Annotated in this window: 96 protein-coding genes (1 of these 96 running past the window's edge); 61 read left to right on the plus strand and 35 right to left on the minus strand. The window is 49.7% G+C overall.

The window, feature by feature from the left end; translation table 11 throughout:
• Window positions 1–331 (plus strand): type IX secretion system membrane protein PorP/SprF (locus tag ACFOET_RS01780; RefSeq protein ID WP_379018952.1); only part of this gene is annotated, 331 nt, incomplete at its 5' end.
• 199 nt (window positions 332–530) lie between these two features.
• Here the strand turns inward: ACFOET_RS01780 and ACFOET_RS01785 are convergent.
• From ACFOET_RS01785 to ACFOET_RS01820, 8 genes are all read right to left on the minus strand, one after another.
• Window positions 531–1,607 carry a glycoside hydrolase family 18 protein gene (locus ACFOET_RS01785; RefSeq protein WP_379018954.1) on the minus strand — a complete coding sequence of 359 codons (1,077 nt, stop codon included), beginning with the start codon at window positions 1,605–1,607 and terminating at the stop codon, window positions 531–533.
• A gap of 17 nt (window positions 1,608–1,624) precedes the next feature.
• Window positions 1,625–2,962, minus strand: coding sequence for an alpha-L-fucosidase (locus ACFOET_RS01790; protein ID WP_379018956.1), 1,338 nt, complete (start codon window positions 2,960–2,962; stop codon window positions 1,625–1,627).
• Complete coding sequence (locus ACFOET_RS01795) at window positions 2,959–5,493, minus strand: carboxylesterase family protein (protein WP_379018958.1); 2,535 nt, start codon at window positions 5,491–5,493, stop codon at window positions 2,959–2,961. The genes ACFOET_RS01790 and ACFOET_RS01795 overlap by 4 nt, the downstream gene beginning before the upstream one ends.
• Before the next feature lie 20 nt (window positions 5,494–5,513).
• Entirely contained in the window at window positions 5,514–6,965 is a 1,452-nt protein-coding gene (locus ACFOET_RS01800) for an alpha-L-fucosidase (protein WP_379018960.1), read from the minus strand.
• A gap of 91 nt (window positions 6,966–7,056) precedes the next feature.
• On the minus strand, window positions 7,057–7,458 hold the full coding sequence (locus ACFOET_RS01805; protein ID WP_379018962.1) for a hypothetical protein: 402 nt from the start codon (window positions 7,456–7,458) through the stop codon (window positions 7,057–7,059).
• A gap of 160 nt (window positions 7,459–7,618) precedes the next feature.
• Window positions 7,619–9,226 carry a SusD/RagB family nutrient-binding outer membrane lipoprotein gene (locus tag ACFOET_RS01810; protein ID WP_379018964.1) on the minus strand — a complete coding sequence of 536 codons (1,608 nt, stop codon included), beginning with the start codon at window positions 9,224–9,226 and terminating at the stop codon, window positions 7,619–7,621.
• 37 nt (window positions 9,227–9,263) lie between these two features.
• Window positions 9,264–12,650, minus strand: a complete 3,387-nt coding sequence (locus tag ACFOET_RS01815; RefSeq protein ID WP_379018966.1) for a SusC/RagA family TonB-linked outer membrane protein — start codon at window positions 12,648–12,650, stop codon at window positions 9,264–9,266.
• A 40-nt stretch (window positions 12,651–12,690) separates the two neighbouring features.
• Complete coding sequence (locus ACFOET_RS01820; protein WP_379018968.1) at window positions 12,691–13,926, minus strand: ROK family transcriptional regulator; 1,236 nt, start codon at window positions 13,924–13,926, stop codon at window positions 12,691–12,693.
• A 223-nt stretch (window positions 13,927–14,149) separates the two neighbouring features.
• Here ACFOET_RS01820 and ACFOET_RS01825 point away from each other — a divergent pair, with 223 nt between their 5' ends.
• The 4 genes from ACFOET_RS01825 (at window position 14,150) to ACFOET_RS01840 (ending at window position 18,717) form a co-directional block, all read left to right on the plus strand.
• The gene (locus ACFOET_RS01825) at window positions 14,150–15,331 is read left to right on the plus strand and encodes an acyltransferase family protein (protein WP_379018970.1); all 1,182 of its coding nucleotides are present in this window, start codon (window positions 14,150–14,152) and stop codon (window positions 15,329–15,331) included.
• 153 nt (window positions 15,332–15,484) lie between these two features.
• A complete protein-coding gene (gene rpsO, locus ACFOET_RS01830; protein ID WP_379018972.1) occupies window positions 15,485–15,763 on the plus strand; it encodes a 30S ribosomal protein S15 in 279 nt (92 codons plus the stop codon).
• 147 nt (window positions 15,764–15,910) lie between these two features.
• Window positions 15,911–18,049, plus strand: a complete 2,139-nt coding sequence (gene pnp / locus ACFOET_RS01835) for a polyribonucleotide nucleotidyltransferase (RefSeq protein WP_379018974.1) — start codon at window positions 15,911–15,913, stop codon at window positions 18,047–18,049.
• A gap of 110 nt (window positions 18,050–18,159) precedes the next feature.
• A complete protein-coding gene (locus tag ACFOET_RS01840; protein WP_379018976.1) occupies window positions 18,160–18,717 on the plus strand; it encodes a hypothetical protein in 558 nt (185 codons plus the stop codon).
• Here ACFOET_RS01840 and ACFOET_RS01845 read toward each other — a convergent pair.
• Window positions 18,714–20,948, minus strand: coding sequence for a GH92 family glycosyl hydrolase (locus tag ACFOET_RS01845; RefSeq protein ID WP_379019606.1), 2,235 nt, complete (start codon window positions 20,946–20,948; stop codon window positions 18,714–18,716). The genes ACFOET_RS01840 and ACFOET_RS01845 overlap by 4 nt on opposite strands.
• Before the next feature lie 201 nt (window positions 20,949–21,149).
• Between ACFOET_RS01845 and ACFOET_RS01850 the strand changes: the two genes are divergently transcribed.
• Window positions 21,150–22,169: a LacI family DNA-binding transcriptional regulator gene (locus ACFOET_RS01850; RefSeq protein ID WP_379018978.1), complete on the plus strand. Its 1,020-nt coding sequence runs from the start codon at window positions 21,150–21,152 to the stop codon at window positions 22,167–22,169.
• On the opposite strand, the gene ACFOET_RS01855 is transcribed toward ACFOET_RS01850, so the two are convergent.
• On the minus strand, window positions 22,126–22,629 hold the full coding sequence (locus ACFOET_RS01855; protein WP_379018980.1) for a methionine-R-sulfoxide reductase: 504 nt from the start codon (window positions 22,627–22,629) through the stop codon (window positions 22,126–22,128). The genes ACFOET_RS01850 and ACFOET_RS01855 overlap by 44 nt on opposite strands.
• A gap of 368 nt (window positions 22,630–22,997) precedes the next feature.
• Between ACFOET_RS01855 and ACFOET_RS01860 the strand changes: the two genes are divergently transcribed.
• The 16 genes from ACFOET_RS01860 to ACFOET_RS01935 all read left to right on the plus strand — a co-directional run bounded on the left by ACFOET_RS01860 (window position 22,998) and on the right by ACFOET_RS01935 (window position 40,348).
• A complete protein-coding gene (locus ACFOET_RS01860; protein ID WP_379018982.1) occupies window positions 22,998–24,287 on the plus strand; it encodes a c-type cytochrome in 1,290 nt (429 codons plus the stop codon).
• A 51-nt stretch (window positions 24,288–24,338) separates the two neighbouring features.
• Entirely contained in the window at window positions 24,339–27,353 is a 3,015-nt protein-coding gene (locus tag ACFOET_RS01865; RefSeq protein ID WP_379018984.1) for a TAT-variant-translocated molybdopterin oxidoreductase, read from the plus strand.
• 26 nt (window positions 27,354–27,379) lie between these two features.
• A complete protein-coding gene (nrfD, locus tag ACFOET_RS01870; RefSeq protein ID WP_379018986.1) occupies window positions 27,380–28,861 on the plus strand; it encodes an NrfD/PsrC family molybdoenzyme membrane anchor subunit in 1,482 nt (493 codons plus the stop codon).
• A 2-nt stretch (window positions 28,862–28,863) separates the two neighbouring features.
• Window positions 28,864–29,400: a DUF3341 domain-containing protein gene (locus tag ACFOET_RS01875; RefSeq protein WP_379018988.1), complete on the plus strand. Its 537-nt coding sequence runs from the start codon at window positions 28,864–28,866 to the stop codon at window positions 29,398–29,400.
• On the plus strand, window positions 29,393–30,016 hold the full coding sequence (locus ACFOET_RS01880) for a c-type cytochrome (RefSeq protein ID WP_379018990.1): 624 nt from the start codon (window positions 29,393–29,395) through the stop codon (window positions 30,014–30,016). Before ACFOET_RS01875 ends, ACFOET_RS01880 begins: the two co-directional genes overlap by 8 nt.
• Before the next feature lie 18 nt (window positions 30,017–30,034).
• The gene (locus ACFOET_RS01885) at window positions 30,035–31,270 is read left to right on the plus strand and encodes a quinol:cytochrome C oxidoreductase (RefSeq protein ID WP_379018992.1); all 1,236 of its coding nucleotides are present in this window, start codon (window positions 30,035–30,037) and stop codon (window positions 31,268–31,270) included.
• Between the two features lie 120 nt (window positions 31,271–31,390).
• Window positions 31,391–32,737 (plus strand): cytochrome c oxidase subunit II, encoded by a 1,347-nt coding sequence (locus tag ACFOET_RS01890; RefSeq protein WP_379018994.1) that lies wholly within the window; start codon window positions 31,391–31,393, stop codon window positions 32,735–32,737.
• 33 nt (window positions 32,738–32,770) lie between these two features.
• The gene (locus ACFOET_RS01895) at window positions 32,771–34,663 is read left to right on the plus strand and encodes a cytochrome c oxidase subunit I (protein WP_379018996.1); all 1,893 of its coding nucleotides are present in this window, start codon (window positions 32,771–32,773) and stop codon (window positions 34,661–34,663) included.
• A gap of 6 nt (window positions 34,664–34,669) precedes the next feature.
• Window positions 34,670–35,728 carry a COX15/CtaA family protein gene (locus ACFOET_RS01900; protein ID WP_379018998.1) on the plus strand — a complete coding sequence of 353 codons (1,059 nt, stop codon included), beginning with the start codon at window positions 34,670–34,672 and terminating at the stop codon, window positions 35,726–35,728.
• Window positions 35,729–35,833: 105 nt separating this feature from the next.
• A complete protein-coding gene (gene cyoE, locus ACFOET_RS01905) occupies window positions 35,834–36,736 on the plus strand; it encodes a heme o synthase (RefSeq protein WP_379019608.1) in 903 nt (300 codons plus the stop codon).
• A gap of 5 nt (window positions 36,737–36,741) precedes the next feature.
• Window positions 36,742–37,323, plus strand: a complete 582-nt coding sequence (locus ACFOET_RS01910; protein ID WP_379019000.1) for a cytochrome c oxidase subunit 3 — start codon at window positions 36,742–36,744, stop codon at window positions 37,321–37,323.
• 9 nt (window positions 37,324–37,332) lie between these two features.
• Entirely contained in the window at window positions 37,333–38,061 is a 729-nt protein-coding gene (locus ACFOET_RS01915; protein ID WP_379019002.1) for a cytochrome c oxidase subunit 3, read from the plus strand.
• Window positions 38,062–38,088: 27 nt separating this feature from the next.
• Entirely contained in the window at window positions 38,089–38,472 is a 384-nt protein-coding gene (locus ACFOET_RS01920; protein ID WP_379019004.1) for a cytochrome C oxidase subunit IV family protein, read from the plus strand.
• A complete protein-coding gene (locus tag ACFOET_RS01925; RefSeq protein WP_379019006.1) occupies window positions 38,469–39,182 on the plus strand; it encodes an SCO family protein in 714 nt (237 codons plus the stop codon). Before ACFOET_RS01920 ends, ACFOET_RS01925 begins: the two co-directional genes overlap by 4 nt.
• 147 nt (window positions 39,183–39,329) lie before the next feature.
• Complete coding sequence (locus ACFOET_RS01930; protein WP_379019008.1) at window positions 39,330–39,872, plus strand: DUF420 domain-containing protein; 543 nt, start codon at window positions 39,330–39,332, stop codon at window positions 39,870–39,872.
• A gap of 20 nt (window positions 39,873–39,892) precedes the next feature.
• Window positions 39,893–40,348 carry an ABC transporter ATPase gene (locus ACFOET_RS01935; protein ID WP_379019010.1) on the plus strand — a complete coding sequence of 152 codons (456 nt, stop codon included), beginning with the start codon at window positions 39,893–39,895 and terminating at the stop codon, window positions 40,346–40,348.
• A 378-nt stretch (window positions 40,349–40,726) separates the two neighbouring features.
• Here the strand turns inward: ACFOET_RS01935 and mtgA are convergent, their stop codons facing one another.
• Window positions 40,727–41,461 carry a monofunctional biosynthetic peptidoglycan transglycosylase gene (gene mtgA / locus ACFOET_RS01940; RefSeq protein WP_379019012.1) on the minus strand — a complete coding sequence of 245 codons (735 nt, stop codon included), beginning with the start codon at window positions 41,459–41,461 and terminating at the stop codon, window positions 40,727–40,729.
• Window positions 41,462–41,593: 132 nt separating this feature from the next.
• Between mtgA and mutS the strand changes: the two genes are divergently transcribed.
• The 10 genes from mutS to ACFOET_RS01990 all read left to right on the plus strand — a co-directional run bounded on the left by mutS (window position 41,594) and on the right by ACFOET_RS01990 (window position 55,719).
• Window positions 41,594–44,170 (plus strand): DNA mismatch repair protein MutS, encoded by a 2,577-nt coding sequence (mutS, locus tag ACFOET_RS01945; protein ID WP_379019610.1) that lies wholly within the window; start codon window positions 41,594–41,596, stop codon window positions 44,168–44,170.
• A gap of 115 nt (window positions 44,171–44,285) precedes the next feature.
• Window positions 44,286–45,809, plus strand: coding sequence for a glutamate racemase (locus ACFOET_RS01950; RefSeq protein ID WP_379019014.1), 1,524 nt, complete (start codon window positions 44,286–44,288; stop codon window positions 45,807–45,809).
• Window positions 45,810–46,200: 391 nt separating this feature from the next.
• Window positions 46,201–46,659: a hypothetical protein gene (locus ACFOET_RS01955; protein WP_379019016.1), complete on the plus strand. Its 459-nt coding sequence runs from the start codon at window positions 46,201–46,203 to the stop codon at window positions 46,657–46,659.
• Window positions 46,660–46,799: 140 nt separating this feature from the next.
• On the plus strand, window positions 46,800–48,134 hold the full coding sequence (locus tag ACFOET_RS01960; protein WP_379019018.1) for a dihydroorotase: 1,335 nt from the start codon (window positions 46,800–46,802) through the stop codon (window positions 48,132–48,134).
• A gap of 20 nt (window positions 48,135–48,154) precedes the next feature.
• Window positions 48,155–49,204, plus strand: a complete 1,050-nt coding sequence (locus ACFOET_RS01965; RefSeq protein WP_379019020.1) for a S66 peptidase family protein — start codon at window positions 48,155–48,157, stop codon at window positions 49,202–49,204.
• A gap of 64 nt (window positions 49,205–49,268) precedes the next feature.
• Window positions 49,269–50,744 carry a M14 family zinc carboxypeptidase gene (locus ACFOET_RS01970; RefSeq protein WP_379019022.1) on the plus strand — a complete coding sequence of 492 codons (1,476 nt, stop codon included), beginning with the start codon at window positions 49,269–49,271 and terminating at the stop codon, window positions 50,742–50,744.
• Window positions 50,745–50,948: 204 nt separating this feature from the next.
• Window positions 50,949–51,926 (plus strand): DUF6807 domain-containing protein, encoded by a 978-nt coding sequence (locus ACFOET_RS01975; protein WP_379019024.1) that lies wholly within the window; start codon window positions 50,949–50,951, stop codon window positions 51,924–51,926.
• Window positions 51,927–52,007: 81 nt separating this feature from the next.
• On the plus strand, window positions 52,008–52,817 hold the full coding sequence (locus ACFOET_RS01980) for a ThuA domain-containing protein (RefSeq protein ID WP_379019026.1): 810 nt from the start codon (window positions 52,008–52,010) through the stop codon (window positions 52,815–52,817).
• 20 nt (window positions 52,818–52,837) lie between these two features.
• Window positions 52,838–54,259 (plus strand): Gfo/Idh/MocA family protein, encoded by a 1,422-nt coding sequence (locus tag ACFOET_RS01985; protein WP_379019028.1) that lies wholly within the window; start codon window positions 52,838–52,840, stop codon window positions 54,257–54,259.
• Window positions 54,260–54,318: 59 nt separating this feature from the next.
• Complete coding sequence (locus ACFOET_RS01990) at window positions 54,319–55,719, plus strand: putative oxidoreductase C-terminal domain-containing protein (protein ID WP_379019030.1); 1,401 nt, start codon at window positions 54,319–54,321, stop codon at window positions 55,717–55,719.
• A 57-nt stretch (window positions 55,720–55,776) separates the two neighbouring features.
• Here the strand turns inward: ACFOET_RS01990 and ACFOET_RS01995 are convergent, their stop codons facing one another.
• From ACFOET_RS01995 to ACFOET_RS02010, 4 genes are read right to left on the minus strand one after another with little or no spacing between them, the layout of a single operon-like run.
• Complete coding sequence (locus ACFOET_RS01995) at window positions 55,777–57,231, minus strand: RagB/SusD family nutrient uptake outer membrane protein (protein ID WP_379019032.1); 1,455 nt, start codon at window positions 57,229–57,231, stop codon at window positions 55,777–55,779.
• Window positions 57,232–57,249: 18 nt separating this feature from the next.
• Window positions 57,250–60,435 carry a SusC/RagA family TonB-linked outer membrane protein gene (locus ACFOET_RS02000; RefSeq protein ID WP_379019034.1) on the minus strand — a complete coding sequence of 1,062 codons (3,186 nt, stop codon included), beginning with the start codon at window positions 60,433–60,435 and terminating at the stop codon, window positions 57,250–57,252.
• A gap of 45 nt (window positions 60,436–60,480) precedes the next feature.
• Window positions 60,481–61,536 (minus strand): dipeptide epimerase, encoded by a 1,056-nt coding sequence (locus ACFOET_RS02005; protein ID WP_379019036.1) that lies wholly within the window; start codon window positions 61,534–61,536, stop codon window positions 60,481–60,483.
• A 14-nt stretch (window positions 61,537–61,550) separates the two neighbouring features.
• Window positions 61,551–62,684, minus strand: coding sequence for an NlpC/P60 family protein (locus ACFOET_RS02010; protein WP_379019038.1), 1,134 nt, complete (start codon window positions 62,682–62,684; stop codon window positions 61,551–61,553).
• A gap of 294 nt (window positions 62,685–62,978) precedes the next feature.
• Here ACFOET_RS02010 and ACFOET_RS02015 point away from each other — a divergent pair, with 294 nt between their 5' ends.
• The 3 genes from ACFOET_RS02015 to ACFOET_RS02025 all read left to right on the plus strand — a co-directional run bounded on the left by ACFOET_RS02015 (window position 62,979) and on the right by ACFOET_RS02025 (window position 65,483).
• Complete coding sequence (locus tag ACFOET_RS02015) at window positions 62,979–64,004, plus strand: N(4)-(beta-N-acetylglucosaminyl)-L-asparaginase (RefSeq protein WP_379019612.1); 1,026 nt, start codon at window positions 62,979–62,981, stop codon at window positions 64,002–64,004.
• A 38-nt stretch (window positions 64,005–64,042) separates the two neighbouring features.
• Window positions 64,043–64,555 (plus strand): peptide-methionine (S)-S-oxide reductase MsrA, encoded by a 513-nt coding sequence (msrA, locus tag ACFOET_RS02020; protein WP_379019040.1) that lies wholly within the window; start codon window positions 64,043–64,045, stop codon window positions 64,553–64,555.
• 295 nt (window positions 64,556–64,850) lie between these two features.
• Window positions 64,851–65,483: a response regulator gene (locus tag ACFOET_RS02025; protein WP_379019042.1), complete on the plus strand. Its 633-nt coding sequence runs from the start codon at window positions 64,851–64,853 to the stop codon at window positions 65,481–65,483.
• Between the two features lie 212 nt (window positions 65,484–65,695).
• On the opposite strand, the gene ACFOET_RS02030 is transcribed toward ACFOET_RS02025, so the two are convergent.
• A complete protein-coding gene (locus tag ACFOET_RS02030) occupies window positions 65,696–67,270 on the minus strand; it encodes a phytoene desaturase family protein (protein WP_379019044.1) in 1,575 nt (524 codons plus the stop codon).
• Window positions 67,271–67,349: 79 nt separating this feature from the next.
• On the opposite strand from ACFOET_RS02030, the gene ACFOET_RS02035 reads away from it, so the two are divergent.
• On the plus strand, window positions 67,350–67,652 hold the full coding sequence (locus ACFOET_RS02035; RefSeq protein ID WP_379019046.1) for an iron-sulfur cluster assembly protein: 303 nt from the start codon (window positions 67,350–67,352) through the stop codon (window positions 67,650–67,652).
• 2 nt (window positions 67,653–67,654) lie between these two features.
• On the opposite strand, the gene ACFOET_RS02040 is transcribed toward ACFOET_RS02035, so the two are convergent.
• The 3 genes from ACFOET_RS02040 to ACFOET_RS02050 all read right to left on the minus strand — a co-directional run bounded on the left by ACFOET_RS02040 (window position 67,655) and on the right by ACFOET_RS02050 (window position 70,118).
• On the minus strand, window positions 67,655–68,275 hold the full coding sequence (locus tag ACFOET_RS02040) for a hypothetical protein (RefSeq protein WP_379019048.1): 621 nt from the start codon (window positions 68,273–68,275) through the stop codon (window positions 67,655–67,657).
• A gap of 108 nt (window positions 68,276–68,383) precedes the next feature.
• Window positions 68,384–69,601: a cation:proton antiporter gene (locus ACFOET_RS02045; protein ID WP_379019050.1), complete on the minus strand. Its 1,218-nt coding sequence runs from the start codon at window positions 69,599–69,601 to the stop codon at window positions 68,384–68,386.
• Between the two features lie 40 nt (window positions 69,602–69,641).
• A complete protein-coding gene (locus ACFOET_RS02050) occupies window positions 69,642–70,118 on the minus strand; it encodes a cation:proton antiporter regulatory subunit (protein WP_379019052.1) in 477 nt (158 codons plus the stop codon).
• A gap of 82 nt (window positions 70,119–70,200) precedes the next feature.
• On the opposite strand from ACFOET_RS02050, the gene ACFOET_RS02055 reads away from it, so the two are divergent.
• Entirely contained in the window at window positions 70,201–70,794 is a 594-nt protein-coding gene (locus ACFOET_RS02055) for a YceI family protein (RefSeq protein WP_379019054.1), read from the plus strand.
• Between the two features lie 51 nt (window positions 70,795–70,845).
• The gene (locus ACFOET_RS02060) at window positions 70,846–71,130 is read left to right on the plus strand and encodes a CBU_0592 family membrane protein (RefSeq protein ID WP_379019056.1); all 285 of its coding nucleotides are present in this window, start codon (window positions 70,846–70,848) and stop codon (window positions 71,128–71,130) included.
• On the opposite strand, the gene ACFOET_RS02065 is transcribed toward ACFOET_RS02060, so the two are convergent.
• Window positions 71,095–71,709, minus strand: coding sequence for a TetR family transcriptional regulator (locus ACFOET_RS02065; RefSeq protein WP_379019058.1), 615 nt, complete (start codon window positions 71,707–71,709; stop codon window positions 71,095–71,097). The two genes, ACFOET_RS02060 and ACFOET_RS02065, sit on opposite strands and share 36 nt — an antisense overlap.
• Before the next feature lie 206 nt (window positions 71,710–71,915).
• On the opposite strand from ACFOET_RS02065, the gene ACFOET_RS02070 reads away from it, so the two are divergent.
• The 5 genes from ACFOET_RS02070 (at window position 71,916) to ACFOET_RS02090 (ending at window position 79,771) form a co-directional block, all read left to right on the plus strand.
• Window positions 71,916–75,215, plus strand: coding sequence for a SusC/RagA family TonB-linked outer membrane protein (locus ACFOET_RS02070; RefSeq protein WP_379019060.1), 3,300 nt, complete (start codon window positions 71,916–71,918; stop codon window positions 75,213–75,215).
• 33 nt (window positions 75,216–75,248) lie between these two features.
• Window positions 75,249–77,054 (plus strand): RagB/SusD family nutrient uptake outer membrane protein, encoded by a 1,806-nt coding sequence (locus tag ACFOET_RS02075; RefSeq protein WP_379019062.1) that lies wholly within the window; start codon window positions 75,249–75,251, stop codon window positions 77,052–77,054.
• Window positions 77,055–77,097: 43 nt separating this feature from the next.
• Window positions 77,098–77,961: a metallophosphoesterase family protein gene (locus ACFOET_RS02080; protein WP_379019064.1), complete on the plus strand. Its 864-nt coding sequence runs from the start codon at window positions 77,098–77,100 to the stop codon at window positions 77,959–77,961.
• 26 nt (window positions 77,962–77,987) lie between these two features.
• Window positions 77,988–79,235, plus strand: coding sequence for an alkaline phosphatase family protein (locus tag ACFOET_RS02085; RefSeq protein ID WP_379019066.1), 1,248 nt, complete (start codon window positions 77,988–77,990; stop codon window positions 79,233–79,235).
• A gap of 176 nt (window positions 79,236–79,411) precedes the next feature.
• Entirely contained in the window at window positions 79,412–79,771 is a 360-nt protein-coding gene (locus ACFOET_RS02090) for a response regulator (protein ID WP_379019068.1), read from the plus strand.
• Window positions 79,772–79,784: 13 nt separating this feature from the next.
• On the opposite strand, the gene ACFOET_RS02095 is transcribed toward ACFOET_RS02090, so the two are convergent.
• The gene (locus ACFOET_RS02095) at window positions 79,785–80,567 is read right to left on the minus strand and encodes an MBL fold metallo-hydrolase (RefSeq protein ID WP_379019070.1); all 783 of its coding nucleotides are present in this window, start codon (window positions 80,565–80,567) and stop codon (window positions 79,785–79,787) included.
• A 35-nt stretch (window positions 80,568–80,602) separates the two neighbouring features.
• On the opposite strand from ACFOET_RS02095, the gene recJ reads away from it, so the two are divergent.
• The 6 genes from recJ to ACFOET_RS02125 are packed head-to-tail and all read left to right on the plus strand — an operon-like array spanning window position 80,603 to window position 88,341.
• The gene (gene recJ, locus ACFOET_RS02100) at window positions 80,603–82,303 is read left to right on the plus strand and encodes a single-stranded-DNA-specific exonuclease RecJ (RefSeq protein ID WP_379019072.1); all 1,701 of its coding nucleotides are present in this window, start codon (window positions 80,603–80,605) and stop codon (window positions 82,301–82,303) included.
• Between the two features lie 33 nt (window positions 82,304–82,336).
• Window positions 82,337–83,071 (plus strand): LPS export ABC transporter ATP-binding protein, encoded by a 735-nt coding sequence (gene lptB, locus ACFOET_RS02105; RefSeq protein ID WP_379019074.1) that lies wholly within the window; start codon window positions 82,337–82,339, stop codon window positions 83,069–83,071.
• 17 nt (window positions 83,072–83,088) lie between these two features.
• A complete protein-coding gene (locus tag ACFOET_RS02110) occupies window positions 83,089–84,603 on the plus strand; it encodes a GH3 auxin-responsive promoter family protein (protein ID WP_379019076.1) in 1,515 nt (504 codons plus the stop codon).
• A 52-nt stretch (window positions 84,604–84,655) separates the two neighbouring features.
• Window positions 84,656–85,957 (plus strand): ribosome biogenesis GTPase Der, encoded by a 1,302-nt coding sequence (der, locus tag ACFOET_RS02115; RefSeq protein ID WP_379019078.1) that lies wholly within the window; start codon window positions 84,656–84,658, stop codon window positions 85,955–85,957.
• Window positions 85,958–85,975: 18 nt separating this feature from the next.
• A complete protein-coding gene (gene cysS / locus ACFOET_RS02120) occupies window positions 85,976–87,439 on the plus strand; it encodes a cysteine--tRNA ligase (protein WP_379019080.1) in 1,464 nt (487 codons plus the stop codon).
• 38 nt (window positions 87,440–87,477) lie between these two features.
• Window positions 87,478–88,341, plus strand: a complete 864-nt coding sequence (locus tag ACFOET_RS02125) for a YybH family protein (protein WP_379019082.1) — start codon at window positions 87,478–87,480, stop codon at window positions 88,339–88,341.
• Window positions 88,342–88,345: 4 nt separating this feature from the next.
• On the opposite strand, the gene ACFOET_RS02130 is transcribed toward ACFOET_RS02125, so the two are convergent.
• Complete coding sequence (locus ACFOET_RS02130) at window positions 88,346–89,731, minus strand: peptidylprolyl isomerase (RefSeq protein WP_379019084.1); 1,386 nt, start codon at window positions 89,729–89,731, stop codon at window positions 88,346–88,348.
• Window positions 89,732–90,577, minus strand: coding sequence for a peptidylprolyl isomerase (locus ACFOET_RS02135; RefSeq protein ID WP_379019086.1), 846 nt, complete (start codon window positions 90,575–90,577; stop codon window positions 89,732–89,734).
• A 210-nt stretch (window positions 90,578–90,787) separates the two neighbouring features.
• Between ACFOET_RS02135 and ACFOET_RS02140 the strand changes: the two genes are divergently transcribed.
• The 3 genes from ACFOET_RS02140 (at window position 90,788) to ACFOET_RS02150 (ending at window position 94,280) form a co-directional block, all read left to right on the plus strand.
• The gene (locus tag ACFOET_RS02140; RefSeq protein WP_379019088.1) at window positions 90,788–91,960 is read left to right on the plus strand and encodes a Gfo/Idh/MocA family protein; all 1,173 of its coding nucleotides are present in this window, start codon (window positions 90,788–90,790) and stop codon (window positions 91,958–91,960) included.
• Between the two features lie 49 nt (window positions 91,961–92,009).
• Window positions 92,010–93,062, plus strand: coding sequence for a sugar phosphate isomerase/epimerase family protein (locus ACFOET_RS02145; protein ID WP_379019090.1), 1,053 nt, complete (start codon window positions 92,010–92,012; stop codon window positions 93,060–93,062).
• 81 nt (window positions 93,063–93,143) lie between these two features.
• Window positions 93,144–94,280 (plus strand): lactonase family protein, encoded by a 1,137-nt coding sequence (locus ACFOET_RS02150; RefSeq protein WP_379019092.1) that lies wholly within the window; start codon window positions 93,144–93,146, stop codon window positions 94,278–94,280.
• 20 nt (window positions 94,281–94,300) lie between these two features.
• Here ACFOET_RS02150 and mnhG read toward each other — a convergent pair whose 3' ends face one another.
• From mnhG to ACFOET_RS02185, 7 genes are read right to left on the minus strand one after another with little or no spacing between them, the layout of a single operon-like run.
• Window positions 94,301–94,705, minus strand: a complete 405-nt coding sequence (gene mnhG, locus ACFOET_RS02155; RefSeq protein WP_379019094.1) for a monovalent cation/H(+) antiporter subunit G — start codon at window positions 94,703–94,705, stop codon at window positions 94,301–94,303.
• Complete coding sequence (locus ACFOET_RS02160) at window positions 94,702–94,974, minus strand: cation:proton antiporter (protein ID WP_379019096.1); 273 nt, start codon at window positions 94,972–94,974, stop codon at window positions 94,702–94,704. Before ACFOET_RS02160 ends, mnhG begins: the two co-directional genes overlap by 4 nt.
• 21 nt (window positions 94,975–94,995) lie before the next feature.
• On the minus strand, window positions 94,996–95,472 hold the full coding sequence (locus ACFOET_RS02165) for a Na+/H+ antiporter subunit E (protein ID WP_379019098.1): 477 nt from the start codon (window positions 95,470–95,472) through the stop codon (window positions 94,996–94,998).
• A 20-nt stretch (window positions 95,473–95,492) separates the two neighbouring features.
• Entirely contained in the window at window positions 95,493–97,007 is a 1,515-nt protein-coding gene (locus ACFOET_RS02170) for a proton-conducting transporter transmembrane domain-containing protein (RefSeq protein WP_379019100.1), read from the minus strand.
• Window positions 97,004–97,360 (minus strand): Na+/H+ antiporter subunit C, encoded by a 357-nt coding sequence (locus ACFOET_RS02175; protein ID WP_379019102.1) that lies wholly within the window; start codon window positions 97,358–97,360, stop codon window positions 97,004–97,006. Before ACFOET_RS02175 ends, ACFOET_RS02170 begins: the two co-directional genes overlap by 4 nt.
• A 2-nt stretch (window positions 97,361–97,362) precedes the next feature.
• Window positions 97,363–97,776, minus strand: coding sequence for a Na+/H+ antiporter subunit B (locus tag ACFOET_RS02180; RefSeq protein ID WP_379019104.1), 414 nt, complete (start codon window positions 97,774–97,776; stop codon window positions 97,363–97,365).
• A 2-nt stretch (window positions 97,777–97,778) separates the two neighbouring features.
• Window positions 97,779–100,088, minus strand: coding sequence for a putative monovalent cation/H+ antiporter subunit A (locus tag ACFOET_RS02185; RefSeq protein ID WP_379019106.1), 2,310 nt, complete (start codon window positions 100,086–100,088; stop codon window positions 97,779–97,781).
• 142 nt (window positions 100,089–100,230) lie between these two features.
• Between ACFOET_RS02185 and ACFOET_RS02190 the strand changes: the two genes are divergently transcribed.
• Both ACFOET_RS02190 and ACFOET_RS02195 read left to right on the plus strand, forming a co-directional pair.
• Window positions 100,231–101,190: a D-2-hydroxyacid dehydrogenase gene (locus ACFOET_RS02190; protein WP_379019108.1), complete on the plus strand. Its 960-nt coding sequence runs from the start codon at window positions 100,231–100,233 to the stop codon at window positions 101,188–101,190.
• A gap of 2 nt (window positions 101,191–101,192) precedes the next feature.
• A complete protein-coding gene (locus tag ACFOET_RS02195; RefSeq protein WP_379019110.1) occupies window positions 101,193–102,353 on the plus strand; it encodes a glycerate kinase in 1,161 nt (386 codons plus the stop codon).
• Here ACFOET_RS02195 and acs read toward each other — a convergent pair.
• The gene (gene acs, locus ACFOET_RS02200) at window positions 102,322–104,241 is read right to left on the minus strand and encodes an acetate--CoA ligase (protein WP_379019112.1); all 1,920 of its coding nucleotides are present in this window, start codon (window positions 104,239–104,241) and stop codon (window positions 102,322–102,324) included. The genes ACFOET_RS02195 and acs overlap by 32 nt on opposite strands.
• Before the next feature lie 120 nt (window positions 104,242–104,361).
• Here acs and ACFOET_RS02205 point away from each other — a divergent pair, with 120 nt between their 5' ends.
• Window positions 104,362–105,234: a UbiA family prenyltransferase gene (locus ACFOET_RS02205; RefSeq protein WP_379019114.1), complete on the plus strand. Its 873-nt coding sequence runs from the start codon at window positions 104,362–104,364 to the stop codon at window positions 105,232–105,234.
• Between the two features lie 62 nt (window positions 105,235–105,296).
• On the opposite strand, the gene ACFOET_RS02210 is transcribed toward ACFOET_RS02205, so the two are convergent.
• Window positions 105,297–106,238, minus strand: a complete 942-nt coding sequence (locus tag ACFOET_RS02210; protein ID WP_379019116.1) for an NAD(P)-dependent oxidoreductase — start codon at window positions 106,236–106,238, stop codon at window positions 105,297–105,299.
• On the minus strand, window positions 106,235–107,014 hold the full coding sequence (gene rsmA, locus ACFOET_RS02215) for a 16S rRNA (adenine(1518)-N(6)/adenine(1519)-N(6))-dimethyltransferase RsmA (RefSeq protein WP_379019118.1): 780 nt from the start codon (window positions 107,012–107,014) through the stop codon (window positions 106,235–106,237). The genes ACFOET_RS02210 and rsmA overlap by 4 nt, the downstream gene beginning before the upstream one ends.
• Window positions 107,015–107,016: 2 nt before the next feature.
• Between rsmA and ACFOET_RS02220 the strand changes: the two genes are divergently transcribed.
• From ACFOET_RS02220 to miaA, 5 genes are all read left to right on the plus strand, one after another.
• Window positions 107,017–107,310 (plus strand): DUF2905 domain-containing protein, encoded by a 294-nt coding sequence (locus ACFOET_RS02220; RefSeq protein WP_379019120.1) that lies wholly within the window; start codon window positions 107,017–107,019, stop codon window positions 107,308–107,310.
• Between the two features lie 51 nt (window positions 107,311–107,361).
• On the plus strand, window positions 107,362–108,417 hold the full coding sequence (pdxA, locus tag ACFOET_RS02225; protein ID WP_379019122.1) for a 4-hydroxythreonine-4-phosphate dehydrogenase PdxA: 1,056 nt from the start codon (window positions 107,362–107,364) through the stop codon (window positions 108,415–108,417).
• Between the two features lie 27 nt (window positions 108,418–108,444).
• Window positions 108,445–109,845: a CCA tRNA nucleotidyltransferase gene (locus tag ACFOET_RS02230; protein WP_379019124.1), complete on the plus strand. Its 1,401-nt coding sequence runs from the start codon at window positions 108,445–108,447 to the stop codon at window positions 109,843–109,845.
• Window positions 109,846–109,929: 84 nt separating this feature from the next.
• Window positions 109,930–110,517, plus strand: coding sequence for an IS1096 element passenger TnpR family protein (locus ACFOET_RS02235; protein WP_379019126.1), 588 nt, complete (start codon window positions 109,930–109,932; stop codon window positions 110,515–110,517).
• Between the two features lie 8 nt (window positions 110,518–110,525).
• Window positions 110,526–111,443 (plus strand): tRNA (adenosine(37)-N6)-dimethylallyltransferase MiaA, encoded by a 918-nt coding sequence (miaA, locus tag ACFOET_RS02240; protein WP_379019128.1) that lies wholly within the window; start codon window positions 110,526–110,528, stop codon window positions 111,441–111,443.
• A 17-nt stretch (window positions 111,444–111,460) separates the two neighbouring features.
• Here the strand turns inward: miaA and ACFOET_RS02245 are convergent, their stop codons facing one another.
• Window positions 111,461–112,531, minus strand: coding sequence for a branched-chain amino acid aminotransferase (locus tag ACFOET_RS02245; protein WP_379019130.1), 1,071 nt, complete (start codon window positions 112,529–112,531; stop codon window positions 111,461–111,463).
• 436 nt (window positions 112,532–112,967) lie between these two features.
• Entirely contained in the window at window positions 112,968–113,192 is a 225-nt protein-coding gene (locus ACFOET_RS02250) for a hypothetical protein (RefSeq protein WP_379019132.1), read from the minus strand.
• A gap of 202 nt (window positions 113,193–113,394) precedes the next feature.
• Here ACFOET_RS02250 and ACFOET_RS02255 point away from each other — a divergent pair, with 202 nt between their 5' ends.
• Window positions 113,395–115,343, plus strand: the 5' portion of a protein-coding gene (locus ACFOET_RS02255; protein ID WP_379019134.1) for a WG repeat-containing protein. The gene runs 451 nt beyond the window's last position; the window shows 1,949 of its 2,400 coding nt (coding positions 1–1,949); it begins with the start codon at window positions 113,395–113,397; its stop codon lies beyond the right edge, outside the window.

A 115,343-nucleotide genomic window follows, 5' to 3' on the forward strand; every position in this document is an offset into this window, starting at 1 on the left:
GCTGCTGAAGGAGGATTTCCGGGGTCCGACCAGCCTGGATGTGAATGCGATGTTCGTATTCGGGGACCGTTTCTGGATCGGCGGGGGCTGGCGCACGGGTGTTACGGTTTTCCGGAAGGATTACGCGCGTTTCACGGGCAATGCGCTGAACAGGCGCAACTCGGTATCGGCGATCACGCAGCTGTACGTGACGCCGCAGCTGCGGGTGGGTTACTCGTACGATTACATCCTGAGCCAGCTGAGCAGCGTGCAGAACGGCTCGCATGAAGTGACACTGGGCATCACCTTCGGGCGCAGAGACCAGCGGTTGCTGAGCCCGAGGTTTTTTTAACCATGTCAGACGAATGGGAATATGCTCGTGTTGCAGGGGACAACGTCCAATAAACAGAGCGGCGAACGGTTGGCCGCTGCGGCTGTGACGTTATTTGACGGTCAGCAAAAAATGGTGGACCGCCACCATGTTCAAGAGACGCACATCAGGCCAACCGGCGTACGGAGGTCACCGTGTTAAAATATTGATGTATTGATGCCTATTGGTTGTTGTCGATTGCCGTTGCGATCGCATCCAATAGGCCTCCACGTTCCTTATCCAACGTCAGTTCCCAGAACATGATGCCGCCGAGGCCTTTTTCACGAGCATAGCGCGTCTTAGCTGTCACCGAACGGATATCGTCGCCAGTGGCGTATTTTCGCTCCTTGGTGTTATACCAATAGGGGGCTTCGGCCTGTTCGTCGTAGTGATACCGCCAGCCTTTCTCTGCAGTCAGTTCCTGTTTGTATTGCTTGAAGTGATAACCGTTGGTATGCTCACCCGGCTGGTAACGGCCATTATTGCCCGGAGCTACATGTTGCCATACGCGGCAGTAAAACGCTGCACCGATAACCAGTTTTTCCGGCGAAATGCCGAGCTCGGTCAAGTACTGCACCGCCCGGTCGGTCGACTCTTCATCCGGTCGGACACTGTAGAGCGGGGTATGGTGGCCGGTGACGGTGGAGTAGCCATGTACCAGATCATAGCTCATGATATTGACCCGGTCGACCAGCGGCATCACTTTGTGCCATTCGACCGATTCATCCAGGAATTTCTGGAACCCGCCGGCGGCAAAGCTGAGCTCGTTGCTATCGCCCAGCACCTCTCGGAGCGCAGCAACCAGGGCGGTAAAGTTTTCGCGGTCTTCCGGTTTGTATGGATGTCCCGGATGCCCCGGGATGGCGGGATATTCCCAATCCAGGTCAATGCCATCCGTGCCGAAGTAGTCGTTTACTTCTTTGACAGACCGGGCAAAGCGCTGGCGGCCACCTGCCGTGGAAAAGGCATCGGAACACGGTTCGCAGCCACCCCAGCCGCCCAGGGAGAGCATGATCTTCAGTTGCGGGCGTTGCTGCTTCAGTGATACGAGATGCCGGATGGCCGCGGTATCCCGGCCGTCGTCAATACGGAAAAGGCCATCCTTCAGATGTCCGAAACTGAAGATGATGTGGGTCAACTTGTCGACTTCATAGCGGTCAATGGCTTTGTCATCACCGGTGTAATAGGCAATTACTGAAAAGTCCTGTGCCCGGACCGTTTGTACACAAAGCAGAACCAATGCGCATACAAGAGGCATCCATTTAAATTGCTTTTTCATTCTGCGCCCAGCCCTCCGTGGCCTCGGTATAACTTGAGCGGACCGTCGAGCTTGATTTCCAGCACATTCATGTACGCATCCTGTGCTTCCTGGGGGATGTCGATATAGACCAGTCCCGGTACGGGGCTCCAGGAGATCTTGCCCACGATCTTATGCGGAGCTGGAGTTCCGGTAGCCACGTCGGAGACACGGACAATATCATTGGACAGCCCCTTGACAACGACCGGACCCTGCGCTTTTCCCGGTATGAACAGGTACAGCGACGTCGAGTCCTTCGACAAGGTGGAGGGACCGTGGAAATGACCTTGTGGCAACCCGGCAACCGTGCCAAAGATGGCCTTTTCGTGTTTTTCCGTCCAGTCGCCCAGCGCCTCGAGGATGTCTATTTGCTGCGGGGGGATGGTGCCATCGGCTTTTGGGCCAATGTCAAGCAGGAGGTTGCCACCATTTCCGATCACATCGGCAAAAATGGTAATGATCTCGTAAGGTGTTTTCCAAGCGGTATCGCTCGGCCGGTACCCCCAGTTGTTGTTGGTGGTCATGCACAGCTCCCACCAATCGAACCGGGGGCGCGTAACCGGAAAGTTCTGTTCGGGTGTATCGTAGTCGCCATAGCCCTGCAGCCGGCCGTTGATGATCGTTGCCGGGTTTGCGGCAAGCAGCCGTCGGCGGATACCTGCGGCATCCCATGCGTCGGCGCTGTGTTCCCAATCGCCATCGAACCACCACAGGTCAGGGTTGAATTGCTTGGTGAGTTCATCCATTTGCGCCCGGTTGAATGCAAGGAACCGTTGCCAGCGTCCGGGGTTATCTGCTATGGCGTAGCGGCTGCTGTCTTTCAGGAAGCCCGGGTAGTCGGGGTGGCTCCAGTCCAGTAAAGAGAAATAAGCGCCACGTTTGATACCGTGCCGGTCAAGGGCGCGATAAAACGGGGTAAGCAGGTCTTTCCCCGCGGGAGTATGCCTCGCCGTGCTGTAGTGATCTTGCTGGGTATCCCAAAGCGCCACGCCGTCATGATGCTTGGTCGTGATAACCGCATACCGGGCGCCGCTCTTTTTAATCAGCGCCGCCCATGCCTCGGGGTCGTAGTGCGTGGCGGTAAAGCCCTTGAGCTGGTTCATGTAGGCGTCATAAGGCACATCGCCGTTGTGGAAGCTCCAGCTTTCGCTCAACCCGTCTACGGCGTAGATGCCCCAATGGATGAAGATGCCGAGCTTCGCATCAGCGAACCATTGCATTTTTCCGCGTATAGAATCGGGGGGTACCAGCTGTTGTGCCGGGCGGGCCGTTCCGATAAATGTAGCTAAACAGGCTGATATGAAGTATCGTTTCATTGATTAATCTCCCATTGATTGGTATAGTATCCGGCATCGACCACATGATCGGATCCATGCTTCAGCATATCGAACTCAAAGAAGAGGTAGTCCGGGAATCCGCTGGCACCGGCAAAATACTGGTTGGCCGCCGCAGCACGCATGCCCTTGATGCCCGTGCCGGTGATCACGCCAACGGAAAAGTGATCACTTCCCGGCTTCTTCCAACTGAAATATCCGCCAAGATCGTCACCCTGGTGGTACCGGCTTCCTATCCGAACTACCGAGCGATCCACCCTGATCGGGCAGTCGGACAATAAGCTGTGCCATGCGCTGTTTGTGGAGGCGTTGCCAACCAGAATGATGTTGCAGTTGGCATACACCCTGGGGTCAAACTCGGTGTCTGCCACGATGTCAAATGCACCGTTGCCCCGGTAATACCATGATTCAGCATCGTAGCGGGCTTTCTCCAGGGCCCAGCGGTTTTCCTCGTCAGTACCGCGGGTGCCGTACACATAAACCATCCGGTGGTTGAAAGCTTCCTTGAAGCTTCCGTTGCGGTGCGGCCCTTTCTCGGCGTGTGCTGGCGGTTCGGTTATCCGCCAGCTGTTGGCCTCACGCCGCAGGTAAAGCAGATCGGTTTCGGCACGTTGATAGCTGACTTCATTCAGGCTATCCAGGCGTATGTGGACAGGCTGTCCCGGGGCGAACGCGCCGATATCAAGGCGCAGCAGGCCGACGTTTTCGGTTTTTCCGTTTATCGTTCCCGCCTTTACGTCGCGGTCAAGTACGATACGCGAATAGATCAGCGGTTCCTGTTGTTGGTCGATGGATGCCCAATAGTAAGAAGCCGATATGCCGGGATTGGCCGTCGTGAAGTCGATATGGTGCACGGCGGTATCCACTTTGCGCCTGTGCCATTGGAAGTAGTCAAACAGCGGTTTCCAGTCCACGCTTTCATTGCTGTACCAGTGCGATCCGCCAGGATATTCGTAGTAAGCGAAGTTGGGGTGGAAGTCGCCGAGCACCTTCCGCATCTGCCGGGCATATTCAACAGGCACCGTACGGTCGGCATCGCCATGCAGGATGTAAATGCCTAACGGCTTATAATTTGAGGCATAGGCGATCACATCGCTCTGGTTACTGGCACGCAGCAGCATGTCTTCCAGCGCATTCCGGCCCTTTTCGGGTATCAGTCCGTCGGCTGATCCGTAGCCCTTTAGCGTAGGGTATCCAGCGCAGGGCGCGATAGCCGCCCACTTATCCGGATAGGTGGCGCCGAGGAACCACGTACCGTGGCCGCCCATGGAGTGGCCGGTCAGGTAAATGCGCTGCGTATCGGGGCGGAGCGACTGCCGGGCCAGGTTGAGCACTTCAAGTGCATCGAGGCACCCCCAGTCTTCCCAGTTGAAGCCACGCGGCCGACGGTTGGTGGGAGCTACCAGCGTGCCCCAATCCTTTGCGGTATACGCCTGTGCCTGCCCAAGTGCTTCCACGCCTGCACCGTGTACGGAAAAAAACAGTGCATCGCCCGGCTTTTCCCCCGTGCTTGCCGGATTAACGGCATAATACTGTACACTGCCGTCTATGCCGCTGATAAATGTGACGCGATAGGGCGTAGCGGCGGAAACACTCCGCAGCGAGATCGGCTGTTCATGGGCCGCCCTGCCCGGCCCTTTCAGGGCGATGAGGCACGGCACGTCGCCCGTTTGCGTTACGCCCGACCCGTCAATGGGCACAGCCACCTTGCGGCTGCTGTAGGGAAGGATAGCAGGTACGGTGGCCGAAACGGTTTTCCCCTGCACGGTACTGCTTATGGACAGATTGACCAGCGGTTTCGATGTGGTGTTTACCACCACGAGGCCGGCGACCAGCTGGCTGTTGTCTTTGCCTTCAACGATATCGGGCAGGGTGGCATCCGTCGGATCTATGTATACCTCGCTTTGGGGAAAGTGGAGTTCGGCCGCCACGAACAATCCGCGGATGTAAAATTCATTCAGCCCCTTTTTCAGGTTTACGGGAATGGCCATCCAACCCAGCCGGTAGGGATCGCCCGCATGCAGTTCCCCGTTGACCAGCACGGCACTGTTGCCACGGATATTGAGTACGGCGCTTTGCGCTTTTGGCGACCGGTATGTCGTATATATGTAGCTGGGACCCGGACGCCAGCGTTGGAGAGTGCGCGGTGTTTGGCTGCTTTGGCGATCGATCCGCCCCGGCCCAGCCGGATTATTCGGGCTATTCAGATTGCCGCCCGCGCCGGGTCGGGGGCGGAAGAAGCCGGAGGTGTCGGCGGTAACCGGCGACCACACGGCAGTGCCTTCTCCGGCGGTGCTGCCTTCCAATGCCTGTCCCGGTGCAGGCGTGGTTAGCGAACCCCTGTGGTAATGCCACAGTAACTCATCCGTATAGACGGCCTCGCGGCCATAGCTGTACGGAACCTCGATGTAGAGGGCTTCGGTGAAGCGGTGCAGGGATTGCGCCTGCACATCTGGCAGTACCAGGACGGCCAACGCAGCGGCGGCTTGAATAAATATCGATGCAAGTTTCATCGTGCTATGCTTATTGATCATCAATGCGTTAATTTAAACACGGCGGCATACCGTAAGTCTGCCGGTTGGCGTCTGTTTTTCGGTATGGTGATTTCCAATGCACCGTCCGTTTCTTTGAACCGGAGTTTGCCGATGCCCAGCAATTCCACCTGTTTGACGGATTGGCCTTTCGGCATAACCAGCCGAACGGTTGCAGGTAGTTCAACCGTGCCTTCTGCTGACAGCATGAATGCATAAGTTGCGCTGCCATCGTTTTGACGGGTGTAATAAATGTTGTCGCCGTTGCTATACGGCGCTACCGGTTGGGTGGCGTAAATCCCCCCGCCGTTGATCGCCATCCAGCCGCCCACAGCCCGCAGGCGATCATAGGCGTCTGGATCCCAGTCGCCATGCGGGCCGGGGCCGATGTTGAGAAGGTAATTGCCCCCGCGGGAAACGATTTTGATAAGCGTGTGCACAATGTCGCGCGCTGGTTTGTACGTATCGTCCGGTACATAACTCCACGAATTTCCCATCGTCATGCAGCTTTCCCAAGGGATATCCAGCGGTTTGTCGGGCACCTGCTGTTCGGGTGTGACATAGTTTTCAAACTCGCCCGGCACGGTACGGTCTACCACCAATAGGCCGGGCTGGTGCCGGCGTGCCATGGCGGCAATGCGAGGCATATCGATATCCTGTTCCACTTTGATAGTACGCTGCCAGTCGACCGTCGTATCCACTGATGCCAGCGGCCGCACCCATCCCCCGTCCAACCACAGGATATCCACCCTGCCGTAATTCGTCATCAGCTCTTCTATCTGATTATAGGTAAACTGCTTGAATTTATTCCACCGCTCAGGATATTTACCGGGATCGTAATTCACATTGCGGTCCTTCGGCGGGAAATAGGGCCACCAATAATGTTCGGTATGCCAGTCGGGTTTTGAAAAATACGCCCCGATTTTAAAGCCCTTATCGCGGAATGCGTGGAAGATTTCCTTGGTCACGTCGGCACGTGGACTGCTTGAAAAAGGAGTCTTCGCGTCGGTGATCTTGTAGTCGCTCTGCTTGGTATCAAACATCGCGAAGCCATCGTGGTGCTTGGTGGTGAAGACCACGTATTTCATGCCCGCCTGCTGTGCTGCTTGCGCCCATTTTTCGGGGTTGAATACTGTGGGGTTAAACGTTGTTTGCAAGTTTTCGTAAGCCTTCTTGTATTCAAAGTAGTTATCCGAATGGGGGCCGCGTCTCACCGTCCACCCCTCATCTTCAGGGCAGAGGCTCCAGCTCTCTACGATACCCCATTGGCTATAGGTGCCCCAATGCATAAAAAGGCCGAATTTCAGGTCCTGCCATTCTTCGAGGTTCTGCTGCACCAAGGGGTCGGATGGCGGGATATATCCGGCGGATATGTTGTGGTGCTGGGCGTAGGAAACAGCCGTGAAGGAAATAAAAAAAAGAAATAGTGTATTGTGTTTATTCTTAGAAATCATAAGTCTAACAATTGATGTTGATCCATACAAACTCGGTCGCTCTGGCAGTATTAGTAAGTAGCATTGACTTTGATCCTGTAAGTCGTTTAGTTCACTTCGTCTGTACTTCAAGCACGTAAACGCTTGTGTACCATGGTATATTAGCCGTGCAAAATGGATATTCATTTCCGATAGGCTGGCGAATCTTTATCACAAGAGATTGCCCAGCGTTATAAGTGTTATCCAAATTGGTGGCTGATATGGGGCCATAATGGGCGTGCTCCTCTGGATGGCCTTTTGGAAGAAAATGCTTTAGACGTTCGGCATCTTTTTCCCTAAACTGGATCAAAGGCCCGCTGGGGCAGCCGTCCGATGGGCGTAAATAAGTCACCCTGAAAACATCTTCTTCAAACTGCTGGTCTCTTTTCTCGCAGGATGCCAATACAAATAGCAACAGCCAAGCGAACACAAATACCGTTGTTTTTATTTTCTTAATTTTCGGTTTTGTTTTCATAACTCCGTGTTTTTTGGTCCATACATCTAACGCTTGATTTGTTCAAATGTGATATTCAAATTTCTGTGCTACGTTTGCTAAGCAACTTTACCGTCAACAATCTTTTAGCCAGAAATAGAAAGAGCCGCAGGAAAAGGCGGCTCTTTCACACGGTTTTCGATTATTTTACATCCCAAAATACCTTGTTTTGCGGTGTATCATATGCTCTTACAGCGTTGTAATTTTCAGCGTTGTACATCCGTTCGTTTTCCGGGTACAGCAACCTGTTAGGCGGTTCTGGAGCCTGAACGGAATTATTGTCTCGGGAAAAGGTCAAGGCGGGGTATTTAGTTCTGCGGTACTCTGCCCATGCTTGATGCGCCTGCATCACGCCGAAGTTTATCCACCGCTGTATGCCGATTTTTTCCAGTCGTTCTTCTTGGCTGCCTTCGTAACGGATGAGATTGTGACTAAGAAACGCATTGATTGCGGCGGGCGTCGGTGGGGTCTTAGGCGTATAGCTCGTGCCGTCGGCATTGTCATTCAAACTATTGATGTAATAGATGAAATCGATGGATTGCCGTATGCCCCGCTCATATTCTTCAGCCGCATTTCCGACTCCCCAGCGTTCAGCGGCTTCCGCTTTGAAGAAGCTGATTTCGGCCGCTGTAATCAGAATGCCGGGATACTTGTCATTTGTACTGTACGTGGCTGAATCCAAACGGGAGATCATGTTAGCGGAAATCAGATCGGCCTGTTGAGTTGAAGTGAGTGTGGGGTCAAGACCGCGATACTGGCCTTCGCGGTTGCGGGAAAACATAGCATATAGTCTGGGGTCATTTGCGGGGTTCATGTATTCATTAATCATAACACCCGGCGCGATGTTCCTCCCCCCAGATTCCAGTCCTCCACGGATACCGGCTCCGTCATCAACGACGACTGAGCGCAGTTGATCACCGCGAGCGTCGATTTTTACCGAATTCTGGTTATTTGTAATGATAGGGTAAACCGAGGGATTGTTGATTATCTCTGCGGCTATTTCCCGAGCCTTGGCATCGTTTTGGTAAGAAATGCGCATGGCCAGTCTAAGTCGGAGCGAATTAGCATAAATCTTCCAACCCTCGATGTCTCCTTCATTAAGGATATCCGCACCATTGAACATAGACTTATAGAACGGAGTAATTTCTGCGGTATTGAGCCAATCTGCGATCCGCTTCAGATCATTCAAAATAAAACTGTATATTTCTTCTTGCGAGTCAAAAGGCGCATTGCGAATGACGCCACCGCTTTGAACAAGCTGCCCCGCTTCGAAAAAGGGAATATCACCCCACATATCCACTACTTGGGTGGCTTGGTCATAGAAGAAAATATTTGCAGTCTCCTGAAACAATCGGTATCCCTCTTGCTCCTCTGGAGAGGAAGCCTCAATGTGTCGCTGAAGTTCGCGGTAGGAAGCAACATAGGAGGTATAAAATAAGCTCCAGTAATCTTGCGTATAGGCGGGATTCTGCTCATACCTTCCGTTAGCGGATTGGTAGCCGTATGTTTGCGAGTACGTGCCTAACATGGGGACGCGAAATGTAAAGAAGTGGAAATACCTCGGAAAAATATTATGGGCGCTTCTACGGTCATGATTGTAAAGTAGGCCCGTAAATAGTTTAGGAACATCCGCATATACCGAGCGTTCAGGATCATAGTAATTGTCGTCGAAATCCGTTTTAGTGCAGGATGCCAACGAAAGTGCTGAAACAAGTACCAGCGTCGCATATATAATATGTTTATTTTTCATGATTGTTGCATTTGTTAAAATTCATTGACTTATTCTCTTAAAATGCGGCGCGCAACGTGAGTCCGAATGACCGTGGTACAATACCTGCATTACCGATATTCGCCCGCGTCAACCAGTCCGTTCCGATGGTTGCTTCAGGATCCAGATGAGGTATGGTTTTATGCAAAAAGAAAAGGTTTCTACCGTAAGCAGAAATGGCAACACGGCTTGCTTTTAGCCTGTCGGCAATACCAGATGGCAACGTGTACGTCAATGCGATTTCTCGCATACGTATAAAGTCATTGTCGAATATCGCGCGCTCATAGGTTCCCGTTACCCCTTGTCCTGGAAAAGCACCCCAGCCATGGCTCAAACGGTAGTATGCCCCCGCTTCAATAATTCGCGTATTAGGCTCTCCATTGGCTGTTACTCCACCCAGAATGATTCCGTCATTAAAGATTGCCTCACCATTAGGTCCAACACTTGTGCCTGCGGGCACTTGAACGAAGTTGCCATCGGCATTTCGGTAGTAAGGTATACCTCCCGTCTGTTCATCACGGCCAGGTAAGGTCTCAGTAAACATGCCGGCACTTCGACCGTAGTGAATAGCAGGAGAAAATACTTGGCCGCCGAAACGGAAGTCGATCACGGTATTCAGCATTATTCCTTTATAACTAAAGCTGTTTAGAAATCCACCTACAACCTTGGGCTGGATGTTGCCAGCATGGACCATCTGGCTAAAGTTTGGTACGTAATGGCCGTTTTCTCCCACTAATAGCTCTCCATTTTGGTGCTGGGAGAGGGTATAGGTGAATATATCACCTGCGGCATGTCCCACCCTCGAACGCACATAAATCGATCCGCCATCTACATCAAAGTGGTTGATTTCACTCATGCCATCCTGCAAAGCGGTAACCCGGTTTCTGTTGAAGCCAAAATTGATGCGCGAATCCCAAGAAAAGGCGTTATTTCGGATGGGAGTGCCCGATAGGCCGAGTTCCAAACCATAGTTCCGCATGTTGCCGACATTTTGCATGATCCGTTGTGCCCCTGTGCTATAAGCTACGTCAAGCGGTAGAATCATATCGACAATATTGTTATTGTAGTATGTGACGTCGAAACCTATGCGGTTGCCTACCAATTGGGTTTCCCAGCCGATTTCAAATTCATGCTTGATTTCATTGCGCAATTCATTATTTCCGTACTCAGTTTGAGGATTTAGCGTAGGTGTGCCGCTTGCTGAGTTAGCGTTATAGACCACGTTTGTCGCATAGGGAACGGGCGGGTTACCGACGACGCCGTATGAAGCTCTAAGCTTGCTGTAATCGACGAAAGAGGGAAGTGTAAACGCGTTACTCAATTCAAAAGCTGAACTTACTGAAGGGAAATAAAATACGTTATTTCCCGGAGCGAGTGTCGAGGCACGCTCCTGGCGAAGCGATCCCTCTACAAATAGGTAGTTATTGATGTCAAATCCAAGGATTGCAAACAATCCGTCTTTAACCAATGTCTGCCGAGTAGATGTTCCACCCGAAATCTGGTTGGATGCAGATAGACTAAACCAATTAACCGTCGACAATCCGCCCCGCGTGGTTTGATTTGTAAACACATAGCTTTCTTCACGTGCCTGATAGCCAGCCTGTGCAGATAGTCCGATCCGATCAGATAGTTGAGTGTTATAACTAAGCAACAGATCTCCGTAAGTAAATTGTAGACGGTCGGATCCAGTGCTATATCCACCCGATGTGCCAACGTGTAACGGTACTTCGTTAGATTGTTTGTGCTCCCGAGATTGATTGGTGAAGTCCGTGCCCAACCGGCCACGGATTGATAAACTCTCTAAAATATTGTAAGTGACGGTCGCAGCTCCCATCAGCCTATTGTTTCGTTCGATCAGCTGATTTTCTCGTTGGTGCCAAAAATAGTCCATATAGTCTGTTCCTGCCGTCGGTAGTACAAATGCCTCTTCAGGGTCATTTTGACGGTTGGCTGATGTCACATATTTGAAACCGCGGGAAGTCCGGTACCGATCCATAAACCAGCGAATGTCCTGAGCTGGGCTTAAGAATCCGGTGTAGTTGTTGGTCAGTCGGTCAATCATGTGTGGGCGGTTGGTGATTTGTTCGTTGACATAGTTCGCCACTAAGTCGACAGAGATCTTTGGCGTAACAATGTATGAGGAATTCAGATTAAAGGTGTTTTTGCCCTGCGGGCCACTTTCCATCACGCTTTGATAGTCATTTCTCGTATAGGAAAAGCGGTAATTGCCGTTAACCGCGCTGTTAAATATTGCAATATTGTAAATGCCATTGTGACCATTCCTATAGAACTGCTGATAGTTGTCTCGGTGAGCGACGTAGGGGCGAAGTTGGCCATCCCAATACAAAGTTTCCTTTCCGTCAAAACGTGGGCCGAATTGCGCCCATCCGCCAAAATGAGGATGCCGGACAATGTCACCATTGCTCAAATGGCTGGGTGCAGGGACACTGACCGTATTTGAATTAGTCGGGTCGCCCAGCCATATTCGGCCATTCTGCACTACACGCTCGATAAAGCCGGCGTCGTTAGTGCCGAAATTAGCTTGAGCTATACTTCTTTCGTATCCTACACCGAAATCAAATTGGTAATCCGGCAATACGCCGACTTGTTCGATGCCGTAGGTAGCGCTGAACTCAACGCCAAATCCGTCAGAGCCACGCCCACTTTTTGTGGTTACTACAATAACACCTGCCGCAGCATCGGAACCGTACAGGGCGGACGCCGCAGCACCTTTCAGGATATTAATGCTTTCGATGTTTTCAGGATTGATGTCCAAGATTCCATTGCCCCTAATGCGCTGATCCGCCCAGTAACCATCGTTATTCGCTTCGCCATTTCGTGTGATGACGCCATCGACTACTAGGAGGGGTTGACGCTGGAAACTGATGGAGTTCATGTTTCCCCGGATGTCGATCGCTACAGCCGAATTTCCACCGCCAGCGTTTGTGTTAATGCTCACACCGGTGGCCTTGCCGTATAATGCCGAAGCGAAGTTGGTTGGTGCCGCTTGAGTAATTTCAGCGCCGCTTACCGTAGATACCGCGTATCCAAGTTTGCGTTGCTCGCGTTTGATACCCATTGCGGTTACCACTACTTCACCAAGCTCGCTTGCGTCTTCTTTGAGCTGAACATTAACCGTGTTAGAAGCGCCAACCTTAACTTCTTGCATCTGATAACCAATGATGGAAAATCGCAGTGTCTCACCCTGTGACGCCTGGATCGAGTAACGTCCGTCGGTATCAGTCTGCGTACCCCTTGTGGTCCCCTGTACCGAGACACTTACCCCCGGCAGCGGGCCATTTGCATCCGTCACGACCCCGGAGACGGTCTGCTGTGCATGGATTATGGTCGCCGTGCCAAACAAGGCCATGATCACCATGCAACACTTTACGTAAAAAATTCTCATGTTTTGTGTTGTTTTTATTTGGTTAAAAAAAAGACTTTGATCAAGAGATACTTAACTTCCGCGCAGTTGCATTTAGCCCTGCATCAACGTGTTGGCCCAATTGATAATTTTCAATCACCAGGCTTGCTGCGCCTAACAGCTCGGCTTGGTAGCTCAATTCGGACACCACCACTTCGGTGTTTTCAACCAATCGCGGAATACAAAATTCATTGATGGCCCGTTGCACGGGCGGCAGTAGTAGCCTGCCAGCTGCCGACCCCCGTCCACTGATGACCACTCGCCTGGGATTCATGATGTGAATTAGCGTGGCAATGCCTTTGCCCATCATAAAGGCCGCATCCGAAAGTGATGCAACAGCTAACTGGTCGCCGCTACAGGCCGCTTCAATAAGGTGGTCACCCTCTGCTTTGCTATGATCTAAAAATAGCTTTTCGAGCCGTGAGTTGGTGCCATTGGCAATGGCTTGCTTGGCGTTTTCGACGGCTACGAGTAATGATGCATCCACCTCCAAACAACCACGTTTTCCGCAGGAGCAAAGCTTGTTGGAGTGGGAAAGCGGTATGTGGCTGAACTCCCCGGCGTAGCCGTTGTGTCCCCTGAATAAACTGCCATTGACAATCATTCCCAACCCGACGCCCCAGCCCATGTTCACGACCATCACATCCTGCATATCCTTTGCAGCCCCAAAATGCAGTTCAGCAATGGCGATGGCGCTTGAATCGTTTTCAATGTAAGTAGGGATGCCCGTACGCTTGGTTATCCAGTCTCGCAACCCTACATCGCCCGTATCGGTAAGAAAACTGGCGTTCACGCCCTTTTCAATATCTATAAACCCCGGCATGGCAATGCCGATGCCAACAATATGTGTACGCCGAACGGTGGATGACGTGAGGTATTTATCGATAGATACGCTCAGCTGTTGGAGCGCTTCCGGATTGTTCTGCAGCGGAAGGGAAAAGCCTGCCTCGGGATGTACGGCTTCATTTACCAGGTTGTACAGAACAATCCGAGTGATAAACTGATCCATTGCAATAGCCAGAACATACCGTTTCATTTTTTCGTTGAGCCGGTACTTAACGGGCCGCCTACCCCCCGTGGAAGGGGCCAGTCCATCTTCTACCACATAGCCGTCTTTTACAAAGATATTCATGATGCTGGTGATGTTGGGTACGCTTTTATTGGTATACGCACTCAGCTCGGCCAAGGATAATGCACCTTTGTAATAAAGCAACTTGAATATCGCTTTTCTTAGCTGGTCTGTTCGGTGGAGTTTCACAATTTAGTAATGAATCGGTGCCGCTAAATTAATAACTTATGCAAACTTAATAAATTCTTGACATTTGAATAAAATCTTTTTAAAAAAAAATGTTAAGACGTGTTATTTCGTTGGTTTATAAGATGATACGGTTTGTGGTTTCAGCTTCCGACTGGATATTTTCCTTTTTAATTTAATTCGGTTTACTTTTGGTCCCAACCGCCCCGATCACTGATTTGACAAGATGAACAACAGATACCATTCCCTTGATGTATTCCGCGGAGCCACCGTGGCATTGATGATTCTGGTAAACAACCCAGGAAGCTGGTCGCACCTTTTTTCGCCCTTGAAGCACGCCGACTGGCACGGCTGTACCCCGACAGACTTGGTATTCCCTTTCTTCCTATTTGCAGTTGGGAATGCTATGGCGTTTGTAATGCCTCGCTTGCGTGAAGCGGGGGATATGGTTTTCTGGAGAAAGGTGCTGAAACGCACCGCGCTGATATTCGGTATTGGTTTGCTGCTGAATTGGTGGCCATTTCTCCAATGGCGTGAAGGGGAGTTGGTGATGAAGCACTGGGTCAATCCGGCGGATCCCAGCAGTGGTATCCGGATATTGGGCGTGCTGCAACGGATCGCCCTGGCTTATTGCTTTGCTTCGATCTTGGTTTACTACCTAAAAGAGAAGTGGGTGATTGGCGTGTCGGGGTTGATATTATTGGTGTATTGGGTGCTATGTGCCACGTTTGGGGGTTCGGATCCTTACAGCTTGGCGGGTTGGTTCGGTACGGCCATTGATAAGCAGGTGCTAGGCGTAGCCCACCTATACAAGGGAGAAGGTGTTCCCTTTGATCCGGAAGGCTTGGTGAGCACGCTGCCGTCCATTGTACAGGTCGTGCTGGGCTATCTCACCGGCCGGTATATCAGGGCGCAGGGTAGCGTGGAATGGTTGTGGCCGAAATCGCGGCCATCAGCCGAGCCCATTTATAGTATGCTGAGCGGATTGTTTGTGGTGGCTGTACTATTAGTGTTGTTGGGGTTGTTCTGGGGGCTTGCGTTCCCCATTAATAAAAAAATATGGACGAGTTCATATGTCCTTCATACTACGGGACTCGCGCTGTTGACTATCGGAACAATGATTTGGTTCATCGAGATTCGGGATGTGCGGAACGGACTCACGAGGTTTTTTGACGTGTTCGGCAAAAATCCTTTGTTTATTTTTGTCCTCAGCGGCGCACTGCCCCGACTGCTCGGGCTGGTGAGGGTGGGGGATACCACGCCGCTCCGGTGGTTCTATACCGAAGTGTGTGCGAAAATACCCGGGCCGCCGGAAGTGGGGTCAATTTGCTATGCATTGGCTTTCCTAGCGCTGTGTTGGGCGATTTGCTTCCTGCTGGATCGGAAAGGTATTTATATTAAAGTGTGACAAAGCGTAGGAGCCAGGTAGATCAACGCCCCTTACCCTTTGCAGTAGTTTGTTCAATGCTCATAATGTTGCAGTTATTTGGAAAGTAACCGGAATTCACGTACATTTGCGCACAGTTAATTATTTTATCAACGCTTTAATATTATTCAAGTAATGTATTTAAGTAAAGAGTACAAGGCGGACATCTTCGCCGAATTTGCCGGAAGCGCCGAAAACACCGGATCGGCGGAAGGACAGGTGGCTTTGTTCACCAAACGGATTGCTCACTTGACGGAGCATTTGAAAAAGAACAGGAAAGATTTTGCTACCCAGCGCTCATTGCAGAAACTGGTAGGTAAGCGTCGGTCGTTGTTGAAATACCTCTACAACAAGGACATCGAGCGTTATCGGGCGATTATCAAGGGGCTTGGGTTGCGTGATATCATCAAATAACTTTCAGGTAAAATTTTTAAATGAGGCCATCCGCAGATTGACGGATGGCTTTTTATTTTTATTACCTTTGTGCAGAGTTCAAAAGGTCAATTATAGAGAAATGGTGCGCTGCCTAAAGACGAACGGCACACCGCATGGAAACAACAAATGAGTTACAACGAAGTAAAAACAACAATCGATATGGGCGAAGGCCGCCAAATCGAGATTTCAACCGGAAAATTGGCCAAACAAGCCGATGGCTCGGTGGTGGTCAAACAGGGTAAAACCATGCTCCTGGCCACAGTGGTTTCTGCACAGGAAGCCAAGCCTGGAACGGACTTTCTGCCGCTTTCGGTAGATTATCAGGAAAAATATGCCGCGGCTGGCCGCATCCCCGGTGGGTTTTTAAGGCGGGAGGCACGCCTGTCGGATTATGAGATTCTTATTTCGCGGTTGGTAGACCGCGCGTTGAGGCCGCTGTTTCCCGAGGATTACCACGCGGATACCCAGGTAATGATTTCCCTGATATCCGCTGATAAAGACATCATGCCGGATGCATTGGCGGGCTTGGCCGCTTCAGCCGCAATCGCTGTGTCCGACATACCATTCAATGGCCCTATCTCAGAGGTACGTGTTGCCAAGGTCGATGGAAAGCTGGTCATCAATCCCTTGTTGAGTGAGCTGGAACGCGCAACCTTGGAGTTTATCGTCGCCGGTTCGGCCAACGATATTGTGATGGTAGAAGGTGAGGCGAAAGAAATTTCGGAAACTGAAATGGTTGAAGCTATTGAGTTTGCTCACCACGCTATTAAAATGCAAGTGCAGGCTCAGGTGGAGCTGGCTCAATTGGTAGGTAAACCGGCTAAGCGCGAATATTCGCATGAGCCAACTAATCCCGAGTTGCGCGATCGGATTTTCGCCGCTACCTATGATCAGGTTTATGCGGTCGCTAAATCCTCATTGCCTAAGCATACCCGTAGCGAGCAATTCAAGCAGATCGGAGCGGCGTTTGTGGAGGCGAACTTCGGTGAAGAGGAAATGGATGATGATACCGCATTTCTCATTAAAAAATATTTCCACGACGTGCAGTATGAGGCAGTACGCAATTTGATATTGAACGAAGGAATCAGGCTTGACGGCCGTGATGCTCGTACCGTACGTCCGATATGGAGCGAGGTAGATTACCTTCCAGCAGCGCATGGATCGGCTGTGTTCACCCGCGGCGAAACGCAGTCCCTCACCTCGGTCACGCTTGGCGCTAAAGACGATGAGCAGATGATTGACGGAGCATTTATCCATGGGTATAATAAGTTTATCCTCCATTATAATTTTCCGGCCTTTTCAACTGGAGAGGTGCGTCCGAACAGAGGGCCAGGCAGGCGTGAGGTCGGCCACGGGAACTTGGCGATGCGTTCGCTGAAGCAGGTATTGCCTGTCGGTGATGAAAATCCTTATACCATCCGTGTGGTGTCTGATATCCTTGAATCAAATGGATCTTCCTCCATGGCTACTGTCTGCGCGGGTACATTGGCACTTATGGACGCCGGAATAAAGTTGAAGGCCCCAGTGTCCGGTATCGCAATGGGCTTGATTACCGACGAAAAGACGGGCAAGTATGCGATCTTGAGTGACATCCTTGGCGATGAAGACCATCTGGGCGATATGGATTTTAAAGTGACCGGTACAGAAAGAGGAATAGTCGCCTGCCAGATGGACCTGAAGATTCACGGCTTGAAATGGGAGGTGCTTACCCAAGCGTTGGATCAAGCGCGGGAAGCCAGATTGCACATCCTCGAGGAGATGAAAAAGACCCTTGCCGAGCCGCGTGCTGACTACAAGCCGCATGCTCCTCGCATCGTTAGCTTTACCATTGATAAGGAGTATATCGGTGCTGTTATCGGCCCCGGTGGGAAAATTATTCAGGAGATGCAGCGTGAGACAGGAGCAACTATCGCCATCGAAGAGGTGGATAACAAAGGCGTGGTACAGGTGTTTGCGGAAAATAAGGCTTCAATTGATGATGCTGTGCGCCGGATAAAAGCCATTGCCGCTAAGCCCGAAATTGGCGAAATTTATGAAGGAAAGGTGAAATCAATCATGCCGTTCGGTGCGTTTATTGAGATCATCCCCGGTAAAGACGGCTTGCTTCATATTTCAGAAATCGATTGGAAGCGGTTCGAAACAATGGATGGCATCTTCAATGTCGGCGACATGGTGACGGTTAAGTTATTGGATATTGACAAGCAAGGGAAACTGAAGCTTTCACGTAAAGTGTTAATCCCAAAGCCGGAAAAAAGCGAGGCTTGAAGTTTTCAAAATAGAACAGAACACTAAATTAAATGCCCTGAAAACCAGGGCATTTTTTTTTTGTTATTAACTTATCATGTCGTGAAAGACATGATATAAAACATTGGCCTATGAAAACATGTGTAATCGGAGCTCTCTTGGTCTTGATCCGGTTTCTCCTGTTCGCACAGGAAGAACCGGATCCCAACCACCGGCTTTCTGTCGGATTGCTCGGGCATTATCATGCAACAAATTATCGGCTGGGGCTTAGCGGCCATTTGAAGTGGCTGTTGCCCTCAAGCCATGCCGGCGGCAACCGTTTTTTGTTTACGGCGAAGGCAACACATTCGGAACCTAAGAACGGACCGTTCTTCAGTGCTTTTGACAATGGGAAATACGACAATATCAGCACCGTCTATCTGATGGTCGGGCATCGGATTAACCTGTTCGATAAAGGGTGGAGGGCATCCGCAAGTACCCCAGTGGGTAACCATTCGGCGTACCTGGAATTGAACGGGGGGAGCGGTTATAACGGTCTACATCGCCGTTTTGGCTTTGCTTTAAATCCGGTTATGGGTTATTCATTTGACCAGCGGTTTGATATCAATTTTGGGTATCAATCGCTGCTTGTAGGCACGGATTATCCCAATCTGCACTATCTGGAAGTTGGACTGGCGTATCAATTTTAGCCAGATTTGGGCCACGTTTCCGGTTTCTGGCCGAAGCGCTTGCTGGGTTTTGGCCCCATCTTAAACACCAGCTCGCCGCCATTGAGCATACCTTTGTGCCGTATGTACGTGTTTTCATAAGGCGCTCCGTTCAGGGTGGCCGACTGGATATATTTGTTTTGAGGGCTGTTGTTTTCAGCGCGGATGGTGAATTGTTTGCCGTTTGGCATTGAGAATACCGTTTCATCGGCTGATGGGCTCCCAAAGACATATTCACCGCTGGCCGGATTTACGGGGTAAAGCCCTGCGATACTCCACACCGCCCAAGCGCTCATCTGTCCGGCGTCTTCATTGCCCGCGTAGCCGTCTGGTTCATCTTGGTACATCGAATCGACAACCTGGCGTACACGTTCCTGTGTTTTCCAGGGTTCGCCGATATAGGTGTACATATAGGCGATGTGATGGCTCGGTTCATTGCCATGCGCGTACTGGCCGATAAAGCCACTTGCATCTGGAGAGATATTGTCTCCGGTCATTTTCGAGGGCGCTGAGAATAGCTCATCAAGCTTGGCACTTAATCCTTGGTTGCCACCATATAGGCTGGCTAGTCCACGCACATCATGCGGTACAAAAAAGGAATGCTGCCATGCATTTCCTTCAATATATTGGCTTTTGTCGAAGTCATGTTCAGACCAAAAAGGATCGAATGGCGTTACGAACTGCCCATCGCTATTCTTGGCGCGCATGAAGCCTGTCTGGTTGTCGAAAAGGTGAGTAAAGGACTTCGACCGATTCGTGAATGTGGCATAGTCGGCCGTCTTGCCAAGCTTTTTCGCCACCTGAGCAATGCACCAATCGTCAAACGCGTATTCCAGTGTTATCGTGACGCTGCCGCCGGCTTTGTCCTGAGGGAGGTAACCATATTCAATATATTCCGGCACACCACGAATGTCCTGATACGCACTTTTTAGCATGGCCTCATAGGCACGCTCGGCATCAAGGCCCGGCCATTCCTTCAGTATGGCATCCGCGAGTACCGGAATCGCGTGGTAACCTGTCATCGTATTGGTTTCCCAGGTGCTTAGATCCCATACAGGGAGCAGGCCGTTTTCGTCGTAAAATGCCAGCATGCTGTTGAGCATGTCGGTATAGCGCTCGGGTTGCGTAATCGTGAAAAGTGGTTTCAGTGCGCGGAAGGTGTCCCACAGCGAAAACAAGGTGTAACGCTGAGCGCTTTCTGGCATGGAGCGTAAATCCCCGTTAGCGTTCTGGTATTCCCCGTCGTTGTCTGAGTACAGCGTTGGGGCGATCGCCGTATGGTACAGGGCAGTGTAAAATACTCGTTTTAGGCGTTCGTCGCCGGTGTTAATTCTGACCTTTTGCAATTCCGCTTCCCATTGGGCTTCTGCGGCTTTCCTGACGCGTTGGAAATCCCATTCCGGGATTTCAACCAGCGCGGCTAACGCCTTTTCATAGCTGGTCATCGACAGCGCTACTTTCAGTTCGACGATTGCTCGCTCATCTTTATCAAACACCAATTGGGCTGACACGCCGTTGCCGATATCGTAGGTTTCGGCCACATCTGCCATGTCGGAAGCGGATTGGCCGTCGTCCAAGATGATCTTAGCAGCTGGGACAGATGTCCGAGCGGCGAAATATACCCGCTGTACCTTAGCCCACCCGGTAGAGTAACGATAACCTACGAGCGTACTGTCGTTGATGACGCTGATGTGGGTTTCCGTAGGGTTGTCCCAATTGAGATGGAAGCCTAAGTCAAGCCGGATCGTGGGCGTAGTACCTTGTGGGTAGGTATACCGGTGATATCCGCAACGCGCTGTGGTGGTAAGTTCGGCCTGTATTCCGTTGTCCATCGCCACCCGGTAGTAGCCAGGGCTGGCGTGTTCGTTATCGTGGCTAAAGCCCACCTTAATGCCTTTGACGGTGTCGTCAAGTGGTGCCATCAACGGCATCACAGAAATGTCTAACCAGTCACCTATGCCTGTGCCGCTGAGGTGCATATGGCTGAATCCTGCGATCAAACTTTCGCTGTAATGATAACCACTGCACCAATCCCAGCCAGCACGGCCATTGTCTGGGCTAAGCTGAACCATGCCGAAAGGGACGGTTGCACCCGGAAACGTGTGGCCATGGCCACCTGTGCCAATGAACGGGTTCACGTATTTGATAAGCGAGTCTTGGCCCCTTGAAAACAGGCAGCCGAAGAGGAGTAATATCAATGTGCTCAAACGCATTAGCATAACCATAAAAAAAATTAGCGTGATAATCTGCCGTAAAGCTAAATTTTATTCTTTCAATCCCCAAAAAAAATCCATACGTTTGCTCACTGTTGCTAAACATAAAGCTTTAGTTGCTAAAACCGGAAACCAGAAGAGTCATTAACCGTGTGACTGGACGTCCGAACGGTCGCAGTATGAAGTGCTCAATACAATACGATGAAGAAAAAAATATTAATCAGCGATATAGCAAAAGATTTGGGAGTATCGGTTACCACGGTCTCTTTTATCCTCAACGGGAAGGCTAAAGAAAAGCGGATAAGCGATGGGTTGACCAAGCGCGTATTGGATCATGTGCAAAAGGTCGGATACAAGCCGAATGAGCTGGCAAAAAGTTTACGCACTGGTAAGACAAAAATAATCGGTTTGGTAATTGAAGATATTTCCAACCCATTTTTTGCCAATATCGCCCGTCTCATTGAAGCTAAGGCATACAGCCAGGGGTATCGAATCATTTATTGCAGCACGGACAACCAGCCTGATAAAACGATTGAGCTGATTCAGCTTTTCCGCGATCGACATGTTGATGGCTATATCATTACGCCCTCTGAGGGGGTGCGCGACACGATCGAATCGTTGTTAAATAGCCAGCTGCCGTTAGTATTGTTTGATCGGTATATACCTGGCCTTGAGTGCAACTACGTGGTATCCGACAACATGAGGGGTGCTTACGACGCTACTGCCCATCTTGCCCAGCAAGGTTATAAGCGGATTGCACTGGTAACGCTTTACTCTTCGCAGACCCAGATGCGGGACCGCATGAACGGATACATGCGCGCCATCGATACTTATAAACTTCAACCCTATGTCAAGAAGGTCAATTTGGGGGACGAAGAACAAGCAACCGTCAATGATTTTCAGTCTTTTTTAGAAGACCAGCAACCCGATGCGGTCTTCTTTGCCACGAATTACTTGGCTATAACAGGTTTGAAAGCCATCCAGCAGCATCACATGCCCTTTCCTGCGGTTGTCTCCTATGATGACCACACGCTATTCAAACTGTTTGCGCCGACCATCACTGCGGTGTCACAGCCTATTGAAGCTATCGCAGATGAACTGATCAATATTTTGCTCAATCAGCTGGATGGTAGAGTAAAAGCGCCAAAACAGGTGGTGCTGCCGTCTGAACTGATTATTAGGGAGTCTTCGCAGGTACAAATTTCATCGACAGCGAGTTAACACAGTGACGGGTGTTTTTTGCGGTAAACCGCTCTCCGAGAAACACATGGCCTAAGTGGCCACCGCAGCTGGCACAGACGATTTCCGTACGTCTACCATCTGCATCGGGTATCCGTTTTACCGCTCCCTTGATTTCGTCGTCGAAGCTGGGCCACCCACAATGTGATTCGAATTTATCCTCAGAGCGGTAAAGCGGTGCTTCACAGCGCTTGCAGATGTAGAGCCCTTCGCTCTTGTTGTCTAACAGTGCCCCGGTAAACGGCCTTTCTGTACCCTTGTGTAATATGATATACTCTTCTTCGGGCGTCAGTTTGTTGTATTTTGTCGTGTCCATGGCGTTTTCATTAAATTTACTTGTTTGTGCGTCCTGGTCGAGTTGGCGGTAAGGTCCCCGTTTGGCGATGCTATGTTCGCACCCCCAAATGGACATCGTGGCCAATATGGTCAAAATATAATGCATAACTATTAATGGTATACGAATATACATCAGATACATGAAAAAGTTTTATCTGCCTAAGCTTAAATCCGAACAACAAGGCAGTCAAACGCGCTTTCTAAGATATAGAAAATTACAATGAATAATCAAAATTGGCGGAAACAATTTCTTTTGCACTTGATTTTTGAGACCGCATTAAAAATATGCTATATGCGCTCAAATCGCAGATTTTAGGCAATTTAGAACGATTATAAATTATTAAATTCAGTCATCCCATTGTCACCGATACGCCAATAAGTTATACTTTTGTGGCATTGTTAAGAGGGTGTAATTCCATTGATTCAGATAACCCCAATTTTTACATTCATCATAATCTGTATAAAGTGCTTAATATGAGAAATATCTCATTCGTTTTCAAAAGGATTGCCAAGCCGATGTCTGTTGCGCTGGTACTGTTGTTTGCGGTTTCTTTGTTGCAGGCTCAGGATGCAAAAGAAGGCGAGACGATTTTCAGGGCCAATTGTTCGTCCTGTCACAAAGTATTTGGCAACTTCCTGGGGCCGGAATTGGCAGGGGTGAACGAGCGGCGTGACGAAGCTTGGTTGTTGAAGTGGATCCATAATGCACCTGCTATGATCGCCGCCGGCGACCCGATTGCTTTGGAGTTGGATGCACAATACCCCAATGCAATGATGACGGCGTTCCCTCAGCTTTCTGATGACCAGATCAAAAGCATTTTGGCTTATGTTTCTTCGGAAGAGGAAAAGAGAGCAGCAGGTGGTTCAGGGGGCTTGGCTGCTGGAGGGAGCGGCGCAGCCACCGATTCGAGTGGAGACGCCAGCAACTTTATGATCATCGGCCTTATCGCCGTGATTGTCCTTGCGTTTGTAGTCATTCTGGTGCTTAATAAGGTTATTCGCACCTTAGAGCGGGTGATCGCCAGTAACAGGGAGTTAATTCCACAGCCTGTAGTAACCGAAACGTCGGGCAGAGACTACATAGGCAAGTTCAAAAGGTTGGCTAAAAATAAGAAATTGGTCTTTTTTGCGGTGCTTATGTTGGTCATCTTCTTGGCTTCGGCCGGTTGGAAGACCCTGTGGAATGTTGGAGTTCATGAAGGTTACCAGCCCGTCCAGCCTATTAAGTTTTCTCATCAGTTGCACGCAGGTGTCAATCAAATCGACTGCCAATACTGTCACGGTGGTGCCTACAAGTCTAAGAATGCTTCGATCCCATCGGCAAATGTGTGTATGAACTGCCATAGAGCGGTGACAGGAAGTGACAAGTATGACGGGGAAATTTCGCCGGAGATTGCTAAAATTTACCGCGCGTTGGATTACAACCCAGAAACCATGGAATACGGCCCGAATCAACGGCCGATTGAATGGGTACGGATACACAACCTGCCTGACTTCGCCTACTTTAATCACTCGCAGCACGTCGTGGTGGCTGGTGTAGAGTGTCAAACGTGCCACGGCCCGATCGAGACGATGGCAGAAGTATATCAGTATTCGCCTTTAACAATGAATTGGTGTGTAGACTGCCACAGGGAAACCGAAGTAAAGCATGAAGATAATGCGTACTACGATCAGCTAATTGCAGCACATGAGCAACTCAAAAAAGGCGAGAAAGTGACCGCCGCAATGCTTGGCGGGTTGGAATGTGGCAAATGCCATTATTAATTAAATAGCTAAGATAATATACTTATCATATATCTTTTTATTACAGCGTAAATGGATAGCAACAAGAAATATTGGAAAGGTTTGGAAGAATTGCAGCAGACACCTGCCTTCGTGGAGAAGAGCAAGGGTGAATTTGCCGAATCGATTCCCTTAGAAGATGTACTGAACGAAACAGGCCTAAGTACCAAGACACCCCGGCGTGACTTTTTGAAAGCGCTAGGGTTTGGTCTGGGGGCGGTCTCACTGGCGGCATGCCAGCGCACGCCTGTGCATAAAGCCGTTCCCTATCTAATAAAGCCTGAAGAGGTCACTCCGGGTATTCCGAATTTCTATGCATCCAGCTATAAGGGGCAAAGCATATTGGTAAGGACCCGCGAAGGACGGCCGATCATGTTGGAGGCTAACCCTGCTGCCGTGGACTTGAATTGCGGTACAGACGCTTCAACACAGGCATCCGTGCTGGACCTTTACGATATGTCAAAGCTTAAAGGGCCCAAGTTTAATGGTGCTGATATCACTTGGGATGAATTGGATACCCATGTGGTAACTGCTTTGGGCGCGGCCAGCGCCGCTGGAAAGCAAATCCGTATTATCTCTTCTACCATAAACAGCCCATCGGCTATCGCGGCAATTTCCCGTTTCACGGAAAAATATCCTACAACCCAGCTGATCGAAACTGACGCTGTTTCTTACAGTGGTATCATCAAGGCTAATCAAAACAGTTTTGGTAAAGCCGTTGTACCGCATTACCGCTTCGATAATGCTGATGTGATTGTCAGCGTGGCTGCTGATTTTCTCGGTACCTGGCTGAGTGGAGAGGAACATACACAGCAATATATTTCCAACCGTGATTACAAGAGCCTAAAACAGGGCAGAATGTCACGGCATATCCAGTTTGAAGCAGGCATGAGCCTTACCGGTACGAATGCTGATGCGCGCATAGCCATTAAACCTTCCGAAGAAGGGCCGCTGTTGATCGCGCTATATAATGCAATTACTGGTGGAAATTTGCCAGGGGCACTCAGCACCAATCCGAGAGCACAAACCGCTTTGAAGTTGGTGGCCCAGGAACTTCAGCAAGCGCGCGGGCGTGCCGTGGTGGTTTCCGGCTCCAACAATATTTCAATACAGACATTGACAAATGCCATCAATGTTGCCTTGCAAAGCTATGGAAACACAATAGACCTTGACAACCCTTCATATCAATACAAGGGAGACGACGAAGCATTCGTTGCCTTTCTGGCAGAAGCAAACCGAGGCGATGTCGATGTCGCGTTCTTCTTGAACAGCAATCCGTTGTATGATTACCCGGACCCTCAAGCAGTAAAGGAAGCATTAGATAAGATCAAGTTTAAACTGTCGTTTGCCGACCGTGAGGATGAAACTGCTTCCGAACTGGATGCTATTGCACCTAACCACAACTTCTTGGAATCTTGGGGCGATGCAAATCCGCGAGGTGAATACTATACCATCGTTCAGCCAACCATCAATCCGGTGTTTAATACCCGCCAGGCCGAGCACAGCCTGCTGCTTTGGGCAGGCGAAAAGATGGATTACTATTCGTTTGTCCAAAACAACTGGGAGCAGCAAATCCTCGTTGGAAGCAGTAAGACGTGGAAGGACGTTTTGCAAACCGGGTTTGAGTATAAGGGTGACCAGCCTGCCTCGCTCTACAGTTTTGATACCAGCTCACTCGGCGCTGTGGCCAATGCTATTATAGCGCAGAGCAAGGCCTTGGCTGGGGAGGTCGAGGTACAGCTCTATCAAAGTGTAGCGCTGAAGGATGGCAAACAAGGCAATAACGCTTACCTGCATGAGCTGCCCGATCCGGTTTCTAAAGTAACATGGGACAACTATGCGGCTCTCAATCCAAAATTTGCCGAGTCGCTGGGATTAGGGGAAAACAGCCTGGTGGAAGTGGAAGGGGAGAACGGTTATAAGGTGATATTGCCAGTGCTGTTGCAGCCTGGCCAGTCCATGGGCACGGTATCAATTGCGGTGGGCTACGGCCGCACCAAAACCGGTAAAGCAGGCGATAATGTAGGTAAAAATGCCTTTCCTTTCGCCAAAGTGGTAAACGGAACGCTGCAATTCAATACAACCGCAAAGCTTACCAAAGCAAAAGGTACCTACGAATTGGCGCAGACGCAAACGCACCATACGATTGAAGGGCGAAACATTGTCCGCGAAACGACTTTCGCAAAATACAAGGAGAATCCAGGGCATAATGCCGGACGGTGGACGGATAAGCATAAAACGTACGATCTGTGGAATAAGTATGAGCAACCCGGCCATAAGTGGGTGATGGCTATCGATCTTAACGCTTGTACGGGCTGTGGCTCATGTATCGTCGCTTGTAATATAGAAAATAACATTCCGGTCGTAGGACGCGATGAAGTCCGCCGGCGCCGCGAAATGCATTGGCTACGGATAGATCGGTACTATGCCATCGCACAGGATGGCGAGTCATATACGAAAGAGGATGACATTGCCCGGTTGGAAGACTACGAGAATGTGTCAGTGGTACACCAGCCGATGACCTGTCAGCATTGCGAGCACGCACCCTGCGAAACAGTTTGCCCGGTTTTGGCTACAGTACATTCGTCAGAGGGACTAAACCACATGGCGTACAACCGATGCTTCGGTACGCGCTACTGTGCGAATAACTGCCCATACAAAGTTCGCCGCTTCAACTGGTTCAATTACTGGAACGACTCACGATTTGATAATTACCTGAACAACGAGTTCACACAACTGGTGTTAAATCCCGATGTGGTTTCGCGCTCTCGTGGGGTAATGGAAAAATGTTCGATGTGCATACAACGTATCCAAGCCGGTAAGCTTAAAGCTAAGCTCGAAAAACGTCCGCTAAGGGATGGGGATATCAAGTTGGCATGTTCTTCGGCTTGTTCCGCTAATGCAATCATCTTCGGTGACGCTAATGATCCTGAGTCGGAAGTGTCCAAAGCACTGCGGAATGAGCGTGTATACTATGTCTTGGAGGAAATCAACGCGCAGCCGAGTATTGGTTACATGACTAAGGTGAGAAATACGTACGAGGCTTAACTAATTCTTTTTTGAAAATATAGACTATGTCATCGCATAACGAATCAATATTAAGAGAACCATTAGTAACCGGTGAAAACATCACCTATGCCAAGGTGACAGACGACATCCTGTTGCCGGTAGAGAATAAGCCCAACAAGGCTTGGTGGATCGGCTTCACTATGGCGGCCTTAGGAGCTTTGCTATGGGTATTTAGTGTAGGCTATACGTTTTGGACGGGTATCGGGGCTTGGGGACTGAACAAGACGGTAGGATGGGCGTGGGACATTACCGACTTCGTTTGGTGGGTCGGCATCGGTCATGCCGGTACGTTGATTTCGGCCGTACTTTTGTTGTTCCGTCAAAATTGGAGGAACTCGATCAATCGCTCGGCTGAAGCGATGACTATATTTGCGGTGATCTGTGCCGCTACCTATGTAGTCGCTCACATGGGGCGGCCTTGGCTGGCTTACTGGATTTTCCCTTTACCAAACCAGTTCGGCCCGTTATGGGTGAATTTCAACTCACCACTGGTTTGGGACGCATTCGCGATCTCGACTTACTTCACGGTATCCCTGGTATTCTGGTATTGTGGTTTATTGCCGGATATTGCGTCGGTACGTGACCGCGCCGCTGGCTTGAAAAGAAGAATTTATTCTATTCTTTCATTTGGATGGAATGGTTCTGTAAAAACCTGGCAGCGGTTTGAAATCGTGTCGCTTATCCTGGCTGGTATTTCTACACCGTTGGTGCTTTCTGTACACACCATCGTATCCATGGACTTTGCGACATCGGTGATTCCCGGATGGCACACAACGATTTTTCCGCCTTATTTCGTGGCCGGCGCAATCTTTTCGGGCTTTGCCATGGTACAAACTTTGTTGCTGATCATGCGCAAGGTGCTCAACTTTGAGAACTACATCACGATGTTTCACATTGAGGCCATGAACAAGATCATCATGGTAACCGGTTCCATTGTGGGCATTGCTTACCTCACTGAGCTGTTCATTGCCTGGTACTCGGGTTCCGAGTATGAAATGTACGCCTTTGCTAACCGGATAGCGGGCCCGTACGCTTGGGCATATTGGGCGATGATGACCTGTAATGTGATTTCACCTCAATTGTTTTGGTTCAAAAAAATTCGTACCAGCATTCCCATCTCCTGGGTGCTTTCGATAGTGGTTAACATCGGTATGTGGTTTGAGCGTTTCGTTATTATCGTTACTTCCTTGCACCGCGACTATCTTCCGTCTAGTTGGGCTATGTTTTATCCGACCTGGGTAGACGTCGGTATTTTCGTGGGATCTATCGGTGTGTTTTTCACCCTGTTTCTGCTGTTCCTCCGATTCCTGCCAGGTATAGCCATAGCCGAGGTGAAGCTGCTGCTGAAGAGTGCGAGCCTGCAGCAGAAGGCGAAGCTTATCAACGAAGGAAACTTGAAACCCGAGCAAGTAGCGTTCTTTAGAGACTCTCTTAAGAAATACGATTCGGTAACCCAAGAGGAGATCAAATCATTAGAAACTAAGTAGCAATGAACAACACTAAGTATATCATCGGAAGTTTTGCAGACCCCGACGAGCTGATGGACGGGATAGACAAGCTGCAAGCAAACAACATCAGCATCTATGATTGCTTCACACCAATGCCTATTCATGGTATTGAAGCTAAATTAGGGGTGAAACCTTCACGCCTGCCTATTGCTGCATTTTGCTTCGGATTATTAGGCAGTGTTTTGGGATTTAGCCTATTATACTATACCATGACCTACGATTGGCCGATGAATATTGGCGGAAAGCCGGCGCTTCCACTTCCTTCCTTTGTGCCAGTCACGTTTGAAGTAACTATTTTGCTGTGTGCATTGGGAATGGTGGCAACATTCTTTTACCGCAATCACTTGTTTCCGGGTCGAGCACCCCGTGTAATGGATTTGCGCGCGACCGACGACAGGTTTATCATTGCTGTTGATGCCAATGATAATGTAGACCATGAGAAGATTGAAAATCTGTTGAAAGAAGCCGGTGCTGTAGAAGTAAAGTACAATGAACGAAAATATGTTAGCTATGAATAAGATGAGGCTTCTTGGCGTTATAGGTGCAGTGGCCGTGATTGCCGTTGTGGTGGCTTCTTGCGGGGGTAATACCACGCGTAGCACTGGCTGGGAATTTTCACGAAATATGTATGATCCGCTCGGTTACAATCCGGACCAACCGAATGCAAACTTTAAGGATGGCAAAACAGCGCAAGTGCCTCCTCCAGGTACAACGCCTATCGGGTTTGAGCGTTTCCCCTACTCGGGGAGCAATGAAGACTATGAGCGAGCCGGAGCCGAGTTGGCCAACCCTTTCGATCAGTCGGAAGCCAATCTCAAGCAAGGGGAAGCGCTTTATCAGGTTTATTGTGCAGTGTGCCATGGGCCTGAAGGTAGGGGTGACGGCCCGATTACGAAAGACCGTACATTGGATGCAGAGTCAAGGCAGCTTGAAAATTATCCGCCGCCGCCTTCTTATGCCAGATCTGATTCAATCAACTCTTCGCGTGGCGGCTTAATGGCTGATCTCAGCGACGGGAAAATATACCATACCATCACGTACGGATTGAATATGATGGGATCGCATGCTTCGCAACTGTCTCCAGAAGAACGTTGGTTGGTGGTCATGTATGTCAGGGAATTACAGAAAAAATAATTTTATCAGCTATACTAAATGGGAACTCATAGTCATCATCACGATTATAACTTTAGCGAGCAATTTACGTTTACGGGAAGGGCGAAGGTACTGAGTTTAATCGCCCTTGGCGTAGGTATTGTGGCGATAGCCATTGGCTTGCTCTCCAGCGACCATATCATGGTGGAACGCACGTACGCCAACTTACTGCTGATGGGGTATTATTTTACTTGTGTGTGTGCCGCGGGTGGCTTTTTTGTAGCCCTGCAGTACGTCACCCAATCGGGGTGGTCTTCCGGAATGATCAGGATTCCGCAAGCCATGGCGAGCGTGCTTCCGATAGCGTCTTTGATCCTATTGGTTATTACAGCTACCGGTTTATTCTCGCACAACCTGTATCACCATTGGTACGCCGAAGGGCTTACCGATCCGAACAGCCCAAATTATGACGAGCTGGTTGCTGGCAAGGCTGCGTTTCTGAATGCCCCTGGGTTTTTGATCCGGCAGGTGGTCTTCATGGGGGCATACAGTATCTGTTCTTGGCTGCTTGCAAAGTACTCGTACAACGAGGATCTTGATGGCGGACTTAACTCGTATAAGAAAAGCTTTAAGCTCTCTGCGCTGTTTTTGGTTATTTTCGGATTTACTACGCCGATCTGGTCATTCGATACCGTCATGTCGCTGGAAGCTCATTGGTTTTCCACTATGTTCGGGTGGTACAACTTTGCTGCACTGTGGGTAAGCGGCCTGTGCGTTATTACGCTTATCCTGATCCTGCTGATGAAATCAGGTTATATGCCATGGGTCAACGAAAACCACCTGCATGATTTGGGTAAGTTGATATTCGGCTTTTCGATCTTCTGGACCTATGTCTGGTTTTCCCAGTTTATGCTGATATGGTACGCCAACATTCCGGAAGAGACGGTATACTTTTACAAGCGTTGGGAGCCGGAATATAAGCCTTGGTTCTGGCTTAATGTGGTCGTCAATTTTGTTGTGCCCATATTGGCATTGATGGACCGCGACGCGAAGCGAAAAATGAATATACTGATGGCTGTATGCATTGTGTTGCTTTTGGGGCATTGGTTAGATTATTATATCATGGTAATGCCAGGTACTGTGGAAATGCATCGGGGTTTTGGGTGGATTGAAGTTGGTGTTGCCCTCGGTTTTACAGGACTGTTTTCGTTCCTTGTACTTTCGAAGTTGAGTAAGCATCCATTAGCACCGGCAAAGCACCCGTTTCTGCAGGAAAGTTTGCATCATCAGATATGATGCGCAGCGCTCCGTACATGCGGAGGTGTATTACACCATACGTCGGCACCAGGGGCAGCGGTTGAGGAATAAGTAGCTTGATGCTAAAATTTGAAATACGGAAAATCGTTATAAATAGAAATGGGCTTTATAAAAAATAGCAATTTTAAGACAGTTTTTATACTGGCTTTCCTAGTAGGTACGATATGTTCAGGGTTTGCGTTTTCGCAGGACTCCGATACGGCACGGGTTATTGCGCCTCCCGTGGTGGCGGCAGACACAGCGGGTACCGATACGGCTGGCAATGTAGCCGCAGAAGCAGATCCGGATTCGGGCGATACAACAGTCGTCGCGGAGGCGCCTGCTGCGACCGTTGAAGTTCCTCCTGGAGCTGTAGCGGCTGCGGAGGACAAACTTAACCTGGATCCGCAAGTATACAAAAACTTCTTTTACGGGTTATTGCTGGTATTTTTGATCTGCGTGTTGGTTGGTGTCATAGGTAAGATCATTCAAGTATACGAGTTGACACGGCGGATGAATGGAAAGGATACGACATATTACCTGTATAATTTCAATGGCGTGTTGTTTTTGGTTGCGTTGGTGCTGGGCCTGTACGGAGTATACTGGTCTTACGTGCACCACGGCACTCAGTCCATGAGGGACGCTGCTACATTGCATGGTGAGCGGATCGACATGATGTTTATCATAACCACGATCATTTGTACTATTGTGCTGGTTCTGATGCATATCGGCTTGTTTGGATTTGCTTATAAATACCGTGCGACACCAGATCGCAGGGCTTATTTTTATCCGCATAACAATACCATTGAAAAGGTCTGGACGATCATCCCTGCAGTGGTGTTGACCATCTTGGTGTTGTTTGGTTTCTTCACTTGGCGTAGTATCACCAACGTGTCCGAAGAAGACCAGAAAAATGCGCTTCATATCGAGGTCGTTGGTGAACAGTTTACCTGGACAGTGCGTTACCCGGGACGGGATGGCGAGCTTGGCGAGCGTAACTATCGGCTCACGACTCCTTTAAACAGCTTAGGTATCGATTTCAATGACAAGAAGAACTGGGACGACCAGTTAGGATCCGAAATTGTGCTTCCGGTAAACAGACCGGTGCGTGTGCAAATCGGCTCTAAGGACGTCCTTCACAGTTTTTACATTCCGGACTTCCGCGTACAGATGAACGCAGTGCCTGGCATGAAAACGTATTTCCAATTTACCCCGACGATTACCACAGAAGAAATGCGCGACAAGTTAGGTGATTACAGCTACGACTACGTCATGCTTTGTGCGAAAATATGCGGTGGAGGCCATTATAATATGCAGAAGCGGGTGAGGGTAGTGACCGAAGAGGAGTATCAAGCGTGGATCAATGAACAGCCGTATTTCTTTACTGAAGAGTTGCGCAAGGAGTTCAAGGTATCTATGGCAACCGACAACGATGCAGACGCTCCCTTATTGGCGAATGCAAATTAAAGGTTTGAAAAATAACGTATTTAATACACAGATATGTCAAGTATAGCAAGTGCAAACATGCATAGTGTGGATCACCACGGTGAGCATGGGCATCACCACCATGAATCATTTTGGACTAAATATGTGTTTAGTCAAGATCACAAAATGATTGCTAAACAGTTTTTAATTACCGGTATTGTCATGGCCATTTTTGCCATGATACTATCCATATTGTTCCGGCTCCAGTTGGCTTGGCCAGACAAGGAGTTTCCGATTTTAGAGCTCTTTTTGGGTAAATGGGCGGAAGGTGGGCGCATTCACCCCGACTTTTTCTTGGCTTTGGTGACTATCCACGGTACAATCATGGTGTTTTTTGTACTCACCGCGGGGCTCAGTGGAACATTTGCCAACTTATTGATTCCTTATCAGCTAGGGGCAAGGGATATGGCCTCGCCATTCATGAACATGCTGTCGTATTGGTTTTTCTTTGCGGCATGTGTGGTCATGATCGCTTCTTTTTTCATTGAAAGCGGGCCAGCAAGTGCCGGATGGACTATTTATCCGCCACTGTCTGCGGTACCAAAGGCAATCAGTGGCTCCGGACTTGGCATGACGCTCTGGCTGATCAGCATGACACTGTTTATTATATCACAGGTACTCGGAGGTACAAACTATATCAGTACCGTCTTGAATATGCGTACAAAGGGAATGGACCTTTGGAAGATGCCGTTGACCATATGGGCGTTGTTCTTGACGGCGATCGTAGGCTTATTGTCCTTCCCTGTGTTAGTATCGGCGGTTGTATTGTTAATTTTCGACCGTAGTTTCGGAACCAGTTTCTACCTCTCTGATCTGGTGGTGCAGGGGCAGATCCTCCCCAACGAGGGCGGTAGCCCGATTTTGTTCCAGCACTTGTTTTGGTTCCTGGGGCATCCGGAGGTGTATATCGTACTGATGCCTGCACTTGGCCTGACGTCGGAAGTGATTTCAACCAATTCCCGCAAACCAATTTTCGGATACCATGCGATGGTGTATTCGCTGATCGGGATCACGGTGTTGTCGTTCATCGTGTGGGGACACCACATGTTTGTGACCGGTATGAATCCGTTTTTGGGAGGCGTCTTCATGATTACCACGTTGATCATTGCGGTACCGTCAGCGGTTAAATCCTTCAATTACTTGGCGACGCTGTGGCGGGGCAACATCCGGTTTACACCGGCGATGTTGTTTGCCATCGGTATGGTGTCGTTTTTTATTTCGGGGGGTCTGACTGGGCTGTATCTCGGCAACTCAGCTTTGGATATCAACTTACATGACACCTACTTTGTCGTTGCCCACTTTCACTTGGTAATGGGGTCGGCATCGATTTTTGGAATGCTCTGCGGGGTATATCACTGGTTCCCCAAAATGTTCGGACGCATGATGAATGAGAAGCTCGGATACCTGCATTTCTGGTTGACGTTTGTCGGCGCGTACCTGGTGTTTTTCCCTATGCACTTTATGGGGATAGATGGCGTGCCGCGTAGGTACTACGCGTTTACAGAGTTTCCATTTATGGAAAAATGGATTTCCGTGAATGTGTTTATCACTTGGGCGGCCATCATAGCCGGTATCGGGCAGCTGGCGTTTGTCTGGAATTTCTTTTATTCCATCTGGTTCGGTAAACGTGCGACCCAGAATCCATGGGGCGCTAACACATTGGAATGGACGACTCCGGTGAAGCATATTCATGGCAACTGGCCGGGCGAAATACCCACGGTTTACCGGTGGCCATATGATTACAGTAAGCCTGGGCACCATGAGGATTTTATTCCGCAGACAGTGCCCTTTTCGGAGACAATGAGTTCCAACTTACCGCATGACTTTGAGGGCAACGCCGAGGCGGAGCGTATACAGCGGGAGTGGGAATTGGCAAACAATCCCCAGCCTGAAAAAGAGCGAGAGTAATACGATATGCTGCCACCTGCTGAAAAAAGGTTTTTATGGATCAACAAGATTACGATTATCTCGCTGTTTGTGTTGATTCTCGCAGGTGGAGTGGTGCGCAGTACCGGGTCTGGCATGGGATGCCCCGATTGGCCAAAATGTTTTGACCGGTTGGTGCCTCCGACAGATGTTTCTGAACTGCCTGCAGGGTATGAGGAAAAATACATCGCTGGAAGGAAGGCAAAAAATGAAAGGTTTGCTGCGACGTTGGAGCGGTTTGGCAATAAGGAGTTGGCAGATCGCATCCGCAGTGACGAGCGTATCCTCCAGCACGAGGAATTTAATGCGGCGAAGACGTGGACAGAGTATATCAACAGGTTAGTGGGTGCGGTTACGGGATTGTTGATTTTGGGATGTGCCGTCTTTTCCTTTACGTTCTTTAAAACAAAGAAGTCTATTTTTATCTGGAGTGTAATCAATGTGGTTGCAGTCGGCTACCAAGCTTGGTTGGGCTCGATCGTTGTTTCCACTAACTTGATGCCTTGGATCATTACCGTGCATATGCTGTTAGCGCTGTTTATTGTGGGAATCAGCATTTATACGTATTTCAAGGCGCGGTCATTGCGTGATAAGGATTTGATGATTAACCACACGTCGAAGGGAATAAAGCGACTGGCGGCATTTTCGTTGCTGTTGATCGTAGTACAGATCGCGGTGGGTACGGGGGTTCGTGAGGAGATCGACCTGATTTCATCTTCCGGCGACACCCCACACAGGAGTGTATGGTTGGAGCAATTGGGTGAGGTATTTAATATACATCGTATATTGGCGTTGATCTCTTCTGTAGTGATTGTATTGCTTTTTTTCGTTGTGCGGTCGCGGTTTGCGTCCAACACGTATCAAAGCAAGTTTACTAACCTGCTCCTGTTAGTGTTGCTGTTGCAGCTTGGTACCGCGTTGATATTATCTTATTTCGATGTACCGCCGTTCGCGCAGACAGCACACTTAGTGTTAGCCAGTTTATTGTTCGGCACGCAGTATTACCTGATGCTTCTGCTGGGCACGGCAACATGGAAAAAGATTTGATAAATTGAAGTTATAATGAAGATGGTGGATAACGATATGCGGCCTAAAAAGTTTGGTGGAGATTTCGCTGTACAAAAGCGGGGTAGGGAGGCTGCGTTTGGCGAATTGATGCAGTTTGTGGGTGATTTGAAGCAATTGGTGAAGATCAGGCTTACCATGACGGTTGTTTTCTCCGCCTCCATTGCATTTTTGATTGGCAGCAAACAACAAGGGGATATTAACTGGATAAATTGGTTGATTTTGACAGCCGGTGGCTTTCTGGTCACTGGGTCGGCCAATGGGTTCAACGAGATCATTGAACGGGATTTGGATAAGTTAATGAAGCGGACTGCGGACAGGCCAATACCGTCCGGCCGGATGACAACAGGTCAGGCACTGGTTTTAAGTTTGCTGATGGGCATTGCAGGTACGTATACACTCGTTACACTCAATTTCATCGCCGGCTTGCTGTCTGTTTTCTCTATTCTGCTATATGCGTTCATCTATACACCGCTTAAAAGGAAATCGCCTATAGCCGTGTTTGTAGGTGCTTTTCCAGGGGCATTGCCGCCTCTGATCGGTTATTATGCTGCCTTTAGCCAGAATGAGTTGGCTGCTTATAGCCAATATAATGCCACCGCAATAGTCATCATCCCGCTTGTGCTGTTTGCTATCCAGTTTGTATGGCAGTTTCCGCATTTCTGGGGCATCGCCTGGGTGCTTGACGATGATTATAAACGTGCGGGATTCCGGTTGTTGCCAACCATGAAACGGGATAAGGTGTCTGCATTCATGGTACTGATCTCGACATTGTTATTGATTCCCGTCAGCCTATTGCCTTATTATTTTGGGTTTGGAGGGATCATTGTCTCGATAGCGTCGTTGGCGGGAGCATTATGGTTTAGCTGGTACGGACTGAAATTGTTTCTGCGGTGTGATCTGGCTTCGGCGCGCAAAGTGATGTTTACCTCTTTTTTTTACTTGCCGTTGATCCAACTGGTATTGCTTTTTGATTTTAAAGCCCTATGATTATTATGGCGCAATACACGCAAAATAAGGAGGAGTTGACTCAGCAGAAGGCCAAGAAGTTTAACCTGTGGCTGGGCATGATCGGGATGTTTATGATGTTTGCTGCCCTGTCCAGTGGCTTTATTGTCTACACGGCGGGTGGTATCGACAGGGGCATCAAGACGTTGCTGCCAGACGCGTTTATTTATAGTACCATACTGATTGTGCTTAGTAGCTTGACCATGCAGCTTGCTTATGTGGCTGCTAGGCGGACTCAGTTTAGTAAGCAAAAACTTCTCCTGATAGCGACAATTTTGTTGGGACTCGGATTTTTCTGCGTACAGCTATACGCCTGGGGCATATTAAGTAGCCGCGGCGTGGTATTTGTGAATAACAATGCGTCTCAGTCTTTCATTTATGTTTTCACGGGTATGCACCTTGCACATATTGTTGCAGGAATCCTCGTGTTGATGCGGGCGTTGATCGGCCGTATGCGGAGTATTCCCCAGGTGAACAATGTCTTTCGGATGGATCTTGCCGCGCTATTTTGGCATTTTCTCGGCATTTTGTGGATTTATATTTATGTTTTTTTACTTTTGAATCAATAACACTGAACAATGAGTACAACTGTATCTGAATTGGATAAGGTAAGAACCGGGAGGTGGAGCGGTGGCAGGTCACCTTTTAACGTGGAGTATGGTAAAATCATGATGTGGTTTTTCCTTACTTCAGATGCCTTTACGTTTTCCGCGTTTCTGATTTATTACGGAACACAGCGCTTTGCTCACCTTACCTGGCCCGATCCAGACAAGGTTTTCCAATCCATTCCTTTTGTGGCGGATTATGGATATCCCTTAGTATTTGTGGGCATCATGACTTTCATCCTCATTATGAGTTCGGTGACCATGGTACTGGCAGTGGAAGCAGGGCATCGCAACGCAAAAAAGGAAGTGGTGGGTTGGATGATCGCCACGATCATCGGCGGTCTGATGTTTATCGGATGCCAGGCGCTGGAGTGGACGCACTTACACCATCAAGGCTTCTGGTGGGGCAGTATACCCTTTGAGGAAGGCGTATCTCCGGAGGTTACCCTTGCACCGTATTTTACCAACGAAATTTCGGAGGTGTCCGCATTGCAGTTCGCCAACCTGTTTTTTACCATTACCGGATTCCACGGGTTTCACGTGTCGATAGGTATATTGCTCAATATCATCATTCTTGGAATGACGTTGGCAAACGTGTTCGAGCGGAGAGGCACCTACTTGATGGTTGAGAAAGTAGGGCTGTATTGGCACTTTGTAGACCTCGTGTGGGTTTTTGTATTTACATTCTTCTATTTGGTTTAATCAAATTAATGCGATAATAATTCGGCTATGGCTTCACAACATCATGATCATACGGTAGGACACGAAGAAGGGCAACACCATGAAGGTATGACCAAAGGCAAAATCTGGCGTGTGTTTTTTTACCTCCTTGCGCTTACGGCACTTGAGTTTTTCATTGCGCTTGTGTTGGTGCATGGCGGTATGGTTCAAAAAGGTTTAATGGTAAACATCACCTACATTATACTGACGCTGGCAAAGGCTTATTATATTGTTGCCTATTTCATGCACCTAAAGTTTGAAACGTTCGGGTTTATCATGTCTGTCTCCATTGTATTCTTGTTTATTGTTTATTTCATTGCACTGATGCTGGCTGAGGGGACATACATGAAATCGCATTTCAACCCGTTCCCTTTTTGGCCTAATTCTCAATGAAAGTAACTGGGCAAACGAGTGGCTGGAAAAAAATAGTAATCCTGGCAGTTATCCTTATTCTGCCAGGATTTTTATATTACTTGCTCGAGCAAAAGGGAGAGAACCGGTACAAGAATCTTCCGATTTTCGGAGAAAAGGTGCTAACCGGAACTTTCAGCAACCGCATGGGTAAACAAATCCCCGATACCCTTTTCCATCAGATCGAACCATTTTCATTGGTCAACCAGAAGGGGGAGCTGGTTGATGTGTTGGCAAACGACACCAGCATTGCGGTGGTTAATTTTTTTTACACCCGTTGTGCTTCCTTTTGCAAGCACATGAACGATGAGATGAACCGAGTGGCAGAGCGTTTTTCGGGCAATCACTTGGTCGGCTTCTATACGATTACCGTGGATACGGCTTATGACAAGCCGGAGGTTTTGCGTGAGTATGCTCAGGCATATGATCCTGCATCAAAGAAGTGGCATTTTTTGACGGCAGGCAGGGATGATATTTTCAAGATTGCCCGTAATGGCTTCTTGGTCGATGCAGTAAAGGATACCGCAGCCAACGGAAGCTTTATTCATAGTTCGTCCTTGATTTTGGTTGATTCTAAACGCCGTATCCGCGGCTATTACGATGTAAACCATCCAAAAGAAGTGGACCGGTTGATCGATGAAGTGAAGTTGCTGTTAGTACAGGAGATCCGGGAAAGAAGCCCGTATAAGTAGTGAAGGGAGGGGGGTGCGCCTATTGCTGCACGTCTGGATTCGGGGCGCTTCGCTACCGTGCCCAAGGCCGTACCAGCAACAGGCGTATTGGTGAAGCAGGAGTAACCGATGAAATCGGTTACTAAAAAAATAGGATAGGAGAGGGATATGGAAAAATCTTCAATTGAACAACGGTATAATAAATGGATCGTGATCCTTTCCATTGCCATTCCAGTGGTGGTCGCGATCTTGTTCGGGGTTAATTTGCGCGACTTGGGATACGATGTAAAGCCGTTGACCTTTTTGCCACCAATTTATGCAACCATCAACGGTGTCACCGCAATATTGTTGATCTGGGCAGTAATGGCAATCAGAAACGGAAAAAGGAAGCTCCACGAAACGCTGGTCAAAATCTGTATCAGTTGTTCCGTATTATTTTTGGCCATGTATGTGGCTTACCATATGACCGCCGAGTCCACGTCCTATGGCGGTGAAGGACCGATTCGGTACGTATATTTCTTTATCCTTATCACCCATATTTTATTGTCTATTGTAATCATCCCATTCGTATTGATCACCTATGTACGTGGCTTGTCGGGCAACTTCGCCAAACACCGCAAATTGGCTAAAATCACGTTTCCATTGTGGCTCTATGTGGCGGTTACGGGCGTTATCGTGTACCTGATGATATCACCTTATTACAGCCACTAAAATTCCTTACCTTTGTCTTTATGGAACGCGTTTGGATATATCAGGCAGATCGGGAACTTACCGTAGCGGAAGGAAAGCAGATATTGGATAAGTTGGAGCGATTTACCTCCCAATGGAAAGCGCACGGGACTCCGTTATCCGCAAAGGCTGAAGTCCGTTATGACCGGTTTGTCATCCTGATGGTCGATGATGCAGTGGCGCCGCCAAGCGGATGTTCCATTGATAAGTCGGTACACTTGTTGAAGGAAATCGAAGCGGAAACCGGGCTTAACCTCTTCGACCGGATGCAGGTAGCTTACCGTGGGCCGGAGGGAATCAAGGTGGTGTCGCGTAATGAATTCGAGCGCCTTATTGCCAGCGGTGAAGTGACCGAGGACACCATCGTGTTCAACAATTTGGTAGCTTCATACCCCGAATTGGAGTCGCATTGGGAGGTTCCGTTGCGGGAAAGCTGGCATGCGCGGGTTTTTTTGTGAGGCGCGCTACGTGATAATGCTTTTAATCGGACTTTCTCCCGCTTTTCTCCTGACTTCTACCGTGAATTTATCGGGGCGTATGCGGCCCGTATGTGGGAATGCCTCGGATACAGCTCGGATGCGCCCCGTATACGGCATGCGAGATGGCAGAACTAGGTCAGGAGGAAGTTGGGCGAAAGGCACGGATGGAGCGAAGTGATGTTGGTGGGCTTGCCTATGGCTTCGGAGCATGGTGCTAGCTCAATGCTAACTTCTAGTGGACTCGTATTGCATCCTTGGCTTGAATGGCTTTTATTTCGGCAGCGTACCGCTCTTATGCACCTGTATTCCAAGTTCCTTAATGGTAAAGTATCTATGGGTTTTGATTATTATTCCTCACTAAGGTACCTTACTATACCCCATATACCTAACAATCGTATTTGTTTTCCTATTGATGAAATTTGTTGGTTTTGCGGGCGACCAGCGCCGTGGATTGGGCAGCACCGCCACGATCAATGCGGCCTGACGTTTGGTAAGATTACCGGCTGATCTGCCGAAGTAGTGTTGCGCCGCGGCTTCGGCCCCGTACAGACCGTCTCCCGTTTCAATGACATTCAGGTAAACTTCAAGAATCCGCTTCTTGCTCCAAAAAATTTCAATCAATAGCGTGAAGTAAGTTTCCAGTCCCTTTCTGATCCATGAACGCTGCGGCCAAAGAAAAACATTCTTAGCCGTCTGTTGGCTGATTGTACTGCCCCCGCGAAGCCTTCCGCCGTCTTTGTTGCGCTCGTAAGCGTCGAGGATAGCTTTCCGGTCGAACCCCCAGTGCTTCATGAACCGGGCGTCTTCTCCGGTAATAGCGGCGCGTTTCAGGTGGTCGGAAAGGTCTTCATAACGTACCCATTGTTTAGTAATCTTCCATTCCTTGCCGTCGCTCCTGCGTTCAATGGCCCGTTGAACCATCAGCCACGTGACCGGGGCGTTTATAAAGGCCAACAGGATCACCCAGCTTACCGTAATGGCAATAAACCAGCTCACGATTCGCAGCCCCCACCTGAGGTACTTATTTCTGACCGTCGGGATTAGCCGAACTAGTCCGTTGTGTTTTTTCCTGCGCTTTCGCTTGGTTGCCATGGCTTTCCTATTGCGAATATACGAATAGAAGCTTGTCAAACCGCATCATTAGTCCTATTTTTACGGCCACCAAGCAAAAAGTTCACATTGGCAAAGGCGACAAATAAGGCGGCGAAGAAGGAAACCCCGTTGATGCAACAGTACAATAGTATCAAGGTGAAATATCCCGGTGCGTTGTTGCTGTTCCGCGTCGGCGACTTTTATGAGACATTCGGGGAAGACGCCGTAAAGGCTGCCGGTATCTTGGGAATTGTGCTTACCAAGCGCGGTAACGGCAGCGAAGCCGAGACCGCCCTCGCCGGTTTCCCACATCATTCGCTCGAAACGTACCTGCCTAAGCTGGTGCGTGCTGGCCAGCGGGTGGCGATATGTGACCAGTTGGAAGATCCGAAAGCGACCAAAACCATCGTGAAACGGGGAGTCACCGAACTCGTTACACCCGGTGTATCGTATAATGACAACATTGTTCAGCAAAAGGCGAATAACTACCTGGCCTCCGTTTTTTTCGATAAAAGTGGGGTAGGCATTGCCTTCCTCGACATTTCTACCGGTGAATTCCTGGTGTCGCAGGGTAATTACGCTTACGTTGATAAGCTGCTCCAAGGATTTAAACCCAAGGAAGTGATTATGGGAAAACGCCAATATAAGGCGTTTGTTGAGCAGTTTGGAAATGGCTTCTACACCTATACACTCGACGAATGGCCTTACACGGGCGATTATGCCCTGGAAACGCTGCTCAAGCATTTCGAGGTCAGCTCCATGAAGGGATTCGGGGTAGAGCGCTTGCCGTTGGGAATCGTGGCTGCAGGGGTCGCCCTGCATTACCTCAACGAAACCGAGCACCGCAACCTGCAGCACATATCCAATATCTCGCGAATCGAGGAAGACCGTTATATGTGGCTCGACCGGTTCACCATCCGGAACCTGGAACTGGTGAGCTCGGCCAATGAAAATGCAACGACACTTGCCGATGTGCTTGACCAGACAGCCTCGCCCATGGGCGCGCGGCTGCTTAAGCGCTGGATGGTCATGCCCCTGAAAGACCATCGGGAGATCACCGAACGGCTTGATGTCGTGGAACATTTCTACACCAATAAAAGCTTGCGCGATGAGTTGATTCAGGAGATCAAGCAAATCGGCGATTTGGAGCGCCTGATCAGTAAGATCGGACTCCAACGGGCCAATCCCCGAGAGGTAGTCCAATTGCAACGCTCGCTCCATGCCATATCAAAGCTGAAGACGCTTATCGATAGCACAAATGTCGATGCGCTGACGGCGATTGCTGGACAGCTGAATCCTTGTATAGCCATCCGGGAGCGAATTCTAACACAGCTCAATGCCGAACCACCGGTAGCATTAAATAAAGGAAATGTCATTGCTTCGGGGGTAAACGATGAATTGGACAAGCTCCGGAAAGTAGCCTACGGAGGTAAGGACTACCTGCTTGAGATCCAAAGGCGGGAAGCCGAAGCCACCGGTATCTCGTCACTGAAAGTCGCGTTCAACAACGTCTTCGGATACTACCTCGAAGTTACCAACGCACATAAAGATAAAGTGCCCGCCGAATGGGTGCGTAAGCAAACGCTGGTAAATGCAGAGCGGTACATCACCGAAGAGCTGAAGGAGTATGAAGAGCAGATTCTTGGAGCGGAAGAGAAAATCCAGGCGCTGGAAGCCCGACTGTTTGCGGAGTTGGTCGCCGCTGTTTCCGAGTATATCAAGCCGGTGCAGCTCAATGCGCAACTGGTGGCTAAACTTGATGTGCTGCTCAACTTTGCCGTCATTGCGGAAAAAAACCATTATGTCAAACCCGAAATTAACCAAGATAGTGCCATTGAAATCAAAGGCGGCCGGCATCCGGTGATTGAACATACCCTGCCGATAGGCGAAGATTACATCACCAATGATGTTTTTCTCGACAACGACACCCAGCAAATTATCATCATCACTGGGCCCAACATGGCGGGTAAATCCGCATTGTTGCGTCAGACAGGATTGATCGTGTTAATGGCCCAAATGGGTTGTTTTGTGCCTGCCAAAGAAGCACGCATCGGGCTCGTCGACAAAATATTCACGCGGGTAGGTGCTTCAGATAACCTGTCTTCGGGCGAATCGACTTTCATGGTGGAGATGAACGAAACGGCCAGCATCATGAACAATCTTTCGGAGCGGAGCCTTATCCTGCTTGATGAGATCGGGCGCGGTACGAGCACCTATGATGGGATATCTATAGCTTGGGCTATCGCAGAATTTTTGCACAACCATCCCATCGCGCGGGCTAAGACCCTTTTTGCGACTCATTACCATGAGCTCAATGAGCTGGCCACTTCGTTCCCTAGAATTAAGAATTTCAACGTTTCGGTGAAGGAAGTCAACAACAAAATCATGTTCCTGCGCAAGCTGGTTCCGGGAGGGAGCGAGCATAGTTTTGGACTCCATGTCGCGAAATTGGCCGGAATGCCGCCGAAGTTGTTGCACCGGGCTACCGAAATACTCAGGCGCCTGGAGCAGGAACGCACGGGCGGTGAGCGGATCAAGGACAGCATCAAGAAAATACAAAAGCAAGCCTACCAACTGCAGATGTTTTCAATAGATGACCCCGTTTTGGCGAAAATCCGGGATATGCTGAATAACTTGGACGTGAATACGCTCACTCCAGTTGAAGCGCTGATGAAACTGGATGAAATCCAGCGGTTGTTGAAGAATTGAAGGCCTGAAGGAATGCTCAGCATCTAGCTGACCGGTGGCCGATGCAGTGTTTGAGCGGGCGCAAGGGCGCTGGGATAACTTAATTATAAAAATGATGAGCTTTATCCATTCCATAATGAAGATCTACGTGGGCAATTCCTTCGGATTGCTTGCTACTTTTTTTTTATTTAGCGGCTGTTCCGAATATAAAAAAGACAAGGGACAGACAGCGGAAACCGAGGCGCCCGCCCCCATTGAGCAAGCCATTCTGACCGATACTTCGAGCTTTTATTACATCGATTTCAGTCGTTACCGCGCCAACGACGCGGAATTGCCCATAGGCGTGTTTGACTCGGGTACAGGGGGGCTTACAGTGCTGGACGCCTTGGTACGTTTTGACGACTATAACAACGAAAGCCGGACGGCTGGAAAAGACGGGAAGCCAGACTTCTCCAAGGAGCGCTTCATTTACCTGGCAGACCAGGCCAATATGCCTTACGGCAACTACCATAGTGAACAGAAATCTGCGCTGCTCGTGGAACACATTATCAAGGATGTACATTTCTTGTTGGCTGACCGTTACTACCCCAATGCTTCATCTACGCATCCTGCAGGCACAAAGCAGCAGGTAAAGGCAATCGTTATCGCTTGTAACACCGCCACGGCTTATGGCAAGGAAAATATCGAGGCTTTCATCCGGCGCACAGGGATCGGTATCCCGGTAATCGGCGTCATTGATGCCGGAGCGCGGGGGGCATTGGATGCGTTCGCTCCTGATGAAAGCGGATCCGTAGGGGTGTTTGCTACGGTAGGCACCATCGCCTCCAACGGGTACGAGAACACGCTGATGCGCATCAAGGAGGAACGGGGATATACCGGCAATGTCCAAGTGTTCAACCAAGGAGGCCATGGCGTGGCCGAAGCAGTGGACGAAGAGCCCGACTTCATCGACCATCAAGCAAATGCACCCCGGGATAACTACCGCGGACCGGCGTTGGATAACCCATCGTATAGAATTGTTAAAGCTCTGATGGACGTATACGGGTTCGATTTCAATGACCAGCACATGCTGTGCGATGGGAAGTCTGCCATGGACTGCAATATTTTGCAATTAAATTCAACAGAAAACTATGTGCGGTACCACCTCGTTTCCCTACTTGAACGGATGCGCAAGCAAAAGGATGCCCAACCAATGAAGGCACTCCTGCTCGGGTGTACACACTATCCTTACCTGACCCGCGAAATCCGGCAGGTGCTGGGCGAGTTGTATGATTTTCAGCGAGACGGTGCTCATGTATACCGCCACCTCCTACATAAAGACATCCATATTATCGACCCTGCGGAAAATGTAGCCCAGGAACTGCATATGTATTTAGCTGACAACGCAATGTTCAACCCTTCGGGCAACATGGCAGATAGCGAGTTTTTTATCAGTGTTCCAAACATGCACAATCCCAATGTAAAAACTGATCAACAAGGCCGTTTTACTTATGAATATAAATATGGGCGTACTGCGGGTGAAATACAAGAATACGTCAAGGTCGTTCCGTTTGATGAGGCTAATATCTCCGGGGAGACGGTTGAGCGTATGCAAGCAGCAATTCCGGAAACGTTCCGATTGATTAAGGCACTCCGTTCAGAGGCACCATCTGGCCGATAGTCTGTGCGGCCGGATATGCGATGGGGTACGCGTAAGCGGAGGTTTCACGTACCTCGCATTACAGATGGGGTCGTAAAGGCCCCGAGAGAATGGGCTATGTCTGAAATTTTCCTGCACTGGCTTAAACCGGCATTCGTTGGCATAACGTGCATGCCAAAAGTGTCAGCGGCTTCAGCGCTGACTCGGTTAAGCGCTTCCTTAAGCTCCACGCATGTGACGCGTATAACTAGGCTGTAAAAGCCTAGACAACAGTAAATATTTCAGGAAGTCACCTTATGGCTGCATGAGATGTCTTTCATTTACCTGCTTGGTCGTTAAACCTTGGCGCATTTACCGCAGTCAAACCAAGCACCAAACCACTAGGTATATTGTTTAACGAAAGCGAAAAACCATGAAACAGTTGATGATTTACGTCGCCGCCATAGTGTTCAGTGTGGTATCCATCTCTGAAGCAGCTGCCCAGGGCAGGGGGAAGGAGCATGATAAGGCAAGGAAGGAATTTGCGAGGTACCGTGAAAAACGGCAGAAAGCTGCTTATAAGCGCGGTAAAGAAATCGCCAAGTCATACCGCGAATACTATAAAGAGCGCGATCAAGCGTACCGTAGATACGTCAAAAAAGAAAAAAAACGCTACCGCGACCATGACCGGTGGTACTACGACCGTCGTTTTTACAAGCATTCAGACTACGTCTATTTTCCGACCTACCGTACGTACTACGACCCATACCGCAGGGGGTATGTCTATTGGCGAAATGGCGGATGGGTATTTGCCCAAACCATGCCCTCGTTTATGGTGGGACTCAACTTGGGCGCGGTGAATGTGCAGTTCATGGCTAATTTGCCAATTTGATACGGAGAAGGTGTTAATTGTACGTCGGCGATGCGATGGGCGAGGCAGGCACAATTGATTGCTGCTCGCCGCTTTTTTTGGGTGACCGCGGCGTGCGCAGCCTATTGCATATCAAGTGCAATTTGTCTAAGTTTGAAGCGATGTCAAAAACCCTTATTAAAGCCGCGACAATTGTCAATGAAGATAAAATCCTCACTTCCGATGTGCTCATCGTTGATGGTTGGATTGAACGGATAGCACCAGAAATCACTCACCCTACAGCCGTTGAGATCCATGCGGAAGGCTTACATCTTTTGCCCGGTCTGATCGATGATCAAGTGCATTTCCGCGAACCGGGATTGACACATAAGGCGGATATCTGGCATGAGAGCCGTGCCGCGGTGGCTGGTGGCACAACATCCTTTATGGAAATGCCGAACACGGTGCCCAATACGCTTACACAATCGCTGCTCCAAGATAAATATGATATCGCTGCCAAGCAATCGCTGGCCAACTATTCGTTCTACATGGGCGCGGCGAATGACAATCTTGATGAGGTGCTGCGTACTGATCCCCGGAACGTATGTGGGATTAAGGTGTTTATGGGGTCATCTACGGGGAACATGCTGGTTGACGACGAGCACACACTGGAAGAGATTTTTGGCAATTCGCCGATGCTGATCGCTACACATTGTGAAGATGAGGCAACCATCAGGCAGAACCTCGCCCGGTACCAGGCAATGCACGGGGATGACCTTACAATCGACATGCATCCGCTCATCCGGTCGGCCGAAGCATGCTATATCTCATCGTCCCGTGCCGTTGAACTGGCGAAGAAACACGGCTCACGCCTGCACGTTTTGCATATTTCTACGGCTGGGGAGACCGAATTGTTTGGAAACGGTCAGCCGCTGGCATCGAAGCGCATCACCGCAGAAGCTTGTATACATCACCTATGGTTCAGCGATGCCGATTATGCGGAGAAAGGAAACTTGATCAAATGGAATCCAGCGGTGAAAACCGCGGACGACCGTGCAGGCGTTTTAAAAGCGGTATTGGATGGCCGGATCGATGTCATCGCCACCGACCACGCCCCGCATACATTGGCTGAGAAATCTCAACCCTATCTAAATGCACCGTCGGGCGGCCCGTTGGTACAGCATGCGTTGCAAGCGCTGCTGGATTTGTATCACAGTGGTTTGCTGACGCTCGAACAACTGGTTCAGAAAACGGCGCATAATACCGCTACGTGCTTCCAAATCGATAAACGGGGCTTTATCCGGGAGGGTTACTGGGCCGATCTCATATTGGTCGACCTAAACAAACCCTACACCGTTGAAAAAGCCAACATTATATCGAAGTGCGGCTGGTCTCCTTTTGAGGGGCACACCTTTAAGTCAACCATCACCCATACGTTTGTATCCGGTAATTTGGTATACGAACAAGGGAGACTGCTGGAAAAGGGGAGTGGGCAGCGGCTATCATTCAACCGATGACATAAGACCTCGAATATAACATGAACAAGCGTACATTTATTAAGGTGTTGAGCCTGGGGATGGTTGGTGCACCCCTCTCAGGTATCGCCCCAAGCACTGCGCTCACGAGCAGCCGTTTGCCCAACATCTACCCGCCGCTGATCCGCAGGGGAGATACCATCGGCATTATTACGCCCTCATCGGCATTGGTTGATGACGAGGGGTATTCTATTGCTGATGCGAATTTCATGCAACTGGGGCTAAAAGTTAAATGGGGCCGCCATGTTGGCAAAAAGCATGGGTTTTTAGCCGGGAAAGATGAAGAACGGATGACCGACCTGCACGAAATGTTTGCAGACCCACAAATAAAAGCCATTATTTGCCTACGGGGAGGATCGGGCGCGGCGAGGCTGCTTGATCGGTTAGATTATGATTTGATCGCCCGGAATCCAAAGATTTTTCTGGGGTACAGTGATATTACGGCGTTCCATCAGGCCATTCACACGCAAACTGGATTGATTACGTTTCATGGGCCGGTGGCGAACAGTCCATGGACCGCTATGGTCACCGATCAATTCGAACAGCTATTCTTTGAGGGGAAGGCATTGGATTATGGGCGCTTGCGTCGTAAAAGCAGTGCAACGGGCGTTAATCGGGATGTTATACATACCATATACCCGGGCGTGGCTGAAGGCAAACTTATGGGGGGCAACCTGACCGTGCTCACGGGAATCGCTGGCTCAAAATATTATCCTGATTTCGAGGACAGTATTCTTTTTTTGGAAGATATCGGCGAACAACCCTACCGCATTGACCGGATGTTCAGCCAACTGGCATTATCCGGAGCATTACAGAAAATCCGCGGATTCATTTTTGGGAAATGTTCAGACTGTGAGGCAAAAAACCCTAAGAATTCGTTAACATTGGAACAGATATTGGACGATTATATCAAGCCGTTGGGTATACCGGCTTATCAAGGCGCATTGATTGGTCATATCGACGAACAGTTCATCTTGCCGGTGGGAGCGCGGGTACGCATCGATGCCGATCAAGGAAGTATTACCGTCATCGAAGATATTTTTCGGAGATGAGTCCATAAGTTCGTTAATTTCCAACCCTGGTGCGCGAACCAATTTGGAAACAAATCGTTGAGGAATGAAACAGTTTTTCTATTTATTTACTATGATATTGGTCTCCGCGGCTTGCCGGGGAAACGGGCAGAGCAGGGTTACTTACGTGCCGGATACAGCTATGTTGAGCAATGCTTTTGAGGCTTACCGGGAGCCGACGATTACGCACCGTAGGTTTAAGCATGCCGACATCGAACCGCTTATCCTAAAACGTCGGGGAGGTTCCGTCTTTGAGGTGACCCAATTAGGCGTTTCTGTGCTGGGAAAATCCATCTATCAAGTAAAGTACGGGATGGGTGAAAAGAAGGTGATGCTCTGGTCGCAGATGCATGGCAATGAGCCTACCGCCACCATGGCCTTGATGGATATCTTTAATTTTCTCGAAGCGCAAGGCGATGGTATGGATAGTGTACGTAACCAGTTAAAGGAACAGACGAGCTTATATTTCATCCCGATGCTCAATCCTGATGGCGCCGACATTTATACACGCCGAAATGCAATGGACGTCGATCTGAACCGGGATGCACGCATTGGTGCCACCGTGGAAGGCAGGCTCCTTATCGAAGCCGCTAAGTCCGTGCAGCCTGCGTATGCATTCAACCTGCACGATATGAATATTTATCACAATGTGCCCGGTACGCCTAGCCCTGCCACCATAGCGCTGTTGGCACCTGCTTATAATGAAGTGCGTGATATTAACGAAGTACGTGGTAACGCAATGCGGATTGCCGCGGGCATGAACCGCATTTTGCAGGGATATGTACCAAATGGAGTAGCCAAATACGACGATACCTATACGCCCCGGGGTTTTGGAGACAATTTTCAAAGTTGGGGGGCGAGTACCGTTTTGATCGAATCGGGGGGCTACAATGGGGATCCCGAAAAACAATTCATCCGGAAGCTCAATTTCATGATCATCCTTAACGCATTGATCGAAATCTCCCAGGGCAGCTACCTGCAGTATGACATTGACGACTATGAAGCGATACCCTTGAGTGATTCGAAACTTTCTGATGTGCTTTTGCGCAACATCAGGGCTTCACGGGATTCCATGGACTATAAAGTCGACGTTTCCATCAACCGGGATGAGCAAACGGAGGGAGATGAGTATTACGTGCGGTCGCGTATTGCTGATATCGGAGACCTGAAAGAAAATTACGGATATGATGAACTGGATGGTGAAGGATATCGTTTTATGCAGGGTAAGATTTATCCAAAGGTATTTAATAGGATAGATGAGGTCTCCCTGGAGACTGCCATGAAACTTTTGCGGCAGGGTTATTACGCAATTCAACTTTCCAGTCAACCTGAAAATAGGTTCCACGGGCTGCCACTGGTGGTGTTCAGTCAACGGAAGCCAGCCCCGGCCAGCCTAAATTTGGGTAGGGAAGCCAACTTTTTTCTTGCGCGCAATGGGGTTCCAGCTTATGCGGTGGTCAATGGGTATCTGATTGATCTTTCATCCACCCCGCAACAAGTATTCAAAAATTATGTGTTTTAGGTAGGCAGGGCGCAAGACGCTCCATGGCTCCTTCTCTGCGTATCAGCAAGTGCGTGACTACCGACTTTATTTTAGTATAACGGTTGAATAGGGCTTAAACCGCCGAAAACGGTGGCTTGGGCTGCCATGGAGTTGCCGGTTGTTCCATTATCAGCGAGATTTTGATAACTTAGTGCTGAAATTATTATAAATCTATGTTATTCCATGTTGAAGACTTTGGTGAAGACGTTTTTGCTATGCTTCGGCGCGCTCTATCAGGTTTCTGGGCAAGTGCCTGATCAGCGCAACACCTATCACGCCGAAATGGGGCCCGATGAATTGGTGCTGAAAAATCCGGAAGGTAGGGTGCTGTTGGCATATCGGCATACCGTGAAACCGCCTCCAGCAGGGGTTGACGAGGCATTTGGCCGCGCAGGTTATATCCACCCGCTGAAGACGCTTTCGGGAAAAGTACTGACCAATATCCAGCCGGCTGACCATTACCACCATTATGGCCTTTGGAATCCATGGACGCGCATCGAGTATAAAGGAAAACTATACGACCTCTGGAATATAGGGGATAAAAAGGGAACAGTACGCTTTGTAGAATTTAAGGATACATTCAGCGATGCAGAACACGCGGGGTTCGAAGCGGTACACAACCATGTTATCTTCGACGGGAAGAACGAAACCGTGATTATGCAAGAAGACTGGCGTATCGCAGTTTCCCAAATGCGTGCCGACCGGTACCAGTGTGACATTCGTTCCACCTTGAGACCGGTCACCGATGCAGATGTTGTGTTAAAGGAATACCGATACGCCGGGTTGGGTTTCAGGGCCACCGCAGAATGGACTAATACGAACAGCGAGGTGCTAACTTCCAGTGGAAAAACGCGGAGGGATGCAGACGGTTCTTTGGAGCGGTGGACAATCATTTACGGCAGGCTTGGAAATGGTGAAGGTGGTGTGCTTTTCCTTTCGCATCCTGACAATTACAACTTTCCAGAACCGGTCAGGATATGGCCCGAAGACGGGAATGGCGGTAGGGGAGACCAGTTTTTTAACTTCTCGCCGACAAAAAATAAGGACTGGGTGCTGAAATCGGGAAGTACCTATACGCTGCAATATCGCCTCGTGATTTTTGACGGAACCATGTCCGGCGATGAAGCAGAGCAAATTTGGCAATCTTTTGCAAACCGGTGAGTTGAAGTTGGGTAATTATTGACGTCGGATAATATTATAGTCACTATGCAATATCACATGTTTTTTCGATGGGCACGTTTGATGTTTATAAGCTTATCGTCAGTTCTGTTTGCTGATGCGCTGGTTGCGCAACCCGTAAACTGGAAGAAGATCAGTATATTGGTATATACTAAAAACGGCGTAGGATTCGTGCACGACAACATCGAAAACTCGGTTATCGCCTTGAAGGAATTGGGTGAGCAGCACGGTTTCAAGGTGGATGCAACGGACGATCCGTCCGTGTTTACGGATAATAACCTGAAACGCTATGACGCGTTGGTGTTTTCCAATACTAACAACGACGTGTTCGATACAGATGCCCAACGTGTCGCATTGATGCGGTATATCCAGTCAGGTGGCGGTTTCGTGGGTATTCACTCGGCATCGGGGACAGAACGGAAGTGGAAGTGGTTTAAGCAATTGTTGGGTGCTACGTTTTACTGGCATGACAAATTTCAGCCATTTACGGTCAACATCATCGATGCGCAACATCCTTCAGTAAGCCACCTATCTAGAAAATGGGAGAGGGTCCAGGGCGATGAGTTTTATTACCTCAAACAAATGAATGTAAACCTACATGTCGTTGCGGTGAATGATGCAACCACTTTGCAGGGAGAAGATGATCGCCGCTTGGACACATTCGGCGACGTATTCCCGTCAGTTTGGTGTCAAGAGTTTGACGGCGGCAGATCGTGGTACACGTCGTTAGGACACGACAAAGCCGACTATATGGACGAAGAGTTTAGGAAGCATATCCTCGGCGGTATCCAGTGGGTGGTCAGTGGTGCGGCGAAACGGGATTACAGCAAGGCATATGCAACCAGTCCGCAGGACGAAGTAAAAGAACGCTAACCGAATAAGAAAATAGCATCATGGATAAGCAACGAAAGCAAACGAATAGAAGGACGTTTATCAAGCAAACAGCAGGAGGTTCGGCTTTGCTCCTGGCAGCCTCGGTGTTTCCGACGATTGTTCCTGCATCCGTGCTTGGAAAGAACGCACCAAGCAACCGCATTAATATAGGTCAGATCGGTTTCGGGCGCATTGCTAAGTCACACGACCTTCCCGAAGTATTGAAGCACCAATATGTGCATGTGGTTGCCGTTTCCGATGTCGACCGACACCGAATGGCCGCCGGTAAGGAATGGTTGGAACAGCAACAGGCCGAAAAGAATGGAGGAAAATCACCGGTCGAGGTAAAGACCTACGGTGATTACCGCAACCTTATTGCAGACCAGAATGTCGACGCCGTGATCATCAGTACTCCTGACCATTGGCATGCGCAGCCTGCTATGGAAGCGGCTATTGCAGGCAAGCACATATACTTGCAGAAGCCTACTTCGCTTACCATCAGGGAAGGGCGTATGATGGCCGATGTGGTGTCCCGAACGGGGGTAGTCTTCCAGTTGGGGAGCCAGCAACGGTCCGTTCATCCTTGGCCACAATTTAAGCGTGCCTGTGAGCTGGTGCGCAATGGCCGCATCGGCACCATCAAACGGGTGATTATTGGACTGCCAGGGGATCCTGCAGGTGGCAACTTAGCAGAAATGCCTGTGCCGGACAATCTCGACTACGACCGTTGGTTGGGATCTACCCCGCTGATGCCGTATACACTCGACCGAGTACATTCCCAAACCAACATTTACGACCGTCCCGGTTGGTTGCGTTGCGAGCAGTTTGGCGCGGGTATGATTACCGGATGGGGGTCGCACCACATCGACATTGCGCACTGGGGCTTGGGCACCGAGCTGAGCGGCCCATCGGAAGCAGAGGGCGAGGCGACATTCCCGACATCAGGTCTATGGGATGTACATGGTGATTTTGAGGTGGAAATGCTATACCCGGATAATGTTGTCATGCAAATCAGCGGTGCTCATCCGAATGGCGTCCGATTTGAGGGGACAGAAGGATGGATTTTTGTGTCGCGGGGCGATGTCGGAGTTACGGCAACTGATCCGGCGGCTGCCAACGGTAAAGAAAACGAAGCGTTTAAGGCTAGTAACAGTAAGATATTACAATCGGTAATCGGTGCGAACGAAATCAAGCTGTATGAAAGCCCCGAGCAGCACACTAACTGGCTGGATTGTATACGCAACGGCAAACAGACGATCAGCCATGTCGAAGTGGCACATCGTTCTGGAACTGCCTGCCTCGTGGCGCACGCGGCCATGAAGCTCGGTCGGAGGCTCCGTTGGGATGTTACCACCGAACAGTTTATGAATGATGATGAAGCGAATGCATTGCTATCCCGTCCGCAGCGTTTTCCGTACGGTACGCAGTATGTGAAAGGTTGAATGGGGTAGTTTGAGTTCGGTGATCTTACCAAAAAATCGATAATATTGTAATAGCATAAATGAATAGACAGAAATCGCTGTTTTCGTTAGCAGCAGTTGCTACGTTGATGGCATGTAACCCTAACAAAGAAAATGTGCAACAAAAGGACATCCAGCTGATCACGGTCGCACCAGGTCATTTCCATGCGGCTCTTGTACAGAAATCTATGTACCCCGAAGTGGATAGCATAGTGCATGTTTACGCGCCGGATGGTTTGGAGCTCGATGCTCATTTAGCGTTGATAGACCGATACAATACTCGGGAAGATAAACCCACAGCTTGGGAACAGGTCGTATATCGGGGAGACGATTTCTTCGAGAAAATGCTGCAGGAACGAAAAGGTAATGTGGTGGTATTGGCCGGCAATAACCAGCATAAGATCGACTACATTACGCAGTCGGTAGACGCGGGACTGCACGTGTTGGCAGACAAGCCAATGGTGATTAACGCCGATGGGTTTGCTGAACTGAAAAGGGCGTTTGCCACCGCGTCCGAAAAGGGCGTTGTGCTATACGATATCATGACCGAACGATATGAGATCAACACCATGCTTCAGAAAGCATTATCGCAGGTGCCGGATTTCTTCGGCGGATTGGTGACGGGCAGTGTCGAAGACCCAGCCATTACCAAGGAGAGCATCCATCATTTTTTTAAAGAGGTATCTGGCAAGCCACTGGTTAGGCCTGCGTGGTTTTACGATACCAGGCAGCAGGGAGAAGGTTTGGTGGATGTCACCACACATTTGGTGGATTTGGTGCAATGGGAGAGTTTTCCAGATCAGGTTATTGATTATCACCAAGACATTCAGCTCGTCTCGGCTACTCGTTGGCCCACCAAGCTCACGCCCGCCCAGTTTGAGCGTTCTACCGGTCAAAAACAGATACCGTCGTTTCTTTCCGAAGCCGTTGACGAAAATGGGAACCTCGAAGTATTTGCAAACGGCGAAATCAACTACATGCTGAAAGGCATCCATGCCAAGGTGTCTGTCATCTGGAATTTTGAAGCGCCCCTTGGTACCGGAGATACGCATTATTCCATTATGCGTGGACAGCACGCCAACCTGATCATTAAGCAGGAAAAGGAAGAACAGTATAAACCGGTGCTCTATGTGGAGTCTACCGGGACCAGGGACAGGCAAGCCTTCGAGTCAACGCTTACGAAAGCTATCAAACAGCTAGGTGCAACGTATAAAGGTTTAACATTCGAGCAAGTGGGTGATGGGCGTTATCGGATAACCGTTGATCCTTCCTTGGTCACCACGCACGAAGAACACTTTGCAGAGGTGACCGAGAAGTATCTCGGATTTCTCCAATCCGGCAACATGCCGGATTGGGAAGTGCCGAATATGATTGCCAAGTATTACTTGACCACCAAGGCGCTGGCGGAAGCCCGGACTGTTCGATCTGATCAGACCAATTAAACAAACTGGGCGCCAACATATCGATGGCGCCCAGTTTGTTTTTGGGAGGACCGTCACCTAATATCCGTCGTTCTGCTGTGCTGCGATACCTGGGTTTGCATCGATTTCAGCTTGTGGGATTGGCAATATGGTTCTGTAGAAGCTCCGGTCGATGCTCTTATCCCGTGTGGGCGGTGCAATGCCGGCAAACTCGTCGTTGAACACGATCTCCCTGTCCAATCGGATCATATCGAAAAAGCGGTGGCCTTCGGCAAACAGCTCTTTGCTTCGCTCATCGAGGATCATGTCCAAGGAGACCGTGGCGGCCGTAGCGGGCGGGAGGTTTGGCGAGCGCTTGCGGATTTCATTCAAATATCCCGCGGCCTTGGCCGGATCGGTCGGCAGCGCGGCCTCCGCGGCGATCAGGTAAATCTCCGATAGCCGGATGACCTTGATGTTGACAGCCGTAGAAGTAGCTTTCCCATCACCATCCAAATTGACGCTTCCGCTGTATTTATAGCTCGCACCCAGGCGCGTTTCGCTGGATTCGTCGGCAGCCATGATGCCCCAGCGCACATCGTCCTCGTCGGCTCCCAACCGGTTCAGAAAATAATCGCTCGCCATGAACCAGCCGAGCGCCGCTTGTGCACCATGCCCACGGCGCCTTAGGTAAAAGCCCAGTGACGCATTGCCCAAGTCTGCCTCATTGGGATAGACGCCCAACTCAAAAATCGACTCTGAACCAAATTCCGCGGCCCAGGAATCGACCCACTGATCGTTGGAATACAGGGTGTACACACCATCGTTGATGATTTCCTCCGCGGCGAGCAATGCTTCGGCATGATTTTCCATGTATAAGTGCACGCGGGCTTGCATCGCCTTATTTGCATAGTAGTTTAAGTAGCCGTTGCGCTTGCTTTTTGCAAGCAAGGGCGCCGCGGCAGTCAAGTCGTCCAGGATCTGTGCGTAGTTTTCCGCCACCGAAGCACGGAGAGGCTGCGCCGAATATTCGATTGTCGTGGTTACGTTCGGTACGCCGAAGGCCGACGGGTCGTCGCTATATGTCTTGCCATACAAGCGTACGAGATCAAAATAAAGAATAGCCCTTGCAGTCAGCGCTTGTCCCTTCGCGCTGCTGAAATCTTCCGGCAACCCGGCGGCTTCAATTGCTTCGATATTTTCCAGTAAGTTGTTGACCTGCAGGATGCCGTCGTACATCGTCGACCAATACCCCGAGTAGTTATTTGCCGATACCGTGTGGTTGAAGGTATATAAGGCGTCCAATCCCCGTCCCTGTGAAATGATCGTGAGGTCGCCCCCTTTCACGTCGCCATACAAGATAAAATTGCGGCCATAGTAGTTCGAATTGGCCATGATCCGCATCAAGCCGTTGATGACCACACCGGCGTCTGCCGCGGTTTTGATGGAAGTTCTCGAGTCGCCTGAGTTACTTGGCTTTACATCAAGAAAATCGCTGCATGACGAGAGTGCAACACTCAGCGACACAGCAGCTAATATTAATTTCGTCTTCATTTTGTAGTAGCTTTATCATTAGAAATTGAAGTCAATACCAAAGGTATATGTTTTTGCATACGGCGTCTCCCAGCCCCGTGTGCCGAAGTGATTCACCTCCGGATCGGCGATTTTGTATTTGGAAAACGTCAGTAGGTTCGTGCCGTTGAAGTACACGCGGGCATTTGATACACCGATCCTGCTGACGAGCTTGGACGGTATCGCATAGGCCATATTAATATTTTTCAGGCGCAGGAAGCTTGCATCGTGCATCTGCCGGCTGCTGTGCTGCATAGCATCAGTCAAGTCGTTGCCACTGAGCTTGGGCAGGTTGCCGCCCGAGTTGTTGTCGGTCCACCGGTTTTCGTAGTAATGTTGCGAACGGATGCGCTCCCAGTAGTAGCCGTCGTCGGCCACGTCCTTAAAAGCACCATCATAGAGGTATCCGCCGATTTTGTACATAAAATTGAGGCCAAGGCTGAGACCTTTGTAGCTCACGTCGGTATTCACGCCGCCAAACACGGTCGGGATCGCAGAGCCAAGAATTACCCGGTTAGCATTCCCATAGTTATATGTAGCTCCCCTTCCGTCATACTCGAAGTCGCCCGCAGCTGGGTCGTTAGGGTCGTTGACATACCAGACACTGCGGCCGGTAGATGATTCCACACCAGCCCATTCAAAACCCCAGAAGCTTAGCATCGATTCGCCCTCGCGGTAGATAAACTGTGCCCGGGCATCCCCGCCCGTGGGATCATTCCAGATTTGCTGTCGGACGGTTTCCTCCGGGGTGCCATAGAGTTTAGTTACTTTCGAGTCCGTAAAGGAACCATTGACACTCGCACTCCACCGCCAGTCGCCCGAGCGCACGAAGTCATAGCCAAGCTCAATCTCCAGCCCGCGGTTGTTGACCTCACCCACGTTGCGGAGCACGGTACTGAAGCCGGTCACCCGGGAGATCTGTACGTCCTGAAGTAAATCTTTCGAGTCACGGTTGAAGTACTCCAATGCTCCAAAGAGGCGGTTGTTGAAGAAACCGAACTCCAGCGCGACGTTTGTCGAATAGCTGGTTTCCCAGGTGACGTCCGGATTACCTAAGTTACTGATGGCTCCGCCGGGGTTGTTCATGTAGCGGTTGCCATAGCTGATCAGCGATCGCCAGCCGTAGTTTAAAGAGGGAAGAGTTCCGTTTACGCCGTAAGACGCCCTTAGCCGTAAGTTACTGATGTAATCTGCGCTTTCCAGGAACGACTCTTGGGCAATGTTCCAGGCACCGCCCACCGACCAAAAGTCGCCCAACCGATTTTCGGGGCCCAGACGGGATGATCCATCGCGGCGATAGGAAGCGGAGAGGTTGTATTTCTGCCCGTAGTTGTATTCCACCCGTGAAAGGATAGACATCATGTTATAACCCCAGAAATAGGCATTGGCGTCACGTTCACCCGCAGTTGCCACCGAAGGCAATGTGCTGGATGGTAATCCGTTGCCCGTTGCGCGCTGAAAATCGGTTTGGTTTTTCTCCACTTCAAAGCCCGCCAGTATATTGATTCCGTGTAGGCCGAATTGTTTGGTGAAGTTTGCCGTGGTTGAAGACACCAGCTTGGAAGTCGTTTCGGCTATCTCATGCACGACACCACCGGCTGTTGCGCCGGTAAAATGATTTGCACTATAGTACAAATGTTCTTTCACCTCGTTGTTTTCGTAAGAGAATACCGACTTAAGGGTCAGTTCCGGCATCAACTGGATGCTTACCGTCTCATTGATGCCGAGCCTCAGCGTGTTGCTTTGAGTATCCCATTCGTTTTCGTAGTAATCGGAATTATACGCCAGGCTGCCGAACCTTGCGGTCCAAGGTTGGCCCGTCTTGTAGTCGGTCGGCCAATAGAGCGGCCACAAAAGGTTTCTCGTTTGCATGTAGTAGTTGGTGCCGAGATTCCTGGTATCGTTGAATCCACGTTGGCGGTTGCGCGAAACGCTCGCATTGGTGATAAACTCGATGCGGTCTCCGATTTTTTGTGAAAGATTCACTCGTCCGGCTACCCGGTCAAATCCGTTGATCACCACCCGATTTTTGTCGTTGGTATAAGAGAGGGAGGAATAATATGTTGTGCTTTCCGTTCCGCCGCTCACTGAGAGGTCGTTGGTTTGGAACATACCGGTCCGGAAAAGCCTGTCTTCCCAGTCGTAGTACGTGCCTTCGCGGTTTACCAAGCCGTCGGTCATCCCCGTGATGCGCACATTTTCGTTCAACCCGCTACCGTTGGTTTCAAAGGCGTAGCCATGTGGATTAAAGCGGCGGTTCAGCTGACCAAGTGCGTAGTCGTTCGCCTGTTCGTCAGTCAGTCCATTGGACGTGCGATAGTCGTGAAAGACCTGATAGAGCATGTTGACCTGCTCCTGTACGCCTGCTGGTTCATAGTTGTCGGTCGCCCAGCTGGGCGTAAAGCCAATAGATGACCTCAGGTTGATGGTAGGCTTTCCCAATTTGCCCCGCTTTGTCGTGATCAGCACGACGCCGTTCGCCGCTCGAGAACCGTACAGCGACGATGCAGCAGCGTCCTTCAACACCGTGATCGATTCGATATCAGCTGGGTTCAGCGAATTTAATACGTTATTGGTGGTGTACAGGTAGTCGCCCATTTGGCCGCCGCTGCCGGAAACTGCCGGCACGCCATCGATCACATACAACGGCTCATTCGAAGCATTCATCGAGCCGATGCCGCGGATGCGAATACTCGGTGCAGCTCCTGATTGGCCCGAGCTGTTCGTGACCTGCACGCCCGGCATTCTTCCAATCATCGCATTCTCAAAAGAAACGGTTGAGGCATCGCGGATCTCGTCAGATGATAATGTCGAGGCTGCACCGGTATAGCTTGCACGGGTCGCCGTGCCATAAGCCACAACCATTACCTCATCGAGGTTCGTGTTTGTCGGTGTCAGCGCAACATTGACCACCCTGTTGCCACCTACGCTGACCTGGCGCTGTGTGTACCCCACTGCCTGGAAGCTTAGGGAGGCAGTGCTTGACGGCACGTCAATCGCAAAGTTTCCGTTGTTGTCAGTCGCCACTGCCGCCGCTGATCCAACGACTGTTACTGTCACTCCCGATAGCGGTGTTCCGCTGTTGGCATCTGTGACTTTACCCGTCACCCGTGACTGCTGTGCACGGACGGGGTGCATCGCCGAGCATAGCAAAAGCCACACCACAAAAAGTAGTTGTTTTTTCATTGTTATTGGTGTTAGTTAATGGATTCATTTTAAATGACATTTCGATCAGGTTATGTAAGGTGTTATGCCTATGCCGGGGGCGTTGGGGAGGGCAACCTTTCCGTCAATGACTTCCATTCCGCGGTACAGGTCGTTGCCGATCAGGAGCGCACCGTCCAAGTCCGCCCAGTCGACCACCGGCGACAGCTGTGCAGCAGCAGAAATGGCGCAGGAGGTTTCCGTCATGCAGCCCAGCATCACCTTCATATCGAGGGCACGGGCCAGTTCGGCCATCTTATGCGCTTCGCGCATACCTGTACATTTCATGAGCTTAATGTTTATGCCATGGTAGACCCCATGTGCCCTACGCACATCTTCTAACCGTTGTACCGCTTCATCCGCCACGGTAGGGATGGGGCTGTTTTCGGTAAGCCAAGCATTATCGTCAACCTGTTCCTTTGGCATGGGTTGTTCGAGAAAGACCACGCCGCGTTCGGCCAGCCAATGGGCCATCTCGAGTGCTACTTCCCGTGTTTTCCAGCCCTGGTTAACGTCTGCACAGAGCGGCTTGTCAGTCACTTCGCGGATGGTGTCAATCATCATCTTGTCAGTATCGAGACCCAGCTTAACTTTCAATATTTTGTAGGACCCCGCCTCATGAACTTTTTGCCGCACCACTTCAGGCATGTCGATTCCAATAGTAAATGATGTTTTTGGCGCTTTCAGCGCATCATAGCCCCATATGCGGTGCCAGGGATGGTTCATGATCTTTCCGAGTAGGTCATGCAGCGCAATATCAATGGCAGCTTTTGCGGCCGTGTTTTTTGGCGCGATCGAGTCGACATATGCTAAGATATCAGCGGTCAGAAACGGATTATCGAAGCCGGAAAGGTTTACTTTATTCAGAAAGGCAAGCACGCTTTCATGGCTCTCGCCCAAGTATGGGGGCATCGACGCTTCGCCATAGCCGACGACGCCGTCAAACTCGAGTTCGGTAAGGACCACGGGTGTGGTGCTTCGGGAGCCCGAGGCTATCGTGAATACGTGCTTGAGCTCCAACGTGTAAGGGCGGTAGCGTAGGGTGAATTTTCCAGATTTCCGTACGGTTGTTTGACTGGTCATTCGTGATAGTTTCTTCAGTTAAGTGAATAGGACGGATGTCGAGACATAGACTGCAGCGCGGGATCTGTTTCTCCCAGATAACGGCGTGCTGCTACCAGCGTGCGTGTCTGAAAATCATCAAAGTTTGGAGCACTGCTCAGGATGCTGTTGATGCGTACCGTACCTGCTGAATGGATGAATTCACCGTTGCCAAGGTAGAGTGCCACATGGGTAATCCGTGCATCGGGGCCGCGGTTGCTGCCCGAGGCAAAAAACAGCAGGTCAGCAGGTTTCAGGTTCCGGAGCGCTTTTTCTGTATCTAATGTGTCTGCCGACAAGATGTCTACAGGGTGGCCGGCAAGCACCTGTTGTGAAGCATCCCTCGGAATGACAATGCCATTCATATAGAATGCCGTTTTGGTAAAGCCGCTACAATCAACACCTTTTACCGATGTACCGCCCCAAAGGTAAGGAAGCCCCATCATGGTCTTTGCTGTTGAAATAATACTTTCCGCCGTCGGCTTAAGCATGCCGAGCCACTCATCAAACGGTCGGACAAGCTCGCGTTTGACATAAGCGTTTCGCCCATCAGGATATTGCACGTTGATAAATGCGTTGTCGGATTCCTGCTTTGCAATCAGAATGTTCCCCATCACCAAGTCAGACACCCGCAAAGACTGTATGTCTGGTTCGGTGTAAGCATGCCCGAAATCTGACACAACGATTACCTTGTTAGCTGCGTGCCATTGCTGTAGCTCAGAAGCAGTCATCGGCGTAACGGATGATGCGCTTACCCAAGATATGTAGCCTTCCGGTGTACGCACACGATAATAGCCATTTGCCCGCTGGAGAAGATCAAGAGGAGTGCCCAAGAGAACCTGTGACGCCAATTCAGCCTGATTGCGGGGAGCAACACGCAGATTGGCCACTGATAGGTTTACAATACCTGTGATATTCCCTTCCACGCTGCTGTCGGGCAACAGATTTATTTTTACCTTTGTATTGGAAATACCTTGTTTAACCAGCAACTGGTTGAAGTATTCTTCGGCTTTTGCTTCGGTTGTGACCAGTTGAAAGGAGTTCAAATTGTTATCGACAGGGCGCAGTTCGAGAATTGCGGTTCGCTTATCCGGTGCAAAGCGGCCCCTGGTCTGTTCGGTGATATGCATTATTTTTTGATATTCAGCAGAATCACGCAATGTTGCCTCAGCGCGGCCGTCGAAACTCAAACAACCAAAAAACAGCAATAATATTGCTTTTTGTGGGGTTTTCATATTGGAAAGTTTCGGTCTAAGGTATAATATAATTCGCTTTTTTGCAAACATTTTAAATAATAATGATGATAAACACTGATTTTACCGCAGGAATATGCATGTTAGAAGGAAAAGTTTGCCGATTAGTCGGATTTTGGCTTAGCTGAGGCTCAACCCAGTTGCGTGATTGTTATGAAACGGGAGAAATCGATGATTGGCCGCAGGAAATTTATAAAAGCCGGTGCACTGGGTGCTTCTGTGCTTTCGGTAAGCGAATTTTTGGCTTCCTGTACACGCGTATCAGACAACAGCAGGACGGTTAACAAACCTATCGTGGTGTCTACATGGGACTTTGGAGTGGCTGCAAACCAAGCCGCTTGGGAAATTCTTAAAAAAGGAGGCAAAGCGTTGGATGCCGTAGAAGCAGGCGTGCGCATTCCGGAATCTGACCTGGCTAATGCCACCGTTGGTAAGGGAGGATATCCCGATCGTGACGGGTATGTTACGCTGGATGCTTGCATTATGGATGAAAATGGCAACTGCGGCGCGGTTGCTGCTTTGGAGCATATCCAGCATCCCATTTCGGTGGCACGTATGGTGATGGAAAAAACGCCGCACGTCATGCTTGTCGGAGAGGGGGCACTGCAATTTGCACTGGCGAATGGATTCGAGAAAGAAAATTTGCTAACACCGGAGTCAGCACATGCGTGGGAGAATTGGCTCAAAGAAAAGAAATATGAACCGGTTGTCAATATCGAAAACAAGTTGTTCAATGCGGAGAAGCTTCCCGGCAATCGGTATAACCACGATACCATAGGAATGCTCGCGTTAGACACTCTTGGCAATCTCTCGGGTGCTTGCACAACCAGCGGCATGGCCTTTAAAATGCGAGGCAGGGTAGGCGATAGCCCGATAATCGGAGCTGGCTTATACGTAGATAATGAAGTCGGGGCGGCTACGGCTACGGGAGTGGGCGAGGAAGTTATCCGCACCGTGGGAAGCTTTTTGGTCGTTGAGTTGATGCGGCAAGGGCTCGCACCGCGGGACGCTTGCCGTGAAGCCGTGGAACGCATCATCAAAAAGAAACCCGAAACTGCTAAAAAGATACAGGTTGGATTTCTTGCGCTAAATAGAAATGGCGACCACGGCGCTTTTTCCCTTCAAAAAGGATTTACATATGCCGTATGCGATCAGCGCCAACGGGATTTACTGGTAGACGGAGATAGTGTGTATTGAGTATTGGAATAACGAGTACTGGGATTTAATAACAACTTATGAAAGCAACATTTGGAGGAGGGTGTTTTTGGTGCACCGAGGTTATTTTTCAACAGTTGGAGGGGGTAAACAGTGTTCAACCGGGCTACATGGGCGGACAGCGTGAAAACCCGACCTATGAGCAGGTTTGCTCTGGAGCGACCGGCCATGCAGAGGTAATACAGATTGACTTTGATGAAGCCACTGTGTCGTATAAGAGTTTATTGGAGGTGTTTTTCAAAACGCACGACCCCACTACGCTCAATCGGCAAGGCAATGATGTGGGGACACAATACCGGTCGGTTATCTTCTATCACAATGAGCAACAGCATTCCGAGGCAGCGGAGTTTATCCGGCAGCTAACCGAACATCGGGTGTATGATGCACCCATCGTTACAGAAGTTTCACAGGCGGCACGCTTTTATGTAGCCGAAAGTTACCATCATGATTATTTCAACAATAACCCGGAAAATCCATATTGTGCTGCTGTCATCGAACCTAAACTGCATAAATTTTTGAAAAGTAGGGCTTGATTTTCAGGATATTCTTCGCTACTTAACTTTTTCCGGTCGGAAAGATCGGGCAGACAGATGCAAGCGCCGCCGTGCTCGTTTGCCGGAACGAGGCCGTTAAGGGTAAGAGCAGGGCCTTGCTGAATGTACTGGAAGCAGGTTGCGCTGTCAAAACAGTTCCCGAATGAAATAAATGACTATTTTTCTAAAACTACCCCAAAAGGGTAGGATGAAAAAAGCGGAAATAAACTACCTTTATGGCCATCTTTGAAGAACACCATTCCTAACACACATGGAATAAATTTTACACTACCTTATGAAAAGTGACAAATTCAAATTGGTTATTGTCGAGGATAACCACATCATATTGAAAGCATTGGAGGGGTATTTTGCAGCTTCTTCCCAATTTGAACTTTTATTCACTGCTGCGTCGACAGAAGAGTTCATCAGTAAATGGAAGGATCAGCGTATCGACATGCTGCTCTCGGATATCGGCCTGCCGGGTAAATCTGGAATCGAGGCCACCTGGTATGTCAAGCGCAAATCGTTCGTCACCCAGGTGGTGATGTTTACCGTTTTTGAAGACAAGGAAACCATTTTCCAAGCGCTGTGTGCCGGAGCTTCCGGCTACCTGCTCAAAGATACTCCGCTATCGAAGATAGAAGAACAGTTGCTTGAAGTGATGGATGGCGGCGCAGTGATGAGTCCGCAGGTAGCCCGGATGGTTATCAGCTATTTTAACCCGTTTCTGGATAAAAAAGAAGCCACAGAGGGCGATACCCTTACCCCACGTGAAATAGAAATCATTTCTATGCTGCAACATGGCGCATCTTACCGGGCCGTGGCGGAACGGCTTTTTATCAGTGTGGATACTGTCAAATTCCATATCCGTAATATCTATAGCAAATTACAAATCAATTCCAGATCAGAGTTAATCAGTAAGTATTAGATGAATAAAATGCAGACATAGCAATCAATCAAAAATTACAATATGAACTACATGCATTTCGGTACTCACCAGTTTTCCCCATGTTGCGGTGGTAGAACGCAACGCTGGTGGCATTCAGTACCGGGTGCATGATATAGCAGCAATTTACCAACCGCCCAATTGGGCGGTTGGTAAAGCTGCAAACACGACCTGAAAGCTGCTGCCGAGTCCGGTTAAGTTTCTTGAGGCTGAACGTGGTTACAAGCGTCTACAGTCGGCGGTTCAGCTTGGTTGGCATCATTGATCTTCCGCAAGAGGTGCTCCTTTCCCAAAAGTTCCGAACAGGTGAGGACGGCACTGATGGTTACTCCTAATATGCCATGCATATTGATGCTTTGACCGGTGAGTAGCAGGTTTTTGATCTTGGTGCGGGGTGGCAGCGAATTACGGATCGGTTGGTTTGCATCCTTGGCGAAACCGTACATCCCGCCTGTTTCACTGCCGATGTAATCGCGGTAGGTCAGCGGCGTGGAGGCATACGTGGCGAGGATTTGGTCTCTTAAACCGGGAAACTTCTTCTCCAGTTTGTCGAGCATGACTTCGGTTTTCTCTTGTTTAAACCGCTCATAATCATCGCCTCGGTAGTCGCTGGATGCTACGGTGTTTTGTGTATGTTCCCACTGTTTTACTTCATCGTAGTGCATATAGGTAAATACCGTCAGGCCTTCCGCCCATCGGTCGTTGTCACTCTTCGCATTCATGGATACCATATAACCCGCTGGCCAGTCGTCGGGGCGGTAATGTATATTGCCCCATACACTCGCTTCGTCCTTAAAATGATAATAGTTCTTGTTCAGATAGGGAAGCTGCTTCGGTTTTAATACAATGTATAGGCTGAACGATGAGACCGTAGGCTCGGCTCGCCGGATATGGTTGGCGTACGACCTGCGTATCGGGTAGTCGCCAATAAGATCAAGGGTTTTCTTAGGATCGATGTTGGAAATGAAGGTCGCGGCCCGGTAGGTGTTTCCGTCTGAAGTAGATACAGAGCGAAGCAAGCCGTCTTTGATGTGAAATTTGCTGACTTGCTTATACTTCAATGCCTTGCCGCCATGTTTGCGGAGCTCACGGATCAGCAGCTTGGCAAGCTGTCCGCCTCCGTTGATGCATCGCCAAGCACTTTCAATATATGAATTTATTGATAGCGCATGTACATAGAACGGGGTCTTTTCCGCTATCCCTGCATATAGTAAGTTCGTGCCAGCCAAAACCGCCTGCAATTTGGTGTTGGACGTGCATTGGGCAATGACATCACGCACTTTCAAACTGAGCATTTCCTCGTTCCAGCGGTAGGGCTCCTCGGCGTTGACGCGGTATAATGGAAAGCTTTGGCAGGTTTCTTTCATTTGATGGTAAAACCGTTTGATGCTGCTGCGTTCTTCCGGAAAATAGCGGCTAAGTTGTTCTATGAAGTTCGGACCACCTTGTGCATAAGGGTATTCCACGGGATCACCGTCGAAGGTAACCATGTCAAATCCGTCCAGATCCATACGTTTAAGGCGGAGCTTCTCCGCAATACCAAGATAATGGAAATACTGATAAAGGTTTTGCCCCTTGGCTAAGCCGCCGATATAGTGCACACCGGTATCGAAGATGCAGCGGTCACGCACGAATGTCTGCAGGTTACCCCCGTATTGATTATTCTTCTCTAAAACGAGCACATTAAGCCCTTCTTTCGCCAGTATCGTGGCGCAGACAAGGCCCCCTAAGCCGCTGCCTATCACAATGACATCGAATGACTCATCCATTTTGTTGTAAAGATAGGGATTTGTTGGTTATCTTTGTAAGAAGGATACCAGAAGGAATACCATGATTGTCAATGATAAATTGAATCTTGCACCTGCCATTACGGAGGCTTTAGAGACCATATTCGACCCGGAAATCCCGGTCAATATCGTTGAGTTAGGGTTGGTGTATGAGATTATTACAAAAGAGGATGGCACGGCCAAGATTGTAATGACGCTGACCGCGCCCGGCTGCCCGGTGGCCGGAGACATTATCGACGAGGTACAACGCAAAGTGGGGGAAGTGGATGGCGTAAAGCAGGCGCTGGTGGAACTCACCTTTGACCCACCGTGGGACAAAAGCATGATGAGCGATGTCGCGCGGTTGGAACTAGGCTTTATGTAGCGCTAGTGTGGTTCTGCTAGGGCAGCTAAGATACTTGATCTGTGCGAGGGGCTTTTCACTTGAAATTCTACCATCCGCTTATAAGTGTCAAAGGTGAAAAATACCTCGCCGGGGACAGGCGAATCCTCGTTGAAGAACAACTTGAAACTGGAGGTGGACGGCTTGTTATGATTGATGGTTGTTTTGTTGGATGAAAATGCTAGGGGTTGCACCGCTTGTCCCTTCATGCTGTTAATACCCTCAATCTGCCACAATTGTGCAAGAGCCGCCACAAAACGGTCACTCTCCTTTCCCGACTTTTTAAATTTTATAGTCCCTTTCCTGAACCCTGTTTCTTCGTTTACCGACCCGTCGGGGTTAATGCCCGCAGGAACGTCTTTGTCAACTTCGATAATAATGCCCACGGTATCATCTCGATATAGCGCTTTTGCGGCATAGGAGATCGATGTGTCGCCGTCCGTTTTGTCCAAAAGCTTGAGGAAAATGGATGCCGCGGTTTCTTCGTTGTTTACTATGGGTAATAGTTGCACGGCTCCCATAGTATCGTCTTCCGATTTCGGTGCATTATTGCATGACCATAGGAAGAAAATTGATAAAAATGAAATCAGGATACAACGGTTCATCGTTTTGTTTTTTCAGGATACACTAAAAATTGATCGCTATTCATCGCCTTGTTTCACAAAGGTCGGTAATATTTTCAAGGGAAGCAACAGCGGGGGTTATGGGGTTTGCTAGCTGTTTTCCAAATCATTGAGTGTTTTTACCGGCTTTTTCTCCGTTTTGTCTTTTCCAAATACAGCATTCCAGATATTCCGCGATTCCTTTGTCAGCAGCGGGGCAACGATAGATAGAATCAACACATACACGACCACAAATGACTGGATGATAGGCATAAGCTTGCCAGCTTTTCCGATGTTCGCCATGATGATGGAAAACTCACCTCTCGCTGCCAGCGTAAAGCCGATATCAACGGAGTTCCGCTTCTTCAAACCGGAAAAGTAAGAAGCGACATAGCCCGACCCTATGTTACATACTACGGTAATCAATGCTGCAACGGAAGCCCATAGCACCGCACCTCCCAAAGACATAGGGTCGATAGAGAGGCCGAAGCTGAAGAAAAACATGGCGCCGAAGAAATCCTTAAAAGGCAACACCAGTTGTTCAATGCGTTTGATGTATTGGGAGTCGGCTAATACCAGCCCAGCCATGAGCGCACCGATGGCTTCAGCGACATGGATGGTTTCCGAAAACCCGGCAACAATAAATAAGAGGGCAAATATGACGAGTATAAACAGTTCGGAAGATTTATCTTGTAGTACTTTATCGATGGCCGGAACCAGTTTCCGGCCCAAAATAAGAAACGCGAGGATAAAAGCTAAGGCAAGCAGGGAAGTGCCTGCTACCGTCCAAAAAGAACTGCTGCCTGTTAATATCAATCCGGACAGGAATGAAATATGCATGGCAATAAACAGGTCATCAAACATAATCATTCCTAAGATCACTTCGGTCTCCGGATTGGCCGTTCGTTTCAGGTCGGTAAGTACTTTCGCCACGATGGCGGTTGAAGAACTTGTCATGATACCGCATAATACCATGGTCTCTTTAAACGGCAGGTTCATCAACCAACCCATCAACAGCCCTGAACAGAAGTTTAGGATGACGTAAAACACGCCGCCGGTCAGAATGGATTTCCCCGACTTGACCAGCCGGCCAACTGAAAATTCCAGCCCAAGGTAAAACAGCAGGAACAGTACACCCAGCCGTCCCATGAAATCGATGAAGGGCTTGCTTTCCGTAAACGTAAGGTCGATGCTGCCGATTTGGGGTGCATGCTGTCCGAGTGCCATCCCGATTAAGATGAAAAAGGGAATTACCGAAAATCGGAACCTGTCGGAAATCAATCCGACAAGCGCCACAAGGCCCACGGCAACTCCTATTTCTAATATCAAGGTGTGTGACAGCATACAGTTCAACTATTCCTACGTATTCTTACAATATTTCTTTCAGCAGCTTGATGTGGCTCCTTTTGCCAGCTACCACCATGGTGGTGTCTGTTGTGATCACATAATCCGGTCCAGGGTTGATGATGCTTTCGCCTTCTTTTATAGCGGCAATGATGGAAGCACCGGTCCGCTTGCGCACCTCAAGTTCGCCGATGGATTTGCCGATGCTGGGCGCACCTTCTTCTACCTTGTACCATTCGATGATCAGGTCATCCAGCGCCACCTGGATGGTTTCAAGGGCTTTGGGTTTGTAAGACAAACCGCCGATGATACCGGCTACCTGGCGCGACTCCTCGTCGGATAACGTCATCACGCACCGGGACTCGCTTTCTTCCTGATCATACCGATAGAGTTCTCGACGTCCATCGTCGTGGATAACCACGACCATGTGGTCTCCAGCCTCGGTTTCGATCTGGTACTTCTTACCAATACCGATCAGGTCTGTTTCTCTAACAATTGACATAATTGCCTCCTAAAATTAAAACGGTATAAAGGTATGGCTTTTACCTAATCGTTAACTACCTTTAGCAAAAAAATAAAAACTTATGAGATCGTCCTTTGCTTCATCGGTGCTGGCTATTGCCGCAATTTTCGTTTGTTATTCATTTACGCCTTCCGGTGCTGTTTTTAAGGTTGACGGCAGCAAATCGAAGATCAATTGGACCGGAAAAAATATAGCCGGAGGGAAGCACACCGGCACCATTAACCTAAGCAAAGGCGAGCTGAGGTTTGCGGACGACCGCATCTCGGGAAACTTTACGGCTGACATGAGCTCCATTACGGTGACGGACTTGACAGGCGACCGTGCCGCACGCCTTGAAAACCACCTGAAAAATGAGGACTTTTTTGATGTTCCTAAGTTTCCGGAAGCTACGTTCAGCATTTCCAAGGCCACCGGCTCAGGTAGCAACCTGTCGATTACCGGCGACCTGACCATCAAAGGGATCACGAAATCGATAACATTCCCGGCAGTAGTGCACCAATCGGGCAATACGTTGCACGCGACAGCTACGGGTATCAAGATAGACCGCACGCAGTTCGATATTAAATATCGGTCAGGCAACTTCTTCTCCGGCTTGGGGGATCGCGCTATTTCCGACGAATTTCAATTGGATATCGAATTGGTGGCCGAAAAATAACTGCTTTCCGGAGGTTTCTGTACCTTCGCGGGGCAATAACGGATCAAAGCAATGACGGAATCGACGATTACCATTATCGGATGGTTGGGATTTATCTTTTGTACAGTGGCTTATCTGCTACTGAACCTGAAGTTGCTGCGTTTTGACGGTGTTTTGTATCAACTGCTGAACGCAATAGGAGGACTCGGCTTGGTTGTCAGTGCCTTTTACTTTGCAGACGCCCCTAATCTCGCGGCAAATGGTATGTGGGTGCTTATCGCGTTGTTTGGTGTATTGCGATATGCTAGGAGGGTATCCGTATCACGGCGTGGCCACCGCGTTTCCGATCCCCAGTAACTTCAAAGCCTCGGCTCTGTATTCTGTGATTTTTTGGTCGAAGGTCTTGGTGTTGCTGGCAACGCTAAGGTAGAAATAAGCGCCATCGACCAAGGCGAAAATCAAGTCGGCTGTGAAACGAGAATCACGGACCTTGATCATTTGCGCCATTTTGCATCGTTCGATAAGTGCTGCAAGCTGCTCGCGTAGTGATTCAGTGATTTTCAGGTACATGCCTTTCACTTTCTTTTCTCGGAACGTCAGCGCGTAGCAGCTGTAGAACAGTCCGTCGTCAAATAATTTATTCCATTTTCGTGAGAACAAGTCGCTTATGACGGTTGTCAACGCTTCAAGCGGCGGTACATTGCTGTCTTTGCTCACCTTGTAAATCAACAGGTATTTATCGAGGAGGTAGTCGACAAGTGCATAGGTGAGTTCGTCCTTAGTTTGGAAATAATGAATGATCAAGCTGGGGTTGATGTCCATCACCTTAGCAATTTTGGCTATGGATGTGTTTTCCAGCCCTTCTTTTTTGGCCACCTTATAAAAAACCTTAATAATCTCCAGCTGCCTGATTTCTTTTAAACTCTTCCTTCCCATTCAGTATACTTATTTGACCGAGACGAAAGTAATTAATAGTTTTTGAAGAGAAAATTTTTATATTTATTGAATGAACATTCAGTTTATAAAAATAATCGTGACCTAATACAAACTTAATATTGCTGTTCTTAATTTGCTGATGGGATAATCGACTATAAATGATCAACACATAATCAAAGATGACGAATCGCTACAAGTTTAAATCAATGACATTGCACCAGTTAACGATGCTCGCGGCATGCGTGCTGGGCGTTGCGTCGATCCGTCCGGTATCCGCGGTGCCATCGAAAATGGTTAGTATGCCTGAGGCTGTTACCGTCAGTCAAAACCAGGTGCGGATTGTGGGTACCGTGAGGGATGCTGAAGGGGTGCCCCTAGAGGGCGTCAGTATTGCCGTGGTGGGTAAACCGGGGGGCACGACCACGGATGAAGAAGGGCAGTTTGTGCTGTCGGCCGCCTTGGGGGAACGGGTGCGGCTGACCATGGTGGGTTATGTGTCGCAGGAATTTGAAGTGGCCGAGCGTGAGCAGTATGACCTGGTGCTTCAGTTGGATGCATCCAGCCTTTCGGAAGTGGTGGTCGTGGGGTATGGCACACAGAAAAAAGTGAATCTGTCTGGTGCCGTAGACCAGGTCGATGCCAAGGCACTGGCACAACGGCCGATTGCCAATGTTTCCCAGGGGTTGCAGGGGTTGATCCCCAACCTGAACATCCGGTTCAACTCCGGCGCTCCGGGAGCCGCCGCAAACATCAACATCCGCGGTATTACCTCTATTAATGGCGGTGATCCGCTGATCCTAATCGATGGTGTGCAGTCCAGCTCGGCTGAGCTGAACCTGATCGCTCCTCAGGATATTGCGACGATATCCGTGGTGAAGGATGCTTCCGCGGCGGCGATCTACGGTGCGCGGGCAGCATTCGGCGTTATCCTGATCACCACCAAGACAGGGACTCAGGGCGGCACCAATGTAAGCTATTCGAATAATTTTACATGGAATACCCCGACAGTACTGCCGGAAATGATCACCGATCCCTATGTGTTTTCCCGTCTGTTGGAAACCTCGACTGACAATACACCCTGGGACAACGTGAACTATAGCGATCAGTTTTATGAATATGCGCGGCAGCGTTCGGACGATCCGCGTGTACCCGGCGTGCGGGTGAATCCATCCGATGAATCCCTGTGGGAGTACATGGGTAACCGGGATTGGACCCGTTATTTTTTCGATGACTTTAATTTCAGCCACAACCACGACCTCGCCATCAGCGGGGTGAGCGAAAACAATAAGGTACGTTACTACCTGTCTGGGGGATACAACCGGCAGAACAGCGCTCTGACCCTTGATGAGGATTTTTTCGACCGGTATAGCCTTCGGGCCAAGGTGGACTACCAACTGACCGACTGGCTCAAGTTGGGGAACAATACCTCCATGAGCAATACGCTGCGGAAGGAGCCGACCCGGCTGGACGTATTCGGCATATACAATATGTTCCCTACATACTACGACGTGAATCCAGACGGTACCTGGGCTAACTCGCCGGTGGGTCGCGCTGCTGCCGGTATTGTGGATGGGGGAGAGACGACCAACCGTCTGGAGCAGCTCCAGACTCAGTTTACTACGGAAATGAGCTTCTGGAACCGTTTGCTTCAGGTAAACGCCGATTTTACCTATCGAAGGACCAGTGAAAACTATAACATGTATCGGACGTCATACCTCATCGGATACGGGCCGGAGGATGTACGGGAAGAAGGCGACAACGCGGCTGCGCGGCGCGGGGTATTTGACTACTATAAGGTGTTCAACATTTACGGAACATTGAACAAAGCAATCGGTCGGCATTCTCTTACGGCAATACTGGGGTACAGCCAGGAAGATTACCGGTACGAGCGGTTTGATGTATCCCGAACTGGATTGATATCCAGTTCATTTCCGACCATAGGGCTGGCCACGGGCGACGCTGCAGGCACGGAAGCCATTGACACGTACGCCTTGCGGGGAGCGTTCTATCGCCTCAATTACATTTATGACGACCGGTACATCTTTGAGCTCAATGGGCGTTACGACGGTTCTTCCCGTTTCCCCAAAGACAAGCGCTTTGGTTTCTTCCCGTCCGGGTCAGTAGCTTGGCGGGTGGATCAAGAATCGTTTATGGAAGGTGTGCGGAGCGTCGTCAGCAACCTGAAACTCCGCGCTTCCTACGGTTCACTGGGCAACCAGGCTGTGTCCAATTATGGATATATCCCCTCCATGTCTACGTATCAAACCAATTACCTTATTGGTGGCCAACGTCCTTTTGGTATCTCTACTCCGGCGCTGGTATCACCCAATTATACCTGGGAGAAAGTCAATACGCTCAACTTCGGCGTAGACCTCGGTTTCCTTCGCGACCGGTTCAGCGTGGTATTTGACCAGTACACGCGTAATACGCTGGGCATGCTGACCCTGGGTAGGCAATTGCCCGCGATATTGGGGGCTAGTGAGCCGCGGGAGAATGCGGCTGACCTGCGTACGCGGGGCTGGGAACTTTCCCTGGGCTATCGGGACAACTATACCGTGGGTGGCTCGCCTTTCGGTCTGGAGGCCCGTTTTGTGCTATCCGATACCAGAAGCACCATTACTCGGTTTGACAATCCCAATGGCAGCATCACCCAATATTACGAAGGGATGAAAATGGGGGAGATCTGGGGCTTGCAGTACGACGGCTTATTCCAGACCACCGAAGAGATCGCGCAACTGGACCAAACGGGTATCATCCCATGGGGGGCTTTGCAGATCGTGCCGGGATGGCCGAAATTTAAGGATCTGGATGGCAACGGTGTGATTGAAAAGGGCTATACGCTGGGTGATACCAAAGATCTTTCCGTTATCGGCAATTCCACCGAGCGGTTCCGTTTTGGCCTGGATGTGAACACAAACTGGCGAAATTTTGACCTGCGCATGTTCTGGCAAGGGGTGGGCAAGCGTGACTATTACCCGCTTCACTTCCTGTATTGGGGTGCGTACCAGCAGCCATATGGCAATATGTACGGGCACCTGCTGGATTTTTACCGGGCTGAAGCGGATGGCCCGGAGGAACGCGCCAAGCATTCCCAATCGTACCTGAACCTGGGACTGGCCGATGCGAATCATGATGCCCGCTTTCCGGTCCTGCAATCTTGGCTGGCCGACGTGAACCTCGGAACCCGCATCGATGAATCCATGGGCATGGCCATTCCCAATACAGGGCACCTGCTGAACGGTGCGTATCTGCGTCTGAAGAACCTCACTATAGGCTATACTTTGCCGCGGTCGTTGACCCAGCGTGCCGGCATCGGAAGTCTGCGCGTATTTGCCACCGGGGAAAACGTGCTGGAGTTTTCCGGGATCAAGAAACACTTTGATCCGGAAACCACCAATGCAAGCATCAATACCAATCCGGGAGCAGGCACGGGAGGCGGGGTAGGCAACGGGATGACCTATCCTTTCCAACGGAGTTATTCGTTCGGTGTTAACATCATGTTTTAATCATTGTCGATCATGTATACAAGTAATCCGATCATGAAAAAATTATTCAATTGGGGTGTCGCGGTGCTGTTGACGGTGTCCCTAAGTGCCTGCAATGATGATTTTTTGAATAAATTGCCAGAAACATCAATCGGCCGGGAGAACTTCTTCAACACCGAAGAGGACCTGAATCTGGCCATCTACAATTTGTATGATTTCCCTTCCACGGGTATTTATACCGATGAAGCGTACACACTTACTGACAATGCGTATTCGACGGGAAATGTAGAGTTGAAGACGATGATGACCACCTCGCCCAGTTCAACCACTATTACTGGGGGATGGGACTGGGGGCAACTGCGCAACGTTAACTTTTTTTTGGAAAACTTCAGGAATGCGCAGCTTTCAGACGAGCGGTTGGCTCACTTTGAAGGATTGGCCCGGTTTTTCCGCGCTCGATTCTACGTTAATAAGGTCAAGCGTTACTCAGATATACCGTGGGTGGACGTGGTGATCACTACAGACAACGAAGACGTATTATTCGGCGACCGGGACCCTCGGGAGACCGTGGTGAACAACCTGCTGGCCGACTATGAATTCGCCGCTAATCATGTGGACATTGCTGCACCCCAAGGGGCGGTAAACCGCTGGCTGGTAAAAGCGGACTATGCACGCTTCCTGCTGTATGAAGGTACTTACCGGATCTACCATCCGGAGCTAAACCTGCAGAGCACGGCTCCGGCCCTGCTTCAGCGGGCAGCGGCGGTTGCCCGGGACATCATGGATAATGGTCCGTTCAGCCTCTACTCCACCGGAAACCCTATGGAAGATTACGGTACGCTGTTTAAAAGCCAGAACCTCGGAGGCAATCCGGAAATCATTTTTGCCCGTTATTATGAGGCCAACTTGCTGAATGGGGACAGTGGGGAAGGGGTCTTCGGAAACTACGAAAGTTTCCCGCTCAAAGACTTGGTACAAACCTACCTGATGGCCGATGGAAGCTACTACAGCAGTCAACCCAACTACCAGCAGAACGAATTTGTACAGGAATTTGCAGACCGCGACCCCCGGCTGTACCAAACGTATGCCTATCCGGGGTGGGTTTTGGTGCGCTCGGGTACATACGCCCAGGGAGCGGGTTTGTATGTGCAGCAATTGGCCAAAAACTTTTCTGGCTATCATCAAATCAAAGGGTTTTATAATACCACTAACCAGGATGAACGGAATAACATGGACGTACCGCTATATCGTTTCGCCGAAATCCTGTTAATCTATGCTGAGGCTAAAGCTGAATTGGGTGAGCTGACGCAGGGAGACCTGGATATCTCGATCAATTTGGTGCGGGCGCGCGCCGGAATGCCCGGTATGACGCTTAATCCGGCCATCGATCCGGTCAAAGCGGCGAAGTTTCCTAACGTGACCTCGGCACAGCGCGCGGAAATCTATGAAATCCGGCGGGAACGGCGCGTGGAGCTGGCCTTCGAGGGTCGACGGCATGATGATTTGATGCGTTGGGGCGCTGGCAAATTCCTTGAGATAGAACCCTTGGGGATTTATTTCTCCCGGCTTGGCCAGCATGACCTGACCGGTGACGGGGTGCCGGACATCGTATTGCTGCCGGCGTCGCAATCTATTCCGGCCGAGCGGGAAAGGAATAGTCTCGGCGTGCCCCTGGCTTACTATCGCGTGGGTACGTTCGGACAGGATGTTTCGATCTTCCTTGGCGGACCAACATCGGGTAACCTCCTGATCGTCGAAAACGCGGGCACTTTTGTGGAGCCTAAGTACTATTACCGCCCGGTGCCTCAGCAACAGGTATTGCTGAATCCGAATTTACAACAGATATTTGATTGGGAATAATTGATCCAACGTTGCTTGGTGACGCCGTAAACAAATGACCTATATGAAACAGTTCAGTTCGTTTTTCCTCCTGCTACTGCTTGCCGTTGGTGCCCGTGCCCAGGAGAAATTTTCCTTTGCGTTCTTCACGGATCTTCATATGAATAAAAACCCGAAAGCAAAGGCGTTTGAGGGCCTGAAAATGGCCATCAAACATGTCGAGTCGTCTGGAGTGGACTTCGTGATGACCGGCGGGGATAACGTTGATGTAGATGGCACGAAAGCCGAAAGGCGGGCGGATGCGGTGCAGCTTTATCAGGAGTATAAGGACATTATTGGGCAGTCTTCGCTGAAAAACTGGTACTTCACCATCGGCAATCATGACCGGTATTGGGGTGATGGCGAAAAAGGCGGGGCTTATGGAGAGGCCTTGTTTAAATCATTTTTAGGAGACACCTATTATACGTTTAATCACAAGGGGTGGCGGTTCATCGTGCTCAACAGTGCCGAGATATGCGATGGCAATTATTGCGTCAGCGATGTACAATACCGATGGCTGGATAGTGTACTGAACAATACGCCTGCCGATCAGCCCATCATCGTCTCTACGCACGTGCCTTTCCTTTCGCTTTATTACCCTGTATTGGAAGGCCGTTACACCGCCACGGATACCTTTGTAAACCAGAAACAGGTATTCGACCGCTTTACCGGGCATAATCTAAAGCTCATCCTCCAGGGCCACCAGCATCTCTATGAAGAAATCAAGGTGAAAGGTGTACAGTTCATTACGGCCGGAGCGGTAAGTGCCGGTTGGTGGGGCGGGGCGTTCCACGGCACAGAAGAGGGTTACCTAAAGGTCACGGTCGGCGACGATGATTTTAATTGGGAATATATTGACTACGGTTGGGAGGTCAGTACCGGTCAGTAACTATTACACCTAAAATAATCATGAATATGAATGTAAGATTTTTTGGAATAGCATTGGTGCTTATGGCTGTTTTCGCATGCCAGGAGCAACAACCCAGAACAAAGAAAGTACTGTTTGCCATCGTAGACGGCATACCCGCCGATGTCATCGAACGAGTAAATACGCCCTGGATAGACAGCATCGCCGCTGTCGGCGGTTATACCCGCGCTTATACCGGTGGGGAGAAAGATGGTTATTCGCAATCGCCGACCATCTCAGCCGTCTGTTATGCCCATTTCATCACCGGTACTTGGACGCATAAGCACAACGTATGGGATAATGCCATTGATTCCATCAACTACCGCTATCCCACGTTCTTCTGGTATCTGAAGCAGCAATATCCCGAAAAGAAAATCGGTATCTATTCCACTTGGGAGGACAACCGCACTAAGTTGGTCGGAGAGGGAAAACCGGAAACAGGGCACATCAAGATGGACTTCCATAAAGATGGATACGAACTGGATACGGTTGCGTTTCCGCATGATCCGAAGGGAGTTTACTATGACCTGATCGATGAGCATGTGTCTAAGGAGGCCGCAAGATCTATCCGGGAAGATGCGCCCGACTTGTCGTGGGTCTATCTGCAGTATACCGACAACATCGGTCATGCCTACGGGGATAGCCCGCAGATGGATAGCGCGGTCGTCCGGGCAGACCATCAGGTCGGTCGGTTGTGGGAAGCCGTCCGTTACCGTGAAGAACAGTTCAACGAAGACTGGCTGGTATACATCGTTACCGATCATGGCCGGGACGATAAAGGGTTTCAACACGGTGGACAGATGCCGCGGGAACGTGGCATCTGGATGGCCACCAATGATAAAGACTTGAATACGCATTTCCGCGAGGGCACGCCGTCGTCGGTAGACCTATTGCCGACCGTAATGCGTTTTTTGGACGTCGAGGTGCCGAAGGAATACCGGTTTGAGTGGGACGGGATTCCATTATCGGGCGAGGTGTCGCACAGGTTTACCCAGGCGGTGGTAGTGGGAGACAGCCTGCAACTGACCTGGCAACCCTTTAAGTCTGACGGGGAGCTGATTGCATGGCTGAGTACCACGAACAATCACCGTACAGGCGGAAAAGATGATTATGTGTCATTGGGCGAGGTGAAGTTGCAAGACGGCAAAGCGGCATTTGACATTCGTCAATATCCGTCAGACTTTTACAAAGTCGTATTGGAATCCGCTAAACACGCCGCAAACCGATGGGCGAATAGGTCATCAGTCACAGATTAAGCAACAGCAAACAGTCTATTTTAATTTCATCTGCTATATGACAAGACCTCGTTTCATAAAGAAACGGGGTTTTTGTATGTTTGGTCTTCTATTGGTTTTCTCAGCTATTTAGCATAGCTTTGCAGCTAACAGTAATTGCCGTAAATTATCTACTAGTGATTTATTGACCTAACGCTTTGAAACATAAACTTTTATATATTGAAGATGACAAAGACGTTTCGGAGTTGATCGCCGAGATTATGGAGTATGAAAACTACGAAGTAATCACTGACAACGGCAAGGCGATGTTTGAGATAATAAAAGAAAACCCAATTGGACTTATATTGCTGGATCAGCGGCTGTTTTGGACTACAGGAAGTCAGTTATGCTTAGCGTTGAAGGCCAATCCGGCAACAAAGGATATTCCGGTAATCATGATTTCTTCGGCTATAGACATCGCTGACATAGCGCGTTCTTGCGGTGCGGTGGACTTTATCAAAAAGCCGTTTGACATGTACCACGCTATCAACATGGTTGCTAAGTACTTCCGGACGTAACCGTTGAAGCATACTACGCCAAGGCATCTACCAATTTGTACCCACCACCGGTTTCTTTCTCCTTAGGCCGGCCAATGGCGATATTCGTAGAATGATACATCAGAAAAACCCAACCTTCGGCACACCCTTGTTCCCAATATTGTTGGCGCAATGCCATGGACTTGCGGCCGTCGTAGTCATATTTGGCTGCAAACTGCCTGAAAAATTGCTCCGGTTCAGGAGCTTCATCGCCGCCGAAGAAAAAATGTTCACTTCCCACAAGTATATGGAAGACCTGATGGTGTGGCGTGTGGCCGCCTGATACTGCATAACTGACCTCATTGTTGAGCGAACCATCGCCATCTACCAACAGCAAGTTGCCACTTCGCTGGAGTATATCGAAGACTTCCATTTGATACGAGTCCGATTTGCCACTGTATGCATCCTCCCACTCGCCCCGTTGAACCACGTATTCCGCATCGGGAAAGGCAAGACGGAGGGTGCCATCCCTTTCTTGTACCATGCCACTCGCATGGTCCTTGTGCAAGTGCGAAAGCAGGACATACCGGACATCCTTCGGTTCAAAACCAGCCTGCCGTATGTTATCGTGCAGTTGCAGCCCGCCGGTCTCATTGGTATGGCCAATGCCTGTATCAAGCAAAAGTAATCCATTTGCTGACTCGATCAGAAACGGATGTACATGGATAAACAACGAACCCGGACGGTCCTTCTTGTTGTCTTTGCTGGCATCAAACGGGATGAACTTTTTAGACGAATCTACGGAAAATGAACCTTCGAATAAGGAATGTGCTTGCATGTTTTTATCTTTACCCCTTCCAAGTGTACAAAGATATGCAAAAAAGATGGGCAATCGCGTCTTGCCGTAACCCGACTGCGTCACAGAAACTCCGGGATGAGCTTGGTATCAATACGGTATTGGCTGATCTGCTCGTGAATAGGGATATCTCGAGTTTCGACGAAGCACACCGATTTTTCCGTCCTGACCTCGCGTCATTGCATGACCCTTTCCTTATGCGGGATATGGACAAGGCAATAGCCCGTATTGAGCAAGCAATCGGCGATAAAGAACGTGTGCTGATTTATGGGGACTATGACGTGGATGGCACCACTGCAGTGGCCGTAGTGTATAGCTTTTTCCGTCAGTTCCATTCACGGCTGGAATATTATTTGCCTGACCGCTATGCCGAGGGTTACGGCATATCCACACAGGGTGTCGATTATGCTGCAGAAAACGGGTTTTCGCTTATTATTGCCCTGGATTGCGGCATCAAAGCTTTGGATAAAATCGCGTATGCCCGTGAACGTGGCATCGACTTCATTATTGGCGATCATCATCTTCCGGGCGATCGTTTGCCCGATGCCGTAGCGGTGCTCGATCCAAAACGTACAGATTGTCAATACCCTTACAAGGAACTACCCGGATGTGCTATAGGCTTCAAGATCATACAGGCATTCATCCAGAAAAATAACATGGATCCGCAGTTATGTTACCAATATCTTGATCTGGTAGCCGTCGGTATCGCTTCGGATATCGTGCCGATTACCGGCGAAAACAGAGTCCTTGCACACTACGGTCTACAGAAGCTCAACACCAATCCATGCTGCGGACTGCAATCGCTGATCGACTTATCTACACACCGAAGCGGCAGGTTCACGGTAAATGATATTATTTTTCAGATCGGGCCACGCATTAACGCTGCTGGCAGGATTGACCATGCTAAGGATGCCGTAAAACTGTTGATTTCGAAGTCTTTGCAAGAAGCCGCTGTGTACAGCAGTAGCATAGATGTCCAGAATACGCAGCGAAAGGATTTTGACTTGCGGATTACAGAGGAGGCACTGGCCATGATTGACGGTGATGAGCTGATGAAGCAGCGGAACTCCACGGTGGTCTTCAAGCCTGACTGGCATAAGGGGGTCATCGGCATTGTGGCCACACGCCTCACTGAGAAATATTACCGACCTACCGTCGTGCTTACCCAAACCAACGGGCACGTGTCCGGCTCAGCCCGTTCAGTGGTGGGTTTCGATCTGTATGAAGCACTCAATGCGTGCAGTGACCTGCTCGACCAGTTTGGGGGGCATAAATATGCCGCAGGTCTCACTATGAAACCGGAAAATGTCGAATCGTTCCAGCAACGCTTCGAGGAAGTCGTGTCTGCAAGTATCCTTCCTGCCATGCTTCAACGCGAGGTCGCAATTGATGCGGTGTTGCGCTTATCGGATATCGAAGCCAAATTTTTCCGTATTTTGCGTCGGTTTGAGCCTTTTGGCCCCAAGAATGAAATACCGTTGTTCCTGAGTAAACAGGTCAGGATATGTGGTGCGGCTTCGATGGTGGGCGGCAGCCACCTCAAAATGACCGTGACGCAGGATGGCATGACCGGCTTCGAATGCATAGGCTTTGGGCTGGCTGGCTATGTGGATGCAATAAACGAGGGCATACCATTCGATATATGTTATACGATCGAGGAAAACATCTGGCGCGATAAACGGAGTTTGCAGCTCAATGTCAAGGATATTAGGGTTTAAGGTCATGCCAAAAAATAGTGCAAAAAAACACAAATGATATTAAAAGCAGAGCATCTGATCAAGAAGTACCGGCAGCGTACTGTTGTAAACGATGTATCGTTTGAAGTCTCGCAGGGGGAGATCGTTGGATTACTGGGGCCGAATGGTGCCGGCAAGACCACATCTTTCTACATGATTGTGGGACTTATTAAACCGAATGACGGCCATGTTTACCTCGATGAAAAAGAGATTACGGAGGATCCGATGTATCGCAGGGCACAAAAAGGAATCGGTTATCTTGCCCAGGAAGCGTCGGTATTCCGGAAATTGTCTGTAGAAAACAATATCATGGCGGTATTGGAGATTCATTATAAGGACAAAACCGAGCGAAAAGAGAAGTTAGAAGAGTTGCTGGCAGAATTCAGCCTGAACCGGGTACGCAAAAATCGGGGCGACCTACTGTCGGGGGGGGAGCGGCGCCGTACGGAGATTGCCCGTGCGCTTGCGGCCAATCCGAATTTTATCCTGCTCGACGAGCCGTTTGCAGGTGTAGACCCCATCGCAGTGGAAGAAATACAGACCATAGTATCCAAGCTCAAACACCGCAACATCGGTATTTTGATCACCGATCATAATGTACAGGAAACACTGTCCATCACTGACCGTGCTTACTTATTAACGGAAGGCAAAATTATGCTCGCAGGTACACCGGAGGAGATAGCAGGCAATGAGATGGCACGCAAATTTTACCTGGGTCGCAATTTTGAGTTACGAAGAAAAAAGCTTTAATTAGCTGACATACAACTATGGCCCTAATCAATTCGATATTCACTTGGATCATGAAAAAGCGTATCCACCAAATAGAGCTTTTCATGAAATATCCCCACGAGGTGCAGGAGGAATGGTTCCAAAGCCTGATCTCCGCGGCGGAAGCTACCGAATGGGGAAAGAAGTATGACTATAACTCCGTACTGACCCCTGAAATTTATAAGGAACGCGTGCCCATACAGGATTACAGCAGCCTGAAACCATACATCGACCGAATGATCAAAGGGGAGCAGAACATTTTGTGGCCTTCCGACATCAAATGGTTTGCCAAGTCGTCGGGTACCACCGCAGACCGCAGTAAGTTCATTCCCGTGAGCGAAGAGGCGTTGGAAGACTGCCATTTTCAGGGCGGCAAAGATATGCTTTCCGTTTACTGCCATAATCGGCCGGATACCAAGATACTTACCGGCAAGGCGGTAGTGCTGGGGGGCAGCTCGCAGATCAATAGTTTTAACGCCGACTCCTACTATGGCGATCTCTCTTCCATCATCATCCGAAATCTACCTTTTTGGGCGGAGTTCCACAGAACACCTGATGTGGAAACAACATTGAATCCGAACTTTGAAGAAAAGATAGAAAACGTAGCACGAATTACCATCCATGAGAATGTGACCAACCTATCGGGTGTGCCCACATGGAACGTTGTATTAGCCAAGCGCATCTTGGCAATCACCGGAAAGGACAGCCTTTTGGATGTATGGCCTAACCTTGAGTTCTACAGCCACGGAGGCGTAAGCTTCAAACCGTATCGGGAACAATTCAAAAAGCTGATACCGTCGGATCGTATGTACTACCTGGAAAATTACAACGCTTCGGAGGGATATTTTGCGCTGCAGGACCAATCCGATTCGGAAGATTTACTGCTGATGCTTGATTATGGTATTTACTATGAGTTCCTTCCCACGGAACGGCTGTTTGAAGAGCACCCTAAGACGCTTGCCCTCCATGAGGTGGAGCTGGGCAAAAATTATGCACTTATTATCACCACAAACGCGGGGTTGTGGCGGTACATGCTGGGCGATACCATCAAATTCGTAAGCCTGCATCCCTATCGTATTCAGATTACGGGCCGTACCAAGCAATATATCAATACGTTTGGCGAAGAGGTCATCGTCGATAATGCCGACGAAGCACTAAAACAGGCATGTAACGAGACGGGTGCCGCCATTCGAGACTATACCGCAGGACCGGTCTACTTCAAGGAAGGCGAAGCCGGTGCACACGAGTGGATCATCGAATTTGAAGAACCGCCAAACGATTTTGACAGGTTCTGCCAGGTGCTGGATGCCTCCTTGCGGGCGGCTAATTCAGACTACGATGCCAAACGGTTCAATGACCTGGCCTTGCGTTTTCCCATCATCCACAATGCACCAGATGGCACATTTTACAGGTGGATGAAATCAAGAGACAAGCTTGGCGGGCAAAATAAAGTGCCCCGGTTGGCAAACGAGCGTACTTATCTCGATGATATCTTGAAGCAGCTCCGTTCGTAGATTGCCCTGCCGATAGCCGATAAACCATTCCTTATCCTTACCTTTGTAGCCTATGGCAAATATCATCGCGATCGTAGGACGGCCCAACGTAGGGAAATCCACCTTGTATAACCGGTTGACTGAAAGCAGAAAAGCCATTGTAGATGACTACAGTGGCGTAACACGCGACAGGCATTACGGGCAGGGCGAATGGACCGGAAAGCGGTTTACAGTCGTGGATACCGGAGGGTATGTCCATGGCTCTGATGACGTGTTCGAGTCAGCTATCCGCGAGCAGGTATTGATCGCTATCGAAGAGGCTTCCGTCATCCTGTTTATGGTAGATGTTACTACGGGAATCACCGACTTGGACGATGCCATTGTGGATGTACTTCGCCGAAGCAAAAAGCCGGTATTTGTGGTCGTCAACAAGGTGGACCATTCATTGCTGCAGCAGGAGGCCAGTATTTTCTATAGCTTCGGTCTCGGCGAGATATACCCGATCTCTTCCATGACAGGGTCTGGTACCGGCGAATTGCTGGACGACGTGGTCCAGCACCTCGAAAAGGACGAGGAAGAAGCCGATGTGCGACCTACATATGCCATTGTGGGCAGGCCAAACGTGGGCAAGTCGTCGCTTATCAATGCACTGATCGGTATAGAGCGTAATATTGTCACACCGATAGCAGGCACCACAAGGGATTCTATACGCATACATTATAACCAGTACGGGCATGATTTTTTTCTCATCGATACGGCCGGCCTGCGGCGTAAAACCAAAGTGAAGGAGAATATCGAGTTTTATTCCGTGATGCGTACCATTAAAGCCCTTGAAGAATCGGACGTAGTGATACTCATGCTTGATGCCACAGAAGGTATCGAATCCCAGGATATCAATATTTTCCACTTAGCTGAAAAGAATCGGAAGGGGGTGGTCATTCTGGTGAACAAATGGGACATGATCGAAAAAAACAACAAGACGACCAAAGTGTTCGAAGACCTGGTCAAGGAGAAAATCGCCCCTTTCACGGATGTGCCGATTATCTTTACTTCAGTGACCGAAAAGCAACGGATTTTTAAAGCCATAGAGGCGGCGGCCAAGGTATATGAAAACAAAGTGAAGAAGATACCCACTTCTAAGCTCAATGACGTAATGCTGCCGATTATCGAAAATTATCCGCCGCCAGCAATTAAGGGCAAGTATATAAAAATCAAATACGTGACCCAGATTACAGGTAGATCTCCGATGTTCGCGTTTTTCTGTAACCTTCCCCAATACATAAAGGAGCCTTATAAGCGGTTTGTGGAAAATAAGCTCCGTGAACATTTTGACTTCGAGGGTGTACCGGTACAAGTCTACTTCCGGCAGAAATAAATTCGTATTTTCGCGCCCATGGATAACCGTTTGGTTCTTTACAATACCTTAACAAGGAAGAAAGAAAGATTCGAGCCGCTCAATTCCCCGTTTGTGGGAATGTATGTCTGCGGTCCTACTGTATATAGCGACGTGCATTTGGGCAATTGCCGGACGTTTGTATCCTTCGACCTGATACTCCGTTACCTGACCCACCGCGGCTATAAGGTGCGCTATGTGCGTAATATTACGGATGCTGGGCATTTGGAGGGCGACAACGATGAGGGTGAAGATAAGTTTGCTAAAAAGGCTAAGCTGGAACAACTGGAGCCCATGGAGATTGTGCAAAAATATACACTGGGATTCCATGAGGTGCTGCGCTTGTTCAACACCTTGCCGCCCAGCATTGAACCCACCGCCACCGGACACATTTCCGAACAGATCGAAATGGTCAGGAAAATCATTGACCAAGGATTTGCTTATGAGGTAAATGGTACTGTATATTTCGACGTCGAAAAATATGTGAAGGAATATGATTATACCATCCTAACCAATCGTAGACTGGACGACTTGCTCAATAATACCCGTGAACTGAACGGGCAAGATGAAAAGCGTGGCCGGCTTGATTTCGCACTTTGGATTAAAGCCAAACCGGAACATATCATGCGTTGGCCGTCGCCGTGGAGCGTGGGCTTTCCCGGATGGCACATTGAATGCTCAGCCATGAGCAGCAAGTACCTTGGCGAGCAGTTTGACATACACGGCGGGGGAATGGACTTGGCTGCCACGCACCATACCAACGAAATTGCACAATCCCAGGCATGCAACCACACGCAACCGGCAAGATATTGGATGCATACCAATATGCTGACGGTAAACGGTACGCGCATGTCGAAATCTGCGGGCAACGGTTTCCTTCCACATGAGCTTTTCAGTGGCAACCACCCGCTGCTGAACCGTGGATATTCGCCGATGGCCGTGCGGTTTTTTATGTTGCAGGCGCATTATAGAAGTACGCTTGACTTTTCAAATGAGGCACTCGAAGCGGCGGATAGAGGATATAAGCGGCTCATGAATGCAATGGCCCTATTACCTAAACTGAAACCCGGTCCTAAAAAGGGTGCGCTGAATATCGATGAACTGCGGCAACGGTGTTATGCGGCCATGGACGATGATTTCAACAGTCCAGTGCTGATCGCCGAGTTGTTCGAGGCCGTACGTATGATCAATAGTATATATGATGGAAAGCTTTCAATTGACGTGTCGTCACTTTCCGCATTGAAAACTTTGGTGCAGGACTTGGTATACGATGTGCTTGGCCTGGTCGACGATAACACCGGATCCGATGATTTCGAGAAACTGATGGACGTGATCATTTCCCTGCGCAATGATGCCAAGCAAAACAAAGACTACACAACATCCGATCGGATCAGGGAAGGGCTTAGCTCAATCGGAATCCAGCTTAAAGACAGCAAAGAAGGTACGCTTTGGAGTAGGGTTTGATCGATCGGAATGTTTTTATTATTTTAGCTATATAGCCAATGACTAACATTGTTCGGATTTGTCTCCTCAGCTATATCGTCGTGGCTGCTTTTCCTGCCACAGCGCAGTTGCTCGGCAAAGCGGGCAGTCTTCTGGCGGCGGATCGTACAGCAGCAAGGCTGTCAGCAACAGAAGGCCCACACGCGGCGTTGCTGTCTATTGTGGACCGGAATTCGACTTTCTTTACCCCTTCGCCTGTAGATGCTCTTGAATACTTGAAGAACCGACCGAACGTCCCAGATGTAATGACGTGGAAGCCTACCTTTGCAGCGGTTTCAAAAAGCATGGAGTGGGGCGTGACGACGGGTACGATGACTTTCCAGCGAGTCGGGGCGATCAAGCGTTACGGAGAATATCTGACTGTCTGGCGACGCGACCGGAAGGGAAACTGGAAGGTAGATCTTCGGGCTCAGATAGAACACCATGGTGGGAATGAAGAACCAGCGCTTCAGTACATTGAGCCGGACGATAACGATTACACCCGGTTCAAGACCAAAGAGCGGATCCAACAGCGCAAGGAAATCGTTGCGAGCAACGATCAGTTGTTGTCTGCCGTGCTGAAATCCAACGCTGCGGTGGCTTATGGCGAATTCTTGGCAGATGATGCCCGCTTATACTTTCCATGGCAGACGCCGATAATCGGCAAAAAGAATGTCATTGCGTTTATGCAAAAGCAGGGCACGGCCATTCAGGCAGAATCGTTGGTTGCCAGTCGCTCCTACAGCGGTGAGCTCGCTTATTCTTATGGAACAGCTACAGTGGTTACAAATAAAGGCGAGCTCAAATGCAACTACGTCAGGATTTGGCAGCTGCAACCGGATTTCCAATGGCGTGTGGTTATTGAGATGCTGTTTGAACGGTGATCGATCACCGCTGAGCAACCGTAGTCCCGCCGCTATCCTGTAACCATATTTTCAGGTCATCGCAGCCGTGATAATCCGCGTTGATACTGATGAAAGTGACTTTCCGGCGGCGTTCAAACCACTCGCTCAACTTGCGGTTTATTTTGTCTTCTAATGCCGCTTCCTTGATCTTTGCAAAATCCTGTTCGAGGTTGGCCTGATGAGGTGGCGTACGCGACTTGAGGTAGGTAAACTGGTACCCGACTTTTCCCATTGCATCTGTAAATCGCGCCGGCCGTGAATATTGGCCGGGCTGCAGTGTGTCTATGGCCGTGAAAACGGAGGCATCAAGTTTGTCTACCGGAATCAGCGTGGTGCGGCTCTGTTGGTTCTCCATGTTGAGCAGCATACCGCCGTTATACTTCGTCTCCTTATTGTCCGAATAGAGGGTCGCTGCCGTATAAAAGTCGAGCTTTTTGGATACTACTCGATCGTAAATGCTATCAATGTGCGCCTTTGCACGATTCAGGCTCGCTTCCGTAGGCTTGGTCTGGATCAGGACATGTCGTACGCGCACTTCCTCGCCCCGGCGTTCAAGCACTTCCAGAAAGTGGAATCCGTGCTCGGATTCAAACACGGGAGAGAGTTCTCCCGGTTTAAGGCGGAACGCCACGGCAGAAAATTCTTTCACATAGCGGTCTCGCGTGCTGAACCCGAGATCTCCGCCGTAAGGGGCTGATCCGCCATCCTGAGAATATAGACGCGCTATCGTCGCAAAGTCGGCACCTTCCGCAACCTGCCGGCGTAGACTTTCCGCGCGGTCACGAAATTGCTGCTTTTCCTCCCGCGTAAGCTGGGGGTACACGACCAGCTCCCCCACTTCCACCTCGGTGTTGAAATAAGGCAGGCTGTCTTTATTTAGCGATTCGTAATACCGCCTCACTTCCAGAGGGGTCACATCGATACCCGATACGATATTTTGCTGCATTTTGTTGGCCTTCAGCTGCTCATAAACACTCGGACGCATTTCTTCTTTGTACTGGAGCAACGACCGGTTGAGGAAACGTTCAAGCCGCTCCTGGCCTCCGGCCTGGCCAGACATATACCGTAGGCGCGCATTGATGTTGTCATCAACTTCGCTTTCGCTCACTTCTATGGAGTCTATGGCAGCCTGTTGGGCAAGTAGCTTCTGTGTGAGCTGTTGCTGAAGGATGTAGCACTTGAAGTCCTCGCTGGCCTTGTTGCCCTGCGCAAGGTATTGGGCATACTCCATTTCTATTTCCGATTGCAGGATGATATTGGATCCTACCACCGCCGCCACGCGATCAATCACCTGCGGTTGTTGGGATACTGCCCAGTGGGAAAGGCTCATTGTTGCCAAAAAAAGGAAAATGCAGCTACGTTTACTCATTTAGTTAAATATTTCGATGTTGTTTTTTCTTCGTGCGTCATCGACGATGCTTCGCTGCATCTGGTCGATCAATTCGATTTTTCGCTTGTTCAAAATCAGGTTGCGGATATTGCTTTGCGCCAAGGACAAAGGCGAGCGGGTATCTCTGAATTTTGAATCGTGCAAAATTATCAGATATAATTCATTATTTTCAATTATTTCAAAAATTCGCCCGATTTGGCCGTAATTGTCTTCACCAACGCGAGAAAGCGGTACTTTCTTGATCAGGTCATCTGCATAGTACCACGCCGTATCCCGCAGCGCGTATTGCAGCGCATACATTGAACAGTACTTTTCAAGCAAATCCTGTTCTTTGAAATCCGTTGAAAGAAACCACCGTTTTACCCGATCCAGTTCAGGTGCGTCTTTTTTCAACCGAATGTATGAAAGCTTAAGGATCGGCTGCTTAAGCATAAATAGTTCCTTGCGCGACTCGTAGTAAGTCCTAACTTCGTCATCCGAAACCACCGTATCCAGTTTTTGGTTGACCAACGCCTGCTCATATTCATAGATGATCAGACCATTTTTGTATTCTTCTACCCGCCTTTCAAGGTGTTCTGGATTGGTATTCATGTTGCGCCGGGCATAGTGCAGCAACGCTTGTTGACGCGACCACTGTTCGATGTAGGCCCGTACTAGCTGAACGCTGTCATCTCCTGTCACTCCGTTGGGTACCACACCTTGTAAGTCTTCTGGATAGAGGTACTGATCAAAAGACCGTGCCACTGGTTTCGGTTTTCCTCGATCACATGAGATGAATAACGATGTAAAGGCGATGGCGATTACCAATATGAATACCTTAATCATTAGTTTCTTTATGCAGCTCGATGCCAACCTCCTGTTTAAGAAGCTAAAGTACACATTTATTAACAACGTGGGCGCGATTTAACCATTTTTAACACAAATCTTCACCGCAAAACATCGGTTTTTTAGTCATTAATGCTATTTTTGCTTGTCTGGCTACCAAGTGCAGTGCCAAGGTTGCTGACATTGGAATAATCAAATATCGCAATAACTATGGTCAATAAAAGTATTAATCGTAAACTCCGGATGGGAATGATAGGCGGCGGGAAAGGCGCGTTTATCGGCGAGGTACACCGCATTGCGGCCAATATGGACGGGCTGATCGAATTGGTGTGCGGCGCTTTTAGCTCGGATCCCGGCAGGTCCAAGGCAAGCGGCGAAGCGCTTTTTCTTCCAACTAACCGGATTTACGCAAACTATCAGGAAATGATAGCCGAGGAGCGCAAACTCCCGGAAGGTGAGCGGATGGATTTTGTCAGCATCGTCACGCCAAACCACCTTCATTTCGGACCTGCCATGTTGGCCTTGGAAAACGGATTCCATGTGGTATTGGATAAACCGATGACTTTTGACCTGGATGAAGCAAAGCAACTCAATAAAAAGGTGGAAGAAACCGGCCTGCTGTTTTTGCTGACCCATACGTATGCGGGATACCCGATGGTACGGCAGGCAAGGAAACTTGTGCGGGACGGCGCCTTTGGAAAGATCCGGAAAATCTATGTAGAATATCCTCAAGGTTGGCTAAGCAGACCTTCTGAAGGAGAGGGAAATAAACAGGCATCGTGGCGCACGGATCCGGCGAAATCGGGCAAGAGCGGCTGTATGGGAGATATCGGTACGCACGCCCTCCATCTCGCGGAGTTTATCTCCGGGTTGCGAACAACCCGCCTTTGCGCATCGCTGTACACCTATGTCGAGGGCAGGAGGCTGGAAGACGATGGTAATGTGCTTCTACAGTTTGACAACGGCGCCAGCGGAGTCCTGATCGCCTCGCAGGTGGCGGCGGGAGAAGAAAACGCATTGAAAATTCGGATATACGGCGAAAATGGCGGATTGGAATGGAGCCAGCAAGAGCCGAACAGCTTATTGGTAAAATGGCTCGACCAGCCACTGCAGGTTTACCGCGCGGCGGCTGGAGGCATGTCTCCTGATGTTGCGGCGTTTTGCCGAACACCGGGCGGACATCCGGAAGGCTATCTGGAAGCATTTGCTAACTTATACAAAAGCTTTTCCTGGGCACTGGGAGCAAGATTGGCCGGAACGCATTGGCAGCCGGGCGAATACGACTTCCCGTCCGTATCGGATGGCGTGCGGGGAATGGCTTTTCTCGACTGTGTCATCCGCAGCAACGAAAGTGATGAAAAGTGGACCGAATTTACGGTTTAATCATTGTTGTCAACAGAACAGATTGTAAACGCTTTATTGATAAATTACCATGCAAACAATTAAAGGTCCCGGTATATTTCTGGCTCAATTCCTGGGTGATCAACCGCCCTTCAACACACTCAAATCTATCTGCCGATGGGCAAAGGAACTGGGGTTTAGGGGGGTACAGATCCCGACATGGGCAACCAATTATTTTGACCTGCAGAAGGCAGCCGAAAGCAAGACTTACGCCGATGAAATAAAGGGAACGGTGAATGAAATTGGCTTGGAAATCACCGAACTTTCTACACACCTGCAAGGCCAATTGGTGGCGGTGCATCCCGCTTACGATCAATTGTTCAACGGCTTTGCTCCTGCACAATACCATAACAATCCCAAGGCTCGTACCGAATGGGCCGTACAGCAATTGAAATATGCGGCTCAGGCTTCCCGCAACCTCGGGTTGGACGCGCATGCCACCTTCAGCGGGGCCTTACTCTGGCATACCGTTTATCCTTGGCCCCAACGCCCACAGGGATTGGTCGATACCGGCTTCGCCGAACTGGCCAACCGCTGGCGGCCGATACTGGAGGTGTTTGATGAATATGGCGTAGACCTATGCTATGAAATCCATCCCGGCGAGGACCTGCATGACGGGGTAACGTACGAGCGCTTTTTGGACAAGGTAGACAACCACCCCAGGGCTTGTTTGTTGTATGATCCGTCTCATTTTGTCCTGCAATGCTTGGATTATTTGGCTTACATTGACCATTATCACGAGCGCATCAAGATGTTCCATGTTAAGGACGCTGAGTTTAATCCTTCCGGTAAACAGGGCGTCTATGGCGGTTATTCGGGATGGGTAGAACGGGCAGGCCGGTTCCGTTCATTGGGCGACGGACAGGTTGATTTCAAGGCTGTGTTTAGCAAACTGACAGCCTACGACTTCAAAGGTTGGGCAGTGATGGAATGGGAATGCGCCCTCAAACACCCGGAAGATGGTGCCCGGGAAGGTGCGGTGTTTATCAATGACCACATCATCCGCGTCACTGAAAAGACCTTTGATGACTTTGCCGGCGGAAAGGCCGACGAAGACAGTAACCGCCGTTTGTTAGGATTATAAGCGGTCGTTTATGTTGCAATGGTTGAGGTGTAAAGATATTCCGAAACCTTCTTATGTTGGTGTTGTTATAGCTACAGGTCTATGTTAATTATAATGAAGGTGCCCGTTATGTTTCTTCTTTTTTCCATTCCAACCATGCTTTTTGCGCAAAATAATCGAGTCAATTTGTTAATAGGCACGTACACCCACACCGGAAAAAGCAAAGGAATTTATGTCTATGATTATGACCTGCTTACCGGTGATGCTACCCTCAAAAGCAGTGTGGAGTCAGATAATCCTTCATTCATAACGGTTAGTAGCGATACACGGTATGTGTACGCGGCAAACGAAAACGGTGAAGGCAAGGGTGCGGTCAGTGCATATGCATTAGACGCCGCTTCGGGGAAACTGACATTCCTGAACCGGCAACTTACACAGGGCGATAGTCCCTGCCACGTAGTGACAGACCGCGAGGGCACGCACGTCGTCGTTTCCAATTATTCCGGCGGCAGTATCAGCGTGTTTCCCATCCAACCAGATGGCAGCCTTGGCGCGATGAAGCAGTTGATCCAGCACGAAGGTAGCGGCCCAAACCGGGACCGGCAGCAAAAGCCACATGTGCATTCCGCTTTTTTCAGCCCCGACCAGAAGCGTATTTATGTGCAGGACCTGGGTACAGACAAAATCAACATCTACGAATACCATCCCGAAAGTCAGGATACTCCCTTGGTACCGGCATTGCATCCGTATGCGAAAAGTGCCGCCGGTGGGGGGCCACGGCACATCGCACAGTCTTCCGACGGGCGGTATGTCTACCTGGTACAGGAAATGACAGCCCAAGTGTTGGTGTATCGGCAAGATAACGGCAAACTGGAACCCATACAGGAGGTTGGCATAAATGAGGACGGGTTTTCCGGCAGCAACGGGGCAGCAGATATCAACCTGTCGCCAGATGGCAGATTTTTGTATGCGTCAAACCGCGGCGATGCGAATACGCTGGCTATTTATCAGGTAAGCCCGGCGGATGGTAAACTAGCTAAAGTGGGGAACCAATCCGTCTTGGGCCGCGGTCCCCGCAACTTTTCCATTTCGCCGGATGGAAAGTTCCTGCTGGTAGCCAACCAAAACACCGACGAAGTGGTGGTATTCGCGCGGGATTCGAAGACGGGCTTGTTAAATGACACAGGTAATCGCATCGCGGTCGGAGCACCCGTATGTTTGGTTTTTGCGAGCTTGTAAGCTTGTAACGCAACGCACGTTTACTCGTGCCCTTGCTCCCCTGTCCGCTCGTGCCCTTCTTCCTTTTTTTCATCGCCACTATTAAGCTCTCGGGTCTCCTTGTTGTACATACCCGCAAGATCGTCTCGTACGGTTCCTTTCCATTGCTCGGTGCCGATGAAATATGCCGTTCGCCCGATCAGGTGGGCCGCTACCGGACCGGTAAGTGTCATAAAGAAAATAATTGCCAACGCCTTGGTTGTGACCGAAACTTCCGGAAAATAGATTGCCGCAGCCAATAACAGGAGCCCCCCGCCCAAGGTAGCCGCTTTCACGGAAACGGATAACCTCAGGTAAAAATCTGGCATACGCAATATCCCTATAGCGGCTGCAAGAATAGCCAAAGCACCGATAGTGCACAGCACGCAAATGATAACAGTGGTCATTTTCTCCCCCTTTTTTCCAAGTAATACGAAAATGCGATGGTTCCCAAAAAGGCAATCAGCGCCAAAATCATCGCTATATCAATGAATGTTGTTTTTTCAGTGCTGATGCTGTAAACTGCGATTACGCTGACCCCGATCGAAATCAGCAGATCAAGAGCGATCACGCGATCCACAATACTGGGCCCCTTAACTAACCTGATAAATACCAACAGCAAAGACAAACCCAGGATGGGTATAATTACATAATCGATATAAGTGCTTAACATCATTGTATTAACATCATCTTAACATCACCGCAGTATTTCCAACAACCTTCGCTCAAAACCATCTTTGATTTGCTGAATAAATTGCTCTTTGTCTTTTAAGTACATCACATGGATATACAATACCTTTTGGTCTTCGCTGACATCAATAATCAGCGTACCCGGCGTGAGGGATATGACCGTAGAAAGCAGGTTGATTTCTATTTCACTCCTCGCATTCATCGGGTACTTGACTATCCCCGGTCTCATGTAGAAATTCGGAGTGACGATATCGTAAGCAACCTGTATGTTGGCCCTGATCAGTTGATACAGGAAATAAAGAAAAAAGCCGATGATCTTTGGAACACGGTTGAAATAACGATGGTCTTGCTCATTACGATTCATTACCCACATCAGAAAAAAGCCTGTGGCATAACCAAAAAGGAAGTTGGAAAAGTACAACGTGCCGGTCAACGCCACCCAAGTAAAAGCAAGCAGTAGGTTCATCAAAAATTGTTTAACCATGACATCAGTTGTTTTTGTTATCAATTAGTTCCCAAAACAGCCTCGATATAGGGTGTCGTATCTTTCATTTCACGGGCAATGTGCTTGACCACCAATCCGATGTTTTCGGCACCTAAACCGATATACAACGTAATAACAGCTAAGAAGATAATAGGTGTCACTAAAAGGGATTTCCTGAATTTGCTCAACGGTTTGAAATCGTCTGTCAGCACAGGGTCATCACCCATGTCCGGCTGGTTTTTCCAAAAAACCGACGCCCACAATTTAGCAATGACATACAATGTGGCGAAGCTGCCGATAATGATGGCTGCAACCAGCACATAGTGGCCGTCCATGAAACCCGCTTCGAATAGGTAGATTTTAGGCCAGAATCCCGACAATGGTGGAATGCCCACCAAGGAAAAGAGAACAATGGCCATCAACAGCGACAGCAATGGATACGCTGCGTATAATCCCCCAAGCTTATCCATATTCATCGTGCCCCGCATTTTCCGAATTAGTCCGGCGATAAGAAATACATTTGTTTTCACCACCATATCGTGAAACAGGTAGAAAAGCGCACCTGTAAGCGCGACTTCCGAATACATGCCCAGCCCACCGATCATGAAGCCAATATGACACACGATCAGGTAGGACAATAAACGCCGGATGTTGTTTTTTATGACTGCGCCGAACGTTCCGGTCAGAACGGTGAATACGGCGAGTATAATCAATAACGTGGAGATGAAGTCGTCAGGAATGAAAATCAATGTAAATACACGGAACAGCGCATATATACCCACCTTGGTAAGCAGCCCACCGAAAACAGCGGCAACCGCAGATGGGGGAGTGTGGTATGAAGAGGGGAGCCAGAAGTACAAAGGGAATACCGCTGATTTGATACCGAATCCGATAACAAAGAATATGGCCGTGATGTCGACCAGCTTCTGGTTTTCCAACGCGCCGATTTTCAGCGACAGATCCGCCATGTTTAAGGTCCCGGTAATGCCGTAAAGAATGCCTATACCGGTAAGAAAAAAGGCGGATGCTAAGATGTTCATCGCCATATATTTCACGGACCCTTCAATCTGTGCTTTCCTTCCCCCCAGCGTCATGAGCACAAAAGAGGCAATGATAATCACCTCGAACCATACGTAAAGGTTAAAAATGTCTCCTGAAAGGAAGGCTCCATTGAGGCCCATCAACAGGAAGTGGAAGATCGGAAAATAACCATATAATATCCGGCTGCGTGCCACACCCGTAACCGAATAAATAGATACCGCCAGTCCGGAAAACGACGCCAACAGCACCATGCTACTGCTAAAGACATCGGCCACGAATGAGATGCCGAAGGGCGCCTCCCAGTTCGCGGCCTGCATCGTGAGGATGCCACCGTTCCACACCTCAGCAAACAGGGCGATGGCCATAACCATGGCAATGACGCTGCCCACTACACTGATGATCCGCTGGGCGGTGGCCTTGCCCCAAAAGAAGAGCGACAGGATCGCTATGAATAAGTGCGTGATTACGGGAAAAATGATGGTATTGTCAGTCATATGTCTTCCTCTTCCGGAGTGTTCAGATCATCAAGGTCATCTGAATTAATCAATACATAAACACGTTTTAATAACACAATGGCAAACGCCTGCAATCCGAACGTAATGACAATGGCCGTAAGGATCAATGCCTGCGGAATCGGATCGGCATAGATGTCTGTGAAGATCGGAGAAATATCATCAATGACCGGAGGCTTTCCCTTGGTGATCCTGCCTAACAAAAAAATAAGTAGGTTTGCGCCGTTGCCCAGCAAGATCAGCCCAATCAGCAACTTCACCATGCTTCTCCGGAGTAGCATAAATATTCCTGAAGCATATAATACACCAATCAAAATCACAATCAATAACTCCATGGCTACTCACTATATTGGGAAATGGTAAACAGGATGGTCAGAACGACACCCACTACTACGAAATAGACTCCTATATCGAAAAACAGTGCAGAACCAATCATTCCGATTACGGGAAACGGCTCTTTAAACCAGAGTCCCGTCATGATCGGCTGGTCAGTAAACACGGGAGCAAACATGCTGAGTGAAGCCAGTCCAAGTCCAACCGGAATCAATGTACCCGGATGTACCCGAAGTAATTTCAATGTATCATCCGTACTATGCGTAAAGGCATGAAGCACAAACGCGATGGATGCAATCAACCCACCGACAAAGCCACCTCCTGGATGGTAGTGACCTCTCAACAGAATAAAAATCGAAAACAAAAGCAGGATAGGCAAGAGGTAACTTGATGCCGTCTTTAAGATCGTACTTTTCATAATCACTCCTTTTCGGATGCTTTGAGCTTCAACTTCAACAAACTAAATACACCGATAGCGGCTATGGCCAACACCACGATCTCAAACATGGTATCTACCCCCCTGAAATCAACCAGAATCACGTTGACGACATTTTTCCCTTTGGCGAGCAGGTAGGCATTTTCGCCATAAAACCTGCTGACCGCATGATCAAAGGGCTGATTCAACACTTGTACGGCTATTAAGGAAACGATTGCCCCAAATGAAGAAGCCAGTAACCAATCACGCATCCTCGCAAGCCGATTGGTAAAATTCAAAAAAGGAGGGAGCCTGAACAGTACTAACACAAACAGCACCACTGTGAGCGTGTCTATCGTAAACTGCGTCATGGCCAAATCAGGGGCGCTGTAAAATACAAACAGCAGGCAGATGCAGTAGCCGATCACGCTGGTGGCCACCACCGCCGTAAGGCGCGACAGCGTTGTCACGGCCAAATAAATTGTAACAATCAGTATGCCTCCCACCACCACCTCATACACGCTGATCGGTGAAAGGTGGTTTGGTGTAAACCACACCGGACCTCCGGTAAGCAGGCGAAACCCCAACAATAGCACGGCGAATGTGACAATGCGGAAAATATAGACCCTAAGAAAACCACTGTGCAACGTTTGTGTGTAGCGGGCGGAAAATTTTTTGGAGTAATACACAATCTTGGTGAGCAGATGTCTGGGAGAAAGGTAGTCGAATCGCTCGATACGGGCTAAGCCGCCGGCTGAAGGTTTCCGTATCAGATATAACACAGCGCCCAGTATAAGCGTGACCGTGCTCAGCAGCAATACAAGATTGAATCCGTGCCAGATCTTCAGGGGCGAATCGATCGGTTTATTGATCATTGCCGCCGCAGCCGGGTTAAGTAATGCCGTGTCCGCCAACGCTGGAAAAGCACCAAACGCAATACCGAGGAGCGACAGTAGCATCGGAGGTATCCACATGAGCCAATGCGGTAAGTGTATGCCGGCATACGCTGTGGGGAGTCTCCCGGTAAATGGCTTTAAACCGGCAAGTAGCCCGGCGTATAGCAGGAAGATGTTGGTGATGACCGCTAGCGTTGTAAGGATAGTCGGCATCACGCTGTCTGTGTTCAACGTGGCTTCATAGATCAGGTCTTTGCCGATAAAGCCGAACGTAAACGGGAGCCCTGCGCTTGACAGTGCCGCCAGGAAGCCACCTACTGCCAGTGGTGGCAGCACCTTGTGCAAGCCAGCTAATCGGGTGACATCGCGTGTGCCGGTTTCATGGTCAATCACCCCGGTAATCAAGAATAACGCTGCTTTATATAGCGCGTGAACCAGGATAAATACCGACGCAGCCAACAGGGATTGTGCAGTGCCGATTCCGATGAGAAATACCAAAACGCCCAATGCCGAAATCGTCGAATAAGCCAATATGCCCTTTAAATCTGTGCGGAAAATGGAATGAAAGGCACTATAAAGCATGGTAATGCCCCCGACAATGATGAGCGGGTAGGTCCAATAATCGGTGCCTCCAAGTACCGGATAAATGCGTGCCAGCAGATATACGCCGGCCTTGACCATCGTCGCGGAATGCAGGTATGCCGATATGGGCGTCGGCGCTTTCATGGCGCCGGGAAGCCAAAAATGAAACGGAAACTGCGCCGACTTGGTGAATGCGCCGGCGAAGACAAGAAGAAGCATCAACGGATACAGCGAATTGTTCTTCAGAAATTCGTTGGATTGAACCATCTCCTGTATCGAGTAACTGCCCGAAAGATGCCCCATCAAAACGAATCCTGCCATCAATAAGAAGCCCCCGCCCCCCGTCACCGCCAGCGCGACTAACGAGCTTTTACGAGATTCGGCGCTGTCATTGTTGAAGCCGATCAGAAAAAACGAACTGATACTGGTTAGTTCCCAAAATATAAAAAGCAGCAAGACATTGTCTGACAGTACAACCCCCAGCATAGCCGCCATGAACAGGCTCAAGTATCCATAAAAGCGATCGAGATACGGATGTGCTTTAAGGTAGGAGGATGCATACAGATATACTAATGAGCCAATGCCTGTAATCAGCAGGCTAAACAACAGGGAAAGACCATCCAGACGGAAGTCAAGGTTAATACCGAGTGAAGGTACCCATGGGTACTGATAGTCAGCATTCCCTCCGTTGGATATCATTGGGATGAAGCTCGCAAAGTAAGCAAACAAACCAATGGGCAGCAAAGCAACCAATACCGCCAGCCGCCCTTTTAGGTATTTCCCAAAAGGAATGTAAAGGATGGAAACGATAAGACCAGCGAGTACAGCGATTAGCATCAAGTAACCTGTTTAGTTCGTGGAAACCACGAAAATATATAAATTTCAACAACGGGAGCTTGTAAAAGTTGAAAAAAAGAAGTTTATTGGAAAGTAATATGTAATATTGAATGCGCAGGTATTAGATCCTTAACACTTTATCATGAATATAATCGTATTAGATGGATACACGCTCAATCCCGGCGATCTGAGTTGGGATACATTGGCCCGCTATGGCGAACTGACCGTGTATGACCGCACCCCTGTCGATCAAATCATCTCGCGGGCAAACGGTGCCCAAATGGTGTTGACCAACAAAGTGCCGATGGACGCCGAGACATTAAAGGAATTGCCTGACCTAAAATACATCGGTGTATTGGCGACCGGTTATAATATTATCGATACCGAACAGGCAAAAAAGCAGGGCATCGTGGCCACGAATGTCCCCGGTTACAGCACAGCCTCGGTAGTGCAATTGACTTTTGCGCTTTTACTGGAGCTTTGCCATCACGTCCAGCGGCATAGCGACGCGGTCTTGGCGGGGAAATGGTCACGTTCTCCGGACTTTTGTTTTTGGGACTACCCACTAATTGAACTGTCGGGAAAGACATTGGGTATAATCGGCTTCGGCGATATCGGCCAGCGTGTAGCGGATGTAGCAACGGCATTCGGAATGGAGGTGCTCGGGCACAGCCGTACCAAGACCGACCAATCGCACCGTAAAAATTTCCGTTGGGCTGGCTTAAATGAACTGTTAGAGCATTCGGATGTGGTCAGTATCCACTGTCCGCTCACCTCAGAGACCAAAGGTTTGATCAACAGCGATACGTTGTCAAAGATGAAGCCGTCTGCCTTCTTGCTCAATACCGCAAGAGGCCCCTTGGTCGTCGAAGCGGATTTGGCAGCGGCACTGAATAACGGGGAAATAGCAGGTGCCGGCCTTGACGTGTTGTCGGCAGAGCCACCAACTGCCGACAATCCGTTGATCAGTGCCAAAAACTGTTTGATTACACCCCACATTGCTTGGGCAACGGCGGAAGCACGCAGTCGTTTGTTGGACACCGCAGCAGCGAATGTCGGCGCCTACCTCGGAGGCAATCCGGTAAACGTAGTCAATAGCTGAGCATGCGTATCCTCATTGCACCCAATGCGTTCAAGCATGCCCTTAGCGCAAAAGACGCTGCACAAGCAATTCAGCAAGGACTGCTATCAAGCAGGTTGTCCTGCTCCTGCGAGTGCTTCCCTATTGGCGATGGGGGCAATGGAACCTCCGAGCTGATTATTGAGCGACTGCAGGGAACGGTATTGCATATGCCTGTCGGGGATCCCTTGGGAAGACCTATTTCCGCTGTCTTTGGTTTGGTTGATAGCGGACGCATCGCAGTTATTGACATGGCCGATGCCTCTGGCCTGCATTTATTGCGGCCGGAAGAGCTGAATCCATTGCAAGCCAACTCGTACGGAACCGGCCAGCTGATAATGGCAGCGCTAAACGGCGGCGCCCGCAAAATCGTTATCGGCATGGGGGGATCGGCAACGGTAGACGGCGGGAGTGGCATGCTGTCGGCATTAGGTGTCCGGTTTTTAGACCGGCAGGGCCGTGCCATCAACGATCTGCCGATGGGGTTGGAAAACTTGCATACGATTGACTGTTCCCGGATGGACACGAGGTTGCAGGACTGTGAGATTACCATACTCTGTGATGTGGTTAACCCGTTGCTGGGAGCAGAGGGGGCAGCGAGGGTGTTCGGCCCGCAAAAAGGTGCCTCGCCCGGCATGGTTGAGCAGTTGGAAGCTCGCTTGGCCCACTATGCTGAAGTCATCGAGCGTAGCACTGGCAATGCCGTGGACGCCATTCCTTCAGGTGGGGTAGCTGGTGGCGCTAGTGCCGGACTCGCGGGCATACTCGGTGCGCAGCTGGTTGACGGCATCACCTATTTTTTGGATCTCACTGGTTTCGACAAAGCGCTTGCAGGGTGCCAACTGGTTATCACAGGCGAAGGGAGCATAGACGTTCAGACGTTGCAGGGCAAAGGGCCGTATGGGGTAGCCAAGCGTGCCCGACAAGCCGGCGTACCGATCGTGGGGCTGGCGGGTAAGGTGCCAACTGCTGTGGATACCGAGCTGGCGCGTTATTTTGATGTGCTATTGGCCATCGGAAACGAGTCACAATCGCTGGAAGCCGCTCTGCCACTTACGGCTGCAAACCTAACTCGGACTGCGCAACAGCTGGGCAACCTTATCGCGGCTTTGCCTAACCCTTCAGCTTCTCAGCTCCTGTCTTGATCTCTTCTATAACCGCAGGATCAAGCAGCGTAGTGACGTCTCCCAAATTAGCGGTATCCCCTTCAGCGATCTTCCGTAGGATGCGCCGCATGATTTTGCCTGAGCGCGTTTTGGGAAGACCGCTTACAAACTGAATCTTATCAGGCTTTGCAATCGCTCCGATGATGCGGCTCACCGTTTGGTTAATGTCCTGCCGAGTGAGATTTTCATCCACATGATGGCCTGAGGCAATGACAAACGCGTAGATGCCCTGGCCTTTTACCGGGTGCGGGTAGCCGACAACGGCCGATTCCACCACGTCGCTATGCATGTTGATCGCGTTTTCCACCTCGGCGGTGCCGATGCGATGGCCAGAAACGTTCAGCACGTCGTCCACACGGCCGGTGATCCGATAATAGCCCGCTTCGTTGCGGTGGCACCCGTCGCCGGTAAAATAAAGGTTTTCATATGCCGAAAAGTATGTCTGCCGGCACCGTTCGTGGTCGCCGTACGTAGTGCGCAACATGCCGGGCCAGGGAAATTTGATGCATAGGTTGCCGCTTACGTCATTTCCTTCTATCTCATTCCCATTTTCGTCGACAAGTATGGGTTGTATGCCGGGCAATGGCAACATCGCGTAGCCGGGCACAGTGGGTGTGACCCCGGCGATAGGCGAGATCAATAGCCCTCCGGTCTCCGTTTGCCACCATGTATCGACAATGGGTGCCTTGCCCTTTCCGATTTTTTCATTATACCAATTCCAGGCCTCTACATTGATGGGCTCGCCTACCGTCCCCAGCTTGGTAATGCTGCTCAGGTCCTTTCCTTCCACGTATTGGTCACCGGCTGCCATCAGCGAGCGGATGGCCGTCGGGGCCGTGTAAACAATGTTAACCTTGTGTTTGTCCACAATATCCCATAAGCGGCCGGCATCGGGCCAAGTGGGGATACCCTCAAACATCAGTGAGGTAGCGCCCTGTGACAGCGGCCCATAAACGATATAAGAATGGCCGGTAATCCAGCCGATATCAGCTGTGCAGAAATACACCTCACCGGATTGATACTGAAATGCATTGGCAAATGTATAACCCGTATAAACCATATACCCCCCGCAAGTATGTACCACCCCTTTGGGTTTGCCGGTCGATCCGGAGGTGTACAAGATGAACAGCATGTCTTCGGCATTCATTTCCTCGGCAGGGAAGCGCGGATTGCCCTGGGTCTCGACTTTTTTGATCTCGTCTTCCCACCACACGTCGCGGCCTTTGATCATTGAAACCGGCGTGCGTGTGCGGGTCAAGACAATTACCCGTTCCACCGACTTGCATTGCACCAGCGCATCATCCACAATGTTTTTTAGCTCAATCGTCTTGGTACCCCGGAAGCCGCCATCGGAAGTAATCACCAAACGGCAGTCGGCATCGTTTATGCGGTCGGCAATAGACTGTGCCGAGAACCCACCGAAGACAACGGAATGAACAGCGCCGACACGTGCGCAGGCCAATACGGCGATGACCAGCTCCGGTACCATCGGCAAGTAAATACACACCCGATCGCCTTTTTCCACCCCGTTATTTTTCAATACGTGGGCGAATTGTTCTACTTTATCCAGCAGCTGTTTATAGGTGAGCATACGGTAGTCCTCGTTCGGGTCGTTCGGCTCCCAAATGATGGCCGGCGTGTCGCCGAGGTTATAAATATGACGATCCAGACAATTTTCGGTGATGTTCAGCCGAGCACCTTCAAACCATTTGATACGGGGTTCCTTAAAGTTCCAATCCAACACATTGTACCATTTGCGCCGCCAATAAAAAGTTTCGGCTATCTCTGCCCAGAATTCTTTAGGATTTTCTACGCTATAACGGTATACTTTCTCGTATTCTTCAAATGATTTGATCTGTAAATTCATGCTTAGTTCAGATAATTAGTTATTTATGTGTTACTTTTGCCTGTCAACAGGTGGCATACATTGGATATTCTAGGGTGGCTAATTTACATACTTTTTGCGAAAAAGCGAATTTTCTGCCAAATGCTCAGCGATTATTTCAAACGGATAGTTGACCACCTGTTGTTCAGCAACCTATTTATCTCTTGCTGTGCCGTGGCACAGGGCGCGATGACCTATCTGCTGCTGGCGATCCCCATGAATGGTACGGTGCTGGTGATCCTGGGATGTGCCACATTGGCATTATACAATTTCAGCATGATATTGGCGCGGCCGCAGCATCCCGCAGCATCGCCCTACCGCCGCGTACGCTGGATATTTCGGCATGAGCGATCGCTGCGGTTCTTTACGGCGGCAGCGCTCCTGGTATCGGGTGCATTAGCACTGGGCCTTCACCGGCCATCCTTTGTGTTATTGGGCCTCATCGGTGTGTTGGGGCTGGCTTACAATATACCCTTCCTGCCTGCCTTCAAAACCGGTAGGCGTGCAGGGTTGCGGCAGGTAACCGGAATTAAAGTATTTTATATCGGTTTAGTATGGGCGCTGAGTACCGTCTTGCTGCCCGTGGCTGAGGCATACCACAATGGGTTTGCGATGAATTGGGCTCAGGTTTGGCAGGTGCTGACCTGGGCATTTTTGTTTGTAGTAGCCATCACCATCCCCTTTGACATCCGTGACATCTATCAAGATCGGTACTATGGGTTGAAGACCGTGCCGGTATTGATCGGCGTGCGAAACGCCTACCGATTGTCCACGGCGCTGCTGCTGCTGCATGGAGGTTGGGTCCTGATGAGTGGTTTTGATTGGCGTGATCGCGTTGCTTTGTGCGGTGTTACGGCCATTGCGTTGTTTTCAGTTCTTAAATCGGCAAAAAAAAATGAATATTACTATTTTCTCCTGTTGGACGGTACGCTGATTATACAATTGGCCGCTTTATGGCTGATTCGATCAGCGTAACAGCCTTTTTGCCATAGCGGTGCCTATCGCGCTATCAGTACCAGCTGGGATGTACGCCGATACTAACGTTTCAAACAACCGATTACCTTATCCGCCAGTACGTCGGCGATCTTAAAATAGCTCTCCACGCTCCATCCGGCTACATGCGGACTTAAGATCACCCGGTCATGCTCCGTCAGTGCCTGAAACCAGGGCTGTTCGCCCAACGCGGGAAACCGCTCAACAGGCAGCACATCGAAGGCTGCCCCTAATATCCTATCGTTGTCCAAGGCTTGCAAGACTGCCGGAACATCTACAATCTCACCGCGAGCCCCATTGAGAAAGAAAATCGGTTTTAGGAAGCGGCCGAAAAAGCCCTCATTCGCCATGCCGCGTGTTTCCTCAGTAAGGGGGATATGCAAACTCAATACATCGGCCCGTTGCCAGATTTGCTCCATGCTTGCTTCCGAGGCATAGGCATTGCTGAAGCCGGTTTTATACTTGTCGTATGCGAGCACCGTAACCCCAAAACCGGACAGTTTACGGGCCATAGCCTGTCCGTTGTTGCCGTAGCCAATGAGTGCAACCGTACGTCCCCCCAATTCGAGTCCACGGTTTTCCTCACGCAGCCAGCGCCCGCCCTTGACCGCTGCGTTTGCCCTGTGGAGATTATTCATCAGCGACAGGAGCATGCCAATCATGTGTTCTCCCACTGCATCGCGGTTGCCTTCGGGAGCATTCAGCAGTATGATACCCCGATCCAACGCATACCGTTCGTCGATATTATCCATGCCGGCGCCCCCACGGGCAATGACGCTCAAGTGCGGCGCAGCATCGATGAATTCGGCATCTACCTTGAACTTGGAACGGATCACCAATCCGGTGTACTGCGAGATGATTTGAAGTGTTTGTGCCTTTTCTATGGAGGGCTGGTAATCAAACGCAATGCCCTTTGACTGAAGTTTTTCGAGGAATACGGGATGGATGTCATCCGCGATAAGGAATTTGGTAAAAGGTGTTGTCATAGTTTGTGCATAATATCATTGGTCAACAGAACAAAATCGGCAACAGACAGCCGTTCGGCCCGGAGATCATAGTAGGGGCTGTTCCCCATCTTATCTTTTGGGATTATTCCGGCCAGTGCGTTGCGAAGCGTCTTGCGCCGTTGATTAAAGGCAGTTTTGACGACACGCCAAAACAATGCTTCATCGCACCCGAGCTTTTTAGTGGCATTTCGGGTCAGTCTGACGACCCCTGAGAGCACCTTCGGCGGTGGGTTGAAGGCCCCTGCCTTCACCGTAAAGAGGTATTCCACGCCATAATACGCTTGGATGAATACACTCAGTATGCCATATTCTTTGCTTCCCGGCCGTGCCGTGCAGCGTTCGGCTACTTCTTTCTGGAACATGCCCACCACTTCCTCTACCCGCTCGCGCTCATCTAATATCTTGAACAGAATCTGGGATGATATGTTGTATGGGAAATTACCGATGACCGCAAGTTTGTCGCCGAAGTGCGCTGCAAAATCCAGTTTCAGAAAGTCGCCGTGGATAAGCCTATCACCCAGCTGCGGGTATTTTTCGCTCAGGAATTGGATGGATTCATCATCCACATCGATCATCCACGTCCGATAGGCTTCATTAGCTATTAAAAAATCGGACAGAATGCCCATTCCCGGGCCGACTTCCAATACCGCGTTGTAGCCAAGTTGCGGCCGCAGGGCACCAACGATTTTGGCGGCGGTGTTTTTGTCGGTAAGAAAATGCTGTCCAAGATGCTTTTTGGCACGAACACTGCTCATTGATGTTGACGATTTTGGGCAAAGATAGTTTTTTTGTTGCTTTGTTGCGGCGGCAGGAGCGCCTGGTGCATTATATGAAAGAAATTGCCAAGATAATGATTTTCGGCGGAGGTTTGCTTCTTATCGTAGGGATCACCGTTTATTTTGCCGGCGATAAGCTACGGTGGTTTGGGAACCTGCCGGGCGATATCCGCATCGAGAAACCTGGATTTAGCTTTTATATGCCTATTGCCAGCATGCTCCTCCTGAGCCTTCTGTTGAGTGCCATCATTTGGTTGGTGCGTAAATTGTTTTGAGCGCGTCCGCTAAAATTCCTACTTTTGGTAGCCAAAGCATAGTAACAGGATATGAGCGACAAACTGAAGATTGGGATTTCCATCGGCGATATAAATGGTATCGGATTAGAAGTGATCATCAAAACATTATTGGATAACCGTATATTGGAGTACTTTACGCCGATTGTCTACGGAAACACCAAAGTAGCTTCCTTCCACCGGAAGGCGTTGGGAATAAACGATTTCAGTTTCAATGTCATCAATTCTCCGGAACAGGCCCACGCCAGGCGCCCCAATATGATCAATTGTTGGCAGGAAGATGTCAAGGTTACCTTGGGTGAAGAAAACGAAATAGGTGGGAAATATGCTTTTCTTTCATTGCAGCATGCGGTTGATGATCTTGTGGCAGGCAATCTCGATGCGCTGGTTACCGCGCCGATCAATAAACATAACATCCAGCAGGAAGGGTTTGATTTCCCCGGCCATACCGAATATTTGCAAGCAAGAACGAATAGCAGCGATGTGCTCATGTTCATGATCAGTGAAGGCCTGCGGGTGGGCGTGGTCACCGGCCACGTTCCTGTGAAAGATATCGCCCCCAGCATTTCGACAGCAGCCATCGTCTCAAAACTGAAGCTGATGAATGCAAGCCTGAAGCAGGATTTTTGGATCCAAAAGCCTAAAATTGCAGTGCTGGGGCTGAATCCTCACGCCGGAGACAATGGACTCATCGGTACGGAAGACGAAGCAATCATCACCCCGGCGATCGAACAAGCCAAATCGTCAGGCGTCTTTTGCTTCGGGCCATACCCGGCTGACGGATTTTTCGCATCGGATACCTATAGCAAGTTTGATGCGGTACTGGCGATGTACCATGATCAGGGATTGATTCCGTTTAAACATATTGCTGCTCGCAACGGCGTCAACTTTACCGCAGGCCTGCCGGTTGTCCGTACTTCTCCGGACCATGGTACGGGATACGATATCACCGGAAGAAACCTGGCATCAGCGACCTCCTTCACCGAAGCAGTGTTTGCGGCAAGCCATATTGTCAAGCGACGCCGGGAACAGGAAAAACTGCTTGAGAATCCGTTAGTGGCCAGGCGCCTATCCCGCGACAGGGATTAATCAGGGGAAGAAATGCCGCTGGTAACCATGAACGAATTTCTGCAACACCCGATATTCTCCGTGCTGCGCGATGTCGCAGACGAAACCCAAGTGAAATGCTATGTTGTTGGTGGGTATGTGAGAGATAAAATAATGGGCCGCGATTTCAAAAATGATATCGATGTCGTAGTCATCGGTAGTGGTATCGACTTTGCCAAACACGTTGGCAGCCGATTGAATGCCAAGGTGACGCTGTATCGAAACTTCGGAACGGCTATGTTAACGCACGGTCAACTGCAGATTGAATTTGTTGGTGCCAGGAAGGAATCTTACCGACAGGATTCCCGTAAGCCTATCGTTGAAGATGGCAGTTTGGCAGATGACCAAAACCGGCGTGATTTCACCATAAACGCAATGGCTTTGTCACTCAATAGGGAGGATTTCGGACGACTGCTCGATCCATTTGATGGTATTTCCGACATCCGGCGCGGGATCATACGTACACCGTTAGACCCCAACGTAACATTCTCTGATGACCCATTGCGGATGATGCGCGCCATCCGCTTTGCTACTCAGTTGGATTTCGAGATCGATCGATCGGCCATTGATGCAATAGCCAACAACCGGGAACGTATCCGCATCATTTCAAAAGAACGCATCATCGACGAGCTGAATAAAATCGTGTTGGCAACCAAGCCATCCACCGGTTTCAACTATTTGTTCGACACCGGCTTGTTGCCGTTGGTGTTTCCAGCGATGGCCAATCTTCAAGGTGTAGAAATCATTGATGGAAAAGGACACAAAGACAACTTTTACCACACCTTGGAGGTACTGGACAATGTAGCAAGGCAAAGTGACGACTTATGGCTGCGTTGGGCCGCGATCATGCACGACATCGCTAAGCCGGCAACAAAGCGCTTTGACAAGCGGCATGGGTGGACATTCCATGGGCATGAGGACAAGGGAGCGCGTATGGTGCCCAAATTATTCGCCGAACTGCGGTTGCCGCTCAATGATAAAATGAAGTTTGTGCAGAAACTGGTGTTGCTGCATTTGAGGCCGATCGTGTTGGCACAGGATACCGTAACTGACTCGGCGGTAAGGCGGCTGCTATTTGAAGCAGGCGACGATATCGATAACCTGATGGCACTTTGCCACGCCGATGTCACCACCAAAAATGAATACAAAAAGAAAAAATACCGGCAAAATTTCGAACTGGTTAAGCAAAAGCTAAAAGATGTGGAAGAGCGCGACCAGATCCGGAACTGGCAACCCCCGGTTACCGGCGAAGATATCATGGCGGCTTTCGCACTGAAACCCGGAAGGGAGGTGGGGATTATCAAGAATGCGATCCGGGAGGCAATATTGGAGGGCGATATCCCGAATAACCGTGAAGACGCCTATCGGTTCATGCTGGAAAAAGGAAAAGAAATGGGGCTCAACCGCTAACTTCAGGGCGAGCGCTTCTTATTTCGTACTTATTTTCGGATATTCGCATAAAATTCACGTTAAACTAACAATATAAGGAGCACCATGGCTATCTATCGTTTCAGGATTTCGTTCGAAGATTATGATGACGTGATTCGCGAGATTGATGTGCTGCCCAAACAGACGTTTTTGGACCTGCACAATGCGTTGCATGCGGCGTTGGGGTACAATCCTAACGTACCTTCTTCATTTTATGTAAGCAACGATTACTGGAAAAAAGGAGATGAAATCGCATATTTACCCGATAAGCGAAAGAAAGAACTGGGTGTGGCCTTGATGGAGGAGTCAAAGTTGAATAAATTTATAGACGACCCGCATCAAAAGTTTTACTACGTGTATAATTTTGATCGGCCCTTTGATTTCCATGTACAGCTCATCAAAATTTTGAAAGAGGAAGCGGGAAAAACCTATCCTACACTTTTTAAAAGCGTAGGGCAGGCACCCAAATTACCCGGTGCGACAGTAGTGCCAACGGAGACGCCCGGTAAAAAAGGCGGCGATGAATACGATTTTCTGCAAGAAACCGAATACGGGATCAATGAGGAAGAGGACTTCGATATGCTGGACGGAGAGGAGCAGGTAGAGGGTAAAAGCGAAGGAGAGGAAAACACCCGATTTGACGAGGAGTTTTAGTTGAACGCGTGGCAAAGACGCTGGTCTGCATAGTAGGGCCGACGGCCGTCGGCAAAACGGCGTTGGCTATTCAAGTGGCTCAGCACTTTCACACGGTCATCCTCTCCGCAGATTCACGACAGTTTTACCGTGAAATGACGATTGGCACAGCGAAGCCGTCAAGCGACGAATTAGAAGCCGTTCCCCATTATTTCATAAACTCCCATTCGATTACAACTGACTACTCTGCCGGAGATTTCGAGCGCGATGCATTAGAACTGTTGCGCAATTTATTCATCACGAACGATGTGGTTGTCTTGGTCGGCGGATCGGGATTGTTCGTAAATGCGGTGTGCAACGGGTTGGACAACCTGCCCAAACCGTTGCCCGGTGTACGCGATCGATTGAACACGCTTCACCGGCATGAGGGACTTGACCCCCTGAGGCAGCGGCTGGAACAGGTAGACCCAAAATACCATAGCCAAGTAGATCTGAACAATCCCCAACGCATCATCCGGGCACTTGAAGTGTATGAAAGTACGGGCATGCCTTTTTCTGAATTCCGACGGAAGCAGACCGCGGACCGCCCGTTTCACATCTGCAAAATCGGGCTGAATACCGATAGGGAGCAGTTGTACCGGCAGATCAATGCGCGGGCGGATGCCATGATGGAGTCCGGTCTCCTGCAGGAAGTAGCGTCACTGATGCGCTACCGCGGACATGGTGCGTTACAGACCGTCGGTTATGCTGAATTATTTGATTATCTTGATGGAAACAGCCCCCTGCAGGAGGCAGTAGATAAAATTAAGCAACATACCCGGAGGTACGCAAAGCGGCAAATCACATGGTTCAAAAAAGACGACCGAACCACATGGTTCACGCCTGACGCATTGCCTCAAATAATCGCGCACATTGCTGCATCGATCCAAGCACGATCGGATACCTGACCGCGGAGCAGAGGTCTTTAATCCACCATGAAATTCCACCCGAATTCATCAGCGATCCGGCCGTAGCGAAGATCGTTGAGGTACCGTAACACCTTGTTTGAAAACTCCCGTTCGTCGGGGTCTGGCAGTGTATAGATTTGCCCTTCATACCCGATTTCAGAGATTGGCGTAAGCGTTGCCGCAGTGCCCGCCGCAAATGCCTCAGTCACGCTGCCATTTTTGATGCCGTCAACAAGCTCCCTCACCGATACTTTCCGCTCTTCGGCCTGATAACCCCAGTGCCGGGCTATTTCGATGATCGTGCGGCGCGTGATGCCATGAAGAATGGTGTCTGCTGATGGTGTGATGATGGTGTCGCCAACGCGAAAGACCAGGTTGGCCGTGCCGGCTTCTTCCACATACTTGTGTTCCTTTGCGTCCGTCCACATGAGCTGGTCAAACCCTTCGTCCTGTGCCAGCCGTGTGGGGTGGAGTGACAGTGCGTAATTGCCCGCATTTTTCGAAAAACCTACGCCCCCTTCAGCAGCGCGGGTAAAACGTGTTTCTACCTTCAGCCGCAGCGGCTTATTGTAATAAGCCCCTACCGGGCCGGTGATGATGATAAACTTGTATGAATCGGAAGGGTGTACGCCCAAAGCCGCTTCTGTGCCGATCATGAATGGGCGGATATACAGTGAGGCCCCTGCTGTCTGAGGTACCCAGTCGCGGTCGAGACCGATCAGCGCCTTAAGTCCGCCGATGAATACTTCTTCCGGTACTTCGGGCATCTCCAGCCTCAGCGCCGACTTGTTGAACCGTGCATGATTCTGATCGGGTCGGAATATGCTGACGGCGCCATTATCGAATTTGTAGGCCTTCAACCCTTCAAAAATCGCTTGCCCGTAGTGCAAGGCAGACGTGGCGGGGCTCAGTGACAGGTTGCCGTATGGCACGATGCTTACATCTTCCCAATGCCCGTTTGCGTATTCAGCCACCAGCATGTGGTCAGCGAAGACTTGACCGAATTTCAGGTTGTCGTAATCAACTTCCCCGAGCCTTGATTGCTGCGTTTTTTCTATCCGGATTGCCGTTGTTGCTGCCTCATTCATAATGAAAATCTTAGGCGTGCAAGTTAACAAAAAAAGCGAATTGGACGAAAAGTTTTCATTCAATCCATATGGTCGCACGCTGTTACCGCGGCAAACTCATCATCTCCCATCCCTGAAGTTAGCTGCCGGATATGCTGCCTGCCTAAACGTTAAGGTTGCCGAATAGCTGGCGGAAAGGCAAGCCATTTACCATCAGCCCAAAAACTACTAGCTAATATAGAAATGTGGGCTAAGGTACATCAGCTGTCACAAATCCCTCGCCATGTTAACAATTCACCATAAGTCGCACGGTTATTATCCTGTTATTGCAGTTTCACTTTTGTTCCAGCGCTATGCAGTAGCACAGGATAGTGAATAAGATGCATTCCTCGCTTCGAGCTGCTTACCCCGGAGGTGGAAGGCATTGGTGGGCACGGGTATGTACGTGTTCTAACCGCTAACAGATTACGCACATGTTGCGAAGCGCGATGATCAATATCACGTGAAAGGCGATGACCAACACAGACAGTACCATGCATACCACGCCACCGACTGTTCGCTTCGTAATTACACCGATTCCACCAAGCAAGGCCGCTATGGACCCGGCGCCTATCGCCAGTATAATACCAACCTCCGGATCAATGGCCTCAAGCACCCATAGCAAGGTGGAAAGTACCGCCATGGCTAAAAATATCCATGGCGAGTAGCGGGATATTTGATGTGTTGTCGGGGTTGGATTGGAACCATTCATAAAGCCAAAGGTAGCTTTCTGGCGAGAGACCCAAAATGGCGATATTCAGGGATTTTTCGTAAACCCCTGAAAACCGGTATTTGCGTACGGAGTCACAAGTGGTATTTTTGCTGCGTTACTGTCGTTTACTATCATGTTCCGATTCGTTTACTTTGTTACTGTCGCATCTCTTGGCAGCGTGATCTGTTTACCTGCTGCTGCCTCGGCAGCTCGTGCCATACGCCATTTGCCGGTCGACACACTCCACGCCGATGCGCTTGGCCCGTTCAAGGGCGATTTTGCGGAAATACGGGTGGCCGGAAAATCCCGGTACGTGCACCGCTCGGGAAAGGTGGTGGTGGATAAGCCTGTGCGATATGGTGCCCCGGTGTGCATCGCGGTAACCGATGGGGCATACGGTGCCATAAACAGCAAAGGGGACGTAATTGCGGATTTCATTTATGATGATATCCGTTATGAATACGCCGATAAGGGTCATCCGGGTACCGATGAAGGCTATCACTATTTTCTGGCTATCGTGCAGCTCGATGGCAAAGTGGGAGCGATCGATACGTTGGGTCAAACAGTTGCCGAATCGGTGTATGACGACCTCCGTCCCGTCAATGCACACGTATTGGCTGCCCGGAAAGCAGGGAAATGGGGGGTGCTATCGTTGATCGACGGCCGGGAGATACTGCCATTTACGTATGACGATCTGACCCGTCGTTATGTGCCGGACGGCTACTTGGAGGTAACCGCCGCTGGCAAAAAGGGACTTCGATCACCTGATGGAAAGCGGGAAGTGATGCCGGCTGTTTATGATGATCTGATGGGTATACGGCTGGATAGCGGGCCGTTGCTTTTAGGCGAGCAGGGTAATGATATTTTCTTGCTGGATACGCTCGGCAAGCGGTTGACGATGGAGCAATATGACCGAATGAGCGCCGACAGCCCACTGGTGCGGATCGAACGCGGCGGAAAAGCCGGCTGGCTGGCCGCCGACGGGAGCGTGCGGATTCCGCCGGTATATGAAGATGCGGCGAATTGGGTGGATGGACTATGCGTAATATCCCAAAACGGAAAAAAGGGTGTGCTTGCCGACGATGGCCAACTGATCGTGCCTTGCCAATATAGCGATATCAAAATCCTCGACGACCGTGGCAGACCGGCCATATCCGGTTCGATAATCATTGACGGGCCTCCCATGATTCCGGGTAGCCCGAGTAAATCATCTGGCCGGCGAAACGATAAAGAAACAACGGGCGGCGACCTGTATTTCATGGCTCGGGAAGCAGGCAAATACAATTTGTTCGACCGCGCTGGCAAGAAACTGCTCCCGATGGAATACGACGGTATACAGTTTGGTAACACGGGAGCGCGGAGTTGCCTCTATATCGTTGCGGGTGAACGATACGGATTGGCCGACTTGCAGGGGAAAGAACTGCTACCAGTTTCTTACCGGTTTCCCATGGGCGGTTACAGCGCAAACGTTTCGGGTACCGGCCCCGCTTCGATCATTCGCATTCCCGATGGGGAATCGATCGGTTTGTATGACTTGGAGCGGAAGCGCCTCCTGTTGCCGCCGGAATATGAGCAACTGGAATGGCAATTGGGTCGCTTCATCAAGGCGACGAGCGGGCGGGGAGATGGCAACGCCATAGCCGATCCGGTATCTGCTTATTTCCGGGCGGACGGCAGCCCGTTAATTCCGCCAACCGAAAGCTTGCTTGTCCATGCGGTGGATACGGACCGCTATGTGGTAACAACGCGGAACGATGGCTATTGGTCGACCACCCTGTTTGACGCCGATGGCAAACAGCTTTACCATCATCCGCAATGGGATTTCTCCCCCTACCGGCTGAGCAAGCAACTGGTGCCCGATAGTATCAGCCGGTTACTACTGGATCCGCCTTTCCAAGGTGGGCTGCTCAAGGTGGGTGCTGAAAAGAACCTGTTTGTGGACCGGCAGGGTAAGGAAGTCCGTTTTGAGGGGTTTGACTTCGTGGATGACTTCTTCGGTGGCCTCGCCGCCGCATCGAGAAACGTGGATGGTAAAGCGCTCATCGGTATCATTGACTCCGCCGGGAACGTGGTATTGCCGCT

The sequence above is a fragment of the Parapedobacter deserti genome (assembly GCF_042646065.1).
GTDB classification, from domain to species: Bacteria; Bacteroidota; Bacteroidia; order Sphingobacteriales; family Sphingobacteriaceae; genus Parapedobacter; species Parapedobacter deserti.

What these genes read in the sequence shown, in the direction of transcription:
- ACFOET_RS02040 (WP_379019048.1), bottom strand. Translation starts at nt 68,275, where the DNA reads ATGAACCGTTGTATCCTGATTTCATTTTTATCAATTTTCTTCCTATGG.
- ACFOET_RS01855 (WP_379018980.1), bottom strand. Translation starts at nt 22,629, where the DNA reads ATGCATTATATTTTGACCATATTGGCCACGATGTCCATTTGGGGGTGC.
- ACFOET_RS02140 (WP_379019088.1), top strand. Translation starts at nt 90,788, where the DNA reads ATGGTCAATAAAAGTATTAATCGTAAACTCCGGATGGGAATGATAGGC.
- ACFOET_RS01790 (WP_379018956.1), bottom strand. Translation starts at nt 2,962, where the DNA reads ATGAAACGATACTTCATATCAGCCTGTTTAGCTACATTTATCGGAACG.
- ACFOET_RS01900 (WP_379018998.1), top strand. Translation starts at nt 34,670, where the DNA reads ATGCTGCCACCTGCTGAAAAAAGGTTTTTATGGATCAACAAGATTACG.
- nrfD (WP_379018986.1), top strand. Translation starts at nt 27,380, where the DNA reads ATGTCATCGCATAACGAATCAATATTAAGAGAACCATTAGTAACCGGT.
- ACFOET_RS02085 (WP_379019066.1), top strand. Translation starts at nt 77,988, where the DNA reads ATGAATGTAAGATTTTTTGGAATAGCATTGGTGCTTATGGCTGTTTTC.
- ACFOET_RS01880 (WP_379018990.1), top strand. Translation starts at nt 29,393, where the DNA reads ATGAATAAGATGAGGCTTCTTGGCGTTATAGGTGCAGTGGCCGTGATT.
- ACFOET_RS01825 (WP_379018970.1), top strand. Translation starts at nt 14,150, where the DNA reads ATGAACAACAGATACCATTCCCTTGATGTATTCCGCGGAGCCACCGTG.
- ACFOET_RS01995 (WP_379019032.1), bottom strand. Translation starts at nt 57,231, where the DNA reads ATGAAGACGAAATTAATATTAGCTGCTGTGTCGCTGAGTGTTGCACTC.
- acs (WP_379019112.1), bottom strand. Translation starts at nt 104,241, where the DNA reads ATGAATTTACAGATCAAATCATTTGAAGAATACGAGAAAGTATACCGT.
- ACFOET_RS01815 (WP_379018966.1), bottom strand. Translation starts at nt 12,650, where the DNA reads ATGAGAATTTTTTACGTAAAGTGTTGCATGGTGATCATGGCCTTGTTT.
- ACFOET_RS01935 (WP_379019010.1), top strand. Translation starts at nt 39,893, where the DNA reads ATGGAACGCGTTTGGATATATCAGGCAGATCGGGAACTTACCGTAGCG.
- ACFOET_RS01875 (WP_379018988.1), top strand. Translation starts at nt 28,864, where the DNA reads ATGAACAACACTAAGTATATCATCGGAAGTTTTGCAGACCCCGACGAG.
- ACFOET_RS02070 (WP_379019060.1), top strand. Translation starts at nt 71,916, where the DNA reads ATGACATTGCACCAGTTAACGATGCTCGCGGCATGCGTGCTGGGCGTT.
- ACFOET_RS02175 (WP_379019102.1), bottom strand. Translation starts at nt 97,360, where the DNA reads ATGGAGTTATTGATTGTGATTTTGATTGGTGTATTATATGCTTCAGGA.
- cysS (WP_379019080.1), top strand. Translation starts at nt 85,976, where the DNA reads ATGGATAACCGTTTGGTTCTTTACAATACCTTAACAAGGAAGAAAGAA.
- mutS (WP_379019610.1), top strand. Translation starts at nt 41,594, where the DNA reads ATGCAACAGTACAATAGTATCAAGGTGAAATATCCCGGTGCGTTGTTG.
- ACFOET_RS02195 (WP_379019110.1), top strand. Translation starts at nt 101,193, where the DNA reads ATGCGTATCCTCATTGCACCCAATGCGTTCAAGCATGCCCTTAGCGCA.
- ACFOET_RS01865 (WP_379018984.1), top strand. Translation starts at nt 24,339, where the DNA reads ATGGATAGCAACAAGAAATATTGGAAAGGTTTGGAAGAATTGCAGCAG.
- mtgA (WP_379019012.1), bottom strand. Translation starts at nt 41,461, where the DNA reads ATGGCAACCAAGCGAAAGCGCAGGAAAAAACACAACGGACTAGTTCGG.
- der (WP_379019078.1), top strand. Translation starts at nt 84,656, where the DNA reads ATGGCAAATATCATCGCGATCGTAGGACGGCCCAACGTAGGGAAATCC.
- pnp (WP_379018974.1), top strand. Translation starts at nt 15,911, where the DNA reads ATGAGTTACAACGAAGTAAAAACAACAATCGATATGGGCGAAGGCCGC.
- ACFOET_RS02135 (WP_379019086.1), bottom strand. Translation starts at nt 90,577, where the DNA reads ATGATTAAGGTATTCATATTGGTAATCGCCATCGCCTTTACATCGTTA.
- ACFOET_RS02230 (WP_379019124.1), top strand. Translation starts at nt 108,445, where the DNA reads ATGAACGAATTTCTGCAACACCCGATATTCTCCGTGCTGCGCGATGTC.
- ACFOET_RS01970 (WP_379019022.1), top strand. Translation starts at nt 49,269, where the DNA reads ATGAAACAGTTTTTCTATTTATTTACTATGATATTGGTCTCCGCGGCT.
- mnhG (WP_379019094.1), bottom strand. Translation starts at nt 94,705, where the DNA reads ATGACCACTGTTATCATTTGCGTGCTGTGCACTATCGGTGCTTTGGCT.
- ACFOET_RS02050 (WP_379019052.1), bottom strand. Translation starts at nt 70,118, where the DNA reads ATGTCAATTGTTAGAGAAACAGACCTGATCGGTATTGGTAAGAAGTAC.
- ACFOET_RS02185 (WP_379019106.1), bottom strand. Translation starts at nt 100,088, where the DNA reads ATGCTAATCGCTGTACTCGCTGGTCTTATCGTTTCCATCCTTTACATT.
- ACFOET_RS01920 (WP_379019004.1), top strand. Translation starts at nt 38,089, where the DNA reads ATGGCTTCACAACATCATGATCATACGGTAGGACACGAAGAAGGGCAA.
- ACFOET_RS01890 (WP_379018994.1), top strand. Translation starts at nt 31,391, where the DNA reads ATGGGCTTTATAAAAAATAGCAATTTTAAGACAGTTTTTATACTGGCT.
- ACFOET_RS02065 (WP_379019058.1), bottom strand. Translation starts at nt 71,709, where the DNA reads ATGGGAAGGAAGAGTTTAAAAGAAATCAGGCAGCTGGAGATTATTAAG.
- ACFOET_RS02145 (WP_379019090.1), top strand. Translation starts at nt 92,010, where the DNA reads ATGCAAACAATTAAAGGTCCCGGTATATTTCTGGCTCAATTCCTGGGT.
- ACFOET_RS02235 (WP_379019126.1), top strand. Translation starts at nt 109,930, where the DNA reads ATGGCTATCTATCGTTTCAGGATTTCGTTCGAAGATTATGATGACGTG.
- ACFOET_RS02190 (WP_379019108.1), top strand. Translation starts at nt 100,231, where the DNA reads ATGAATATAATCGTATTAGATGGATACACGCTCAATCCCGGCGATCTG.
- ACFOET_RS01975 (WP_379019024.1), top strand. Translation starts at nt 50,949, where the DNA reads ATGTTGAAGACTTTGGTGAAGACGTTTTTGCTATGCTTCGGCGCGCTC.
- recJ (WP_379019072.1), top strand. Translation starts at nt 80,603, where the DNA reads ATGCAAAAAAGATGGGCAATCGCGTCTTGCCGTAACCCGACTGCGTCA.
- ACFOET_RS02015 (WP_379019612.1), top strand. Translation starts at nt 62,979, where the DNA reads ATGATTGGCCGCAGGAAATTTATAAAAGCCGGTGCACTGGGTGCTTCT.
- ACFOET_RS02160 (WP_379019096.1), bottom strand. Translation starts at nt 94,974, where the DNA reads ATGATGTTAAGCACTTATATCGATTATGTAATTATACCCATCCTGGGT.
- ACFOET_RS02125 (WP_379019082.1), top strand. Translation starts at nt 87,478, where the DNA reads ATGACTAACATTGTTCGGATTTGTCTCCTCAGCTATATCGTCGTGGCT.
- ACFOET_RS02010 (WP_379019038.1), bottom strand. Translation starts at nt 62,684, where the DNA reads ATGCATATCACCGAACAGACCAGGGGCCGCTTTGCACCGGATAAGCGA.
- ACFOET_RS02030 (WP_379019044.1), bottom strand. Translation starts at nt 67,270, where the DNA reads ATGGATGAGTCATTCGATGTCATTGTGATAGGCAGCGGCTTAGGGGGC.
- ACFOET_RS02165 (WP_379019098.1), bottom strand. Translation starts at nt 95,472, where the DNA reads ATGGTTAAACAATTTTTGATGAACCTACTGCTTGCTTTTACTTGGGTG.
- rsmA (WP_379019118.1), bottom strand. Translation starts at nt 107,014, where the DNA reads ATGAGCAGTGTTCGTGCCAAAAAGCATCTTGGACAGCATTTTCTTACC.
- ACFOET_RS01990 (WP_379019030.1), top strand. Translation starts at nt 54,319, where the DNA reads ATGAATAGACAGAAATCGCTGTTTTCGTTAGCAGCAGTTGCTACGTTG.
- ACFOET_RS01845 (WP_379019606.1), bottom strand. Translation starts at nt 20,948, where the DNA reads ATGCGTTTGAGCACATTGATATTACTCCTCTTCGGCTGCCTGTTTTCA.
- ACFOET_RS02245 (WP_379019130.1), bottom strand. Translation starts at nt 112,531, where the DNA reads ATGAATGAGGCAGCAACAACGGCAATCCGGATAGAAAAAACGCAGCAA.
- ACFOET_RS02205 (WP_379019114.1), top strand. Translation starts at nt 104,362, where the DNA reads ATGCTCAGCGATTATTTCAAACGGATAGTTGACCACCTGTTGTTCAGC.
- ACFOET_RS01925 (WP_379019006.1), top strand. Translation starts at nt 38,469, where the DNA reads ATGAAAGTAACTGGGCAAACGAGTGGCTGGAAAAAAATAGTAATCCTG.
- ACFOET_RS02075 (WP_379019062.1), top strand. Translation starts at nt 75,249, where the DNA reads ATGAAAAAATTATTCAATTGGGGTGTCGCGGTGCTGTTGACGGTGTCC.
- msrA (WP_379019040.1), top strand. Translation starts at nt 64,043, where the DNA reads ATGAAAGCAACATTTGGAGGAGGGTGTTTTTGGTGCACCGAGGTTATT.
- ACFOET_RS01980 (WP_379019026.1), top strand. Translation starts at nt 52,008, where the DNA reads ATGTTTATAAGCTTATCGTCAGTTCTGTTTGCTGATGCGCTGGTTGCG.
- ACFOET_RS02220 (WP_379019120.1), top strand. Translation starts at nt 107,017, where the DNA reads ATGTTGACGATTTTGGGCAAAGATAGTTTTTTTGTTGCTTTGTTGCGG.
- ACFOET_RS01910 (WP_379019000.1), top strand. Translation starts at nt 36,742, where the DNA reads ATGGCGCAATACACGCAAAATAAGGAGGAGTTGACTCAGCAGAAGGCC.
- ACFOET_RS01895 (WP_379018996.1), top strand. Translation starts at nt 32,771, where the DNA reads ATGTCAAGTATAGCAAGTGCAAACATGCATAGTGTGGATCACCACGGT.
- lptB (WP_379019074.1), top strand. Translation starts at nt 82,337, where the DNA reads ATGATATTAAAAGCAGAGCATCTGATCAAGAAGTACCGGCAGCGTACT.
- ACFOET_RS01950 (WP_379019014.1), top strand. Translation starts at nt 44,286, where the DNA reads ATGAAGATCTACGTGGGCAATTCCTTCGGATTGCTTGCTACTTTTTTT.
- ACFOET_RS02110 (WP_379019076.1), top strand. Translation starts at nt 83,089, where the DNA reads ATGGCCCTAATCAATTCGATATTCACTTGGATCATGAAAAAGCGTATC.
- ACFOET_RS02095 (WP_379019070.1), bottom strand. Translation starts at nt 80,567, where the DNA reads ATGCAAGCACATTCCTTATTCGAAGGTTCATTTTCCGTAGATTCGTCT.
- ACFOET_RS01800 (WP_379018960.1), bottom strand. Translation starts at nt 6,965, where the DNA reads ATGATTTCTAAGAATAAACACAATACACTATTTCTTTTTTTTATTTCC.
- ACFOET_RS01805 (WP_379018962.1), bottom strand. Translation starts at nt 7,458, where the DNA reads ATGAAAACAAAACCGAAAATTAAGAAAATAAAAACAACGGTATTTGTG.
- rpsO (WP_379018972.1), top strand. Translation starts at nt 15,485, where the DNA reads ATGTATTTAAGTAAAGAGTACAAGGCGGACATCTTCGCCGAATTTGCC.
- ACFOET_RS01965 (WP_379019020.1), top strand. Translation starts at nt 48,155, where the DNA reads ATGAACAAGCGTACATTTATTAAGGTGTTGAGCCTGGGGATGGTTGGT.
- ACFOET_RS01985 (WP_379019028.1), top strand. Translation starts at nt 52,838, where the DNA reads ATGGATAAGCAACGAAAGCAAACGAATAGAAGGACGTTTATCAAGCAA.
- ACFOET_RS02025 (WP_379019042.1), top strand. Translation starts at nt 64,851, where the DNA reads ATGAAAAGTGACAAATTCAAATTGGTTATTGTCGAGGATAACCACATC.
- ACFOET_RS02250 (WP_379019132.1), bottom strand. Translation starts at nt 113,192, where the DNA reads ATGGCGGTACTTTCCACCTTGCTATGGGTGCTTGAGGCCATTGATCCG.
- ACFOET_RS01955 (WP_379019016.1), top strand. Translation starts at nt 46,201, where the DNA reads ATGAAACAGTTGATGATTTACGTCGCCGCCATAGTGTTCAGTGTGGTA.
- ACFOET_RS01785 (WP_379018954.1), bottom strand. Translation starts at nt 1,607, where the DNA reads ATGCCTCTTGTATGCGCATTGGTTCTGCTTTGTGTACAAACGGTCCGG.
- ACFOET_RS01795 (WP_379018958.1), bottom strand. Translation starts at nt 5,493, where the DNA reads ATGAAACTTGCATCGATATTTATTCAAGCCGCCGCTGCGTTGGCCGTC.
- pdxA (WP_379019122.1), top strand. Translation starts at nt 107,362, where the DNA reads ATGAGCGACAAACTGAAGATTGGGATTTCCATCGGCGATATAAATGGT.
- ACFOET_RS02005 (WP_379019036.1), bottom strand. Translation starts at nt 61,536, where the DNA reads ATGACCAGTCAAACAACCGTACGGAAATCTGGAAAATTCACCCTACGC.
- ACFOET_RS02080 (WP_379019064.1), top strand. Translation starts at nt 77,098, where the DNA reads ATGAAACAGTTCAGTTCGTTTTTCCTCCTGCTACTGCTTGCCGTTGGT.
- ACFOET_RS01840 (WP_379018976.1), top strand. Translation starts at nt 18,160, where the DNA reads ATGAAAACATGTGTAATCGGAGCTCTCTTGGTCTTGATCCGGTTTCTC.
- ACFOET_RS02150 (WP_379019092.1), top strand. Translation starts at nt 93,144, where the DNA reads ATGTTAATTATAATGAAGGTGCCCGTTATGTTTCTTCTTTTTTCCATT.
- ACFOET_RS02130 (WP_379019084.1), bottom strand. Translation starts at nt 89,731, where the DNA reads ATGAGTAAACGTAGCTGCATTTTCCTTTTTTTGGCAACAATGAGCCTT.
- ACFOET_RS01810 (WP_379018964.1), bottom strand. Translation starts at nt 9,226, where the DNA reads ATGAAAAATAAACATATTATATATGCGACGCTGGTACTTGTTTCAGCA.
- ACFOET_RS01860 (WP_379018982.1), top strand. Translation starts at nt 22,998, where the DNA reads ATGAGAAATATCTCATTCGTTTTCAAAAGGATTGCCAAGCCGATGTCT.
- ACFOET_RS02170 (WP_379019100.1), bottom strand. Translation starts at nt 97,007, where the DNA reads ATGACTGACAATACCATCATTTTTCCCGTAATCACGCACTTATTCATA.
- ACFOET_RS01960 (WP_379019018.1), top strand. Translation starts at nt 46,800, where the DNA reads ATGTCAAAAACCCTTATTAAAGCCGCGACAATTGTCAATGAAGATAAA.
- ACFOET_RS02180 (WP_379019104.1), bottom strand. Translation starts at nt 97,776, where the DNA reads ATGAAAAGTACGATCTTAAAGACGGCATCAAGTTACCTCTTGCCTATC.
- ACFOET_RS01930 (WP_379019008.1), top strand. Translation starts at nt 39,330, where the DNA reads ATGGAAAAATCTTCAATTGAACAACGGTATAATAAATGGATCGTGATC.
- ACFOET_RS02055 (WP_379019054.1), top strand. Translation starts at nt 70,201, where the DNA reads ATGAGATCGTCCTTTGCTTCATCGGTGCTGGCTATTGCCGCAATTTTC.
- ACFOET_RS02210 (WP_379019116.1), bottom strand. Translation starts at nt 106,238, where the DNA reads ATGACAACACCTTTTACCAAATTCCTTATCGCGGATGACATCCATCCC.
- ACFOET_RS01915 (WP_379019002.1), top strand. Translation starts at nt 37,333, where the DNA reads ATGAGTACAACTGTATCTGAATTGGATAAGGTAAGAACCGGGAGGTGG.
- ACFOET_RS01885 (WP_379018992.1), top strand. Translation starts at nt 30,035, where the DNA reads ATGGGAACTCATAGTCATCATCACGATTATAACTTTAGCGAGCAATTT.
- ACFOET_RS02060 (WP_379019056.1), top strand. Translation starts at nt 70,846, where the DNA reads ATGACGGAATCGACGATTACCATTATCGGATGGTTGGGATTTATCTTT.
- ACFOET_RS02000 (WP_379019034.1), bottom strand. Translation starts at nt 60,435, where the DNA reads ATGAAAAAACAACTACTTTTTGTGGTGTGGCTTTTGCTATGCTCGGCG.
- ACFOET_RS01850 (WP_379018978.1), top strand. Translation starts at nt 21,150, where the DNA reads ATGAAGAAAAAAATATTAATCAGCGATATAGCAAAAGATTTGGGAGTA.